This window comes from Chryseobacterium lathyri (genome assembly GCF_019970085.1).
GTDB classification, from domain to species: Bacteria; Bacteroidota; Bacteroidia; order Flavobacteriales; family Weeksellaceae; genus Chryseobacterium; species Chryseobacterium lathyri.
The window spans coordinates 1-115343 of sequence record NZ_JAHXYG010000002.1; the positions used below are offsets into that span (position 1 = coordinate 1).

General features: G+C 36.9%; 98 protein-coding genes, 18 tRNA genes and 1 pseudogene (1 of these 117 running past the window's edge). 84 read left to right on the plus strand and 33 right to left on the minus strand.

Annotated features, from left to right (window positions below):
• Nucleotides 1–607: pseudogene (locus LC418_RS05315) on the minus strand (T9SS type A sorting domain-containing protein); the annotation flags it as partial.
• A 358-nt stretch (nt 608–965) separates the two neighbouring features.
• Between LC418_RS05315 and LC418_RS05320 the strand changes: the two are divergent.
• The gene (locus tag LC418_RS05320; protein ID WP_111959044.1) at nt 966–1220 is read left to right on the plus strand and encodes a helix-turn-helix domain-containing protein; all 255 of its coding nucleotides are present in this window, start codon (nt 966–968) and stop codon (nt 1218–1220) included.
• Nucleotides 1221–1645: 425 nt separating this feature from the next.
• Here the strand turns inward: LC418_RS05320 and LC418_RS05325 are convergent, their stop codons facing one another.
• The 3 genes from LC418_RS05325 to LC418_RS05335 all read right to left on the minus strand — a co-directional run bounded on the left by LC418_RS05325 (nt 1646) and on the right by LC418_RS05335 (nt 4003).
• Nucleotides 1646–2371: a hypothetical protein gene (locus LC418_RS05325; RefSeq protein WP_223558347.1), complete on the minus strand. Its 726-nt coding sequence runs from the start codon at nt 2369–2371 to the stop codon at nt 1646–1648.
• A gap of 343 nt (nt 2372–2714) precedes the next feature.
• Nucleotides 2715–3686, minus strand: a complete 972-nt coding sequence (locus tag LC418_RS05330) for a hypothetical protein (protein ID WP_223558348.1) — start codon at nt 3684–3686, stop codon at nt 2715–2717.
• A 35-nt stretch (nt 3687–3721) separates the two neighbouring features.
• Complete coding sequence (locus LC418_RS05335) at nt 3722–4003, minus strand: helix-turn-helix domain-containing protein (RefSeq protein WP_223558349.1); 282 nt, start codon at nt 4001–4003, stop codon at nt 3722–3724.
• A gap of 248 nt (nt 4004–4251) precedes the next feature.
• Here LC418_RS05335 and LC418_RS05340 point away from each other — a divergent pair, with 248 nt between their 5' ends.
• The 9 genes from LC418_RS05340 (at nt 4252) to LC418_RS05380 (ending at nt 11272) form a co-directional block, all read left to right on the plus strand.
• Entirely contained in the window at nt 4252–4563 is a 312-nt protein-coding gene (locus tag LC418_RS05340) for a hypothetical protein (RefSeq protein ID WP_223558350.1), read from the plus strand.
• 21 nt (nt 4564–4584) lie between these two features.
• Nucleotides 4585–4815, plus strand: a complete 231-nt coding sequence (locus LC418_RS05345; RefSeq protein ID WP_223558351.1) for a hypothetical protein — start codon at nt 4585–4587, stop codon at nt 4813–4815.
• A 448-nt stretch (nt 4816–5263) separates the two neighbouring features.
• Complete coding sequence (locus tag LC418_RS05350; RefSeq protein WP_223558352.1) at nt 5264–5719, plus strand: hypothetical protein; 456 nt, start codon at nt 5264–5266, stop codon at nt 5717–5719.
• 538 nt (nt 5720–6257) lie between these two features.
• A complete protein-coding gene (locus LC418_RS05355; protein ID WP_223558353.1) occupies nt 6258–6728 on the plus strand; it encodes a helix-turn-helix transcriptional regulator in 471 nt (156 codons plus the stop codon).
• A gap of 145 nt (nt 6729–6873) precedes the next feature.
• Nucleotides 6874–7476, plus strand: a complete 603-nt coding sequence (locus tag LC418_RS05360; RefSeq protein WP_223558354.1) for a hypothetical protein — start codon at nt 6874–6876, stop codon at nt 7474–7476.
• An 80-nt stretch (nt 7477–7556) separates the two neighbouring features.
• Complete coding sequence (locus LC418_RS05365; RefSeq protein WP_223558355.1) at nt 7557–9422, plus strand: autotransporter outer membrane beta-barrel domain-containing protein; 1866 nt, start codon at nt 7557–7559, stop codon at nt 9420–9422.
• 13 nt (nt 9423–9435) lie between these two features.
• Entirely contained in the window at nt 9436–10119 is a 684-nt protein-coding gene (locus LC418_RS05370; protein WP_223558356.1) for a hypothetical protein, read from the plus strand.
• Between the two features lie 303 nt (nt 10120–10422).
• Complete coding sequence (locus LC418_RS05375; RefSeq protein WP_223558357.1) at nt 10423–10848, plus strand: transposase; 426 nt, start codon at nt 10423–10425, stop codon at nt 10846–10848.
• A 94-nt stretch (nt 10849–10942) separates the two neighbouring features.
• Entirely contained in the window at nt 10943–11272 is a 330-nt protein-coding gene (locus LC418_RS05380; RefSeq protein WP_223558358.1) for a helix-turn-helix domain-containing protein, read from the plus strand.
• A gap of 297 nt (nt 11273–11569) precedes the next feature.
• Here the strand turns inward: LC418_RS05380 and LC418_RS05385 are convergent, their stop codons facing one another.
• From LC418_RS05385 to LC418_RS05395, 3 genes are all read right to left on the minus strand, one after another.
• A complete protein-coding gene (locus LC418_RS05385; protein WP_223558359.1) occupies nt 11570–12877 on the minus strand; it encodes a hypothetical protein in 1308 nt (435 codons plus the stop codon).
• Nucleotides 12878–13087: 210 nt separating this feature from the next.
• Complete coding sequence (locus tag LC418_RS05390) at nt 13088–14014, minus strand: tyrosine-type recombinase/integrase (protein WP_420837279.1); 927 nt, start codon at nt 14012–14014, stop codon at nt 13088–13090.
• Between the two features lie 643 nt (nt 14015–14657).
• Nucleotides 14658–16235: a Na+/H+ antiporter gene (locus LC418_RS05395; protein WP_223558361.1), complete on the minus strand. Its 1578-nt coding sequence runs from the start codon at nt 16233–16235 to the stop codon at nt 14658–14660.
• A 244-nt stretch (nt 16236–16479) separates the two neighbouring features.
• Here LC418_RS05395 and LC418_RS05400 point away from each other — a divergent pair, with 244 nt between their 5' ends.
• Nucleotides 16480–17874, plus strand: a complete 1395-nt coding sequence (locus tag LC418_RS05400; protein ID WP_223558362.1) for an MAC/perforin domain-containing protein — start codon at nt 16480–16482, stop codon at nt 17872–17874.
• A 231-nt stretch (nt 17875–18105) separates the two neighbouring features.
• On the plus strand, nt 18106–18870 hold the full coding sequence (gene map / locus LC418_RS05405) for a type I methionyl aminopeptidase (RefSeq protein ID WP_223558363.1): 765 nt from the start codon (nt 18106–18108) through the stop codon (nt 18868–18870).
• Between the two features lie 121 nt (nt 18871–18991).
• Here the strand turns inward: map and LC418_RS05410 are convergent, their stop codons facing one another.
• Nucleotides 18992–21133 carry an outer membrane beta-barrel protein gene (locus tag LC418_RS05410; RefSeq protein WP_223558364.1) on the minus strand — a complete coding sequence of 714 codons (2142 nt, stop codon included), beginning with the start codon at nt 21131–21133 and terminating at the stop codon, nt 18992–18994.
• 305 nt (nt 21134–21438) lie between these two features.
• Between LC418_RS05410 and LC418_RS05415 the strand changes: the two genes are divergently transcribed.
• The 3 genes from LC418_RS05415 to LC418_RS05425 all read left to right on the plus strand — a co-directional run bounded on the left by LC418_RS05415 (nt 21439) and on the right by LC418_RS05425 (nt 24105).
• Entirely contained in the window at nt 21439–22485 is a 1047-nt protein-coding gene (locus LC418_RS05415; protein WP_223558365.1) for an MBL fold metallo-hydrolase, read from the plus strand.
• Nucleotides 22486–22541: 56 nt separating this feature from the next.
• Nucleotides 22542–23192 (plus strand): hypothetical protein, encoded by a 651-nt coding sequence (locus LC418_RS05420; RefSeq protein WP_223558366.1) that lies wholly within the window; start codon nt 22542–22544, stop codon nt 23190–23192.
• Nucleotides 23193–23319: 127 nt separating this feature from the next.
• On the plus strand, nt 23320–24105 hold the full coding sequence (locus tag LC418_RS05425) for a TatD family hydrolase (protein WP_223558367.1): 786 nt from the start codon (nt 23320–23322) through the stop codon (nt 24103–24105).
• Between the two features lie 75 nt (nt 24106–24180).
• Here the strand turns inward: LC418_RS05425 and deoD are convergent, their stop codons facing one another.
• Entirely contained in the window at nt 24181–24891 is a 711-nt protein-coding gene (gene deoD / locus LC418_RS05430; RefSeq protein ID WP_223558368.1) for a purine-nucleoside phosphorylase, read from the minus strand.
• Between the two features lie 302 nt (nt 24892–25193).
• Here deoD and LC418_RS05435 point away from each other — a divergent pair, with 302 nt between their 5' ends.
• From LC418_RS05435 to LC418_RS05555, 25 genes are all read left to right on the plus strand, one after another.
• Complete coding sequence (locus tag LC418_RS05435) at nt 25194–25583, plus strand: VOC family protein (protein ID WP_223558369.1); 390 nt, start codon at nt 25194–25196, stop codon at nt 25581–25583.
• Between the two features lie 199 nt (nt 25584–25782).
• Nucleotides 25783–26430, plus strand: coding sequence for a hypothetical protein (locus LC418_RS05440; protein ID WP_223558370.1), 648 nt, complete (start codon nt 25783–25785; stop codon nt 26428–26430).
• Nucleotides 26430–27563: an AAA family ATPase gene (locus LC418_RS05445; protein ID WP_223558371.1), complete on the plus strand. Its 1134-nt coding sequence runs from the start codon at nt 26430–26432 to the stop codon at nt 27561–27563. The genes LC418_RS05440 and LC418_RS05445 overlap by 1 nt, the downstream gene beginning before the upstream one ends.
• A complete protein-coding gene (locus LC418_RS05450; protein ID WP_223558372.1) occupies nt 27536–28279 on the plus strand; it encodes a hypothetical protein in 744 nt (247 codons plus the stop codon). Before LC418_RS05445 ends, LC418_RS05450 begins: the two co-directional genes overlap by 28 nt.
• Nucleotides 28270–30651: a hypothetical protein gene (locus LC418_RS05455; protein ID WP_223558373.1), complete on the plus strand. Its 2382-nt coding sequence runs from the start codon at nt 28270–28272 to the stop codon at nt 30649–30651. Before LC418_RS05450 ends, LC418_RS05455 begins: the two co-directional genes overlap by 10 nt.
• Nucleotides 30641–32347, plus strand: a complete 1707-nt coding sequence (locus LC418_RS05460) for an APC family permease (protein ID WP_223558374.1) — start codon at nt 30641–30643, stop codon at nt 32345–32347. Before LC418_RS05455 ends, LC418_RS05460 begins: the two co-directional genes overlap by 11 nt.
• Nucleotides 32337–33359, plus strand: a complete 1023-nt coding sequence (locus LC418_RS05465; protein WP_223558375.1) for a soluble NSF attachment family protein — start codon at nt 32337–32339, stop codon at nt 33357–33359. Before LC418_RS05460 ends, LC418_RS05465 begins: the two co-directional genes overlap by 11 nt.
• Before the next feature lie 862 nt (nt 33360–34221).
• Nucleotides 34222–34294: transfer RNA gene (locus tag LC418_RS05470), tRNA-His, on the plus strand.
• Nucleotides 34295–34410: 116 nt separating this feature from the next.
• Nucleotides 34411–34484: transfer RNA gene (locus tag LC418_RS05475), tRNA-Lys, on the plus strand.
• Nucleotides 34485–34488: 4 nt separating this feature from the next.
• Nucleotides 34489–34562: transfer RNA gene (locus LC418_RS05480), tRNA-Arg, on the plus strand.
• A gap of 5 nt (nt 34563–34567) precedes the next feature.
• Nucleotides 34568–34639, plus strand: a tRNA-Asp gene (locus LC418_RS05485).
• Between the two features lie 63 nt (nt 34640–34702).
• Nucleotides 34703–34774: transfer RNA gene (locus LC418_RS05490), tRNA-Pro, on the plus strand.
• Between the two features lie 94 nt (nt 34775–34868).
• Nucleotides 34869–34940, plus strand: a tRNA-Ile gene (locus LC418_RS05495).
• A 95-nt stretch (nt 34941–35035) separates the two neighbouring features.
• Nucleotides 35036–35107 (plus strand) — tRNA-Asn (locus LC418_RS05500).
• Nucleotides 35108–35600: 493 nt separating this feature from the next.
• Nucleotides 35601–35684: transfer RNA gene (locus LC418_RS05505), tRNA-Tyr, on the plus strand.
• Nucleotides 35685–35768: 84 nt separating this feature from the next.
• Nucleotides 35769–35840 (plus strand) — tRNA-Glu (locus LC418_RS05510).
• A 338-nt stretch (nt 35841–36178) separates the two neighbouring features.
• A tRNA-Leu gene (locus LC418_RS05515) sits at nt 36179–36252 on the plus strand.
• 6 nt (nt 36253–36258) lie between these two features.
• Nucleotides 36259–36332 (plus strand) — tRNA-Leu (locus LC418_RS05520).
• 7 nt (nt 36333–36339) lie between these two features.
• Nucleotides 36340–36412, plus strand: a tRNA-Phe gene (locus tag LC418_RS05525).
• Between the two features lie 7 nt (nt 36413–36419).
• Nucleotides 36420–36492: transfer RNA gene (locus LC418_RS05530), tRNA-Gln, on the plus strand.
• 8 nt (nt 36493–36500) lie between these two features.
• Nucleotides 36501–36571, plus strand: a tRNA-Trp gene (locus LC418_RS05535).
• Between the two features lie 133 nt (nt 36572–36704).
• Nucleotides 36705–37190: a ribonuclease H-like YkuK family protein gene (locus tag LC418_RS05540; protein ID WP_223558376.1), complete on the plus strand. Its 486-nt coding sequence runs from the start codon at nt 36705–36707 to the stop codon at nt 37188–37190.
• Between the two features lie 19 nt (nt 37191–37209).
• Nucleotides 37210–37581, plus strand: a complete 372-nt coding sequence (locus LC418_RS05545; protein WP_223558377.1) for a cyclic-phosphate processing receiver domain-containing protein — start codon at nt 37210–37212, stop codon at nt 37579–37581.
• 577 nt (nt 37582–38158) lie between these two features.
• Entirely contained in the window at nt 38159–40855 is a 2697-nt protein-coding gene (locus LC418_RS05550) for a DUF6493 family protein (protein ID WP_223558378.1), read from the plus strand.
• A 4-nt stretch (nt 40856–40859) separates the two neighbouring features.
• Nucleotides 40860–42203 carry an SWIM zinc finger family protein gene (locus tag LC418_RS05555; protein WP_223558379.1) on the plus strand — a complete coding sequence of 448 codons (1344 nt, stop codon included), beginning with the start codon at nt 40860–40862 and terminating at the stop codon, nt 42201–42203.
• Between the two features lie 36 nt (nt 42204–42239).
• On the opposite strand, the gene LC418_RS05560 is transcribed toward LC418_RS05555, so the two are convergent.
• On the minus strand, nt 42240–42689 hold the full coding sequence (locus tag LC418_RS05560) for a VOC family protein (RefSeq protein WP_223558380.1): 450 nt from the start codon (nt 42687–42689) through the stop codon (nt 42240–42242).
• 371 nt (nt 42690–43060) lie between these two features.
• Here LC418_RS05560 and LC418_RS05565 point away from each other — a divergent pair, with 371 nt between their 5' ends.
• Nucleotides 43061–44578 carry a TROVE domain-containing protein gene (locus LC418_RS05565; protein WP_223558381.1) on the plus strand — a complete coding sequence of 506 codons (1518 nt, stop codon included), beginning with the start codon at nt 43061–43063 and terminating at the stop codon, nt 44576–44578.
• Nucleotides 44579–44943: 365 nt separating this feature from the next.
• The gene (locus LC418_RS05570; protein WP_223558382.1) at nt 44944–45180 is read left to right on the plus strand and encodes a phosphate ABC transporter substrate-binding protein; all 237 of its coding nucleotides are present in this window, start codon (nt 44944–44946) and stop codon (nt 45178–45180) included.
• Nucleotides 45181–46094: 914 nt separating this feature from the next.
• Here LC418_RS05570 and LC418_RS05575 read toward each other — a convergent pair.
• Nucleotides 46095–46475, minus strand: a complete 381-nt coding sequence (locus tag LC418_RS05575; protein WP_223558383.1) for a helix-turn-helix domain-containing protein — start codon at nt 46473–46475, stop codon at nt 46095–46097.
• The gene (locus LC418_RS05580; RefSeq protein WP_111959102.1) at nt 46456–46887 is read right to left on the minus strand and encodes a transposase; all 432 of its coding nucleotides are present in this window, start codon (nt 46885–46887) and stop codon (nt 46456–46458) included. The genes LC418_RS05575 and LC418_RS05580 overlap by 20 nt, the downstream gene beginning before the upstream one ends.
• A gap of 585 nt (nt 46888–47472) precedes the next feature.
• Between LC418_RS05580 and LC418_RS05585 the strand changes: the two genes are divergently transcribed.
• Complete coding sequence (locus LC418_RS05585) at nt 47473–49008, plus strand: SulP family inorganic anion transporter (RefSeq protein ID WP_223558384.1); 1536 nt, start codon at nt 47473–47475, stop codon at nt 49006–49008.
• Nucleotides 49009–49381: 373 nt separating this feature from the next.
• Here LC418_RS05585 and fusA read toward each other — a convergent pair whose 3' ends face one another.
• Nucleotides 49382–51448, minus strand: a complete 2067-nt coding sequence (gene fusA, locus LC418_RS05590) for an elongation factor G (protein WP_223558385.1) — start codon at nt 51446–51448, stop codon at nt 49382–49384.
• 512 nt (nt 51449–51960) lie between these two features.
• On the opposite strand from fusA, the gene LC418_RS05595 reads away from it, so the two are divergent.
• The 9 genes from LC418_RS05595 (at nt 51961) to LC418_RS05635 (ending at nt 59129) form a co-directional block, all read left to right on the plus strand.
• A complete protein-coding gene (locus tag LC418_RS05595) occupies nt 51961–52629 on the plus strand; it encodes an HAD family hydrolase (RefSeq protein WP_223558386.1) in 669 nt (222 codons plus the stop codon).
• Nucleotides 52630–52635: 6 nt separating this feature from the next.
• Nucleotides 52636–53460 carry a phosphoribosyltransferase family protein gene (locus tag LC418_RS05600; RefSeq protein ID WP_223558387.1) on the plus strand — a complete coding sequence of 275 codons (825 nt, stop codon included), beginning with the start codon at nt 52636–52638 and terminating at the stop codon, nt 53458–53460.
• Nucleotides 53450–54007: a TerD family protein gene (locus LC418_RS05605; protein WP_111959107.1), complete on the plus strand. Its 558-nt coding sequence runs from the start codon at nt 53450–53452 to the stop codon at nt 54005–54007. The genes LC418_RS05600 and LC418_RS05605 overlap by 11 nt, the downstream gene beginning before the upstream one ends.
• Nucleotides 54008–54009: 2 nt before the next feature.
• Complete coding sequence (locus tag LC418_RS05610; RefSeq protein WP_174772335.1) at nt 54010–55179, plus strand: toxic anion resistance protein; 1170 nt, start codon at nt 54010–54012, stop codon at nt 55177–55179.
• Between the two features lie 165 nt (nt 55180–55344).
• The gene (locus tag LC418_RS05615; protein ID WP_223558388.1) at nt 55345–56142 is read left to right on the plus strand and encodes a hypothetical protein; all 798 of its coding nucleotides are present in this window, start codon (nt 55345–55347) and stop codon (nt 56140–56142) included.
• A 59-nt stretch (nt 56143–56201) separates the two neighbouring features.
• A complete protein-coding gene (locus LC418_RS05620; RefSeq protein ID WP_111959109.1) occupies nt 56202–56810 on the plus strand; it encodes a TerD family protein in 609 nt (202 codons plus the stop codon).
• A gap of 163 nt (nt 56811–56973) precedes the next feature.
• Nucleotides 56974–58017, plus strand: coding sequence for a TerC/Alx family metal homeostasis membrane protein (locus LC418_RS05625; protein ID WP_111959110.1), 1044 nt, complete (start codon nt 56974–56976; stop codon nt 58015–58017).
• 166 nt (nt 58018–58183) lie between these two features.
• Nucleotides 58184–58711 carry a TetR/AcrR family transcriptional regulator gene (locus tag LC418_RS05630; RefSeq protein WP_223558389.1) on the plus strand — a complete coding sequence of 176 codons (528 nt, stop codon included), beginning with the start codon at nt 58184–58186 and terminating at the stop codon, nt 58709–58711.
• A 4-nt stretch (nt 58712–58715) separates the two neighbouring features.
• Nucleotides 58716–59129: a nuclear transport factor 2 family protein gene (locus LC418_RS05635; RefSeq protein ID WP_223558390.1), complete on the plus strand. Its 414-nt coding sequence runs from the start codon at nt 58716–58718 to the stop codon at nt 59127–59129.
• A 72-nt stretch (nt 59130–59201) separates the two neighbouring features.
• Here LC418_RS05635 and LC418_RS05640 read toward each other — a convergent pair whose 3' ends face one another.
• Nucleotides 59202–60206 (minus strand): catalase family protein, encoded by a 1005-nt coding sequence (locus LC418_RS05640; protein WP_223558391.1) that lies wholly within the window; start codon nt 60204–60206, stop codon nt 59202–59204.
• 358 nt (nt 60207–60564) lie between these two features.
• On the opposite strand from LC418_RS05640, the gene LC418_RS05645 reads away from it, so the two are divergent.
• The 5 genes from LC418_RS05645 to LC418_RS05665 all read left to right on the plus strand — a co-directional run bounded on the left by LC418_RS05645 (nt 60565) and on the right by LC418_RS05665 (nt 64601).
• Entirely contained in the window at nt 60565–60999 is a 435-nt protein-coding gene (locus LC418_RS05645; protein WP_111959114.1) for an FKBP-type peptidyl-prolyl cis-trans isomerase, read from the plus strand.
• 265 nt (nt 61000–61264) lie between these two features.
• Entirely contained in the window at nt 61265–62215 is a 951-nt protein-coding gene (locus tag LC418_RS05650) for a hypothetical protein (protein WP_223558392.1), read from the plus strand.
• Nucleotides 62216–62281: 66 nt separating this feature from the next.
• Nucleotides 62282–62692 (plus strand): Rrf2 family transcriptional regulator, encoded by a 411-nt coding sequence (locus tag LC418_RS05655; protein WP_111959116.1) that lies wholly within the window; start codon nt 62282–62284, stop codon nt 62690–62692.
• 61 nt (nt 62693–62753) lie between these two features.
• Nucleotides 62754–63407, plus strand: coding sequence for an NAD(P)-dependent oxidoreductase (locus tag LC418_RS05660; protein WP_223558393.1), 654 nt, complete (start codon nt 62754–62756; stop codon nt 63405–63407).
• 18 nt (nt 63408–63425) lie between these two features.
• The gene (locus LC418_RS05665) at nt 63426–64601 is read left to right on the plus strand and encodes an MBL fold metallo-hydrolase (RefSeq protein WP_223558394.1); all 1176 of its coding nucleotides are present in this window, start codon (nt 63426–63428) and stop codon (nt 64599–64601) included.
• A 119-nt stretch (nt 64602–64720) separates the two neighbouring features.
• Here LC418_RS05665 and LC418_RS05670 read toward each other — a convergent pair whose 3' ends face one another.
• A complete protein-coding gene (locus LC418_RS05670; protein WP_223558395.1) occupies nt 64721–65749 on the minus strand; it encodes a M23 family metallopeptidase in 1029 nt (342 codons plus the stop codon).
• Between the two features lie 226 nt (nt 65750–65975).
• On the opposite strand from LC418_RS05670, the gene LC418_RS05675 reads away from it, so the two are divergent.
• Nucleotides 65976–67016, plus strand: a complete 1041-nt coding sequence (locus LC418_RS05675; RefSeq protein ID WP_223558396.1) for an NAD(P)H-dependent glycerol-3-phosphate dehydrogenase — start codon at nt 65976–65978, stop codon at nt 67014–67016.
• A gap of 280 nt (nt 67017–67296) precedes the next feature.
• Here the strand turns inward: LC418_RS05675 and LC418_RS05680 are convergent, their stop codons facing one another.
• Entirely contained in the window at nt 67297–68694 is a 1398-nt protein-coding gene (locus LC418_RS05680; RefSeq protein ID WP_223558397.1) for an aminopeptidase P family protein, read from the minus strand.
• Nucleotides 68695–68953: 259 nt separating this feature from the next.
• On the opposite strand from LC418_RS05680, the gene mqo reads away from it, so the two are divergent.
• From mqo to LC418_RS05695, 3 genes are read left to right on the plus strand one after another with little or no spacing between them, the layout of a single operon-like run.
• Nucleotides 68954–70459, plus strand: coding sequence for a malate dehydrogenase (quinone) (mqo, locus tag LC418_RS05685; RefSeq protein WP_111959126.1), 1506 nt, complete (start codon nt 68954–68956; stop codon nt 70457–70459).
• A 53-nt stretch (nt 70460–70512) separates the two neighbouring features.
• Nucleotides 70513–70938, plus strand: coding sequence for a hypothetical protein (locus LC418_RS05690; RefSeq protein WP_223558398.1), 426 nt, complete (start codon nt 70513–70515; stop codon nt 70936–70938).
• 9 nt (nt 70939–70947) lie between these two features.
• Nucleotides 70948–71814 (plus strand): AadS family aminoglycoside 6-adenylyltransferase, encoded by an 867-nt coding sequence (locus LC418_RS05695; protein WP_223558399.1) that lies wholly within the window; start codon nt 70948–70950, stop codon nt 71812–71814.
• A gap of 2 nt (nt 71815–71816) precedes the next feature.
• On the opposite strand, the gene LC418_RS05700 is transcribed toward LC418_RS05695, so the two are convergent.
• Nucleotides 71817–73400 (minus strand): GMC family oxidoreductase N-terminal domain-containing protein, encoded by a 1584-nt coding sequence (locus tag LC418_RS05700; protein WP_223558400.1) that lies wholly within the window; start codon nt 73398–73400, stop codon nt 71817–71819.
• 138 nt (nt 73401–73538) lie between these two features.
• On the opposite strand from LC418_RS05700, the gene LC418_RS05705 reads away from it, so the two are divergent.
• The 4 genes from LC418_RS05705 to LC418_RS05720 all read left to right on the plus strand — a co-directional run bounded on the left by LC418_RS05705 (nt 73539) and on the right by LC418_RS05720 (nt 78366).
• Nucleotides 73539–74156, plus strand: coding sequence for a DUF1684 domain-containing protein (locus LC418_RS05705; protein ID WP_111959135.1), 618 nt, complete (start codon nt 73539–73541; stop codon nt 74154–74156).
• Nucleotides 74157–74160: 4 nt separating this feature from the next.
• Nucleotides 74161–74634, plus strand: a complete 474-nt coding sequence (locus LC418_RS05710) for a GNAT family N-acetyltransferase (protein WP_223558401.1) — start codon at nt 74161–74163, stop codon at nt 74632–74634.
• A gap of 73 nt (nt 74635–74707) precedes the next feature.
• A complete protein-coding gene (locus LC418_RS05715) occupies nt 74708–75517 on the plus strand; it encodes a glucose 1-dehydrogenase (RefSeq protein WP_223558402.1) in 810 nt (269 codons plus the stop codon).
• 191 nt (nt 75518–75708) lie between these two features.
• On the plus strand, nt 75709–78366 hold the full coding sequence (locus LC418_RS05720; protein WP_223558403.1) for an MGH1-like glycoside hydrolase domain-containing protein: 2658 nt from the start codon (nt 75709–75711) through the stop codon (nt 78364–78366).
• Nucleotides 78367–78398: 32 nt separating this feature from the next.
• On the opposite strand, the gene recO is transcribed toward LC418_RS05720, so the two are convergent.
• From recO to LC418_RS05740, 4 genes are read right to left on the minus strand one after another with little or no spacing between them, the layout of a single operon-like run.
• Nucleotides 78399–79085, minus strand: coding sequence for a DNA repair protein RecO (gene recO / locus LC418_RS05725; RefSeq protein WP_223558404.1), 687 nt, complete (start codon nt 79083–79085; stop codon nt 78399–78401).
• On the minus strand, nt 79085–81343 hold the full coding sequence (gene porZ / locus LC418_RS05730; protein ID WP_223558405.1) for a type IX secretion system anionic LPS delivery protein PorZ: 2259 nt from the start codon (nt 81341–81343) through the stop codon (nt 79085–79087). The genes recO and porZ overlap by 1 nt, the downstream gene beginning before the upstream one ends.
• A 1-nt stretch (nt 81344) precedes the next feature.
• The gene (locus LC418_RS05735; RefSeq protein ID WP_223558406.1) at nt 81345–82295 is read right to left on the minus strand and encodes a bifunctional metallophosphatase/5'-nucleotidase; all 951 of its coding nucleotides are present in this window, start codon (nt 82293–82295) and stop codon (nt 81345–81347) included.
• Nucleotides 82295–83053, minus strand: coding sequence for a 5'-nucleotidase C-terminal domain-containing protein (locus tag LC418_RS05740; RefSeq protein WP_223558407.1), 759 nt, complete (start codon nt 83051–83053; stop codon nt 82295–82297). The genes LC418_RS05735 and LC418_RS05740 overlap by 1 nt, the downstream gene beginning before the upstream one ends.
• A gap of 194 nt (nt 83054–83247) precedes the next feature.
• On the opposite strand from LC418_RS05740, the gene dapA reads away from it, so the two are divergent.
• The 4 genes from dapA (at nt 83248) to LC418_RS05760 (ending at nt 86089) form a co-directional block, all read left to right on the plus strand.
• Nucleotides 83248–84120, plus strand: coding sequence for a 4-hydroxy-tetrahydrodipicolinate synthase (gene dapA, locus LC418_RS05745; protein ID WP_223558408.1), 873 nt, complete (start codon nt 83248–83250; stop codon nt 84118–84120).
• Between the two features lie 150 nt (nt 84121–84270).
• Nucleotides 84271–84774 carry a GNAT family N-acetyltransferase gene (locus LC418_RS05750; RefSeq protein WP_111959150.1) on the plus strand — a complete coding sequence of 168 codons (504 nt, stop codon included), beginning with the start codon at nt 84271–84273 and terminating at the stop codon, nt 84772–84774.
• Nucleotides 84775–85068: 294 nt separating this feature from the next.
• Entirely contained in the window at nt 85069–85650 is a 582-nt protein-coding gene (locus LC418_RS05755) for a helix-turn-helix domain-containing protein (RefSeq protein WP_111959152.1), read from the plus strand.
• Nucleotides 85643–86089, plus strand: a complete 447-nt coding sequence (locus tag LC418_RS05760) for a response regulator (protein ID WP_111959154.1) — start codon at nt 85643–85645, stop codon at nt 86087–86089. The genes LC418_RS05755 and LC418_RS05760 overlap by 8 nt, the downstream gene beginning before the upstream one ends.
• 594 nt (nt 86090–86683) lie before the next feature.
• Here the strand turns inward: LC418_RS05760 and recG are convergent.
• The 8 genes from recG to LC418_RS05800 form a co-directional block, all read right to left on the minus strand.
• Nucleotides 86684–88768, minus strand: a complete 2085-nt coding sequence (recG, locus tag LC418_RS05765; protein ID WP_223558882.1) for an ATP-dependent DNA helicase RecG — start codon at nt 88766–88768, stop codon at nt 86684–86686.
• Nucleotides 88769–88884: 116 nt separating this feature from the next.
• Nucleotides 88885–89418, minus strand: coding sequence for a thioredoxin family protein (locus LC418_RS05770; protein WP_223558409.1), 534 nt, complete (start codon nt 89416–89418; stop codon nt 88885–88887).
• Nucleotides 89419–89459: 41 nt separating this feature from the next.
• Nucleotides 89460–90971 (minus strand): peptide MFS transporter, encoded by a 1512-nt coding sequence (locus tag LC418_RS05775; RefSeq protein WP_223558410.1) that lies wholly within the window; start codon nt 90969–90971, stop codon nt 89460–89462.
• A 21-nt stretch (nt 90972–90992) separates the two neighbouring features.
• Nucleotides 90993–91988, minus strand: a complete 996-nt coding sequence (locus LC418_RS05780; RefSeq protein WP_223558411.1) for a PDDEXK nuclease domain-containing protein — start codon at nt 91986–91988, stop codon at nt 90993–90995.
• Nucleotides 91989–92046: 58 nt separating this feature from the next.
• Entirely contained in the window at nt 92047–93801 is a 1755-nt protein-coding gene (locus tag LC418_RS05785) for a peptide MFS transporter (RefSeq protein WP_223558412.1), read from the minus strand.
• 132 nt (nt 93802–93933) lie between these two features.
• Nucleotides 93934–95589 (minus strand): peptide MFS transporter, encoded by a 1656-nt coding sequence (locus LC418_RS05790; RefSeq protein WP_223558413.1) that lies wholly within the window; start codon nt 95587–95589, stop codon nt 93934–93936.
• Nucleotides 95590–95711: 122 nt separating this feature from the next.
• Nucleotides 95712–96425 carry a hypothetical protein gene (locus tag LC418_RS05795; RefSeq protein WP_223558414.1) on the minus strand — a complete coding sequence of 238 codons (714 nt, stop codon included), beginning with the start codon at nt 96423–96425 and terminating at the stop codon, nt 95712–95714.
• A 4-nt stretch (nt 96426–96429) separates the two neighbouring features.
• Complete coding sequence (locus LC418_RS05800; RefSeq protein ID WP_223558415.1) at nt 96430–98559, minus strand: S9 family peptidase; 2130 nt, start codon at nt 98557–98559, stop codon at nt 96430–96432.
• A gap of 121 nt (nt 98560–98680) precedes the next feature.
• On the opposite strand from LC418_RS05800, the gene LC418_RS05805 reads away from it, so the two are divergent.
• From LC418_RS05805 to LC418_RS05815, 3 genes are all read left to right on the plus strand, one after another.
• Nucleotides 98681–99154 carry a hypothetical protein gene (locus LC418_RS05805; protein WP_111959174.1) on the plus strand — a complete coding sequence of 158 codons (474 nt, stop codon included), beginning with the start codon at nt 98681–98683 and terminating at the stop codon, nt 99152–99154.
• A gap of 12 nt (nt 99155–99166) precedes the next feature.
• Nucleotides 99167–99358, plus strand: coding sequence for a DUF6496 domain-containing protein (locus LC418_RS05810; RefSeq protein ID WP_223558416.1), 192 nt, complete (start codon nt 99167–99169; stop codon nt 99356–99358).
• A 511-nt stretch (nt 99359–99869) separates the two neighbouring features.
• A complete protein-coding gene (locus LC418_RS05815) occupies nt 99870–100841 on the plus strand; it encodes a hypothetical protein (RefSeq protein WP_223558417.1) in 972 nt (323 codons plus the stop codon).
• Between the two features lie 180 nt (nt 100842–101021).
• Here LC418_RS05815 and glgP read toward each other — a convergent pair whose 3' ends face one another.
• Nucleotides 101022–102677 (minus strand): alpha-glucan family phosphorylase, encoded by a 1656-nt coding sequence (gene glgP / locus LC418_RS05820; RefSeq protein ID WP_223558418.1) that lies wholly within the window; start codon nt 102675–102677, stop codon nt 101022–101024.
• Between the two features lie 203 nt (nt 102678–102880).
• Here glgP and LC418_RS05825 point away from each other — a divergent pair, with 203 nt between their 5' ends.
• The 5 genes from LC418_RS05825 (at nt 102881) to LC418_RS05845 (ending at nt 109625) form a co-directional block, all read left to right on the plus strand.
• On the plus strand, nt 102881–103678 hold the full coding sequence (locus LC418_RS05825; protein ID WP_111959311.1) for a hypothetical protein: 798 nt from the start codon (nt 102881–102883) through the stop codon (nt 103676–103678).
• A 168-nt stretch (nt 103679–103846) separates the two neighbouring features.
• Nucleotides 103847–105955, plus strand: a complete 2109-nt coding sequence (locus LC418_RS05830; protein WP_223558419.1) for a T9SS type B sorting domain-containing protein — start codon at nt 103847–103849, stop codon at nt 105953–105955.
• Between the two features lie 96 nt (nt 105956–106051).
• Entirely contained in the window at nt 106052–106639 is a 588-nt protein-coding gene (locus tag LC418_RS05835) for a DUF1572 family protein (RefSeq protein WP_223558420.1), read from the plus strand.
• Nucleotides 106640–106709: 70 nt separating this feature from the next.
• Nucleotides 106710–108056, plus strand: coding sequence for a tRNA (N(6)-L-threonylcarbamoyladenosine(37)-C(2))-methylthiotransferase MtaB (mtaB, locus tag LC418_RS05840; RefSeq protein WP_223558421.1), 1347 nt, complete (start codon nt 106710–106712; stop codon nt 108054–108056).
• Between the two features lie 51 nt (nt 108057–108107).
• Entirely contained in the window at nt 108108–109625 is a 1518-nt protein-coding gene (locus tag LC418_RS05845) for an FMN-binding glutamate synthase family protein (protein WP_111959186.1), read from the plus strand.
• Between the two features lie 73 nt (nt 109626–109698).
• On the opposite strand, the gene LC418_RS05850 is transcribed toward LC418_RS05845, so the two are convergent.
• Complete coding sequence (locus LC418_RS05850) at nt 109699–110442, minus strand: hypothetical protein (protein ID WP_223558422.1); 744 nt, start codon at nt 110440–110442, stop codon at nt 109699–109701.
• 55 nt (nt 110443–110497) lie between these two features.
• Here LC418_RS05850 and LC418_RS05855 point away from each other — a divergent pair, with 55 nt between their 5' ends.
• Entirely contained in the window at nt 110498–110938 is a 441-nt protein-coding gene (locus tag LC418_RS05855) for an RNA-binding S4 domain-containing protein (RefSeq protein WP_223558423.1), read from the plus strand.
• Between the two features lie 12 nt (nt 110939–110950).
• Here LC418_RS05855 and LC418_RS05860 read toward each other — a convergent pair whose 3' ends face one another.
• Nucleotides 110951–111466 carry a shikimate kinase gene (locus tag LC418_RS05860; RefSeq protein ID WP_223558424.1) on the minus strand — a complete coding sequence of 172 codons (516 nt, stop codon included), beginning with the start codon at nt 111464–111466 and terminating at the stop codon, nt 110951–110953.
• 114 nt (nt 111467–111580) lie between these two features.
• On the opposite strand from LC418_RS05860, the gene LC418_RS05865 reads away from it, so the two are divergent.
• The 4 genes from LC418_RS05865 to LC418_RS05880 all read left to right on the plus strand — a co-directional run bounded on the left by LC418_RS05865 (nt 111581) and on the right by LC418_RS05880 (nt 112170).
• Nucleotides 111581–111653, plus strand: a tRNA-Lys gene (locus tag LC418_RS05865).
• A gap of 37 nt (nt 111654–111690) precedes the next feature.
• Nucleotides 111691–111773 (plus strand) — tRNA-Leu (locus LC418_RS05870).
• Between the two features lie 74 nt (nt 111774–111847).
• Nucleotides 111848–111920 (plus strand) — tRNA-Lys (locus tag LC418_RS05875).
• Between the two features lie 177 nt (nt 111921–112097).
• Nucleotides 112098–112170, plus strand: a tRNA-Lys gene (locus LC418_RS05880).
• A 184-nt stretch (nt 112171–112354) separates the two neighbouring features.
• On the opposite strand, the gene panC is transcribed toward LC418_RS05880, so the two are convergent.
• On the minus strand, nt 112355–113203 hold the full coding sequence (gene panC, locus LC418_RS05885) for a pantoate--beta-alanine ligase (RefSeq protein ID WP_223558425.1): 849 nt from the start codon (nt 113201–113203) through the stop codon (nt 112355–112357).
• Nucleotides 113204–113374: 171 nt separating this feature from the next.
• On the opposite strand from panC, the gene LC418_RS05890 reads away from it, so the two are divergent.
• Both LC418_RS05890 and LC418_RS05895 read left to right on the plus strand, forming a co-directional pair.
• On the plus strand, nt 113375–114145 hold the full coding sequence (locus tag LC418_RS05890) for a glycogen/starch synthase (RefSeq protein WP_111959196.1): 771 nt from the start codon (nt 113375–113377) through the stop codon (nt 114143–114145).
• Nucleotides 114146–114157: 12 nt separating this feature from the next.
• A protein-coding gene (locus LC418_RS05895) for a DUF4270 family protein (RefSeq protein ID WP_223558426.1) crosses the window boundary here: on the plus strand, nt 114158–115343 show its 5' portion. 401 nt of this gene lie beyond the right edge of the window; only the first 1186 of its 1587 coding nucleotides appear in the window; its start codon is at nt 114158–114160; its stop codon lies off the right edge, out of view.

Below are 115343 nucleotides of genomic sequence, written 5' to 3' on the forward strand. Positions count from 1 at the left end.
TTCCATCTTTATCGAGTTTTACAATCAAAACATCTTTGGAGCCATAGCCTTTAGCTGAGTTTTGAACATTCCCTGCAACAAAGAATCCTAAATCCGTGGTCTGAATGACTGATCTGGCTTCTTCATCAGAAGAAGTTCCTAAAGTTTTCTGCCAGAGTTCATCTCCAAATTCATTAAGTCGGATCAGCCAAATGTCTGATCCACCTTTGGAATCTTCTTTTTTATCAAGGCCTTTCCCTGAATATGAGGTACCAGAAATCAAAAATCCACCATCTTGTGTAGCAACGGTTGCTGAAAGATAGTCGTGATTGTTTCCGGAGAAGTATTTTTCCCAAACTTCTTCTCCTTGCTGGTTTAACTTTACCAGATGGAAATCGTAGCCGTTATTCTGCTTCGAGGTTGCAGATTGCAGATTAGAGGTTGCAGGGGACTCAGCCTTTGATTGAATTGAGCTTCCCGTGATCAGATACTGCTGATCTATTGTTGTAGTCACCTGGCTTAGAAAATCCTGCGTAGAGGATTTGATGTCTTTTTGCCAGACAACCTCCTGAGCCGCCAGACCCAGGATTGTGCACATCGTAAATGCACTCATGTAGAGTTTTTTCATATTTGTTATTTTATGCGCAAATTTAAAATTATATTTTAATCTCAGTATGGGGAAAACCGTATATTTTAATTAGTGATTTACGGTAGGTTATTTAACCGGATAAATAATATCTCATCATAAGTGTGGTTTAAATGTTATTATTCTATTTTTCTTACTGTAACAAAGATATAATCATGAGACGACAAAGTGTGTCGTATTACATAAATGCATAATTAATTTAATTTTCAATGACAAAAATAAAAAGGAGTCCCAAATAATTATTGTGGATTACCATAAGTAATATTATTTTCTACAAATATATAAATTGCAGTAATATAAGGTTACAAAAATGCAGTATTTTATATTTCACTTTGTATAAGTGAAAATAATAGACGAAAATAAAATTACTGAATTAAAAGCCAGAATTCCTGTTGATGTCGGCAATCAGATTAGAAAGTTCCGTGAAAAAAAGAAACTTTCTCAGACTGAACTAGCTGAATTGATAGGGAAAGACAGACAATATCTCTATAAAATAGAAAAAGGGAAAGTAACCTCAAATGTTTTCACAATTGCTCTTATAGCTTCTGCCCTAGACATTTCATTGGCTGATTTGGTGGAAGAAATAAAACTTTAGGCGGGAAATGATAAGTGAGGCCTAAATTACTAAGGAAGTTTAATTTTAGTAAAAATCTTATTACTATCTGGTATAATCTATAAAAATATTTTTTGTCAAAGGAGCAATACCAGTTCAGGACTATTCTTTTTTGTAATCTAAAAGCATTCAATAAAACTATCTTAAATTTCAAATAAATACAATTGCATTTTATTTATACAAGAAGGCTTGTTTGGGAAGGTATGTAAGGTTTGTATCTAAATAGCATTATATATTATAATGGGTGACTGAGTAAGAGTTTAAGTATATTATATAAAAGGTGAAAAATAATGTACTGTTTAGGAACTGTAAAAAAGATCCCGCCCTATACTCTTTTACAACATATTTTGAAATTTAAAAGTCGATTTAAATTTGTCCGTCGGAAAATCTTTGTTTTGTTCTACAAATCAATTTTTCTTTTCAATATCTTTCCCTTCAATTGTTTTTAAGATCCCTTCAATTGTGTTAAGTTGATCGGGGTTGAGGTTCTTAACAGTTTCCTGGCTTAGTACTTTTCCGTTAATCTGTATATAGTTATTCTGGTTTTGGATCAGAGTGTTATTATTTATATGATTTGGGTTATTTCCAAATGAAGTATTTTTCAAAGTTCCAATACATTCCAAATATAATTTAGCAGCCTTCATATCGCCGTTAATAGCATACTGGAAAACTGTTGTCATTACTTTGGACTGCATGATATGGAACTGCTGTTGAAATTCTGCATAGTAGGGGCTGTTTTTATAATTCGCTAAATGCTTATGAATCGTTTGTCTGCTGAGTTCCGTTTTACTGGCTATTTCAGTTTTTGTAGGCATCCTGCCATTCTCTTTGATATGGGACGTAATAGCCCACATGATATTGATATGATTATGTTCCCAAATTTCATTCCTTGTACCCTGATCCATGATTTCCTCAACCTGAGTACAGAATTTATCTTTATCTTCCCCGGTTAATGTATTGAACTGCCGGGTAAGAATAAGGGTGAGATCTTCTCTTTCTTTGGCATTTAGTATTTTTAGATCTTCCCTAGTTATCTTTTCTAAAGACAGCAGAGAATTTATTTTATTTTCAGATTCTGTCAACTTGGGTAAACCTTTATTGATTCCTGCAATTGCTTTTTTATTTGTTTTCATTGTATGGTAATTTTAAATTTTAATCAGTGATCCAAGTTAACCCAAAGAATATTAGAGTTGCTTTACGTTTGCTTTTTGCTTTTTTCAATGTCAGGTTTTGTTAGGCTCTGAATAGCATATTCTTTGATAATTTTTCACGTTTAAAACCTTACCTTTTTCCTAACAATCAAAAGATGCGTGATTAATATTTTTTAAACAAAACTGAGCTATTATTAAAAATATCATAATCTCAATTCTGTAATTTTTTGAATCTCTTTTTTCTTTCTTTTTATGAATTATATTATTATTTATACCTTCTTTTTTATTAGAGTTATTTTAAGAAAAGGTGCATATTCCAAATTTATCAGCCTGAGAGAGTTTTTTTATTTTTGGAAAAAGCAGATTTCACCGATATTCCCTGTGTGGAATTTGCACCACTTAGCAAATCAAAAATTTTGTCTAAAATCAGCACCTTTAATTGATGATGCAGATTGTTTTTATTTTGTGATTTATGATAGTATTTTTTGACTTCTCTTGCATAGCAGTTTCGATAAGGATTTTGCAATTTTGTTATCCAATATTCAATTGTACCTGCTTCGGTTATATATTTTACCTCAGAAGATTTTAACCCTGTTGAATCTGGCTCTACATTGATGATAAGGACATTTTCCCACTCACTTAATAAACTTTCTCCCAGCTTCTTGTAAACTTCATCACAGAATAAGTCACAGAGTGAGTAGATTCCCAGCTTACGGATATTCTTTCTCTGCTTGCTTCTGACCTCAAAACGAAATGTATTTCTTTGTATACCATACTGTGGATAGTTTACAAACTGGATACCCTTATCATAGGCTTTAATCTGTTTATAAGGAGTGGCATTGGTTATCTTATAGGTCCTGATACTGCTGCCAAAAATAAAAGGTGTTTTCTTGTAGTATATGATTCCTTCGATGAGGTTTTTCATATTCATTTCCGGGATAATATTAACACCGTATTCCAAATTAATTAGTTGCATCTCTATAAATTCTGAAGGCTCAATTTTCAGAATAGAAAATATTTCTTGTAAAACCTGTTGACAGTTTCCGGGAGTGAAATCATTCCCGTTATGCTTATTCCCATTAAAATAATAATGCGGGGTAATAAACAGGTCTACAAAAATAAATTCATTTTCAGCCATGTTTTTACCCTTACGGCATTCAAGTTTGATGTGGTACTTTTTATGCTGGTAGGTGATGGTATAATTTCCCCGGCTGCTTATCCTTTCAAAATCTGCATTACATAGAAGACGGTTTATGATCTTCTGGCAAAGTGTTCTGAATTTAAGGAAATCCAACATGATACTTTGAAATGATAAGGGCTAACAGGATTTAATTACAGCCTGTTACGGTTAATGAACTCATCAATTTCGTTTCTCTTGAAGTAGATTCGGTTTCCCAGCCCATAGGCAATCAGGGTTCCTTCCTTTCTCCATCGGTGAAGGGTCGATAAATCAATATGAAGCATTTCACATACTTCATTGCGGGTAAGGTAGCTGGTAGGCTCTTTGGGTTGAAACTGCTCTTTGAGCTGCTCTTTTAGTTCCGGGATAATTTCTTTTTTAATCTCCCTGATCAAGTCATCTGGTGTAGTTCCAATAAATTGAATCGTTGTCATAATAACTGCTTTAAATATTATGCAACAAAGGTGGATTCGGAAAAAATTCGGAACAAAATTATTTTTCCGAACTATGTTTTATTTGAATAGTGTTAGTACAGTAATGAGATAATTAGTATGCTTACTGGAGTTAAAATACTTTTTTTAACGGTCGGTTTGCTGTACCTTCTTTGAAAATTACATAATGAGTCTTTTTTTATTCTCTTTTCGGTACATTTCGTTGTACATAAAATCAAATTACAGTATATTTGATACACTCTATTAAGAATTCTAATTGGGAAGTTACAGCAGCTGCATTAGCGGTAATTGCAGCAATTATTGCAAATTTTAATTCTCAACGTATTTCCTGGAAACAGGAAGACGAGTACGAAGCTGATATTGAAATTAATTTTGATTTAAAAACAATTAGCAGAAAGGTATTGCTCGTAATTGAGAATACTGGCGGTAGTAGAGCTTATAAAGTGAATTTCACTATTACTCCGGAATTGAAAGTGATTAAAAATGAAATAATAAAAAATGGAAATCTAAATTTTATTGACAAAAAAGAAAGAATACAATAAAATGTATCTGATACTGCTGATATGTTTGCTCAAAATTTAAATGGTGAAAGGCCAAAAGACTATACAGTTGAATATTCATTTTCGCAAACTGAAAACGGAAGATTGGTGAAAAAGCAGAAAACAATTTCTATGGAACAATATAGAATGACAACATCACCAGATTCAGATTTAGAAGACTTTTATATAAAAAATAGCAATATTTCAGACAAATTAGACAAATTGGAAAAAGCAATTTTACAAATTAGGAAATAATTAATTTATGAGTAGACATAATTTTATTATTAGCATTTTACAAAAACCTAAACGTCTATTTAAAATCTCAAAAAACAATTAAATAAATACAGTTACCAAAAATATGAACACTATTAATTGTTTTCGATGTGATTGATGGAAAATATAAGTTAACTTCACGACCTCTATAAAACCTACAACACAGAATTTAATTCACACAAAATTTAAATTATGTCAGATATCAGTATATTTAATGAAAGAGATATCTATTATATTTTAGTGATGTGTGCCATCGTTGCTGGTTTTTTTCTTACCCTCGTCCTCTTTGTTATCAATGTTTTGGTCAAGAAGAAAAAGAAATTCTCATATTATATTTTGATGTATTTTATTTGTAGCATCTTATCTCTCATCGTACTTTGGTTTTTAGAAAATGTTTAGATACATTTAGGTTTTTAAAACGATAGATTTTATGAAAATAACACACAAATTGAAATTTATTTTAATTTTTTTCACTTCTGTCAACTTCTTTTTTTCACAGAAGTTTAGTTTTATTTATGAAGCTAAATATAGAACAAGTAAAGAAAAACCTGAAGATATAAATACTGAAAATATGATTTTGGATTTGAGAATAATACTTCTATTTTTTAGAGACTCCATGTCCAGAGATGCTGACTCCCTGAAGCTCATTAATAAAAATGGAGGCTATATAATGGGGGTTGAAAATCAATTTTATATTAAAAAAGATATCACTAATAAAAAAATAGGAAAAATTATTACTTATTTAAGAGCAAATTATCTTCTCCCGATTGATGAACAATTGAATTGGAAAATCTTACCGGAACAAAAAACAATTGGAAAATATAAATCGCAAAAAGCAGAAGTTAGATATGATAACGGCTATTTATCCACAAAGCTTTGCTATTAAACTTTAAAAGTACTTTGGGATGAAAAATTTGATTTACTTCATATCTAATACTGTTTCTTATTTAGGGACTGATAAAAATACCTCGAGCACAGCCGATAATGATTCTATTATTATTTTGAATCAATACCTTTTTCTATTATGCCTTATATTTCTATTGCACGACATCTACAGTCTGATCTTTATAAGAGATCTGCCAACCAATATTCTGCTTTTTGCTATTTCGTGCGTATTTTTTCTTTGCCTCTTTATTCCCGTAAATATTAGGCTGAATAAATATTTTATTTCCTTTTTCTTTATGCTCCTAACCTCTATGATCACTTATTATTCTTCTTTATGTGGAGCTGAAAGCGGAGTATTTCTTTTTTATTTCTCCTTAATCCCTGCATTACAAATTTTTTTTTCGTGGAAAAAGCATAGATTCTTTATTTTATTCATACTGTTCTTTATTCTTTTACAGCTATACGTATCGGCAAGTACTGGTTTTAAATTGGTGAATAATGGCAGTAAGTACATCAATTTTAGACATGCATTGTTGTTGATGAATATCAGCTTTCTTTTGCTAAGCCTGGCCCTTAATTCATTCTTTTTTTACAGGAAAATAAAAACCTATTATTTTATTTTAAACAGGGATGTGCATAAGAATATGCAGATCGATAATTTGAATCATGAAGTTGTCCGGTTGAAGAGATTATTAAATAAGGATGTATTTTCTGAAGAAACGTTAAAAGATCTTGTGGACTCGATCCAATTGAACGATACTGTCTTTCTTGAAAAATTTGAAGTATTTTTTCCCGGCCTTTTTGATAAAGTTCAAAAGATCAGCGAAAATCCTCTCACAGGTTCCGACCTTAAAATGTGCGCTATGCTCAAGTTGGGTTTTACAGCTAAACAAATTGCAATCTATACCAATTCTTCAATCAAGTCTGTAGAAGGAAAAATATACAGGCTAAGAAAGAAATTGAATATCAATACTGATGAGGATTCAAAAGCTTGGTTTATAGTACTATAGCTTATTATTGGCATTGTTTTGAAACCCCCAATTTTCCCCGCGAGTGTTTTCGAGGTCAAAGTTTTCTGCTTTTTTTTTTGATTTTATGTTTTTTTGCATACTTAAAACTGATACCACAAGTTCAGTCTGAGGATCTAAAAAGCAAATGATGAGAAAAGGGTGCGGCAGAGTCAAGAAAATTATTTTTCTTTTTACGGACAGTGTAGTAACACTGTTCGGGCTTATCTGCTATTTCTGCCCGGTTTCCTTTACTTCACAGGTTTATATTTCAGATAATGTACAATTAAATATTGGCGAGCATACTCGATTCTACACTGGAGAAGAAGTAATTAAGTCTGGTAAAGTATTTGTTGTGGGCGAGACTAACATCATAGGTGGGTTTAGCGGAGAGAAAAAACATATTCGCTCAGCCCGGATCACGAAAAAGGAAAGATCGATAGCCCGGAATCCAAAGAAAAAGGAAAAGAAGAAAGAAAAAATAGTTTCTAAACAAAATAGTCCTCGCTTTACACTCCATATCATTCCGGAAGAGCCCGGCTTATTTATGGTCAGTATCTCTAAGCGATGTTCATTTAGCATCCCAGGTGTTTATGTTTATAAAAATATCTATACAGGCGGTCCGCTTCGAAATATAATAGCATACTTTTTTTCAAAAGAAAAGAAAATAACTTATGTATTTTATCACTCGACAGAAAATTACTGGCAGGTGCATCCTGAGCGCGGGCCGCCATTAAATAAACATACTTAAAATGTTATTTACCCTATGTAGCTGCTGATAGCTGCTGAATCGGGTGATGCAAAAACACAATCAAATTTAAACACAAACTTATGCATAAAACTTTATACGGTAAGCTTACTATGCTTTGCCTGCTTACTTTTTTACCCGTTTCTGTATTTTCACAGACCAACTATTATGTAAAATCAGGAGGAACCGGCAGTGGTACTTCCTGGGATAACCCTTTGGGAGCCATACCTGTTCTTGGTCAAATACTGAATAATGTTCATATTTATGTTGCGGAAGGTGATTATAATTTAGGAACAACCACTTATTCCTATACAGGGAATGATGTTCTTTTTCAAGGTGGGTTTCCAGCTGATGCCACAGGAACAGACCTCACAGGATACAACCCGGAAATGTATATTTCCAGAGTTATCAAACCTGCTAATGACGGACTATTTGCCATTGGAACCACATCTGCCACTTTTAATGTAAATAAATTGACTATAAAAGGAATTTATTATACTAACACAGGAGCCGGAAGTGCCGGTAATTTTTTCTCCGCTGGTGTAAATGGAAATTATCAGCTGAAAATTGAAGACTGTACGATTTACGATGCAACAGCGACTGCCGGTTTTATAAGAACCGATACATTCACTTCTACAACTACGCCGGTTACCCAATGGATACACAACAACAAATTTTACCGTAATACAATGGGAAGCACAGGTGTTATTGCTTATTCTGTAGTTAATGGAAATATTAAAGTTCTCTTCAGCAATAATTTAATTGGAGAAGGTAACTCAACCGATGGAACAGGATTTTATGCGACAACTGCCGGGAATACAGCTACAAGCCAGGCACGCTTTTATATTATCGGGAATATATTTTCATGCGGAACGGCCAACTCTACAACCGGAGGAGTTTATTTTACAACAGCCGGAAATCTTGTTGCTAAAAACAATGTTTTCCTCGGTGTAAGAGGAACGAATTATGGTGGAGCAATATTCCTGACAGCATCAAGAGGATTCCAAATCGATAGCAATTATTTTATACAAAACTACACCAGTAATACAACTGTAGGTGCCGGGGGAGCTATAGCCATTGAAGGTGCCATTGATGTTGGAAGTATGATCACCACCAATTATATCAAGAATAATTTCTTTTTTGAGAATAAGGTCAATACATCAACTAATGGGGGTAGCGCAATTTCCCTTGCAGCAGCAACAGCGAGTACGACAGCAACGGGAGCGGTTGACATTACCGGGAATATATTTGCTTATAATTCAGCCCTTGCAGGTACAGGCACAAACCGTCAGGCAACTATCCAAACCCGCGGAAATAATATAGGAAATATTTCCAATAATGTATTTTATGGTAACCGTAACAGTGGCGGAGATCAGGATATTTACGCGGAGATAAGGGCTACTAATGCTTCTAATATAACAGGAGTTATTGACAATAATAAATTTCAACTGCCCAATGCAGTAGCCTATACCGGAAACAATCTGCAACTGAAAATAGTCGCAGGTACAGGAAATACTTTCGGTACAACCAAAGCAGACATCGCAGATGTTAATGCAGGCGATTTTACAATCGATTGTTATACAGGAAGTGTGGGCTGTTTCAAAATAGACGACAGTGATGCCGCTACGGCAAAAATCTCAAAAATAGGCATATCCACTTTCAAATCCCAATCAAAAAGCTGGCCTCAAAAAGATATGGATGGCAATGATATTAATAATGGCATCATGGTCTTAGATTCAAATACAAAACCATTGGTAGTCACCAGAGTAAAGAACCCTGCTAAAACACTGGGAACAGATGCATCATTAAAAGGTGCTGTGGCTTATGACACTGAAAGAAAATGTCTGATGCTCTTTGATGGTGATAAATGGGACTGTCTTGCTAAAGGCTGTGACAAGTCTATCTATGACGTCCTGGAAAGTATAAAAGCACAATTGGGAACCCCTTAAAAACTTAATAGTTATGAAAAAAATAATAGCATCAATATTGGTTACTGCGAGTCTTTCAGTAAAATCCCAGGTCATCATCGGTGATAATGCGGGCTCAGTACCGGCAAACAGCAATGCCATCTTGTCCTTTTCCTCAGAAAATATGGGAATTGTACTTCCTATCATCAATTCTGCAACGGAAACCGCATCATCCAACAATGTAGTGAGAGTTCCGGGAACACTTTACGTCAGCCGTGCGGATAAACAGATAAAAGTTTATATGTTACCAACCACACAAAACAGCACAGGGCTTTTACCGCTTACTCCAACATTACCGGCAGCAGTTACTTTGCCTACCGCCAATACCGCAGCAGAATCCACACAAAATGCAGGAGTCATCATCGGGGCACAAACAACCAGCCAAAAAGGAATTCTTGTTTTGGAGAATGACAAGAAAACACTGGTTATGCCTTCGATTGGTACAAGAACTAATCCCCCTCATAAAGCTATAAAATCTCCATATATAGGAACAATAGGTTTTGCAGAAACCGATAATGTAGTTTTTCCGACCACAAAACCCAGTAAAAAGCTTTTATGGGTTTTTAACGGAGGGAATAAGAGCATCAACGGTGCCGGGCAGTGGCACTTATGGAGAGCCGGAGCAGAATTACCACCAACCGGAGTTATAGACCAGAATTACCTGGATAGTTTACCATAAAGGATGATTTTATTGATAAAGCCGGAAGCCTGACCAGCCCTTTGTTACAGAGCGCGGAGACTTTAATTAATCTATTTCTGCATTTCTGTAACTTTTATTCTATTCCTGATAACCGAATAATTGCAATTCATCGCCTGACATTTATTTTGAAAGGATATAGCCAATAACAAATCTGATCCAAGACCAGTTTTGTATAGAATGACATAAAAATAAATAATGGGGTTTGGTAAAAATGCTCTGTTAACTTAAAAATAATGGAGTTCCTTTTATTTAAAACTCTATGATGAAAAAGAAGAAATATTAATGGACAATTATAAGAATATTCATCTAGGAAGCTTGATCAAACAAGCTATTGAACATCAGGAAATAGAAATGTCCCTTATTTGTAATTTTTTCAAATGTTCTGAAAACGAAGTGATAGAAATGTGTCGACAGGAAAGCCTCCCTACAGATGTTCTGCTGAGATGGAGTAAATTATTGGAATATGATTTTTTCCGGCTGTACAGTCAGCATTTGATTCTTTATTCACCTCCGGCTCGTAACAATCAGTCTGAGAGCCAGAAGAGCAAATCAAACAATCTACATCGTTTCCGCAAAAATATCTATACCAAAGAGATCATAGATTTCATTTTAGAGCAAATTAGTACAGGAAAAATGACCCGGGCACAAATAATAGAAAAATATAAGATACCAAAAACAACGCTTTATAAGTGGATCAGTAAATATTAACATCTGGTTATAATTTTATCAACAACCTGATTCTTTTTTAAAGATGAATCTTTTATAAAACATGCTCAGACGATTTTTTTTAACAAGTTATAGTATGGAAAATAAACTCAATACACCAGATTATAAACAGATATTTATAGATATTATAGAACAAAAGTTTCCGGATAAAAACGATGAGTATGTTTCTATTTTAAACAAAGAAAAATTCTCTGTTATGGAGATAATTGAGATCAACAAAATGATATTCGGAACTAACGAACAGAATTTGACATTCAACCAGAAACAACGTTCCTACAGCAAATCTGATATTCTTAAAATTTTGGATTTTCAGAAAAAGAACCGATTAAACAATACCAAACTGGCGATGCATTTTAAATTAAGCAGGAATACGGTTGCTAAATGGAAGAAAACGTTTTTAGTATAATGTATGAAGGTAATGTTTCTGTTCCAGACACATTTTAATGATCATTCATAATGGATTTACTTGGTTTTGAAATGATTTTAAATTTAGAATATGCTTCTTATTGGTTTCCAATATATAATAAACGGGTTTACGCTTATTTCAATCATCAGAATATTCCGCATTTTTAGTAGTGCCTTCAACCTTTAAATATGGTTCATCTTTAATCTTATGATAGATATGGTGTACAGCATTTTCACCTTGTAACATTATGTTGAAAGCACAAAACTGTATTTCTTTCTGGTTAGAAAGCCCAGCCATTCATTTTTCCGAACATAGTTGTAAGATAACGGCTTTCATTCCGAAACGGGTGAGGATGAGGTCCAGTTCTTCTTTATCCTGAATATTTCTGATAGGGTATTTTAGTGAGTTTTTATCTTTTGTAAACTGGCTGCTTTGATTCCGTGCTGTAATAGGTTCTTTGGTTAAGAGTTCAAAGAATTTTGCCAGCTGGTTATCTGTAATCTTAGGATATTGAGACCGCAGGAAATCCAATATTCCAGTATGATGCAGCAAAGCTATATTTTTTGTTTTGCTTGTTTTAATTTCTGAAATATCAATATCGTTTTCTAAAACTTCCATATTTTCAGCCGGGGAAATTTCTTTGATCTTTCTTATAATCATTCGTTGAAACTCATAGAGGGAAAAGAATTCATAAGGAAACAATAAACTTTCAATATCTACCTGCAAATATTCTTTATCTCCGCAGATCTTTTCAGGGGCTTTGTATATTTCTTTTTGCCTTTCTGTTAAAAGATGCTGAGGTATCTTTTTTGTGTATGGTATAGTAAGGTTTTTGGCTTCACGCTCTTTTATGGCCTGTTCTATATCCTCGCGTGTAAATTCGGCCTGCTTTTCATCCGTTTCAATAAAGAGATAGAATTCCAGGTCTTTCAATAATGATTTTAATAAATCAAGGTGGTAGTTTTCTGTAATATCTTTTAATGCTTTGCTTCTTTCAAAATACCCAACATCATTATACCTGATGTGATGAAAGAAATCCCAAATATCTACATTGATATTACTTTTTTCGGTGTCTTCTGTTTTAGGCATATCCCGGAACCTCAGTAAAATATTTTTTTCAATCTCGATCTGCTCGGTAATAAAGGTAGCAATATCATAAAGCCCAACTGTTTTTTCGTAAAACTCGGTATCCCTTATATTTTCGGCTCTTTTTAATGAGAAGAAAAGACTTATTTTTTCGTGTAATATTTGTTTTTGTTGTTTAGTGCAGTTGTTTAATTCAATGCAGCTTGCTAAAAGTTCAGGGGACTGTATAAAATCCTCTTCTCTATATCCTGAAAGATTGAAATCATCCAGCAGGTTATTTTTTAGGATATAATGGCTGTGGTAGGGCATATAACCTTCAAGATCATCAAGGGTATCAATAATTTTAAATGTGGTAGTGTCGTTTTTATCATATTTGGCCCTGCAATTATCAATATAGCTGTTATACTTTCTTTTAAGCATAGAAAGATACTGTAGCATATTATATTCGTTCTGAATTGAAAAGTCTATAAAATAGTTTTCTTTGAAATCTCTTAAACTTTCATAAATTATCGTTTCCATAACCTGTGATTTGGAAAGCTAAATTAAAAGGCAAATGCGACAAAGGTTGTCGCATAATATTTTGCTTACTAATCAGCTTTAGGAGCCCGCAAAAAATAAAGTGAAAACTTTGCTCTGTTAATGATTGCCACTGTTAACGATATTTAAGACGAAAGGTTTAATTTTTTTTTTCCTTTATATTTTCAGTAATTAATTCTGTTGGTTATGGAATTAAGATATTTTTTGTTGTGCGATTTCTCTAAATGTTTTTGCCGTTTGCAAAGCATGATCTGATGAGGTTTTTCCGATATAAGATAAAAACATTCTTTCCGTTTTATGTCCTGTTATGGACATAATTTGTGGGGTTGTAAATCTTTTGTCCCCGTAAAAATTAGTTGCAAAAGAACGACGACATATATGAGAAGATACCAATTTATATTTTTCTGTTTCTTTAATCTCATTTCTTTTCAATTCGTCATTAAAAACTTTCCCTTTGACTATATTATTTATTTCAGCAACTTCACAAACCTTTTTAATATGCCTGTTAAACAAAACAAAATTACTGTCTGTTGCATTCCCATAGGTGGGAGGGAAGTCTCCATTGTAAATTTCTAATATTTTCAAAACCTCATCATGTAGGGGAATTGAAACCTCATTGCCTGTTTTTATTTGTGTAAGTTCCAGAATAGGAAACTTATTTCCTTCATTATCAATTTTAGTGAAGACCATTCCTGAATTCATTCTTAAAAGATCAGAAACTCTTTGCCCTGTATAGCATCCAATAATAAGCCAGTGTTTAGCCGTAATTAAATCTTTTCCTATTACTTTGGCATTTTTTATTTTTTCAATTTCATCAAAATTTAAAAATACTTTTATTGACGGAACATTCTCAATAGTAAAGTTGTTGATAAGCCGGTTTATATTTTTAGCGTTGTTCTGTGCATCCAATAAAACGGTTTTTAAACACCTTAAAGTCCTGTTTGCAGTAGATTCCATCACTTTACAGTCGGTAAGCATAAAAACTCTAAACTCTAGCATTAATTTTTTATCAAATTCAGTAATTAAAAATTCGCTCTTCCTTTTAACTTCAAAAGCTTTAATTTTTGTTTGTAGTTGAATGAATTTTTGGATGGTAGCATTTTTAATATTGCTATCCATCTTCCGTAATTCAATATAGTTATTAAGATAAATCGAAAATAAATCGTCGTTTTCGGGATTGGAATTCCGTCCAAAGAATAAGTCAATTTTCTTTTTAAGCCAGTTTGTAGAGAAAATCACCCCTTTGCTAAAATCGGAATTATGTTCTTTCTGAATAAAGTTTGAAAGGTCATTTAATTGGATAGCAATAATTTTGTTTTCAGCTTTTGTTTGTTTGACCTGGGATTTTTCAACACTCCAATCTTTGAAGTTAGCAGTTAGGCCTGTTCTGGTTTCAAAAACCTGATTCCGGGAGATACTGAAGCGTAAAAAAATTTGAGAATTATCAGTCTTAGCCTTTAGTCTGAATTTTACGGTTGCCATAATTTTGCATTTTGAACATAACAAAGATAAATAAAAAAATAGGTGGTTGGGAAAAATTCCCAACCATTTCCCAACCGTTTTAAAATTAGAATCAATTTGATGAAATTACATGCAATACTGATCAAGGCTTTTATAATGTATATATAGTAGTGTTTATAGTATGTTTGATGATGTTTACTATAAAAAATAATTACTCTGTATTGTGTTGTTTTGGTTCAGGTGGGACCACAACAAAAAACCGCAATACTCTAATAAAAGTATTGCGGTTTTTATTTATATTCTAACTTTTCATATTCAATCTTTCCTCCTGAAGATCAAGTAAACGAAGATGTTTTCTGATGATTTCTTCATCCAACAAAAGTTCTTCGCGGTTCTTATTAATGAGCCAGATTCTTTGAGTTTCGAGAATGTCAATATAAATATTCCGGTATTCATTGTAATTAATGATGATTTCTGAACTGCTCAGTTGTTTTTCATATTTCTGTAGTTGATCCTTTAATGCCGGGAAGCTTTCTATTTTATGAGCATAGTCCTTACGGATTTTATCAACGGCCACTTGAGCAAGGCTGTTCTGAATTTCGTAATCGATTTCCTTTTCACTTCTTACAAAATCACGGTCTATAGGTGGGAATTTTTTTAATAAAAAAGGAAGCGTAAGCCCCTGAACAAGCAATGTTAAAAGAATCACGACAAATGTGATGAAAAGAATCAGATTTCTTTGTGGGAAAGGCGTCCCGTCATCTAAAGTCAGGGGAATTGAAAGTGCTGCGGCCAGAGATACTACGCCTCTCATTCCCGTCCAGCCAATGATCATGGGCGTTTTCCAGCCGGGAGATTGTGCATCTGCAACGGTGATGAAATTTCTCATAATTAAGGTCGTAACCACTGCTGCATAGCCGGCAAAAATTCTTACAATAACCAGAACTGCAGTAACAGCAACTCCATAACCGATTGCCGTATAAATATCGGTGTCACCTAAACCGGAAACAATCTCAGGCAGATCTAAGCCGATGAGCATGAAAACAATTCCATTCAGCAAAAAACAAAAACTTTCCCAAACTGTTACGGTGCGTATTCTGGAGGCACTGCTCAAAAAATCGTGACTGCGGTAAGAGAGGAATAAGCCGCCACTTACCACCGCCAGAACTCCGGAGGCGTGAAGCTGCTCTGCTGCCAGATACATCGAAAAGGGCGCAATAAAAGTCAGTAAAATATCAGTGTTTGAATCAGTGGGTAAAATCTTGTGCATTTTCAGAAAAATATATGCGATGATAAGCCCTATTCCTACACCGCCAATACACATCCATACAAAACTTCCTGCTGCCTCATGCCATACAAATTGTCCGGTTGCAGCAGCAATCATGGCAAACCGGAAAATGATTAAAGAAGAAGCATCATTCAGCAAACTTTCGCCCTCTAGAATGGAAGCTAGTCTTTTGGGTACTTTTACAAACTTTAAAATCGCACCGGCACTTACTGCATCGGGTGGAGAAACAATTCCGCCCAATAAAAAGCCTAGAGCTAAAGAAAATCCCGGGATAAAATAATTAGCGAAGACGGCAACCGATAACGCGGTGAAAAATACAACGACAAAAGCAAAACTGAAAATAATTCTCCGCCACCGCCAAAGTTCTTTCCATGAAGTTGACCAGGCTGCTTCATACAATAAAGGCGGTAAAAAAATGATAAATATTAATTCCGGTTCTATTTTTATGGGTGGTACGCCCGGAATAAAGCTTATTAAAAGCCCCGCCAACACAAGCAAGACAGGATAGGCGACCTTAATTTTTTTCGCCAGCATAATAAGCATGGTGATGAGCAGAACCAAAAAAAGATAGAATTCGAAATTTTCTAACATGTATAAATTTTAGATAAATATATATCAAATTTTTAAAAACATTTAGAACCTGCTTAAAATTTAAACACACTCTAAATGTTGGAGATATAGAAATGGTACCGATTAAATTTAGACTGTTTCTATCTATCATTTACATGGGCTCTTCTCATGAGTTATTAAAATCCCTGATTAGTGATATATATCATATTGTTTTACTTTTTTCACCATGTGTTGAATATTACTTTTGTTGAAAATTTTAATAACTATGAAAAAACAAATTTTACTTTGCTTCAGCACATTGCTGTTGCTTTTCATGGCTTCATGTTCTTCGGAAGAGTTGAACACTGAAGTGACATCTGAGAACCTTGGAAAAGAGAGTCGTATAGCCGCCGGAAAATTTGCAGGTGACGGGCAGTATGATGTTCTGGGACATGGTTATAATGCCGCGGGTGAATATGCAAATGCGAGTGCAGCAGGTTTTAAAGTAATTGATATTGACAGATTCAAAGCTGAACAGGGTCCCAGATTGGTTGCTGAAAATACACTTTCACAAGATTATGTAGAAGAGTATGGTGAAAATGCTGAAACCTATTCTAAAATGGTGTCGACCAAAGTGGATGTAACGGCTGGTATCCCATTATTTAAGAAAACACTTTCAGTGGGCTTTAATTCTGCAGTGACTAACACCAATAAGTTTGATGCAAAATATATTTATGGAAGTTACAATCTTTTAATCAAACAAAGAAGATTGAGATTCAATGCAACAACAGATATGTTGGGAGACTACCTGACTCCTGAATTTACGCAGGATTTACAGACAAAAACACCTCAGCAAATTGTCCAGGATTATGGTACACACGTAACGGTAGACATTTATACGGGTGCTAAAATGGATGTTATATTCCAATCTGAAACAACTAATGAATCCCGTGAACGTGCAGCCAGAATCGGTGTGAAAGTTGGAATGAAAGGTATTTTTGATGTCAATGTAGAGAACGATGTAAATACAGCGGAATCACACAAAAACTTCTCCAGAAAATTATCATATAGAACAAGAGGGGGAGATCCTTCAAAAGGCCTGATTGGTGAATTGAACCTGGACCAATCCAATCCTAAAATCAATATCGCCAACTGGCAAAACAGTTCTACTGTAAATAATGCTGTTTTGGTAGATTTTGGAAATAATGGACTGGTATTTATTTATGATTTAGTAAAAGATCCGGTTAAAAAAGCCCAGCTTCAGGCATATGTCAATCAATATTTGATTGATAATAAAGTTTTCTTAGATTATATTCCTGTTCCGGTCTACGGTTTTTATAGTCCTGGCGACAGAGATCATTACCTAGCAACTTCTCCTGGGACACCTTATAATTATCAGGCTGAAGGCGAGCAGTTTAAAGCATATACTTATAAAGCTCCGAATACCGTTCCGGTTTATCAGTTCTACAGTGGAAGCGAAAGAGACCACTATTATTCTACTCATTCTGGAACGCCTAACCAATATGCCTATGAAGGAATTGCATTTTATGCAACAATGGACAGTTCAAAAAAACCTATTTATCAGTTCTATAGCGGAAGTGAAAGAGATCACTATTATTCTACTTATCCCGGAACTCCAATTAATTATGTAGCAGAGGGCATTCCTTTTTATGCCTATTAATTAAATATATTTGTTGATATCTTTACAGGAAGCCGTCTCACATGAAAGTTGAGACGGTTTTTTATTGGGTTTCAATTTCAATAAGTTTTTATTATGAATATTTGTTTTGGTTCTGTGGTGGAAATTATGAACTTATAGGCGAGGTAAATAATATTTCAAATCCTTAACTTTGTCGTTTTCAAAGGGTATTAAACTCGTGAAAAAAAATCCATATAACCAAAAGAAACAACAATGTCAATAACGAATGAACATGAATTGGCAGGAATGCAGAAAGTGAGTGAAGCTGTAGCCTATACCTTAAAAGAAATGATGAATTATGCCCAACCCGGCATGACAACAAAAGAAATTGATGAATACGGGGCGAAGATCCTTTCAGATTTTGGTGCAAAATCAGCTCCTTATTTAACGTATGGTTTTCCGGGCTGGACCTGTATCAGTGTGGATAATGAATTTTGTCATGGTATTCCGACTGATCAACGGATTTTAAAAGAAGGAGATCTGATTAATATTGATGTTTCAGCAGAACTTAACGGATATTGGGCAGATAACGGAGGTTCTTTTGTTATTGGAAAAGATATTAATTCCCACCAAAAACTGGTAGATGCTTCCAAAGATATTTTACAAAAAGCCATCAATTCTATAAAAGGAGGTGTAAAAATAGCTGATATTGGATTTCTCATGGAAACTGAAGCTAAGAAAAGAGGTTTTAAAGTGATTAAGAATCTTGCCGGGCATGGTGTTGGGAAAAGCTTACACGAGCAGCCTGATGAGCTGTTTAATTATAAAAACCGTTTCGATTCCAGACGGTTCAAAAAGAACTCTGTGGTGGCCATAGAGACATTTATTTCAACATCTTCAAACCTTGCTGTAGAGCTCAATGACGGTTGGACCATGGTAGGGAACAAAGGAGGGTATATGGCACAGCACGAACATACCATTATGGTGACGGATGGGAAACCCATTATTTTAACACAAATGAATGAAATCCTGAACTAAGAATTTACTCTTCATATAGAATAAAAAGACACTTACATCAATGCAAGTGTCTTTTTTAGCTGTTATTTTTGCTTGTTTATTTCGTTTGCAAACAGTCTCTGCCGGCACTGATTTTTTATTTTTATTTTCCGCCGCCGCTGTTTTTCTCTACATCCGTCTTCGTATTTCCTTTTACTTTCTGATTTCCGAAACGTTTCACAAAAGTAAGTGAAAATCCATACCAGTCGGATCTGGTAGAACTTCTGGTGGTTCCGACCTGGCTGAAGGTGGTGGAATCAAAATTCGGTCTGCTGAAAATATTCATCAGCTGAAGGCTTACTTCCATCTGTGTTTTAGGGAATATTTTGGTGGCAGAGATATTGTGGAAAATATTCGTTTTATTCGCATAGGAATTTCCGTTGTTCTGGTTGGAAAGCTCTACCCATGCACTCAGGTTAATGTTTTTATCAAACAGGTTGGTGTACGACAGATTAGCTGAAGCACCCAGATAGCTTATATAATTTTTACCCTTCAGATCATTGACTTCGTTGAAATCATGATTGTCGATATAATACCATCCAACTCCTACATTCACGTTCATTTTATTTTTCAGGAAAGTCTGGTTGGTATTCGCAAACAGATAATACTTCTGCACCTTTCCGTTGAAATTGGCAGGTAGGCTAACCGTTCTTCCATTTTCCTCTGCAATAGATGTCCAGTAATCCCTGTCAGTGTACATATATCTGGCCGAAAGAAAATATTTTTTCAGGATCCCGAATTTCATATAAAGCCTGTGGCTCGGGTTGGGTTCCAGGTCCATATTTCCGCGTGAGTACGTTCCGTCATTGGTAGGGACAAGAAAAGGATTAAATTCCGAATACCACGGACGCCAGAGATTACGGTTATAAGTAAGACTCAGATCATATTTATCCGAAAAAGAATATTTCACCAATAGATTGGGAAGAAGAGTACTGTAAGAATCTTTTCTTTCCGTACCGGCTACATCCTGTCTCATTTTATAATCGATATGTTCATAACGGACTCCCACTCTTGTTTCCAGCTTCTCGAAAAAAGTTTTGCTGTAGTTCACATACAGGGAATTGATATTATCCTCATAGTGGAAAACATCGTTCGAAGGGAGATTATCTGCATTGTTTCCGGATACATTATTGGGGATCACATTGTTATTGAAATCCATTTTTCCACCCACTTCAAAGCTTCCGCCCTTTCCAAGCGGTTGCGTATAATCTACTTTTAGATAATAGTTTCGGGTCTGTTCATGAGAATCCAGGCCTAACAAGCTCACAGCCGGTGTCATATTGGATGTTTTTAAAAACCAATTTGTATTTTCCTGAGAATTGTAATTGGACCCTAAATTGACATCCAATATCCTGTTTTTCTCTTTATCATAATACTTATAAAAAAGATTTGTTCCCAGCGTTCGGTAGCGCCCTGTTGCATCCTGCTCCTGATGATAAGAATCAAACAGCACATCATTTTTCGACCTGATGAAGTCAGAATTCGAGGTTGTGGAACTTTTGCTTTGATAATATTCAAGGATAAGTCCTATATTATTTTTATCATTCAGTTCATATTCAGAGGTTGAGGAAAGGGAAGGACTTTTATTTCTGCTTATGTTTTCATTGTTGGTTTGGGTAATATCATTATCCTTGTATAAAGAGTTGATGTATAGGCTCTTTTGTGCCCAGGTATTGTCGCTGTAGCTTCCGACAAGAGTCTGCGTGAAATTTTTCTTATGGTAATTAAGATTAAGATTCGTATACTGAGAATTTTTAGTATTCTGCCTGTTATTGAAGGTTACGCTGCCCTTCATTCCTTCATCATCTCTCTTTTTCAGTACAATATTGATGACCGATCCGGCTGTTTCATAACGGGATGACGGGCTTGTGATCACCTCAATTTTCATCAGGTTATCTGCAGGAATGGTTTTCAGATATTCCTTTAATTCCTTCCCAGTAAAAACAGATTTTCTGTCGTTGATGTAAACCGTCACCGATTCACCTTCCGCTTTTATAGCATCATTATTATCAATACTCACCAAAGGGGTCATTCTAAGAACATCCCATGTTGTATTTCCTGCAAGGATAGAGCTGTTGGACACATTAAACACCGTTCTGTCCACCTTGGATTCTACAGTAGGTTTTCTGGCCGTTAATGTAACCCCTTCAATCTGGTTTTCCTTCTCCTTGATGGTGTCATTTTTTACTTGTGCAAATGTTAAAGAACCGATTAATAATGCAGCTGAAGATATAATTATTTTCATTCAAAGTGATATTTCACCAATAAGACAGTTATTGCAGGACATTTGTTACATCACATTGGGAAAATAAATAAAAAATTCACCGATACTGTTATCTTTATTGAAAATTATACTCCATAAGAAGTGTTGGGGCTGATCCATTTACTGTTTCATATCAAAAGTTACAGAACTATGTGCAGAAGATATTAGATCATATAAAGTAAAACGCTCCCTTTATTCGTTGATTCATATAAATAAGAAATCTATTCTTATATTTATTCATCTGATACATCTTAATGATCAGGATTCAGAGCATAAAAACAGTGATAATGAATTTAAAGAAACAAATGGGGCAGTTTCCCAACGAAAAAAGAAAAACCTATTTCAGTACGCTGACCAACTATACCAACGGAAAATTTCAGAATATACTTCCCACACCTGCATTACTGGAAGGAGAAAGTATGACCAAATTACTCCTGCAGGCCCTATGCAAAGTTGAGAATACAAGCCCGAAATCATCTCTTCCCTTTGTGATCACAGATCTGAAAAACCTTAAACCGGAAGAAAATGTTCTCGTATGGTTCGGGCACAGCTCTTACTTTATCCAGATCGATGGCAAAAAATTCCTTGTAGATCCTGTCTTCAGTGGCAACGCTTCACCAATGTCGGGTTCCATAAAGGCCTTCCCCGGATCAGATCATTACAAACCGGAAGATATGCCGGATATAGACTTTCTCCTGATTTCCCATGATCATTGGGATCACCTGGATTATTCCACTGTTCAGACGCTTAAAGACAAAGTAGGTCAGGTGATATGCGGACTGGGGACAGGGCAGCATTTCGAGTACTGGGGCTGGGATTCAGAAAAAATTATTGAGAAAAACTGGTGGGACAGCATTTATCTGGAAGGTGGCTTCACCATTACCCTGACTCCTGCAAGACATTTTTCGGGAAGACTCCTGAACCGGAATATCTCACTGTGGACTTCCTTTGTTTTACAGACTCCATCTAAAAAATTGTTCTTAGGCGGTGACAGCGGTTACGGAGATCACTTTCAAGAGATCGGGGAGAAGTACGGACCGTTTGATCTTGCGGTAATGGAATGCGGCCAATACAATGAAAAATGGCCTTACATTCACAGCCTTCCGGAGCAGATCATCAAAGAAGTACAGGAGTTGAAAGCTAAAAACTTTATTCCTGTCCATAATTCTAAATTTAAATTAGCTCAGCATCCCTGGTTTGAGCCATTGGAACTTGTTTCAAAATATGCAGAAGAAAACAGTATCCCTGTGACACTTCCTATGATTGGAGAAAAAACAGATCTCGATCAGCTGGGAGAAATAACCTGGAAAAAATGGTGGAAGGAATTGATGTAATTCAGAGCTTTGTAGAAAATCTTTATTCTGTTATCAATCTTATAAAATATCTGTAAATGGATATGTTTAAATCCTGTATTTCATTAATTTCAGATCCCTGGAAAGAAAAATATCGGGCTGTTCTTGCCAGAGAGCATCTACAAACTATGGAAAATAATATCATGAAATTTCAGAACAAGAGTCTGGAATGGGAGCAGCCATATTTTAATGAAGAAATTAAAACAGACAGAAAAGAAAGTTTTGAGCTTTTTATCAATATATTTCAAAACAAGGATACAGATGAGGTAAAAGCAGCTCATCTTGAAAAAATACCTTTTGAACATTGGTTGAATATTTTGGGACAGCGCCTGACTTCTGCCAGCGTTCGTGATGAAAATGCTGTTCCCCCTTTGAAAGATACTTTGCTTGAAGCCTGCCGGAAACCTTTTAACAGCGAAATTACCATTGCGCAGAGAGCCTGGGAAAAACATATCGGAAGAATGGATGATGAGTTTTGGGGCGAGATCAAAGGGAATAATCTGCAGAAACAGGAAAAAGTCATGGAAAAGATCAGCTATATTCTGGACAACAGAACATGGTGGAATGTTTTCTATCATTACAAACATGAACTTGTTTTTGAAGCCAGGGAAAAAGAAGGTCACGGGATCCGTTGGAGTCACGGAGGAAAACAGTTAATCGGTTTCCTAGAAAAATTTATCAATGAATAGCGTATAAAACCTTACTTGCGCAAAAAGATTGCGTACTGTGCAGATAATTTTGTATTGATAAAGTTTCAGATCAAAAATTTATCAATACAAATCAATCTTATCTGTCCTTTATACAAAACAAAAACAAATGAATACATACATTGATATTGGCATTAACCTGACCAATAAACAGTTCTATAATGAACACGAAGAAATTGTTAACCGCGCCCTGAATAATGGAGTGGAACAAATGATCCTCACCGGGACTAGCGTACGCGGGAGCAAAGAATCTGCTGAAATCGCAGAAGAATATCCCGGGATTTTATTTTCTACAGCAGGAATTCATCCCCACGATGCCAAATCCTTTAACCAGGAGAGTATCCGGGAACTTCGGAACCTTTTGAAATTGAATCATGTGGTATCGGTAGGAGAGTGCGGACTGGATTTTGACCGGGATTTTTCTCCAAGACCTATTCAGGAAAAATGCTACAGAGCCCAGCTGGAATTGGCCGTTGAGGTTCGTAAGCCTCTTTTCCTTCATGAAAGATCAGCTTTTAAAAGATTTAATGAAATTACAGATGAATACCTTACCAACTTGCCGGAAGCTGTTGTCCATTGTTTCACAGGAACACCGGAGGAAGCTAAAATCTATCTGGACAAAGGGTTTTATCTGGGATTTACCGGAGCTATAAGTGATGGCAAAAGATTTAAACAGCTGGAAGAAGTAATAAAATATACACCGATAGATCGCATGATGATAGAAACTGATGCCCCGTTCATGCTGCCGAAAAATATGCCGAGAATGCAGAACCGCCGGAATGAACCTTCCTTCCTGCCGTATGTAGCACAGACAATCGCACACCTAAAGAAGATAAGTATTTCAGAAGTCGCACATGAAACTACGGAAACCGCCAGAAATTTTTTCAAACTATAAAAAAGAGCTCTACTCATCAGGTAAAGCTCTTTTTTTATGGCGAAACTGCGAAACAGCAGCTTAACTTCTTTTCTATTAAAGACTTTTTATCGCTGATTCCAGAGCCAGCTCCATCATTGGTTTAAGGGCTTTTTCTCTCTCATCAGCAGAAATCTTTTCGTGGGTAGGAATAATATCGGTTACCGTAAGAATCGTAGCTGCATTTTTTCCTAAATGTTGTGTATTCGCGAATAATCCGAAAGCTTCCATTTCTACGGCCGGACAGTTGTACTTAGTAGCAATAGCAGGAACATTCGGGTCTTTTCTGTAGAAAATATCGCTGCTGTGTACATTGATCGCTTTGGTTGCTAAAGAAAGCTCCTGAGCGGTTTCATTGATCGTTCCGAAGATATTTCCCTGATGAGGAAGTATCTCATCTTCAATTTCCCAGGCATATTTTGCATACGTACTTTCACTCGCTGCATTTTCAATATTTAAAATATCAAAAAGCTTAAGGTCTGTTGTATAGGCTCCACACGTTCCGATCCTGATGATGGTATCTACTTCATATTCCGTAAATAATTCAAAAGAATAGATCCCGATGCTCGGAAAGCCCATTCCGCTGGCGCCTACAGTGATTTCCTTACCTTTATAAAGACCGGTATAATAAAAGATTCCTCTTGTTTTGCTGACCAGCTTAGCATTTTCCAAATAATTTTCAGCAATATATTGTGCACGAAGCGGATCCCCCGGCTGCAATACTACTTTGGCAATTTCTCCTTTTTTTGCACTGATGTGAATACTCATAATGTTATTTTGAAGCGACAAAGATAACAACTTTTAGATTGTAACATCTCAACGTTTGTATTTCAATACCCTAAGTTTTCTAAGTACAAATTCCCCTTCTCCGGAGAGGTGGCAGATCGAAGATCTGACGGGGTGGTTAAAAAAGAAAGAAATTCCTAACAACCTCATAGATTTCCAAAACCTATGAGGCTTAATCAGAAGCTTAATATTTAGTATTGCCAATACAGTTTCAAAAAAGAATAACATAGAAGAAGTATTTGAGGAATCTCCTCCTTACTTTAGCAAAGTAAAAGATAATCATAATGAAAATTGAGCATGTTGCTTTTTGGGTAAAAGATCTGGAAAAGATCAGAGAATTCTATCAGAAATATTTTGGGGCCGTTTCCAATGAAAAATATCACAATTCTCTAAAACAGTTTCAGTCTTATTTTTTAAGCTTTGACAATGACTGCCGTCTCGAGATCATGACCAGACCGGATATTCAGGAAAGCAACAATTCTTATGATGTCCAGCAATATGGGATCATTCATTTGGCGTTCTCGACAGGCAGCAAAGAAAAAGTGGATGAACTGACAGAAATTTTAAGAAAAGACGGTTACACTATAGCCGGAGAGCCACGTACAACAGGCGACGGCTATTATGAAAGTGTTATTCTGGATCCTGAAAATAATATTATAGAAATAACAGATTGATTTGTAATCTGAAAATAGGTTTTCACAGGAGCAAAATATCAGAGCCACCTGCTAAATCTGCGAGAGTAAAAATACAACATCAAATATCTAAGTCATAATTAATAGGCATTTTGTGAATTATTTATCATAAAGATTATTTAGCTGCCAATCACTCACATAAAAAATTTTATTCTCTGCAAAATAGTTTTATTTTTGTTAGATGACGGAAACCAAATCACCATTTTTAGATACTATTTTTCTGCTTCGGAAAAGCGGCTGCATTACCGTTTTTTCAAATTTGCATGAAATTTCGAAAAAAGAAGAACAGGAAGCCGGTGATTATTTTGAAACAGAATTTGAAAAAGAAAGACTGGAATTTTTATCTACAGAAATCCATTGCCATAAAGAAGCTGCAGTTTGGGCCGCGAAAGTCCTGTATTACAGTGCACAGCTCTACCTCATCCGTGAAAACACGGCAAAAGATCTGGATAAGCTGATCCCAAAACTGAAAATAACACCCGATACTTCCTCTATTTTGTCTGCAGATCTGTCACTAAGATTTCTTCCCCAGATCATAACTTTAATGCAAACTGCTGATCCTCATGATCCTTTGGTTAAAATTCTGGAAGATATTCTTACACAGTTTCATTATTCCGGAATTGGATATCATCTTAATCTGGAAAAAGTCAATTGGGAAAAAGAGCTGAAAGACAAAATCTACAGGAAATTATATCTCGAAAGGATTGTTGAGAAGAAAGCCTATGCTCTTGCAGAAATCCCATATATTAATCAACTCCTGTTGTCTGATTTTGGACTGTATAAAGATACGTACTGGAGAGAATTAAAAATAATAACCGAAGAAAATTAATGATACAAAATATTACAAAACTTAATACCGTTCTCAACTACGTAAAAGATACTTTCGTAGGAAAAAATGATGTTGTAGACCTTTTGGGAATATGCCTTCTGGCCAAAGAAAATGCATTTCTGTACGGACCTCCGGGTACCGCAAAATCCGCTATCGTAAGAACACTGTCGAAAACAGTAAAAGATGGAAAAAACTTTGAATATTTATTAACCAGATTTACAGAACCGAACGAAATTTTCGGACCTTTTGATATCCGTAAATTAAAAGAAGGAGAACTTCTCACCAATACCGAAGGCATGATGCCCGAAGCTTCATTGGTTTTCCTCGATGAAATCTTCAATGCCAATTCTGCAATCCTGAATTCACTGCTGACCGCTTTGAATGAAAAAATATTTAAAAGAGGAAAAGAAACAAAGCATCTGCCGGCCCTGATGTTCGTTGGGGCCAGTAATGTTCTTCCGGAAGATGAATCTCTGAATGCATTATTTGACCGTTTTCTGGTTAGAATTAATGTTGATTACGTAAATCCTGAACTGCTTCAGCAGGTACTTCTGGCCGGAAGAAAGCTGGAAAACCAAACAGAAACCAATATTCCAGAAATTCAGGCAGATGAAATCAGAGAACTTCAGAATCTGTGCAAAACCATAGATCTGAGGCCCATCTACGAAGTTTATTTAAATACAATTATCAGCCTGAGAAATACAGGAATTACCATTTCCGACCGTAGAGCCGTAAAACTTCAGAACCTGATCGCGGCAAGCGCCCTGATCTGTGGAAGAAATGAAGCTGTGCTCTCCGATCTTTGGGTACTGAAGCATATCTGGGATACAGAAGAACAGATTGAGATTCTGGAAGGCATCATCAACAGAACCATTGAAAAAGACAATAACCCGAAATCCCATCCACAGGCGATGCAGAACAAAACTCCTAATCCGGAGGAGGTGATGAAGGACGTAAAAATCCTCATGGAAAAATGGAACAGCGGAACGTTGAGTTTTGAAGAACAGAACGTGATCAAAGATAAATTGAGATACCTGCAGACCCGTTGCGACTGGATCAGAAATCCGGAGCAGAAGCAATATATCCAGCAAGAAATTGAAAGCTTATGGCAGAAGATCCTTCAAACGGTGTAAAAGAATTCTGGGCAGAAATTCCCCGGGCCGATGAAGATTTTCTGGGTACTATCCGGGACTGGAAAAATGTACAGATTGCAACAGATGACGAGACGGTTTGGCTGAAAGGCTTCACTGAGGAACAGGCTATCTCCTCAGATATCCAGCAGCTGCCTAATTTCATACTGTACGAATTGCGCGATGGACTTTTGTTCAAAAAAGAGGCACTGGTACCAAGTAAAAAAATGAGAACGGCCTTACTTTGGTCACCGATAGATAAAGCTTTACGCCTTACTTTTCCGGCTTCGAACAATAATTATTTCGGAATCGGTGAAAAAGTTGAGGTGAGATTAAAACCGGGTAATGAAGAACATGCTGTCATGGCTTTATTAAGTATAATTGAGGAAATAAAAGAAAGTATTCCTTTACTGCCGAAATTTAAGCTGGAAAAACTTGAATGGACAGTTATTGATGATAAAGCATTGTTCCTGGGAACACCATTGCTGAGTTTGCCCGGAAAAACATATTGGATCAGGGATTGCCACCTTCTGCCTGCAGGTTTTGACTTTGAATTTAAAAATTTGAGTTCTCTTTTACAGCAGCAATATAATAAAGAGTCAGACAAATGGTTATTATGGAATGAAAACGGTACTTATCTTTCCCTTAAAAAAGAAAATTTCCGCCCATTGTCCGTAAGTTCATTCCGTCTTACTGAAAAAACGAAAGAATGGATTTAACCGAATATTTCCAGTCATACGAAAACTACTTTTGGGAGTGGGTAACCGACGAGGATATCGCCGGAGATTCCGGATACCATGATTATAACCTCATCTCCATTCCCGGTGTTGGGGCTATAGCTTACAGGCCTTACGTCATGGAGATCCTGAAAGAACTTCAGCCACAGGGATGGCCTCCGTTTGGAGCCTTGCTGATGGTTTTGTATGCGATGCAGGACGGTTATACCGATTTTGCAGGCCCTTTGAATCATACAGCCAATTTTCACAGCATTGGAAATTTTGATTTTACTGCTGAAAAGAGTATTGAGTTCCTTGAAAAGCTGAAATCATTAAATAAAATCTATAAACAGGGACAAAATAGAATTGTACTACTCCAGACAATTTTCCAGGATTCCCACAACAGGACAGCTCCCGGAAAGGCAGAAATGATTCTGACCACCTACTACAAAAGACCCCATATGCTGGCAGCCAGTGCAGGGAAAAAGTATGCCGGACCGTCAGCCATTAACAGGGACTTGAGTACACTCAATCTCCTGAATGAAAAATTTCCGACAACCCAGTCTATTGTTGATGCCATGCGGGATCACATAGATGAACCTGAACTGGATGACGAAGTCGTAGAGGAAGAGACAACTGTAGAAACCGATAAAGATTTTATTCAGCAATTAATCGAGGAGCCCAAAACATTTCAGGTAGGAAGCCTGATCAAAAGGATTTGGAGCGGACTGAGAATTCCTATGCGCCACCTTTCTCCCGGGGAGCAGCCCATTGGAGGGATCTCAGATATGGCCAATAAAGGTGACCTCCACAGAATGCTTCTTTCTGAATTTGCCAATGATGATGAGGTTTTCATGAACCGTGTGGCCAATAACGAAGCTCTGTATATCCAGAGAGAAATTCCACCGGAAGAAAATATTTTTGAACGTATTATTTTAATTGATACTTCCCTGAAAAACTGGGGAACACCTAAAGTGTTGGCTTTTGCATCGGCTATTGCGGTGATCAGGCATCCGAAAGCCCATTCGGAGTGTAAGGTTTTTGCCTTGGGGCAGGCAGGTATACCGGCTTCTCTTGATAAACCGGAAGATGTTATTGAAGCCCTGAATCTGGTCAGCCCCATTCTGGATGTTTCAGAAGCACTTGGGAAATTTTTTAATGAAGAGCATACAGAAAAAGAGCTTGAAGTTTTCTTCATTACTCACCAGGAAAACCTTGCTGATGAAAAGACAAGGAAAGTGATCCACGAAAACAGGGACAGGCTGAAATTCCTGATCACAACATCTTCAGATGGCGAACTGAATTTTTATAAACATCATAAAGGAGCGCGCAAGCATATTCAGAAGATAAAGCTTCCGCTTCAGGAATTATGGGCCAATCCGCCACAGCGCAAGCAAAAGGTTCATAATGTTAACGGTAAAAAAACAGATCTGCCGCAGAACTATCCGATCCTGTTTCCGACTCCATCCAATAAAATTGCCCAGTTTCTTTATGAAGGCGAATTTTATATTTTAAGTTCAAAAAAACAGCTGTTGAAAACTTATCTTTCTGATAATTACTACGACCGGAATTCCTATGATTACTACAAAATCTATCATGGATGCGAAGTTTTAATAGAAGATATTTCTGTGAAACCAAGAGGAGAGTTTGCTCTCGCTAAAAACAAACAGCAGCATTTTATTTTATGTCAGTATCAGCCGGATAAAAAACTTATTTCAAAACTGAATCTCAACACAAAAGAATATTCCGAACAGAATGTTACCGGACTCAATATCCCCAGTTCATACCATCTGATCTATTTCGGAAGAAACTTTTACCTTCATCAGCCTATGAATTCTTCCCGTTATAAGATTGGTTTAGAAGGAAATATCTCTGTGGAATCCATATTTAACGATGATAGTGAAATAGATAAAAATATAGCAAAAGCAGAAACAGAAGTTGCCAAACTGAATCGAAGCGGTATGAAAATAATCAGTAACTTCAATAAAATAGGAATCAATGAGAATAATAATCTCGTCATTTCCGGAAATGAACTGTGCAGGCTGTATGACAACTCATTAAACCTTTATAAAAACAGATTTACGGTTAAAATCCCTGCAGAGCAGAACAAAAATAAGTTTACATTTCAGGATGGCAGCGAGATCATTACGGATTCCCGCGGAATGCTTACTTTTAAAAGCAGCAATACCGGTATTCCTACATTTTATATTCCTTCCACGGAGTATGGATTTTTAGCCTTGGCAACCAATACAGAGTATGGAGGTTCGGAATATTACCTTCCGAAACAGACCCTGCTGAAAGTGAAGACTATGGAAGAAATGTATGCTCAATATTTAACAGCGTTTATTGATCAGATCCTGGATTATGGAGCTTAGAATAAAACCTTTTCCGAAAAATAACTATCCTAAAAAAGGGCTTTTGATCAAAGACCCGTCGCCTCGCGTATGGCTTTATGAAATGGAAGTATTGGGAATAGATCTCAATAAAGTAAAATCCTATGCTATTCCGGCAGACCAGCCTAATGTTTTATACGGATGCCTGCTTATATTTTATGATGAAGCTCCGCAGGAAATTGGGAGAAATGCTTATTTCCAGTGTGTAGATGACAGACTTTTTATTCCTGAAAATACCATATTTTATCCAAGGATCAATCCGGAAGACTGGCAGTCTGTCGGTTCACGGTATGTCGTTATGCATCCCGATTTTGGTCTAGTGAAGCTCTCAGAAGAAATAGACTGGCTCTCTGTGCTGAAGGAACCTGAAATAACAGAAGGCAGGGTGAGAAAACCATCCAATGGGGTGAAAACTCCTCAATATATCGAAAGCTTTGCTGTTGAGATGGATGATGAAAAAGTTCTGGCAACCCTTCAGCAGCCAAGAAATGAAGAAGAGTGGATGAAAAACCTGCCTTTTGATCTCAAAAAAGTGATGGCAGGAAATAAAAAAGAAATTGAAAAATATTTAAAATATATAGAAAAGTATCCTGACCGAGCTGTAGAACTGGGCGTGCCTTTAGATATTATGGGGACTTCTCGTGGTGATGGCTTTGGAAAATTCACTTTCGGAGACAGCTGGCTGAGTGCTCTGTTCGGAGGTTCGGGCAGTAAAAAAGAGACAGCAGGAAGCCGGAATTTCCGCTGGATATTCTGGGGCGTTGTCGTGATGGCTATAATCTTCAGAATTTTTATGCCTTCAGATAAAGACAGAACCGTGAAAGAGGATTTTCTGGTTTCATCCGGTAAGATCATGAACGGAGCTGAAAAAGCACAGGCAGATATGATCGCTTATCAGTCAGGTGTGACGGATATTGACATGAAAATTGACTCTATTTACGGAAAAACAAGAAAAAAGCTTTCCAGTGAATATGTTGCGGCTGGTGCTGCCATGTCAAAAGACAAAAACGAAAGGGAGCAGTATAAAAAATCAGGTGGCAGAAACCTTGGAGAGGTTGGAAATGATATTGAAAAGCTCAATGCCAGAGAACAGAGCAGTAGGGACTCCCTGAAAATTATTTATTCAAAAAAAATAACGAAACATCTGGTTCAGCAGGAAGCCACTATGAAACGCAGCATTTCAGATTCCCTCAAACAATACAGTAAGGGAAAGCCGGTTAATGGCGAAGTGGTAAAATTTGTTTTAAAGAAAAAACAGGCACTCGTAGCGGATTCTCTTGGAAAACTGTACGGAACACTTGATATAATGGATCTTCCACCTACTCCTGTTAAAGATTCAAAAATAGGACAGCTTGAGTCTGGGGACAGCAGTTTACCTGAAAAAACAAAAGTTTCAGATATCCTGTATCTTGTGATTTTCATGTTTGGAGCTGTAGGAATCTATTCTTTCATCTTCAGAAGGAAGTCGCTGAACCTTGGCGGAGATAATGTGCCTTTATGGGTAAAGCTGATTCTGTCTGCTGTTCTTGTTTCCATGCTGGTTTATCTATTCTATCCCTTGATAAAGATGTTTGGGTACAACTGGTTTGTATGGATTCTGGTGATCTGTGTCATCCTTCTTCTTTACCGCCTGTTTAACGAAGATAAAACCATTTTAAACCCTGAAGATGATGAATAAGCAGAAATTTATAGACAAATTCCTGATTGCATTTATGATCCTGGCAGTGTTTAAGATCATTGGTATTGCAGCACAGTTATTTCACGAAAGCTTTTGGAGTGTGGTGGGAACGCTGGTGATTTTCCTGGTCATAGCTTTTATAATCATGATTGTGATCACTGCTTTAAAAGATAAAGAACAAAATCAACAAAACTCTGGACGAAGAGGTTCCGGAGGCGGGAATTTTTACCTGGAAACCTCCTTATTTGATAGGATCAGAAATAAATACGAAGAACTTGCCGAAAAATATATCGCTGAAAAGGACTATAAAAAGGCAGCAAAAGTATATATGAATCTTCTTCAGGATAATTTTAGGGGTGCAAAAACACTGGAAAATGGGGGCTTTTACAATGAGGCGGCCGCAGTCTATCTAAAAAAACTAAACAATAAGTCAGAAGCGGCATCCTGTTACGAAAAAGCAAAGCAGTACAAAAAAGCTATCGATCTGTATAAAGAAATGCAGCAGAAAGAGAAAGTAGGAGATCTTTACAAAGAACTGAATGATCTTAATAATGCCCACAGCTACTATCAGATGGTGGCAGACGACTATACGGCCAACAGCCAGATGGTAAAAGCTTCTTTGATATACAGCAAGAAAATGGAGCTGCCTGAAGAAGCTCAAAAAGTGCTATTGAAGGGTTGGAATGAAGATAAAGATGCATTCAATTGCCTTAATAATTATTTTGCCAATGTTTATGACATCAAAAAACTCGAAACTGAAATTCAGAATCTTTATCAGAAAACACCTTCCTATAAAAAGATGATTTACCTTGAAGCCATGAAGCATGAATTTAAAAAAGATACCAAATTGCAGGATGTAACCCGAACTATCGCCTATGAAATTATTGCGGAAAAAGTAGGTACCCGTTCAGAGATCATTAACGAGCTCAAATATTTCAATCCTGATGACAGTGTGATATTAAAAGATATTTCGAGGTTTAAAACAGGAAGGAACAAAATGTTGAGGAATTAAGATTGTAGCATTTAAAGATTAAAAATTTAAACAAAATTATGTTCTGCCGGCAAAATTGAGGTGGCTGAGGTCCTCGAAGCCAACTCGGTTTTATCCCTCCTTCCAGCGGACAGAAGGAGTAATTTCATTGCTGAAAAACAATTTTTCATATCTTTGCGCCAGAAAAATTATGACAATACAAAGAGCACATATCAATGTAAATCTATGCGATAGCCCTTCAATAAAAGGATTATTCGGATACGAATGGATGATATGGAATGAGGCGAAATGTGCTTGCTTTGAAAATTATTTACAATAAACCCGTAAAAATTTAAACAAAATACCGCAGAAACGCCTCGATAACTCGAGGCGTTTCTTGTGTTTTAGGCCATAAATTATTTAGAATGAAAAAAAATAACCATAAAAACAAAAAATTTTTAATTAACAATGAACATTTAATACAGTAAATAAGAGTGATAAGTAACCCGATGAGAGACAGTCATTTAGGTATTTAAGAGATCCGCAGGATATTGCGGACGGTTATTCTTTATGCTAAAAATAACACGCAACTAATTGATTGTCAAATATTTAATTGAAAAATAAATTTGTGAGTTAAAAAATTTCATACTTACTTTGCAACCGAAAATTGAAAGCAGCAGGTTTTCAGGATTCAAAACTTTTTAAATAACAGGAATATAATGAAACAATTACATAACATATCTAATCAATATTCGAGATTACACGGACAGGAGCCGAAAGGATATGCATGTATCATTCTCGATAGTGAATTTATAGTTAAAAGGTGCTTATATACGTGGGTCAGCTAATGATCTCTTACGTTAGAATATATACAGCACCTCCCGAAAAGAGGTGCTTTTTTTATGGTTTCTTTAGCTTATTTGGTAAAGCGCCGGTCTGTGGAACCGGAGAACAGGGTTCGATCCCCGAAGATACCCAACACATGTGAATGGTTAATGATGAATCTTGTTAAATGTGAAATGGTCAATAGCTAATTGTGAATTTAAATTGACACGCAAAGCAAATTGACAATTCACCATTCACATTAAAAAATAATCTCATAGCTCAATGGGTTAGAGCACCGGTCTTTTAAACCGGGGGTTGAAAGTTCAAGTCTTTCTGGGATTACAATGGTCTCGTAACTCAATTGGATAGAGTATCGGTTTTCTAAACCGTAGGGTACAGGTTCAAATCCTGTCGAGGTCACAAAAGGTCTATTGAGGTAAAGGCTAACCTGCCCGACTGTCTCTTGGGCACTGCGGGTTCGATTCCCGCATAGACCGCAAGGTTCATGAAACGTTTTATTCCGGCTGTCTCCCGGAAAAAATGGAAACGGAACCTGAAAACTGGAAAGATAACGGTGGTTGTTTACCCGTCTTGGACGCGGGAGGTCGCAAGTTCGAATCTTGCTTTCCAGACTAAAAAAGTGAATGGTAAATTGTGAGTTTGCTTCGCAAGTGAATTTAAAAATTGACAGTAGCGGATTGACAATTCACCATTCACATCAAAAATGATTTCGTAGCTCAATGGTAGAGCACCGGTCTGATACACCGGAGGCTGAAGGTTCGAGTCCTTCCGAAATTACAAAAGATGATAAGTGAATGGCGAATTTGCTTCGCAAGTGAATTTAAAAAATTGACCGTGAAACGGATTGACAATTCACCATTCACATCAAAAAAGATTTCGTAGCTCAATGGTAGAGCACCGGTCTGTTAAACCGGAAGTTGAAAGTTCGAATCTTTCCGGGATCGCAGATAACTCAATGTTAATTGTTTCAAAAGAAGAGAAAAAAGGTATGTCAAGAGCAGAAGATCTTTATGCCAAATATGGAAAATACCGACAGCCTTTTTCTTTTTTATTAGAAGCTAGATGAGAGAAATTAGAAATTAGAAATTAGAAGTTAGAAGTTAGAAGTTAGAAGTTAGAAGGGTGTAAATTCACTATTCACTATTCACTATTCACTATTCACTATTCACTATCAACTATCAATCATCATTGATCATTTGTTGTCACATCTGATGGTTCGCCGAAGTGGAAGAGTCGGGACGGTCTGCAAAACTGTTGCATAAGCTGAGTGGGTTTGAATCCCATAACCATCTCAAATAACTAAAATGAGATTAGTTCCGGAGAAAAGTAAAAGTTTGTCGAGCGAAGAAGTTCTTATATCAAACTAAAAATACAGACAGGCTTTTGTTTTCTTCACAAGAGGATTAGAGGTTAGAAATTAGAATTACTCTTTATCATGGAAGTACGCCGGAGTTGGAGAGCCGGGGCAGACTGTAAATCTGTTGCTTCATTGCTGAGCAGGTTCAAATCCTGCTACTTCCACAAAAACCGCTGATAATGTAACGGCAGCATGCAGGAAAAGTACTCTTGTTGTTCAGGTTCGATTCCTGGTCGGTTGGTTAAAATGCTCCATTAGCATAGCGGTAAGTGCATCCGGCTTTCTACCGGACGACAAGGGTTCGATTCCCTTATGGAGTACAGACGTGAATGGTCAAAAGTCAGTTATGAATTATTAATACCATGAAAGTTCAGATCGAGAAAATAAATTGGCTGATCATTCACAGAAAAACAGGAAAGAGAAAAGTTTGTCCAGCGCAGAAGATCTTACAAACACTAACAGGCATAGTTTTAAAGACAGGCTTTCTCTGACCTTAATTATATAAGTAACGAATAATAGCAATAAGTAATTTGACTGGTAATGAATAGTCAATTGTGAATTGTAATACATCAAATGTGAATTAAAAACCATGAAAAAATTGACAGCTGACCATTGACAATTCACAAATATTACAGATTACTCATTATTCATAAAACCCGCGGGAATGGTGGAAATGGTAGACACACTTGATTTAGGCTCAGGGTTTTGGGGGTTCGAGTCCCTCTTCCCGTACAAAATGCCTCTCTATTCCAATAGGCAGAGAAAACGGCTTTAAACCCCGTAAAGTCCCGGTTCGAATCTGGGGAGAGGCACAAAAAAGGATCAGTGGTGTAGAAGGTCTGCACGTTTGTCTGAAAAGCAAAAGGGAACCGTTCAATTCGGTTTTGATCCACAAAAAATGATTCATAGTGTAATGGGTCAGCACACAAGACTTTGACTCTTGTTGTTCAGGTTCAAGTCCTGATGAATCAACAAAAACTACTCTGATGGTGTAATGGCAGCATCTCAGTCTCCAAAACTGATGGTATAGGTTCGAGTCCTGTTCGGAGTGCAAAAAGTGAAGGGACAATGTGAATTTGCTGCTCAAGTGAATATTAAAATTGACAGCAAAGCGAATTAACAGTTCACAATTCACAATTCACAAATTAATTTATAAACAAAACAAATTTAAAACATGTAAAAAAATGGAAACGCAACAAGAAGTATGGCAGAATATGAAAGGAAATTTTTTCCAGAAACCTATCACCCAGCTGGTAGAAGAAGCCATTATCCGCGAACAGGCTAACGGTCACCGCCTGAAAGTATGTGTGGGCTCAGATTCCCATGTTTACGGCGAAGCGATCAGCTATGCTACGGCAGTAGTATTTGTACGTGAGGGAAAAGGAGCGTTTACCTTTATCAGAAAAGAGAGACAAATACAGAAGATCAGTATCAAAGAACGAATGCTGAACGAGGTCAACAGATCCGTAGAAATTGCTTACGCTATCTGTGCCGTTCTGGATGCTTATGGTGTGGAAATGGAGGTACACGCAGACATTAATACCGATCCGGATTTCAAGTCAAATACTGCATTGAAAGATGCTATGGGCTATATTCTGGGAATGGGATATGTGTTTAAAGCAAAACCCCACGCATTTGCAAGCTCCAATTGTGCTGATATGATGGTTTAAAAAAATAAAATACACAATCATGGAAATGACCAAAAGATTATTATTTCTGGATGATATCAGATATCCCATTGAGGCGTATCATTATACCAAACAGGATATTTTCCTTAGAAAAGACTGGCATATCGTTCGCAATTACGAACAGTTTGTCAACAGAATTTTGAAAAAAGGACTTCCGGAAATGATTTCTTTTGACCATGACCTTGCAGATATACACTATCTGAAACCTAATTCTGATGAATATGCTGAAAAAACAGGTTACGATTGTGCCAAATGGTTGATAGAATATTGTATAGATAACCATTTAGACTTACCCAAATTCTACTGCCACTCAATGAATCCGGTAGGAAAGAAGAATATATTAAGCCTTTTGGAAAACTTTAAAAACTATTAAAAAAGAAACCAAATATATTTTTTACAGCTGATCACCATTTCACAATATTAAAAATTGAAATCTGATGACTCCCTTTTTTAAGGGAGTTTTTTTGTATAAATAATATTCCGAATATTATTTATTTTACATCATCAAATATAAAAAGCCTGGAAAATTAAAAAGAAATTTTTTAACTTTTATTCAGAAATGCCCCTTAAACTGTCATTGAAAACATAATTTTTTGTTAAAAAAAATCACTTTAAAAGGTTAATTTCATGTCTGTCAGACATTTTTTATTATTTTAGTCCCTGAGTTTGGAATTATACTTATTGAAGATGAACGAAAGGCGATTTATTTACACTATAAAATCAGGAAAATTATTCCTTTTCTTATAAAGTGAACCTCAAAAGAAAAAAAAGAACTTCAGTAATTCTAAAGAAATTCTTAAATAAAAATTGGGGCATAACAACATTTCTATACTTGCCACAGTACCAAAGATCTTATGATAAATTATATGACCAGGCTGTAGCCGGACGGCTAAACGAATGCAAAAAACAAAAAATAACCTGAAAAAAATTATTATCAAATTAAAAAACAAATGAAAGAAAGATTTTATGAGATCCTTAATGAGGAAAGAGTACATGAGATTATTCCACTTCTAAAACAGCTTACAGAAGAAGAAAAGAAAGCGCTGGTCCCGACCATAAAAAAACTGGACCGGGAGATCAGCAAGATTGTAATGACGAAAAACTCCTATCACACTGCCGGTTCTGCAGATCAGCATTCTATTATTGATATCGCATCTTTTGTCTGTATGGATCAGAAGCATTACGGGAAAAATTACTGGAGTCTTTTCAGGGATAAAGAGCAAACCGAAAAAATACTGGAGTGGGGATGTCCGCATTGGTTTTCGGATTTTATTAATGACTCCATAGATGCAGAGTTTACAGCATTTAATTACCATGATATTTTAGGCTGGGCAGAAAAAGGCTATGTACAGCCCAGACCCGAACTTCTTGGGTACCATTTAAGCCTTCATCCATATGATCTGGAAAAATTTCCGGAAACACTGGGAATCCATTTCTGGTACCTGTGCGAATTTCCTTCAAAATCATTGCCTTTTAAAAGAGAATGGCTTCCATTGGTTCAAAAACTGATTGCTGAAAATAAAATTGAAAGAAAAAGATTCCTCAGAGAATGCCTTCTGGCCGCAAACAGGAATTTTAATAAAAATGTGACAGGATGGTTCATGGATGCATTCAATATTCTGAAACCTTCTGATGAGGAGCTGATCATTCTGCAGGACGAACTGATGGCAGGGCTGGCTTCCGTACAGTCCAAAGCGGTTAATACTATACTTGCTCAATTAAAAAAAATAGTTCAGTATCCGGCATTCAGAACCGGTGAATTTTCATATTTTCTTCCTAATCTGTTAAGTTCAGAAGTTAAAACAGTTGTGGCAGCCAGCCTGGCAGTCACTGAAAAAATCTTTCAGAAAAAGAAAACTGATACACAAAATCTGACAACAGCCTTAAGTGCAGCATTTGTAAACAAAGACGAAAGTATACAGACCAAAGCAGCAAAAATTATTATTAAATATATCCCTGTATCAAAAGGAATAAAAGAAGCTCTGTCTCATTACGAAGATAATATTTTGGCTAATGTAAGGCCGGGGCTGGTTCAATACATAGAAAACAGGAAGCTGGAGCTGGATGCTGTTGAAACAGAAACGCTGGAACTCATCAATAAAGAATGCAAAGTTAAGGAACCCGAAAGCTTTGAAGACCTCATGTTTCTTCTTCCACAAGCCATAGAAAATCCCGGAACGCATTATTACGATATTTCCCTGGCAGGACTTGTACGTTTTGCTGATGAAGCTGATGCAAATTCTGTAAAACTGTTTGAACCCGTATTTCAAAAAGCATGTAAAACTATTGCCAGATGGGAAGTACACCATTTTAATGTATTACTGTGCAATCTGATTATTAATTACGGACTTTCATTATTAGAAAAATTTCCATTTCAGCTTAAAAGTCTGGAAAAAATATATAAAAAAACCCGTGAAGACGAAGCCACAAGAGAGGCTTATTCTTCCTATCATAAAAAGCTGAGACCCATCAAAGATATCTATGCCGGAGGATTGGCCATGGAGCCATTCAAACATATTGCAATACATATTTTTGATAAGATTACATCAGGAGATCAAACTCCTCTGCTGTCTACAGTAACCCATGAACCATGCTGGATAAGCCCCGAAGCATTGGTAGAAAGATTTGAAATTTATCAGAATAAAAATATAAAGCCCCATGATTTGGATGTACAGCTTGCATTGCAGCGCTGTTCACTGGAAAAAACCTCAGACGCCTTACAGCAGGCTGAAGAGAAATTAAAAGGGGAATATAAAGAGCTTCTGCTTTTCTTCTTTAACAAAGACTCTGCTCCGAAAGGAAAAATTGAACATCCTTCATGGTGGATGACTGCAGGAATTACACGCTCTCCGGAAAAAGTTTTTGAACAATTCAAAGACTTCGGGTATGATGATATTCCTAAAGAATTCCTTACCGGTAATTATAAATGGAAAACCATAGACAGCAAAAAGAATTCCTATTATCCTGTCGAGCTTAATATCAACGTTCCCAAATATCACTTAAAAAAAAGAGAACATCAGCTTTTCTTAGAATACTTTATTTCAGAACAGAAAGATATTTCTGAGACCCCGTCCTTTATATGGAGCTTTCCCAATACGCCTGGAAATGTTTTTGCCAGAATCATTAAAAACTGTCTGTTTTATTCAGGGATCGCAGAAGTTTACGAAAGAGGACTTGTTCTGAGTACGGCACAGGCACTGCATCAGATGAAAAAGCCTCTGGATTCAATGGGGTACCTGTTTCTGGGAACTGTTTTCCTGGACGGAGACAAAGTGATCCGCGGAACTGCTGCTGAAATCTGGCTGGAACATGTTTCCCATAAAGTAATGGATAATGCCCGTTTGGGACAGGTTGTCGGGCTTCATGAAAAACTGGAATGGGCTCCTGTAAAGAGATTTGCAGATCTTGTACAACACCAGATGCTTAACGTCAGTAAAGATCACAATCTCGCGCTGGAACAGCTTCTAACTCATATTTTGCTGCAGATGGAGAACCCGGTTACCAATCTTAAAAAAATATTGGATATTTACAACGAGGTTTTAGCTTTGAATCAATCAGAGCCCGATAAAAACTTAAAAGAAAAACTGAATAGCTGGAAAGATAATTCCAGTCTGAAAAAAACCTGCAATCTTCTTCTAAAAAAATAAATTAATGGAAGATATGCTCATTTACAACTATCATAGACCCTCGTCTCTGATAAAAAAAGATGTATCCGAAGAATTATTCCTGTCCAAGTATAGCGAAATTCAGAAAAATACAGATGCTCCCTGCTTTTTTTGGGGAGATGTTAGCCAGCCGTTTATATTGGCAAGATGCCTTATCACACTTTCTAATATTGTGAAATCAAGCTTTAACCTGTCGCCGTTTCATATGGCTTTGCTTAAAGACCCTATCGTTACTGCCGGAAACAGCAGGCTGCGTTTTGAAGGATTTTCACACTGTGCCGGTGTTTACGCCAGAGTAGATGTACTGCCGGATGGTCTGCATGGTGAATTTCTGGAAAATGGAACTACCAATGTAGATTTTAACCAGTCGATGATTACTGCTTTAGGAAGTATACGTCCCAATGAAAAAATAATGCTTTCTGTGGGAGAAAAAGAAGTCGGACTTTACAAAGAAGAAGAAAAAGTGATCGAACGGAAGGTTCCGTTGCCTGTAAAATGGATCAAAGGATTGAGTACTGTTCAGATTTATCTGTCCGAATCGGAAAAGCTTCATTGCTTTAATAAAATCCAGACCCAGCAGCTCTTCAGAGGAATACCGAAAGGATCTGTAAAATCAGATTACTACCTAATCATCAGAGGAAATAAACCCATGTTTTCGCCGGTAAAATCGGCCGATTCAATTTGTATTGGCGGACTTCACAGGTTGCGCCTGCTGGAACCTCTTCTTCCTTATATTGACCAGATGCAGGTATTTCCACATGCTGACATGCAATCTACTACATGGCAGCTTTATATGGGAAATATAAAGTTCAGCTTTTCATTGTCAAGAGAAACCTGGCGGGGATTTTCCGGGGAAGGAGCAATACTGGACAGCCTGATCGATAATATTTCTGATGAGTGGATCAATGCACTGGATAAATACGCTTATGCCAATCAGTCTTTTAACCCTTCGGCATTTGCCTTAGAAGAAAATATAAGTCTGAAAAAAACAGAAAACCTTACAGGAAGATTGGCTGCTATGGGACTTTTGGGTTATGATCTGGATGATAAGGAATTTTTCTATCGAAGGCTGCCATTTAAGCTCAATAGAATTGCAGGTTTAAATCCACGGATGAAAAATGCAGAAAAGCTTATTGCAGAAGGAAAGGTAGAGATTTTAAATAAAATTGCAGCCAGAACCGAAGCCAGAGTAGAAGGCACCGACGTACATCACACGGTGATCATAGATCATGATAAAGAACGGTGTACTTGCGAATGGTTCAGCAAATACCAAGGCGAAAGAGGACCATGTAAACACGTTCTGGCCGTAAAGAAATTAATATATGACTAACTAAAAGGACAGCTTCTGAAAATAAGTCTGTCCTTTTTATTCATGGATCTTCATCCATTCTTCATAGGAAAGTACGCCCAATTCCGGTCTCCCTTCGCCTTCAAGGACTGAAATAAATTCAAGCTGATTACCGTCCGGATCATTAAAATAGATGGCAAGTGCTGGCATCCATGCAAAGACCATAGGCTCATCTTTGCCGTCTTTTAGAAAATTATAAGGCTTCAGTTCTTTTTTCTTCAGAAAATTTGCAGAATGATTTAAGATGTCCTCCTTGCTGCTTGAAAAAGCAAAATGTCTTGTCTGAAGGTTTTCCTTCTGTTCCCACAATCCCAACATGAATTCTTTACCTTCACCGATCCACAAAAATGCAATGGGACGTGTTTCATCCCTATGTGCCAGTTTCAATCCCAATACCTCAGTATAAAATTTGATAGATTTCTCTAAATTGCTTACCTGAATGTGGGTTTCATATAATCCTTTGATCATAATTTTATTTTTATACCCACAAAGCTAGGCAATGCGTCTCCAACAATATAAGTTCTGTGATTCCTTTATTTGAATTGAGTAATAGAAAAATTTTATTTAAAGAAAAAAGAACTTATTATTAAAATTCAATAGGAGTGGGCTTTAACCCGCTTACAAAACGCAATCATAACTATTAGCTTCAGCCAAAACTTAAATTTCCAAGTACAAATTTCCACAATCTGTGCAAGAAATCTATGAGAAATATTTTCTCAATTAAAAAAATCACATAAATATTTACTGCGCAAAAAGACTGCGTAATACTGTTTTTACTTTGCATCAGAAATCAGAGAGGAAGAGGATCCTCTACATGTTTAACAAAAAAACAGTAACTCATGAAATTTAATTTTTTAAAGAAAGAGAAAAATATCGTAGTGAACTACGAAGGTGCAAAAGCATTTAGTATGACCCCTGCCGAAGAACTATATAGTGCTGTTGTTACAACAGGATTATCCAATACATCTTATGAAAAAGGAAATGACAGATTGGAAAGAATTAAATCTCTGATCAAAAAAAATGACCCTGAATTTGTTGCTAAGCTGGCGGTTTATGCGAGAAAAGATATGTATTTACGTTCTATTCCTCTGGTGCTGACTGCAGAACTGGCAAAACAAGCCTCAGGTACAGACTTAGTGAGCAAAACAGTAGATAGTGTTGTTCAGAGGGCAGATGAAATCACTGAACTCTTAGCTTACTATCAGATTGCTAATGAAAGAACAGAAACCAAAAAGCTAAACAGGCTTTCCAAGCAGATCCAGAAAGGCCTTGCAAAGTCTTTCAATAAATTTGATGAATACCAGTTCGCAAAATACAACAGAAAAGCAGAAGTAACGCTTAAAGATGCCTTATTTTTGGTTCACCCGAAAGCAAAAGATGAAGATCAGCAGGCAGTTTTTAACAAAATTGTGGGTGATACTCTGGAAGTTCCCTACACATGGGAAGTTGAGCTTTCCGTTTTAGGTCAGACAAAATTTGCTGATGAAACCGAAAAAAAGCAGGCATTTAAAAATAAATGGGAAGAATTGATCTTCAGTAATAAGTTGGGTTATATGGCAACCTTAAGAAACCTGAGAAATATTATACAAGCAGGTGTTTCTTCTGATGCGATGTATAAAGTCTGTACCTATTTATCTAACGAAAAAGCTGTCATAAATTCAAAACAGCTTCCGTTCAGATTTTTAGCTGCTTACAGAGAACTGAAGACTCTTGATTCACCTTACATGTCATCCATTTTGGAAGCATTGGAAGATGCTGTGATGGTGAGTGCAAAAAACATTAAAGGTTTTGGTTTTAACACTTCGGTGGTTATTGCAGCGGATGTTTCAGGTTCTATGCAACAGCCTGTTTCTCCTAAAAGTAAAGTATTGCTTTACGATATCGGATTACTGTTGGCTATGATCTTGCAGTCACAGTGTAAGAATGTAATTACCGGTATGTTTGGTGACAGCTGGAAGAGAGTGCCGATGCCTAAAAACGGTATTCTGAGAAACGTGAATGAGTTTTACAAGCGTGAAGGCGAAGTAGGTTATTCCACCAACGGTTATCTGGTGATTGAAGATCTGATCAAAAGAAGAGAGAGAGCAGATAAAGTGATGGTGTTTACCGACACTCAGTTGTGGAACAGCAATGGGACCAGACATTCTTTTGAAGATTCCTGGAACAGATACAAAAGTATTGCTCCGGATGCAAAATTGTATATTTTTGATCTGGCAGGTTACGGAAAACAGCCGTTGGATATCAGAAAAAATGACGTATATCTTATTGCCGGCTGGTCAGACAAGGTTTTCGATGTACTGAATGCCCTGGAAGACAGAAAGTCTGCCGTTCAAATCATTAAAAAAGTAGTGCTGTAAAAAGCGCTGCTTTCATCAATGATCAATGATTTTAATCTTACAATAACAGAAATAAAATTAACTGCGTAAAAAGAATGCGCACTTCTGAAATACCTTTGCAATGTTATTGATCCGGTGCCGTAAGGAAAGAGCTTCTTCGACTCCGACTTGAAACAAAATCTTTCCGCTTAATAGCCCGCTTAAACAAACCAATGCCGTACAATAAGAGTTTCATCGTCAAACTTCCAATTTGAATACATTCAAAGACTCTTATGGCTAGTTGCTTGGTTTTTATAAAATGGAAAGTAAAATTTAAAAACAAATAACCATGAAAATTTATAAACCATGTCTTAAAGAAGCAGTGTATTGAGGTTAATTCTCAATATATGAAAATAGAAAAAGTATTAAGGCAAGCTTTTGGAGTCAATGAATATGGTATTATTGATTTTCCAAAGAAAATTTCCGGCATACAGATCTCAAGATTGCTGCATGGAGATAAAATGGGATGTTCATATTGCTTTCCACATGGCTTCGAAACGGTGAATTCCCGTCAGGAAAAATACCAGAGAAACTGGAAAAAATATAGAAAGGTTCACTATAAAAATATAAAGCAGGTGCCGTAAAACAGAATTGCTTCGTTGGGGGCAGCAATACAGGTTCGAATCCTGTTCTGGAAACAGATGGTGTAAGGGTATCACTCTGCCGTAAGTTTCTGTTTGAACTGAATGCCCTGCTTAAAAATAATCAAGTGTCGTTTTAGGATCATACTTCGGGATTTTGAAACATTGGGTCGCAGGTTCGATTCCTGCCTTTTCCCTCGAAAAGGAGAGGTAGCTCAGAAGGTAGAGCAAATGCACGGAAGATCCTTTCATTGTTACCTTGATTTAAAAAAAAGGAATATCATTTAGATAAATATGACATCAATTAAAATCAACCATTAAGTAAAAATAAATAATCATGAAAATTTAAATAATCAAGTGTCGTTTTAGGATCATACTTCGATTGTTAAACGTTTAGGCCGCAGGTTCGATCCCTGCCTTCCTTGTTGTAAACGGGATTGTAGCTCAGCAGGTAGAGCAAAACGCAGAAAGATCCTTTCAGTATTACCTTGATTTATAAAAATCACTCATTTAAATGAGAGTATAAATTAAAAGTAAAAAAGGTTAATATCAAGTGCCGTAGAACAGTGTTACTTCGCTCATCACGACGGGGTCACGGGTTCGAGTCCGTCTCTTCCACAAAAAAAACACAGTCTATCAATAGGAAGAGTAGCTCAGTTGGTTAGAGCACGCTTATACACTTTCAGCTGTTGCCTTGTTTTAAAAAATTAAACGACAGGAAGATGGAAGAATGAAGATGAGAGTTAACTATAGGTTATAATAATTTCAGGCAGTTACCAGAGAATTTTATGGAGTTGTCTTAAAAAATAATATAGTTTGGTTACAGTTGTAGTTTTCAACTTTGATAACTTCCCTCTTCTTGCATCAAGCTTCCTTACTTATTGCAATTCATTACCTTTTACAAAAATGCCGGCGAATTATTCGCCGGCATTAATTACTTGTTCTATTTCTTCTTCGAAAGCTTTCTTCCAGTTCATGATCGTTGTTCTGCTGATCTTATATTTTCGTGACATGTAGCTGGTAGAAAAACCATGCTTATTCTGATACTGTAAAAGCTTGAACATGGTTTCCTTATCATAAGTTCTAAGCTTCTGATTGTTGATCTGGCTTTCTTTCGACTGCTCAAAAATCTTTTCGTTGAAATTTAACACATCTTCTGTGGTATTCAGCTTTCCTAAGAGCTCTTTGATCTTTGGATCTTTCAGCTTTTCCGGATGCTCCAGCCTCAGCATATCATAATATATCTTTTTGTAATTGGGACGCATAAAGAATTTCTGTTTATCCGTTATTATTATCATTATTTTTCTGAAGCCATCTGTGAAGCGTGCTTTTGGGGATAGAATATTCTTTGATGACTTCACCGTAGGTCATCTCGCCGGATAGAATCCTTTTCAGAATAAAATCTTTGATCTCCTGAGTATAAATATTCTTCCTGAAATAAGGAATCTTATCAGATTTCTTTTGATTCTTATTCACTGCAGATGGAGGTGCATAAAGGATAAGATGCGAGCTGTAGAGTCTGAAAAAGTCATATTCCAGTAGCTTGCTCCATCTCAAAAGTAAATCCGTATCTATGGATTTGCTTTGGTATACATTTTCAATAAATTTATCATCCTTATTGAGAAAATTGCAGATCCTTTCCATAGATACCTCATTTTCATCAACCATCTCCTTGATAAACTTTCCTATATGAATTTCTTTATATAACATTTATTGAGTACTATTTTTTTAATTCATGAATTAAAGAAAATAGAAAATATATTACATTCCGGCGAATGACAGCACATTTAAAATACGGGTACGTCGAGAAAATCTCAGCGGCAGCAAAAAAGAAATTTAAGCTTAGTACCATACTTTGATATATGTACAGTCGACAGTTAGAGGGATGACCGGCCGATATTGTTTCAGGCTCTATGTCTTAAAAAATATTTTATACCTCAATTTTTCAATTGCTGTATTCTTAGTCATTGATTCATGTGCCTTTATCATATTCTGTAGGAATATGTCTTTAAAACTTTTTCATACAGTTTTCGTAATATTTTCAACTATTAACCTTAGTATGGGCAGATCATACTATCCGTAAAATGTTAATTGATAGTGAATAATCTGCCTGTTAGTTTTCAAATTTAAAGAAAAAATAGAACCTAATTCCTAAAAATGCATAAAAAATCTCTTTCAGAATGAATTTTAAATAAAATTAACATATTAATTATACGGGTATGTGAATTATTTCAATCAAAAAGTTTAAACATTGTAATTGCATTCCATCTTTCAAGTATATACCTTTGCAGCTCAATGAAAAATACCATAAGCTTATTCGATTTTTCGAAAAAAATAAATTATAAAAACGAACTTCTGGCAGGTTTTACAGTGGCCATGACCATGATCCCTGAATCACTTTCTTTTGCGATTCTGGCCGGATTGTCCCCGCTTACAGGGCTTTATGCTGCCTTTATGATGGGACTTATCACGGCAATTTTAGGAGGCCGCCCCGGAATGGTTTCGGGAGGAGCCGGAGCCACTATTGTTGTATTGATCGCTCTGATAAAATCTCATGGAATAGAATACCTTTTTGCCGCCGTTGCCCTTGCCGGAATTTTTCAGATACTTGTCGGAGTTTTTAAGCTTGGGAAATTTGTGAGGCTCATTCCGCAGCCTGTAATGTACGGCTTTTTGAATGGTCTCGCGGTCATTATTTTTATGGCCCAGATAGAACAGTTTAAAATAACAGACAGCACAGGAGCCATCAGCTGGCGTCAGGGAATGCCTTTATATATTATGGCAGGACTCACAGCTCTTACCATTGCTATTGTATACTTCTTTCCTAAGATCACAAAAGCTGTTCCTGCATCTTTGGTGGCAATTATCGTAGTTTTTGCGGTGGTTTTTGGTTTTAATATTCCTACAAAAACTGTAGCAGATATAGCACACATCAGTGGAAATCTTCCAAGTTTTCATATCCCGCAAATTCCTTTTACCTTAGAAACGCTGCAGATCATTTTTCCCTATGCTTTGGTGATGGCTGGGGTTGGTCTTATCGAATCTCTTCTTACGTTATCCATGGTAGATGAGATCACCAATTCAAAAGGAAATGCCAACAAAGAGTCTGTAGCACAGGGAATAGCCAATATTACCAATGGTTTTTTCGGAGGAATGGGAGGCTGTGCCATGGTAGCACAGACATTGGTCAATCTCAATGCAGGTTCAAGGGCCAGACTGTCCGGGATTATAGGTTCGGTAATGATCCTTGCTATCATCTTATTCGGAGCTCCGTTTATTGAAAGAATACCAATGGCAGCATTGGTGGGAGTTATGATGATGGTTGCCATAGGTACATTTCAGTGGGTTTCTATCCGGATCGTCAATAAAATGCCGAAGTCCGATATTTTTGTAGGGATTACTGTAGCCCTGATAACGATTATCCTTCACAATCTTGCACTGGCAGTGCTTGTAGGCGTTATAATTGCTGCATTGGTTTTTGCGTGGGATAATGCCAAGAGAATCAGGGCAAGGAAATCTATCGACGAAAATGGAGTAAAGCATTATGAAATATACGGCCCCTTATTTTTTGGTTCAGTAACTGCATTCATGGATAAGTTTGATCTGATGGATGATCCGGATGAAGTTGTAGTAGATTTCAGAGAAAGCCGCATTGTGGATATGAGTGCTATTGATGCTTTGGATAAACTATCTAAAAAATATAGTCAGCAAAACAAAAAGCTCTATCTGCGCCACCTCAGTGAAGATTGCCGTGCCATGCTGAAAAATGCAGAGGCCGTGATTGAAGTCAATATTCAGGAAGATCCTACTTATAAGGTGATGCCGGAATAAGGGGGGAGACTGAAAGATTTAAAAATTTAAGAATTAAAAGATTTAGAGATTCAGAAATTTAAAAATCTGTTTCAACTGAGAAATCTGTGGGAAGCAAAGCATCAACCACAAAAGTTACAAAAGCTTTTTAAGTTGAATATATCATTCGCATAAAGTGCACTACAGTTTTATGAAAATCTTTGATTTTTCACTTATGTGATCTTCTTGTTTTCAGGATGGTAAAACTTTTGAAACTAAAGCTAAAGTGTTTAGAATTAAAATCTTTTGTGACTTTTGTGGTTAAATAGTACGCAAAAATTCACAATTGACCATTCACATTTCACCCTGCAATAACCAAACAAGGACTGTAAAATCATTTTACAGCCCCCGTTTTTTAGGTTACTAATGTATTGGCAATGAAATCCAGCGCTAAAGCATAGTGCGACAGTTTCATGCTGATCGAAGCTCTTCCACTCGTCAGAGTTCTCAGATCGGAAATATATCCGAACGTAGAAGCCAACGGAACTTCCGCCGTGAAAATCTTTCTTCCTGATCTTTCATCAATGGACGAAATAATTCCCCTTCTTCGGTTGATATCAGCCGTTACAGCGCCCGTGTACTCTTCAATACTCTGGATTTCAACCTGCATGATCGGTTCCAGAAGTTTAGGACTGCATGATAAAGCAGCCGCTCTGAATCCGTCTCTCGCTGCATTTTCAAAATCAAATGCAGCAGAATCTTGGTCATGGAAAGAACCGTCCAGAAGTCTGATCTTCATACTTTCCAAAGGATAACCTTTCAATGGTCCGTTTTCCATGGCTTCTCTGAAACCTTTTTCTACGGAAGGAATAAATTCACCCGGAATAACACCTCCTTTGATCAGATTAATGAATTCCAATCCGGGTTCATTATTTTCTCTTGGTCCGATCTCAAAAGTGATATCGGCAAACTGTCCGCTTCCACCATTTTGCTTCGAAAGCTTTTCCCTGTGGGTTCTGGTTTCCGTTAAAATCTCACGGTAAGACACTTTAGGTTTCCCTTGATTGACTTCTATACCATGATTCAGACGGATCTTTTCAAGAGTGACTTCAAGGTGAAGTTCACCCAGACCGCTCAACAAAGTTTCTCCGGTCTGCAGGTCTCTTTCTACCACTAAAGAAGGGTCTTCTTCCTGAATTTTAGCCAGAACCAAACCGAAAGATTTCTCATCACTGTTTGTTTTAGGCTCTATTGAAACCCTGATTACAGGAGCAGGAATGGTAATCGCTTCCAGAAGGGCAGGTTTCTCTACCGCTGATAAAGAATCTCCGGTTTTGGCGTCCTTAATTCCTGTTAAAGCCACAATGTCACCTGCTTTTCCTTCTTCTATCGATAAAGTTTTATCAGACTGCAGCTTCAGAATTCTCGATATCCTGAAACTTTCCCCTGTCCTTACATTCAGAACCGTATCACCGGATTTTATCGAACCGGAATACAAACGGAGCATGGCAAGTCTTCCCATATGTTTATCGATCACGACTTTAAAAACAAGTCCCGAAAAGAATTCAGCTTCATTTCTTACCAATTCTACAGCTTCTTCCGTATCGGGGTCTTTTCCCTGAACGGCAGGAAGCTGATCCGGTGCCGGAAAATAAGTAACTACAGCATCCAAAAGCGGCTGTACCCCTTTATTTTTAAAGGCAGAACCACAAAGAACCGGAACCGCAGCTCCTGACCTGCAAACCTTTTGTAAAGCTTCAGTAATCATTTCCTCAGCAATGTTGTGTTCAGGATCCATGAAAATCTCAAAAAACGTTTCATCGTATTCCGCGAGGGTTTCCATTAATTTCATCCTGTATTCATCAGCATCCGCTTTGTAGTTCTCAGGAATTTTTTTCTCGATAATGGTTTCCCCGTTTTCATCTGTCCAGTATAAAGCTTTCTGTCTGATTAAATCAATCACTCCTTCAAATTGGTCTTCAGCCCCCATTGGGATTTGAAGCGCCATAGGAACTGTATTCAGTTTTGTTTCAATTTCCTTAAGAACGGCGAAGAAGTCCGCTCCGATTCTGTCCATTTTATTGATGAAGCATATCTTTGAAATTCCGTGTTTCTCAGCCTGGAACCAAACATTCTCAGTTTGTGGCTGAACACCTGAAGAGGCACAGAACACAGCAACAACACTATCCAGAATTCTTAAGGAACGTTCGACTTCTACTGCGAAATCGATATGTCCGGGTGTATCGATGATATTAATGTTATAAACCGTTTCTCCTTTCTTCCATTGTGTGGAAACAGCTGCGGATGAAATGGTGATTCCTCTGTTTTTCTCCTGGATGTCTTTATCCATGGTGGTATTTCCATCGTCTACATTTCCAATCTTATGAATGAGACCTGTGTAATAAAGAAGCCTTTCTGTTAAAGTGGTTTTTCCTGCGTCTACGTGTGCTATGATTCCTATATTTCTTGTGCTATATTTCATTTTGCTGAATTTAAATTGTTGATTTTGAGAATACAAACAGGTATTCTCCTCGTTTGAGGTCTGGAAAATAAGGCAGCAAAAAAGACCCATCTGAACAGATAGGTCTTCAATATATTTTTAGTAATAAAAAGATCTAAGGAACTATTCAGATAAATATTGAGTGCTGCCAGAGTACACAGCTCTCACAGGGTTACTTAAAGTTATTATATTTATCATTGTTGTTGACATTGTTGATTTTTAATCGGTTGCGAAATTAGATAATTTTTTTAATTGTCCAAAATTTTTTAGAAAAATTTTTTGATCAGCGAATTTAAACAAATTGTTAAGCCCAACTGAAATCAATAGAAAAACAGGTGAAAATTCATAAAAATTTCTTAAAACAGAGAAGTACATCATGCTTTTCTAAGAAAAATTTTATCTTTGGGAAGAATACCCAATGAAACACTTGTTGATGATTAAACAATTTTAAATCTTTTTCAAGAAAGCTAAATAAAACTTTTAACTTAAAACTATTGAAAACGGATATCGACATTCACAACCACTGTCATTTTTCTTTTGACCTGTGGCTCACCTTAATCAAATCTCACCCTGAATTTAAAACAAAAAGAGTTGAGTTGTTCACCTCGTTTTTTGATATTAACAAACCTGTAGAAGAAGTTGCGAAGACTGTAAAATATTATGATGATCTCTGCAATACAGTCAATGAAGTTACAGGTGGAAATATTGATACTTTTGAAATGTATTTACTGATTCTGGGTTCGCTGGATGTAGATGTAAAACAATTGGATAAAGAAATACTGAACGGCTTTTATCTGAAAAGTGAAGACCTGTTTTTAGAATATAAGCCTGTTATCATTTTCGAAAATATAAAAGAATTTTTTGATCAGATCAAGAATGAGGGAAAGACGGTTAATATTCTGAGCAATACGGGATTTATCAAAGGGAGAACAATGAGGAAATTTCTGATTCAGGAGGAGCTGGATCAGTATATAGACTTCCATATTTATTCAGATGAGATCAATATTTCCAAACCGAATCCTCTTATTTTCCAGGAAGTGAAAAATAATCTTAAAGACCGGGATCTTCCTATGCACCGTATCCTGCACATTGGAGACAATCCCGTGGCAGATTATAAGGGCGCAAAAGATTTTGGCTTCAGTGCCCATTTACTTAAACACTAAATTACTATGAATAAAAGATACAGCTTACACCACATTCATTCGGCGGATGAGTTCAGTTTCTCACCCGAGGAATACAGCTATTTCAAGTATGGCGATAAGTCGTATGCTGAAAAGTTTGCTAAAGAATTATTCAACGGATTTATTGCAGAACATGCAGACCTTTTAAACACAGAAAAAGAGATTGTGGTTCTGCCAAGTCCGTATATGGCCATTCCTACGGCTTCTAATTTTTTATGTTTTTTCTTTAAAAAGCATCTGGATCTGTACCTGTTTCAGAAAGGAATGAGATCCAGTATTATCTCCAAAATCAACCGTAACCACACCTATATTACGGATTATGGGAACCTTAATTTTGAAGACCGTAAAAATCTGATTGCGAATGATACTTATTATATTGATAAGGACTTTTTACGTGGAAAACTTTGTATTTTTATAGACGATATAAAAATCACAGGAAGCCACGAATATACAGTGAGCAGGATTTTGAATGAGTATAATGTGGAAGCAGATTTTATGTTTCTCTATTATGCGGAACTGATGAACTTTGATATTGATCCGAAAATCGAAAACCATTTCAATTATTATGCCGTGAAAAATGTAAAACACGTCGCAGAAGTAATGGGAAAGGCAAGTTTTGAATTTAACACAAGGATCGTAAAATATATTTTAGGCCTGGATTCAAGTAATTTTGACTATCTTACGTCTAAAGTAAAAAAGGAGCAGATGGACCTGCTTCTTGAGCTGGCCATCAGCAATAATTATCATTTAATAAAAGAATACGAAAATAACATTAATACTTTAACACAAACGGAACTATATTATGGCTATTAACTTACAAAAAGGACAGAGAGAAAACATTAACGCACCTAAATTCACTGTAGGTTTAGGATGGGATATCAATAATACTTCTACAGGAACAGCATTTGACCTTGATGCTTCTTTATTTTTGCTTGGCGAGGACAAAAAGCTGGTTTCAGACAATCACTTTATTTTCTATAATAATTTAGAATCTCCGGACAAATCTGTGATCCATACAGGGGATAACCTTACAGGAGAGGGTTCAGGAGATGATGAACAGATCAAGATAGATCTTACAAAAATAGATTCAGCAATTCAGGAAATTACGGTAGTGGTGACGATCCACGATGCTGATGCAAGAAAACAAAACTTCGGACAGGTAAGAAATTCTTTCATCAGAATTTTCAATACTGATACCAACGAAGAAATCCTGAAATATGAATTAGACGAGGATTTCTCTATTGAAACTGCAGTGGAATTCGGAAGAATTTACAACAGAAACGGAGAATGGAAATTTGAAGCTGTTGGAGCTGGTCAGAGAGACGGCCTTGACAAATTCGTATCAATTTATCAAAAGTAATTATGGACAACCAGGACAATCAACCCATAGATCCAATGGGATCAATTGAACCTCTTAAAACATTCGAACCCACCCCAATGGCTCCACCGAGCCAGCCTGTACAAAATACGGCACCAGCGGTTCTTGTGGATAAAGAAGGAAATGTAAATCTGAATCAGCTGCAGGTAGAAGAACGCCAAAAGTATGAGGTTCTTGCCAATTCCATCGATGAGACCAATCCAAGCTCCATCGTAAATTACGGAGCAGAGCTTCAGAAAACCTTATCCAACCAGAGTGACAGCTTTTTAGGAAATGTAAGAAGATCCAACTCAGGAGAAGTGGGAGTGCTTATCAATGATCTGTTGGTAGAATTGAACTACGTAGATGTTGATGAACTTCAACAGAATAAAGTGAAAAGCTTCCTCAGCAAGATCCCATTCATGAAAAAAATTGTTTCGCAGGTAGAAAATCTATTCGCGAAATATGATAAGATCATCAACAATATCGAACAGATTGCTCATAAAGTAAACGCAGGAATTATAACGTCTACCAAAGACAACGCTGTTTTACAGACAATTTTTGAGAGCAATGTGAATTCCATCAAGCAAATTGAAGACCTTGTGATCGCGGGAAATGTAAGAATGGAAAGAGCCGCAGGGGAATTGGCCCAAATGGAAGCTGACCCGCAAAGCTACCAGGATTATCAGATTGCTGATAAGAGAGATTTCATCGCAAGATTAGACAGAAGAATGGCTGACCTTAAAGTAGTGCGTATCATCATGATGCAGTCACTTCCGCAGATCAGACTGGTACAGAATAACAATGTTTCTATTGCTGAAAAAGCACAGACAATTCTTACTACAACACTTCCGGTTTGGAAAAACCAGCTTTCACTGGCCGTGGCCATGTACAGACAGCAGCAGAATATCGAGATCCAGCAAAAGGTATCTTCCACTACGGAAGCGATTCTGAAGAAAAATGCAGAACGTCTGGGTCAGAATTCAGTGAATGTAGCGAGAGCGAACGAGCAGACCATCGTATCGGTAGAAACATTGAGAGAAACGACTTCCATGTTGATCAATACATTGAATGAAGTGAAACAGATCCAAAAGCAAGGTGCTGAAGGAAGAAGAAAACTGGATCAGGATCTTCAGACACTGGAACATGAATTAAAAGCAAACGTCAGAGGTTAATAACAGAATACCAAGGTGGGGGATGATGCAGCAACCATAATGTCTCAGAGTAAAAGAAGATTAACAAAGCTTAAACTTCTTGCTAATTTTTTTGAACATATTGATATCATATCTATTTACATCAAAACAGATATTATACACAATTTATTTCAGGAAAATAAGGCTTTGGACTACAAGAAACTGGAACTGTTTCACCTGCAGTATACCGACAGCCTCATAGAACTTCTCACTAAGATCAAAAGGCAGAAGGAAAATGATATGCTGGCTGTGATTAACGAAATTGATGTCAATAATAAATATATTGAAGGTTTTGAAGAAAGGCGTGGAGACAGCTTTCAGACCGAACGGAAAATGTACAGCGGCGTATTTTCCCAACATCTGAAAACGCTCTATAAAGATCTTACCGAAAATATCTTTACGGCAGATTGGAACAAGGTTCTGTATTTCCATAAAAAATACGGACAAGAGTTCTACAGGACTAATGCAGATGAAGAACAGCTGAAGTCCCAGCCTTTTCCGGCCTATCAGTATAAAGATTATGCAATAGAAAGGAAACTTTTGGGAAGACTGAATATCCAGAATTTCAAGGTACGCTTTGTTTGCGGTTATCTGATTGGGACTTATGAATATGAGCTCTTCAGAATATTTCAGTCGGATGATTATTTTATTTTTGGTATTGATGAGAAAAAACTTTACCTGTTTGACGGTGATCTGGAAAAACTAGATATTTCCGAAAACCAGTCGAACCAGACAACGATCATCAACCAGCTGAAAAATAAAAACGAGCTGTTGGAAAATTCCATCAATGAAAGAAAGCGAATGCTTCCTGCAGAAGTGGAAAATGTACTGAAAGACTATCTCAAAAACCTGGAAAATATAGATATTATGAGCAAAATATTTGATTTCGACGAAGAAACGAATATCCTGCGTGCCATGCTTAATCTGAATTTAAATAATAATTAAAGCGAAAGAAAGCTATCATTTCGCCCAACAATAAAATAACAATACTAAACCATAAAAAAATGGCTATTAACTTACAAAAAGGTCAAAGAATAAACCTGAAAAAGGAAAACGGTGCCGAGCTTACCCAAGCCTGTGTGGGAATCAACTGGGGAGCAATTGAGAAAAAAGGACTTTTCGGAACTAAAAAAGAAGCAGTAGACTTAGACGGAAGCTGTATCTTATTTGATTCAAACAAAACGCTTACAGAAGTAATCTATTTCGGAAACCTGAAATCTAGAAACGGTTCTGTACGACATAGCGGGGACGACCTTACCGGAGACGTAAACGGGGACGATGGACTGGATAATGAAGTGATCACAGTGGACTTCAGCCAGCTGGAGCCGAACGTGGAACATGTTGCACTGGTACTGAACAGCTATCAGGGGCAGGATTTTGGAACAATTCCTTTCGCTTCTATCCGTATCTATGAAGGAACTCCTACCAACGTAAGAGAGGTTTTCGCTAAATATGATATTGCCAACGATGCTTCATTCAAAGGACATGTTGCCATGGTCATGGGTGTTTTCTATAAAAGAAACGGTGAATGGAAGTTCAACGCGATCGGTGACCCTACCTCAGACAGAAAGCTGGAGCAGACGATTCAGACAGTTCAGGCCAATTATTTATAATCGATAGATAATCAGTAAGAATAGGCTTTGTCTCATTCAAAAAAAATGAATAGTTTTACGGCTTGAGCCAAAACTTACATATTGAATTAAAATAATTAAAAATTAGCAATATTTGTGCATGCCGTACATCTATTGCTTTTATCATATAATAACATAAACTGAAGTGGAACATCAAAGTATTTTAGAATTGCACCCGGGCTTGGTGTGGGGATTTGCAATAACAGTCGTTATCATGCTGCTCCTGGATTTAGGAGTATTCAACAAAAAAAGCCATGAAGTATCGTCCAAAGAAGCTACCATCTGGTCTATCGTATGGATTTCATTATCCATGATATTTTCCGGAGTAGTGTATTGGGTTTTCAATACAGACGGATCTCCTGAAAGCCATGCCGTGGCCGTAGAAAAATTTACGCAGTATCAGGCCGCCTACTGGATTGAAAAGGCTCTCTCTGTGGATAACCTATTCGTATTCATCCTTGTTTTCGGGTTCTTTAAAGTTCCGAAATACCTTCACCACAAAGTTCTCTTCTGGGGAATTATTGGAGCACTGATATTCAGAGCAATATTTATCTTCGCAGGAGTAGGACTTATTAACCTGACGTATCTTCCTGAAATGAATATTTTCGGAGAAGCGGTGAAAATTAATGTGGTGATGACCCTTTTCGGTCTCTTCCTTGTGTATGCCGGAATCAAATCCTGGGGTGAAGGAGATGGTGAAGATGATGAAGATTACAGCAATACGGCCGGTGCAAGACTGATCAAAAGTTTCTGGAAAGTTTCCGATAACTATGATGGTGATAAATTCTTCACGATCCAAAACGGAATCAAGATGGCAACACCGCTTTTAGTAGTGGTGGGAGTTATTGAATTTACCGATGTTCTTTTCGCGGTAGATTCTATTCCAGCAATCTTTGCCATTTCCAATGACCCGTTCATCCTGTATACATCCAATATTTTTGCGATCTTAGGATTAAGATCATTATATTTCTTGTTGGCGAATTTTATCCACATGTTCAGCAAGCTTTCTTACGGACTGGCTATTATCCTTTCATTTATCGGGGTAAAAATGCTGATTGCACCATGGATTCATATTTCATCTCCGGTTTCATTGGGAATCGTGGGAGGAGTATTATTGCTTTCTGTTCTTTTATCCATTATGTTCCCTGAAAAAGAAGATGAGGAAAAAGAGAAGCTGGAAGATCAATAAATTTTAAGAATTTTCTTTAAAAATAGAAGCCCTTGATATTAAATTTTCAAGGGCTTTTTTATGAAAAGTCACAAGTTTTTTGAATTAAAATAATAGTGTTAAAAATAGACAGACTTGTCTGTATGTATTGAATTTTATTGTACATTTGTCCTATAAATTAAAACAGATGGCATCACCAAGAGATAGAATTGTTCAGACAGCTTCTGGTTTATTTGGTAAGCAGGGGTATAATTCCACAGGCATCAACCAGATTATTTCCGAAGCAAAAGTAGCAAAAGCAAGTTTCTACCAGTACTTTAAATCTAAGGATGACCTGTGTGTAGAATACCTCAATGTACGACATCAATATTGGTTCAATGAATTGAATCATTTTTGCGCACAGGAAGAGACCACGAAATCAAAAGTCCTGAGATCTTTCGATTTTCTGATCCATATGAATCAGAAAGAAAACTTTCAGGGATGTAGTTTCCTGAATATTCTGTCAGAAATACCTATGAATAATGCTGAAATTTTAAACGTCATCCAGCATCATAAAACAGACCTTAGACATTATTTCACAAAACTTTTTATGGATGATATTCTCTCAGATCATATTTATTTATTGTTTGAAAGCAGTCTCATAGAAAGCCAGCTTTTTAAGTCCAATGAATTCATAGAAAGTTCAAAAAAAATAATCAACACTTTAATTCCTTAAAAATATGGAACAGAAACACCCGCTTCCGCCCTTCACCCTTGAAACGGCAATAGAAAAAATACAGATGGCAGAAGATGCCTGGAACAGTCAGGACCCTGAGAAAGTATCCAAAGCTTATACAGTTGACAGTGAATGGAGAAACAGGGATACTTTCATTAACGGAAGAGAGGAAATCGTTATTTTTCTACAGAAAAAATGGCAAAAAGAACTTAACTATAAGCTTAAAAAAGAATATTGGGCCCATACAGACAACCGTATTGCTGTCCGTTTCGAATATGAATACCAAACCCAAGATGGAAAATGGTTCAGAGCATACGGAAATGAAAACTGGGAGTTTGATGGGAATGGCCTTATGCAGAAAAGATATGCAAGTATTAATGATGTAAGCATCCGGGAAGAAGACCGGAAATTTAAATAATGGTATAAAGACTGCTCACCTGAGCAGTCTTTTATTGAAAATATCAAATCCAGCTAAAAATAAAGCCCTGATTTATTGATGCTTATTCAGCAGCTTATTAATTTTCCTTCTCGTCTGCAAAGAAACCTTATACGCCTCATCACGCAGTTTCTGTATCTTTCCCACAGGCTGAAAAAAAGGTTTACTTTCAAATGGGTTGAATGAAAGCAGCTCATTGGTACAGTCTCGGGGATCAAGCAGTGCTCCCTGGTTGATGATCACTTCCCCAATCTTAATGTAAGGAGAATTTTTCCATTCGACATTCAGCCGGTTGATTGGTTGGCTTTTCAGGTCATAGCAAAACTGTATAAAGACCTCTGCTGTATAATTGTTATCCTGAAAATAGCTTTTCAAGGCATCTTTCATCTTGAGTTTCCTGCCAAATTTTTTATTGACGGACTTTGGAACCAGCTTTATCTTAATCATATTTTCACCGAGACGGTAGGCGCCCACAGAATGATAATCAAAAGATAGAATAAAATCATTCCTTTTGCCCAGAAGTTTTATAATGTTTTTGAAAAAAGACAGCGTAAAAAAATAAGGAATCATCTTAACAGCCTGAGCGGCCAGCGAGAACATACCTCTCCATTTTTTCATATACAACCGGTTGACCGCAGTAAACAGTTTCAGAAAATGAGAAACCGAATTGGTAGGAAATAAAGGAAAATTAACAAGTGGAAAATTGGCGATCAGATCACCGTTTTCATCCTTTACTTTTACTGCGAATCCATAGGCGGGAATATCTTTTTCAGTCGTATTTATCTTCAGATTAGCATTCGAAATCCTTATGGTCAGGTCAAATCTTTCACCGTCAAAAAACTGAAAAAGTTCTTCAGGAATATTTTTATCAATAATGAATGTGCCATCAGCTGCTGCATACGTTTTTGCATGAGCGTTTCTGGTAGCATAGTTGACATCGCTTATAGAAGAGGACTGCTCAACAAAGTCGGCAATCGACTTTTTATTGATTTCGAGAAGTTGTTTTTCCTCTTCATTTAGCTCATCAAACTTCTTATTATATTTTAGTGGTTGTGGCATTTAGTTTTTAAATCCAATTATAACGCCAAGTTTCCGAATCTGTGTTAACCCAGTGTTAAAAGTGTTTGAATTTTCCGGCAGAGAATGAGATTGGAAAGAGAAGATGGAAGAATCGGGATGGAAATTGTTGTTAGTCTGTGGTTTAGCTGAAAGGAGGGGAGATGGAAGCCTGAAGATGGAAGAACTCTTTATTTACCCATTAGCTGGCGGTGATGTAAATTTTTTCTTCATTATATTCTAAACCGATAACCAGCAACATTTTAACTATTATCCCTACCATCTACCTCCATAACTTCTATCTTCCAGCTTCCCTCTTCCGTTCTCCCCAAAACCCTTATCTTTGTAAAAAATATCAATAATGGGAGTAGCAGATATGTTATTTAAAAAGAAAAAAGAACTTGCCGAAAAGAATCTTAATGATGGTAAAGAATATATGGAAGAATATGGTAAGAGAGAAAGTGTTGTACAGTTGCCGAGCGGCTTGCAATATGAGATCATTACCGAAGGAAATGGTCCGAAACCAGGGCCTAAATCCACAGTAAAGTGCCATTACCACGGAACGACTATTTCCGGTAAGGTTTTCGACAGCTCCGTAAAAAGAGGAACTCCTGCATCCTTCCCTTTAAATAAGGTAATTAAAGGATGGACAGAAGCTCTTCAGTTAATGCCTGTTGGAAGTAAATGGAGACTGATCCTTCCTCCACATTTAGCGTATGGGGATCAGCAGATCAGCAAAGAAATAGGACCGAATTCTACTCTGGTTTTTGAAGTGGAACTGTTGGATATAAAATAATCCTGCTTAAAAATAGCTTAAAAAATTACCTGATTTCAGGTAATTTTTTTTATTTGTATTATATTCGTGTTGATCAATTATTAAAAAATAAAGATGGTTGTAATTTTTTAAGGTTTCAGGGAACCCCGGAAAATGGTATACAGAATATGCAGTTTTAAATTCTATCGGAGATAAAATCTTTGCGCCCTAAAAAAAGTAAACCATTAATCTCTTGTGCCTTTGCGGTTACCCAACAATATTACCCAAAGCAAAAAATATAAACTGAATGAAAAAACTCTTTTACTTTTTGGCAGTATTCAGTCTGTTAGCTTCCTGTGTCTCCAAAAAGAATCAGGTGATTAAGCAAAATATCCTTACGCTGAAGGACAGTTACTGTAAGGCACCTTTCAAATATAATTACAGCAACAGAATCCCATCCTATAATTCGGATTCTATTCTGGCTGCCAATAAAGAGCTACAGGGCCTGTTTTCCGATCAGAGTATCCTTATTCTGAATGCCTTGGATAATCTGGATGAGGTTCATCAAATTATTGATCTTAAAAAAGACTCATCCATTGCTTCCCAGGTTAAAGTACTGCAGCTTAAAACCAAGATCAACAGCAAAATCACTATTGCCCTTACAGAACTGGATGCCGTTGCTGCGGAATTTGACTGTGAAGGAGAAAGGGTGGCACAAATAGGAAATTATGTGGATAATCTTAACGATTCCAAAAATAATAAGCTGATTCTGCTTTCTATTGTAACAGGAGCGGCTGCCTCTGTGGCCGGAGGAATCATCAGTGATGGAGGCTGGAGCAATGCTGTTGACATCAGTGGAGGGGTTCTGGGAGCAGGTTTCGGGCTTGCGACCCTTAATCCGAAAGGCAAAAAAGTAGAATTTATCCATCAGAGAAACCTGTTGAGAGATATTTGGAGAGGAAAACTGGAATCCCCGAATTTTCCGCCATTCATCTGGTATATGTATACAGAGAAGAAATTTTCCAATAAAGAAGCACATTCTATAATTGGTAATATGAAGGAAAGATGGCTTCATTATCAGTTTGATGACAATAAAGCGGAAGCGGATCAGTCTGTGATTTTCAGTGATGGAGGCTTTTACAGGGCAGATGATCTTCATAACCGTGCTGCCATGCTCAATCAGATGCAGTCTGCAACAAGAACCATTAACCAGAACATCAATTATCTGCTGCTGGATCTGGATAAATTAATCCTTTAAGAAAAATTTAACTGTAATAAAATTTGTTACATTTAAAAATTTGTTTACCTTTGTCCTGTAATTACAATGAACAATACAAGATTTGCTACGGCAATACATATTATGACCTTATTGGCAAAAAGCCCTCAGGAGTGGCTCACTTCTGAATGGATTGCCGGCAGCATCAATATCAATCCGGCGATTGTAAGAAAAGAGATCAGCGTATTGAGAGAAGCAGGCCTGATTGTCAGCAGACAGGGAAAAGACGGGGGAAGCCAACTTGCCAAAAATGCAGAACAGACCAGTATTTCAGAGATTTACAGAGCTGTAAAAAATACAGAGGTTTTAGGCAAAAAAAATCAGAATCCCAATCCTGCATGCAGTGTTGGTAAAGAGATCAATATCCATTTAAATAGCTTATTTGAAGAAACGGATCAGTTGGTTACTCAATTTTTAGGCGATAAGTCCCTGAAAGAATTTTCGGAGCAGTTCGAATAAAATTTTTTTAACCCAAAATGTAACAAGTTTTATTACAATTTAATTTTTAAAATAAAATATTATGAAAAAAGTATCAGTAATCGGTGCGACCGGTTTTGTAGGAAAAAAAGTAGTTAATGAATTAGCAGAAAGAGGATATGCTGTAGAAGCTTTGGTAAGAGATGCCTCTAAAGTAGAATCAAAGGAAAATGTAACCGCAAAAAGTGTTGACGTAAACAATACAGAAGAACTTGCAGAAGCTTTAAAAGGAAGTGATGCCGTGATCAGTGCATTCAATGCAGGTTGGACCAATCCAAATCTTTATAACGATTTCCTGAACGGTTCCATTAATATTGAAAAAGCAGTAGAGCAGTCAGGTGTAAAAAGACTTATTGTAGTTGGGGGAGCGGGGAGCCTTTACACTCCGGACAACGTACAGATCGTAGATACTCCGGATTTCCCTGAAGCTTACAAACCGGGAGCAACAGCAGCAAGAGATTATTTAAACAAAATCAAAGAAAACAGTACACTGGATTGGACTTTTTTCAGCCCTGCCATTGAAATGAATCAGGCGAATGTAGGAGAGAGAACAGGAAAGTACAGAACCTCTTTAGAAACTCCTGTTTTTGATGAAAACGGAAGAAGCCGTCTTTCTGTAGAAGATGTAGCTGCAGTTTTGGTAGACGAACTGGAACAAAATAACCATATCCGTGAGCGTTTCACAGCAGCTTATTAATTCATTAAAAAATATACAATGTTAAAAAAGAAATTATTATCACTGCTGGCACTGCTGGGATTTGTAGCCATCATGTTTGCGGGGAATTTAAAGATTAAAATTTATAATCCCGGCCCCAAGGCTATTTTTCCTATTACATCCACCATTATTTATGGTGACAAAGACGCTGTGCTTATTGATGCCCAGTTTCAGAAGCAGTATGCAGAACAATTGGTGAAAGAAATCAAGGCAACAGGAAAAAATCTGAAAACAGTTTTTATTTCCCACAGTGATCCCGATTTTTATTTTGGTTTAGATGTCATTAAAAAAGCATTTCCCAATGCAAAGATCATTTCAACAGCACAGACTGCCTACCTTATATCCGCATCCAAAGATGAAAAAATGGCCGTATGGAAACCACAGCTAAAAGAAGATGCTCCCTCAGAAATTATTATTCCGGAAGCTGCCAATGCAATTCCGGACCTGGAAGGAAATAAGATCGAGATAAAACAGATTGCCGAAGATCCGGCTCACAGTTTTGTGTGGATTCCATCTTTAAAAACAGTGGCTGGCGGTATTTCTGTTTCCGTAGATTCCCATATCTGGATGGCAGACACCCAGAATATCAAAGCCATTGATCAGTGGATCGGACAAATTGATGCGATGAAAGCATTAAAACCTGAACAGGTAGTTCCTTCTCATTTTGCAAAACAGTCTTTGTCTCCACAATCTCTGGATTTCGTTAAAAACTATCTGGAAACCTATAAAAAAGCAGTCACTGAAAACAAAACGTCTTCTGCTGTTGTAGATTTTATGGTTAAAAAATATCCTGATCTTCATGGAAAAGATGAGCTGGGAATGGGAGCAAAAGTTTTCTTTGGCGAAATGAATTGGGATCTGAAGTCTCCTTATCCGGCGATAGGAAACAAAGTGGAAGTTGATTTCGGAACACTTAAATTCATTCTGGATTTTAAAGATAACAAAGAAATGTCCTTTACTGGAGTTTCAGGAATTGGGAAAGGCAATACAGATACCGTACAGTACACTGCTGTAGAAGTAGCAAAGAATGTATTTATGGTATACTGGCACGAACCTAAATTAGGCTCTAATGTTACCCATGTTCAGGATTATAATAAGAATATAATCTACACCAATATTGCAGAACCTAACGGATCGTTCACTCACCTGAAAGGAACCCTTAAAATTCTGAAATAATAGACTTAATAAAAAGCTGCCGTCACATGATGGCAGTTTTTTGTGTGAATCAATCTCCCACAGATTTTAGTCCTTGAATAATATCAAAAAAATGGCCGTCAGAACAGACAGCCATTTTTTTATAAGTTCATAAACAGTTTCGGATTCACCGGAGTATTGTTTTTATGTACTTCATAATGAAGGTGGGGTCCCGTAGAACGCCCGGAATTCCCGGATTTGGCAATAACCTGTCCTACCTTTACCTTATCGTTTACTTTTGAAACCAGCTGGGATAAGTGACCGTAAAGTGTAGCCAGCCCATTTCCGTGAGAAACAATAACACAGTTGCCATAACCGCCTTTCTGGCCGGAGAAAATGACTGTTCCTGCAGCAGCAGCTCTCACATCCGAGCCGTAAGCAACCGCAATGTCCAGTCCTTTGTGAAACTGCATCTGATCGGCTTCAGCAGGTGGATTATTCTTTTCCATTGGGGCTTTCGTTGAGGTATTGCCGGCAACAGCTTTTGTTGATGCAGCAGCTGAAGGTGGTGTGGTCGCAACCGGAGCGGCTTTTGGGGTAACCATCACTTTTACTTCCCTTTTATTTCCGTAGCTGTCTGTTAATTCAATGATTTTCTCAACAGGTTCAGCTTTTACTTCCGGTTTTGGTGCGGCAGCAGCCATAGGTTTGGATTCTGCGGCACTAGGTTTTACAGAAGCAAATACGGTTTTAAAAGGAATTGGATTTTTTCTGATGCCGAAATTAGAGGAGATATATCCATCGGTAGGCATTCCTAGGGGAACTTCCATCAGCTTTTTTTGAAGATTCATCAGATATTGGCTGTAGCGGTTGGCCTGCTTTGCCAGATATACAGAATTCGAGATACTGTCTTTACTCAGGATCATCACTTTTTCGTTGGCGATGTCTTTGGACCTCAGGAATGAATTAAGTTCAGCTACAGTCTGATCTACCAAAGTGAGATCTGTTTTCATTTTTAAATAATCTACACTGTCTTTTTCAGTGTTTATTTTGACAAGGTTCACTTCATACATCTTGTCATCCTTTTCAGAAAATAACCTGGCGATAAAGATGGCCTGGGCAAAAACTACTAGCAAAAGTCCTCTGAGGAGAATGTTTACGTTCTTCTTGCTGTTTAGAAATTTCTTCATTTTTCTTCTCTTAGTATATTACAAAACGGTTTTAAGCGTGCAAATTTAATTAAAAATACTATTTGAGGCATATTTTTAAATAAAACTTAGTTTTTTCTGTATTTAACGTCTGATTAGATATTTAATTGTGTTCAAGTGTTAATTTTTTCAGAAAGTGGTTTTTATCATAGCCTCAAAGTCTGCGTTCCGTCTATGTTTTAATATATTTGCAGTTCACATTCCAATTATGGCTAAAAAGAAAATAATTTCAGAATCTTCTCATCCAAAAAAGAATAAGAAAGACATTTCGGTAGGAGTAGTAGGAAGCGGAAGTTTTGCAACCGCTATCGTAAAAATGCTTGTTGAAAACTGTAAAACAGTACACTGGTGCGTAAGAAATGAATTTGTAAAAGGGGCTATTGAGCTCCGCGGACACAACCCTTCCTATCTTACAGCAGTTAATTTTAATCTTAAAAGTCTGAAACTTACAACAGATATCAACGAGCTGGTGAGTGCCTGCGACGTGATCGTATTGGCAACACCTTCCATTTACCTGTCGGACACAATGGATAAAATGACCTGTGAATATGGTGATAAGATCTTTGTTTCCGCCATTAAAGGAATTATTCCTAAAGTAAATGATGTGGTAGCCCACTATTTAAGAGATGAATTTAAAATAGGTTTCAGAAACCAGGCTGTTATTGCAGGACCATGCCACGCAGAAGAAGTTGCTATGGAAAGACTTTCTTACCTTACTGTTGCTGCCGTGGAGGATGAAACGGCTGACAAACTGGAAGGAATTTTCAGTTCAGATTTTATCAAAGTACATTCAAGTAAAGATATCTTAGGAAATGAATATAGTGCCATCCTTAAAAATATTTTTGCGATTGGTGCGGGTATAGCAAGCGGATTGGGTTATGGAGATAACTTCACTGCTGTTTTCGTTTCCAATGCGATCCGTGAAATGGAAATCTTCCTGGAAGCTGTATATGAAGCCCCAAGAGATGTTAACGAAAGCGCTTATCTGGGTGACCTGCTGGTAACAGCATACTCTTTGTTCTCAAGAAACCGGAGTTTAGGAAACCTTATCGGAAAAGGATATACTGTGAAATCAGCAATCCAGTCTATGAACATGGTGGCAGAAGGGTATTATGCAGCAGATTCCATCTATAAAACAGCTAAGCAGAAACATCTGAAACTGCCGATCATTGATACGGTTTACGCCATCCTTTATGAAGGTAAAAATGCAGAAAAACAGTTTAAAAAATTAACGGCAAAACTGAATTAAATCCGGTTTAACCACCAATTTAAAAATAAAAACCTTCATTCACGCTTTAAGTGAATGAAGGTTTTTATTTTTGTGATCAGACTTCGAAATAAAGATTAGAAATCAAGCTGCCGGAAATGAGACTGAACTTAATAACTATAAATGGGTAACCAAACACCATACATTTGAACCATTAAGAATACTAAAGGGATTAAGGTTCATTAAGAAAAATCAAATAGATTTTTAATTCAGCGTTACTTAAAGCGAAGCTTATCTTAATGGTTCAAAAATATTCTGTTTTTTAATAAGCCTCGTGTCTGATCGATTCGATTTCTTCAGTAGTTAAAGCCAAATGTTTACCCAACATTCTGCTTCCGCTTTCCGTAATCAGAAAATCGTCTTCCACCCTGATGCCGCTAAAGTTTCTGAATGTTTCCAGTTTATCATAATTGATGTATTCAGCAAATTGCTTAGACGCTTTCCAACGGTCGATAAGTTCCGGGATAATGTAAATACCCGGTTCAACGGTTAACACATAACCTGCTTCCAGTGCTTTACCCAACCTTAAAGATTTAAGGCCAAACTGAGTAGTGTTTTTAACAAGGTCATCAGTATATCCTACGTATTGCTCACCTAGATCTTCCATATCATGAACATCCAGACCCATCATATGACCTGTACCGCACTGAAAAAACATAGCGTGGGCACCAGCCTGTACAGCATCTTCTATATTACCCTTCATCAGGCCGATGTCTTTTAAGCCCTGTGCCAGTATTTTGCACGAAGCCAAATGAACATCCAGATACCTGACACCAGGTGCCAAAAGACCTTTTGCATGATGATAGGCACTGAGTACGATATCATAAACATCCTTTTGCTCTGCACTGAATGTTTTGCCTACAGGGAAAGTACGGGTAAGATCTCCGGCATATCCTAAAGCGGTTTCCACTCCGGAATCGTTTAAGACTAATTGACCCTCCCTAAGTTGATTGCCATAATAGTGATTATGCAGGATTTCACCCTGAACCGTTAGAATGACAGGATAAGCCAGATTACCTCCTGAAGCCAATGCTTCGCTTTGTATTTTTGCGGCAAGTTCACGCTCATACATTCCTGGTTTTGCCTGTTGCATTACCATTAGATGAATGTCAGCTGATATCGATGCTGCACGATCCAGCTCTGTAATTTCTTCAGCCGATTTTATTGAACGCTGTGCAACAATAGCTTTTATGAAACTTAGTGACGAACGTTCTTTTAACTGATCAATAGGAATATCAAACCAATTTGCGAGTTTAATTTTATTTTCCGGACGGTAAGGGGGTAAAAAATGAATGGTACGGTTTTTTCCCTGGTATTTTTTGAGGTAAATGTCGAGCTGATCCAGCGGAAGAATATTTGATAAGCCGGAATCTGCACTTTTTTCTGCTAACGTTTTTTGCCTGCCCATCCACACAATATCATCAATACTCATTTCATTTCCGAAAAGAATGGTTTCATCTTCATCCAGATCGATAATGGCTGCCAGTGAAGGTTCGTTAATTCCAAAATAATACAGAAAGGTACTGTCCTGTCTGAAGTGATATATATTATCTTTAAAGTTCATCGGGCTGTCTTCATTACCTAAAAAGAGCAATATCCCGGAATTTAATTTCGATTTTAACACAGAACGTCGTTGAACGTACACTTTCTTTTCAAACATGTTATTAAATATTAAAACAAATATCTCAAAAAGTGTTCATGAATTGATATTTGCAAATTATAAGCTAAAATATAAAAGTTATAATAAATAATAAAGAGATAATCCGATTACTTATTTCGATAGTGCAATATTGACAGTTTCCATAGAATTTTTTTGCCTGTTAGAAAACTGTTTAAGTGCAAAAAATTAACGTGTTAAAATCGTTAAACCCATCCTTATTTATAAAACTTTTCCCGAAATTTGAGTAAAATTTAGAATTATGCCACACTCGCTTACAAGCAGAACACCGAAACCAAAATATGACGTTGTACTGATAGGCGGCGGAATTATGAGCGCCACTTTAGCAACGCTGCTTCATGAATTTGATCCAAATCTTGAGATCGCCATATTTGAAAGGCTCGGAAGATTTGCAAAGGAAAGTACAGCAGCGTGGAACAACGCAGGAACAGGGCATTCCGCATTTTGTGAACTAAATTATACTCCTGAAAAGCCGGATGGAAGTATTGATATCTCTAAGGCAGAAAGTATCGCAGAGCAGTTTGAAATGTCAAAACAGTTTTGGTCTTACCTTGTTACCCAGGGATACGTTAAAGATCCTAAAGAATTTATCAATTCCTGCCCTCACATGAGCCTGGTATTTGGTGAAAAAGATGCTGAATATCTTAGAAAACGTCATGAAAAAATGGCGGGATCTGTATTGTTTTCCGGGATGGAATATTCTACAGATCATGAACAGCTTAAAAAGTGGATTCCTTTGGTAATGAGCAAAAGAAATCAGTCTGAAGTAATGGCAGCGACCAAAATGGATATGGGTACAGACGTTAACTTCGGAACATTAACCAGAAAAATGGGAAGGCATTTGCTGGAAGATTCTAATGTTGAGGTATTCCTGTATCACGAAGTAAAAGACGTTGATCCAAGAGAAGACGGGAAGTGGGAAATGAAGGTGAAAGACAGAATCCACAATCATAAACAGGAAGTAGTTGCTGATTTTGTATTCATTGGTGCCGGAGGGTATGCGCTTCCGCTGCTGGGCAGCTCGGATATCAAAGAAAGCGAAGGATATGGAGGTTTCCCTGTTTCCGGCCAATGGCTTGTGAGTCATAATCAGGAATTGGTAGAAAAGCATCATGCAAAAGTATACACCCAGGCGACAGTAGATGCTCCGCCAATGTCTGTTCCTCACTTAGACCTTAGAATTATTGATGGTAAAAAAGCACTTCTTTTCGGGCCTTTTGCCGGATTTTCTACAAAATTCCTGAAAGAAGGAAGTTATCTGGATTTGCCTGAAAGTGTTAATACAAAAAATTTAAGATCACTATTTGGTGCCTGGTGGCATAATCTTCCTCTGACTAAATATCTTATTCAGCAGGTGGCGATGACGAAGTCCCAGAGAATGCAGCACCTGAGAGAATTCATCAAAGATGCCAAAGAAGAAGATTGGGAACTGAAAGTAGCCGGGCAGAGAGTACAGATCATTAAAAAAGACGAAAAAGAAGGCGGAAAGCTGGAATTCGGAACCGAAGTCGTTGTAAATAAAAGCGGAACCATCGCTTCATTGCTTGGTGCTTCTCCGGGAGCCTCCACAGCAGTATATGCCATGCTGAATGTTCTCGAGAAATGTTTCCCTGAAAAATTAAACGGAGAATGGAAAGAGAAGTTATTGGAAATGGTTCCTTCGTATGGACAAAAATTAGCCCAAAATCCTGAGCTTACAGAGAAAGTAAGGAATTATACCAAAGAAAAACTGGAATTAGAATATTAAAAAAGTCAATGGTGAATAGTCAATTGTGAATTCTAAAAATTGACTATTCACCATTGACAATTGACATTGTTATAAAGGTGGAAGAAGTAATTGTAAAGCCCGTTATTGCCAAAGAACTCCTGGAATCTCTTCAAACCAAAATAGAAGAGGAGAAGCAGGTTATTGTACACTGCTGTTTCCCTGCATCACCGTTTTTGGGCAATCTGATCAGGATCTGGAACTCCACTTATCTTCTTGATAACCAGTCTGACCATAAAAGTAAGCTGATCCATGCTGAGAATATTACGATCTATCCCAACTGGACAGCTGTTCCGTTTATGCGGGATTTCTGGTTTACTTTAGTGTTTTCCGGTTTGCCGAGAGACTGTAAAAGTTTCGACCTCAAAGAAGTTATTCCGGAAGAAGGAGGCTTTTTTGTGGAGTCTATTAAAAGAAATTCTCTGGACGTTTACCGCGTGAAAATATCAGAATCGTATTAACGGAAAACCATGACAGCACGCCAAGAAAAACTGGAACAGATCATTATTTGGGCAGAAAACAATCCTGATATCCATGTTGTACTGCTGACCAGTTCACTGGTCAACCCTTATGCACCTATAGATGATTTAAGTGATCTTGATGTAGAGCTGGTTTTTGAAAACATGAAGGAATACGAGGCTGATAAAAAATGGATTTATCTTTTTGGTGAGCCTATTTCCATGGTTGAGGAAAATGAGACTTATTTTGACGGAAAACATGCCATGAAAATGGTATTGTACGCCGATCATGTGAAGGTTGATTTTAAACTTTATCAGAGATCAGAGTTTTTAAAAGAGGTACAGAAAGAGCAGCTTCCGGAAGATTGGGATGTAGGCTATAAAGTTCTGGTTGATAAAGACAACCTTACTAAAAGCCTGAAGTCTCCAACCTATCAATCTGTTATGATCCAGAAGCCTACAGAACAAAGATTTCAGCAATTAATGAATGATTTCTGGTGGGATACAACCTATGTGGCAAAATGTCTTAAACGCGGAGATCTGTTTTATGCCAAATTCATGTCCGAAGATGTGATCAGGACAGATTATCTGGTCCCTCTCATCGAGTGGTATATTGCCAGCTTTCACGACTGGAAAAATATAACGACCAATAAACACGGCCGCCTTTTCAGAAAATATCTTTCTGCGGAACTCTGGGAACGGGTAGAAGCTACATTTTCAGGCAGCAATATTAATGATAACTGGCATGCCCTATACGCTGCTGCTGATCTTGTACATGAGCTGGGAACGGCTTTGGCACAGAAGCTTGATTTTGAATACCCTCAAAAACATGAACATGATATCAGGAAGTACCTTGCTGAGGTGAAATCCATGCCCTGATGTCAGGCAAATTCATTCTGCGTAATCAGGTTTTCCATACAGTATTCTGCAATGGCGGTGATTGTCACAAACGGATTGACACCAATAGTTCCCGGAATCAAAGATCCATCCAGAACATAAAGATTGTCATGATCTTTTAATTTTCCATATTCATTAGTAGCTTTACCCAAAACACAGCCGCCCAATGGATGGTAGCACACATCTGCACCGAAACCGTTATTAAATAAGAAATGGCTTCTCGTTCCGCCATTGGCTCTGTTCATCTTTTTTATGAAATAATCAGCATTCTCCCTCATTTTAGCCGTATGATTCTGGTTCCAGTCCAAACTGAGGTTTTTCTTTGTGCTGTCATAAGAAACCTCTCCCTTTTTATCCACCCGGTTGATCAGCAGATACAATGCCGTTGCCACATCCATTCCCATCGGAAGCGGAGCGATTTCTGTAAAAAAAGGATGTTCCTTATCATCCCAGTTATCTATACCACCCACAGGAATGGTCGATTGTTTGGAACCTGTTCCACCCGAAAGTGGTTTTACCCAGTTTCTTCCGGTCATGAAATTACCGTTATTCCCCCAGTTTTTTCCAACCTGTTCGTGAATAGGAAAACCATGAACTGCATGAGAATGTAGCAGCAGTTTTAAAGTTCCCATTGTTCCGGCAGCCAGAATCAACTTTCTGCAATTGAATACTTTATCAGAAATTACAGTTCCTGAAGTATCGGTTTGCAGAACTTCTAAAGTATAGGTTTTATCATCATTAAGCTTAATATTTTCAACACAGTGAAGGTCCAGGATCTCAAGATTTCCGGTTTCCAGGGCTTTTTTAAGATACGTTTTATCCAGACTGTTCTTTCCGTGATTATTTCCATAGATTACTTCCGTGTTAAAAGCAGAGCGGGGGACTTCATTTCTGTATTCCTTTTCCATATACTGAAAGTCATAGACATTCGGAACCCGCACGGTTTTAAAGCCTGCTTTATGGGCTTCTGCTTCACCCACTCTCGTAAATTTATAATAAGGACAATCCTTTAAAAACTGCTCACCGATAACATTTACCTTCAGTTCTTTGTGTACCAAAGGAAAATAGTGATTATAGAACTTTTCAGCATCCAGATCAGGAAATACTTCTTTAAAATAACTTTCCTTCGGAGTTACTGCCATTCCGCCATTGACAAGAGAGCCGCCACCAACGCCTCTGCCAACCCAGATATTAATATTTTCAAAATCCATTCTGTCCAGGGTTCCCGTAAAAGGAGTCAGAGAAAAAATATTCATGAATGGCGCGATGGTCTTTTTTTTCAGCCATGCAGCACTTTTTCCCGGTTTCAGCATATTTGAAAATGGAATCCCTGATTTTTCCCAGTTGAGGCCCATTTCCAGCATAATGACCTTTTTTCCGGCTTCACAGAGCCGAAGGGCGGAAACAGCACCTCCGTATCCGCTGCCAATAATAAGTATGGGGGCGTTTATAGTCTCCTTTTTCAGTTTTCCTGTTCTGGGCTCTACGGCCTGAAACAGATTAGAATTAAGGAAATAAAAACCTGATACCGCGAGAATGCCTGTCTTAATGAATTTCTTTCTGTCCATGTGCTCTGTAGGGGGCAAAAAATATGCTAAAGAAATTGAAGGACGGATTATTTAAAACAGATTGTATATTTTTATTACAATTTTAACTTTTCATGCCATGGAAAATTCATAGTTTTACTCATAGTTTTTGAAAAAATCATGAAAAAATATATTTTACTGTTCCTGCTGTTTCCGCTTTTTATCTTTTCTCAAAAAATGGTCTCAAAAGAGATCATGGAAATCAGGAAGTTTCAGGAAGATCTCAATGCAGAATATCTTAACCCAAAGGAAACGCCTTTACGCGGAGATAACTTTACCAATTTTAAAGGGCATCCGTTCTTTCCGGTAGATTTAAAATATATGGTCACGGCTAAATTTAGTAAAACAAAAAATGCCAGACCTTTTGAGCTTCCAACTTCTTCCGGTAAAACGAAATCTTATAAGGAATATGGAAAAGCAACATTTCAGCTGGACGGAAAGTCCTATACACTGACCTTGTATCAAAGCCTTGATCTGATTAAGCAGAAAAAATATAAAGACTATTTATTTCTACCCTTCCGGGACGCTACCAACGAAAAAGAAACCTACGGTGGCGGAAAATATATGGATCTGAAGATTCCAAAGGGAAATACCATTATCCTGGATTTCAATCAATCCTATCAGCCTTACTGTGCGTACAATGCCTACGATTACAACTGTCCGATCGTTCCTGAGGAAAATAAGCTTCCGGTTGAGATCAGAGCCGGTGTAATGTATCAGGATATTTATCATCATTAAGAATATGGTCAGATTAGAGTTTTTTAAAGAATCCGATTTCACGGAACTTGATTACGCTCTGGATGAAAATCAGGAGCAGTATACTTCAACGGTAAAAAAAGCTTTGGATAGGATAAAAGAGAGGAATGATGGTAAAACATTCGCCGTTACCATTTTTGAAAATGAAAAACCTGCAGGTTTTTTTGTCCTGGATTTCGGGGAAGATAAGCTGGATCTTACAGACAACGAAAAATCTGTTTTACTAAGATCTTTGTCTATAAATCCTGGCTTACAGGGAAAAGGAATCGGGAAAGAAGCCATGCAGAAAGTGGATGGATTTGTCAAAGAAAATTTTCCGGATTGTGATGAAATTGTTCTTGCGGTTAATCAGAAAAATGTTTCAGCATATCATATCTACCTGAAAGCAGGTTATCTGTACGACGGTAAAACCAGAATAGGAAGAAGCGGTCCCCAGTACCTGATGTATAAAAAATTTTAAGAAAATTTTAAATTCAAAAATTCCATCCTGCTGAATTGTTTCCATAACTTTGAGTAACATCAAATCATAAAATATGGAAATATCACTTCATAATCAGGTAGCTGTCGTTACAGGAGCTTCCAGCGGAATAGGTTCAGGAATTGCAAAATCTCTGGCTTCCGCGGGGGCGACGGTTATTGTCAATCATTCTTCAGAAAGATCAACAGATGAGGCACAGGCTGTCTTAAAAGAAATTACAGATGCAGGCGGAAACGGAATCACTTACCAATGTGATGTCTCCAAAGAAGATCAGGTCATCAAAATGTTTCAGGATACCGTATCACAATTCGGAACGGTAGACATTCTGATCAATAATGCCGGAATTCAAAAAGACTCGAAATTTACTGAAATGACCCTCGACCAGTGGAATGCAGTGATAGGAGTGAATCTTACCGGACAGTTTCTCTGCGCACGCGAAGCCATAAAAGAATTTCTGCGTCGTGGTATAGATCCGTCCCGTTCCATTGCCTGCGGAAAAATCATTCATATAAGTTCGGTACATGAAATTATTCCTTGGGCAGGCCATGCCAATTATGCAGCCAGTAAAGGAGCCATAAGAATGCTGATGCAAACCCTTGCACAGGAATATGGAGCAGATAAGATCCGTGTCAATTCTATCTGTCCCGGTGCTATCCAAACACCGATCAATAAAGATGCTTGGAGTACTCCTCAGGCTTTGAACTCACTCTTGAATCTTATCCCTTACAACAGAATCGGGCAGCCACAGGATATCGGAAACTTAACTGCCTTTTTAGCAAGTGACCTGGCAGATTACATCACGGGAACCAGCATTTTTGTAGACGGAGCAATGACCACTTTCGAGAGCTTTTCTACAGGAGGGTAGACGCGGTGCGGGCTTCGGGGTTCGAGAGCATGAGAGTTTTAGGGTTTGAGAGTGAAATGGTTGCTAGTTTGCTTGTTGTTAGTAATTAAAGTTTCTATTTTAATAGTTTGAAAATCTGACGTCTCACGTCTTAAGTCTTTCCTCTTTATTCTTATCTCTATTCATCAATAAATTTTACAAAAAAACTACACATGTCCGAAAAACAACGACTTTCAGAAATATTATGGAAGAAATGGGGTCCTTATGTCAGCAACCGTGAGTGGGGACTGGTCCGTGAAGATTACAGCGAAACTGGGGATGCATGGAATTATACCACTCATGATACTGCAGAAGCCAAAAACTATCGTTGGGGTGAAGAGGGTATTTGCGGGATCTGTGACGACCTTCAGCAGTTGGTTTTTTCTATAGGATTCTGGAATAAAAAAGATAAAATGGTGAAAGAGCGTTTCTTTGGTCTTACCAACGGACAGGGAAACCATGGGGAAGATGTAAAAGAATATTTTTACTATCTGGATTCCACACCTACTCATTCTTATATGAAGATGCTGTACAAATATCCTCAGAATGCTTTTCCTTATGAAGATCTTTTAAAAGTCAATGCAGAAAGAAATAAGAATGAACCGGAATATGAACTGATTGATACAGGAATCTTTGATCAGAATGAATATTTTGATCTCTTTATTGAATATGCTAAAGAAAGTGAGCATGATATTTTGATCAGGCTTACAATAATCAACAAATCTCAGAATGAAGCTCCTATTGTCATACTGCCAACAATATGGTTCAGGAATACCTGGAAATGGGGTTATGATAGCTATAAGCCACAACTGAGCAGCGAAGATGCGCGGCATATTTCGGTTAACCACAAAAATATTGAAATCAAAAATGTATATGCCAGGCAGTCTCTGAAGACCCTGTTTTGTGATAATGAAACCAATACCGAAAAACTTTATCAGTCGGCCAACGAATCAAAATACTGTAAGGATGGAATCAATGATTTTGTTATTAATGGAAATTCCCAGTCCGTAAATCCCCAGAGTACCGGAACTAAGGCTTCTTTTCTTCTTGATGAAATCCTGCAAGCCAGAGAAACAAGAACTTTTGAATTCAGAATGACGGATAAGGACTTAAAAGATCCATTTGCTGATTTTGAAGATATTTTTGATGTGAGGAAAAAAGAAGCGGATGAGTTTTACACTGAAATTCAGAAAGGTATAGAATCAGAAGATGAAAAATTGGTCCAACGGCAGGCTTTTGCCGGAATGCTCTGGAACAAAATGTTTTATCACTATAATGTAGAAAAGTGGCTGAAAGGAGATCCTGCAGAAATGCCGCCTCCAAAATCCCGAGAGAAGATCAGAAATTTTGAATGGAAGCACCTTAATAATGAGCATATCATTTCTATGCCCGATAAGTGGGAATATCCGTGGTATGCGACATGGGATCTGGCATTTCATATGATCAGTTTTTCGTTAATTGACCCGGATTTTGCAAAGTACCAGTTGAAACTTTTCCTGTTTGAATGGTATATGCATCCTAACGGACAGCTTCCTGCCTATGAATGGAATTTCAGCGATGTGAATCCTCCGGTTCATGCCTGGGCGGTTTTTAGGGTTTTTAAAATTGATGAATATATCAAAGGGAAACCTGATATTGAATTCCTGGAAAGTGCATTTCAGAAGCTGCTCATGAATTTTACATGGTGGGTCAACAAAAAAGATAATAATGGTAATAATATTTTTGAAGGAGGCTTTTTAGGTCTTGATAATATCGGAGTTTTTGACCGAAACACGACGCTTCCGAATGGTGAACAGCTGGAACAATCGGACGGAACAAGCTGGATGGCCATGTTTGCCCTGAATATGATGAGAATTGCTCTTGAGCTGGCACTGTATAACAATGTGTATGAAGAAATGGCGATGAAGTTTTTTGAGCACTTCCTTTCCATTGCCAATTCACTGGATAATATGGGGGATGAGGATTTCAGTCTTTGGGATCAGGAAGATGAATTTTTCTATGATGCTATTTCTTCCAGCGATGGCAATCATATGTATTTAAGATTGAGAACTATCGTGGGATTGATACCTATGTTTGCCGTAGAGGTAATTGATGATGAAATGATCGAAAATCTGCCCAATTTTAAAAAGAGAATGAAATGGGTTCTTGAAAACAAACCGGAACTGGCTTCCCTGGTATCAAGATGGGAAGTGAAGGGACAGGATTCCAAACATCTTCTGTCGCTGTTGCGTGGCCATCGGTTAAAAAGGCTGCTCAAAAGAATGCTGAATCCTGAAGAGTTTTTAAGCGAGTATGGAGTGCGGGCATTGTCGAAAGAATATGAACAGAATCCCTATACCTTGAATTTGAACGGAGCAGATTATTGTGTAAAATATACTCCTGCGGAAAGTGACAGCAGCCTTTTTGGGGGAAACAGCAATTGGCGCGGACCAATCTGGTTTCCAATCAATTTTCTGATTATTGAGAGTCTTCAGCGGTTTTTCTTCTATTACAGCCCCGATTTTCTGGTGGAATATCCTACCGGAAGCGGAAACTATTCCAACCTGGACCAGATTGCAGATGAGTTAAGTAAAAGGCTATCTAAAATTTTTTTAATGGATGAAAACGGAAAACGTCCGGTCAACGGCCAGTATGAAAGATTTCAGACTGATCCGGATTTTAAAGACTATATTTTATTCTACGAATATTTTCATGGGGATAATGGAAGAGGAGTAGGAGCTTCCCATCAAACAGGATGGACGGGCCTTATTGCAAAGATTCTGCAGCCAAGATTCTCCAAAAAAGAAATAGCAGAATCTGAAACGGAAATGCCTGAAGAGGCAAAGGGATAATGGCTGGGAGTTCAACATTCCTTACCTTCAGACTATTCAAAAATCTGCTGGATAACCTCCAGCGATGTCGGTATTTTAAAGTCTGTAATATGATAATGGTAATAGACCAGAAGACTATCCAAAAAATCTTTTCTTAATGAGGGGTGTATCTTTGTTGCATAAAGATTTTCTGAGCAGATGGCTGTTTTCCAGATGGCTGATATTTCTTCGGTAAACAACTGATGAGAAGGAGCTACAGAGAATATTCCTGTCTCGGGGTCTAAATATTGGCCGTCATTGATCAAAGGAGCTACTCCCTGAATTTTCAATATCGCAATTAAGAAAAGAAGATGGCACTGATAATTTTTGCCGGCCAGTTCATTGACAAATTCATCGATACTGAAAAATAGATTTGGATTTTTATTTTCGTGTCTTAAAACCTGATTCAGAAAGTCTGAGATGAAGAATATGACTGTATTGGCTTTGATATCCATATACATATCATAGTTCTTTACCAACTCAAATCTTGAGACTGAAGGAATTCCGTTGCCTCTTGCAGGATTAATGGTAAAGCTGAGCATACTCAAAGGCTGAAGCAGAGCTTTCTTTTTATTTCTTTTGGAATAAATCCCCTTTACGAAATAGGTCTGAAAGCCTTCGTCTTCTGTAAAACAATGCAGAACTGCATCATTTTCACCGTATTTTATGAATGATAATAAAAATCCGTTTTGTGAATTCATTAATTAACCACAGCTATTTTTGCAGTAGCTTTATCTGAACCGTCTTCATTGGTCATCAATACAAAATAAATACCTGAAGCTACCCTGTTCCCTTTCATGTTGTTAAGATCCCATTCATAATAACCTCCTCTGGCTACTGCAGAATGTATTACATTTCCTGCCGCATCAGCAATTCTGATATTTGTTTTTTCTGCAAGCCCTTTAATAGTAACTTTTCCTTTAAAGTTTGAATAGACTACAGGATTAGGATAGACTACCACATTCCCGAAGTTGGCAGTCACATCTGCTACATCCCCCTGATAAGCTACAATACCGTTAAACGTTACAAAATATACTTTTCCTGTTTTTCTGTCTACCTTTATATCAGTAACGGAATTGGTTGGAAGAGGGGAGTTTTCTTTTGTAAAATGTTTTATAGTCTGCTGTCCGTCGGAAGAAAGGTAATATACACCACCACCGTCTATAGAAATCCATTTATAATCTCCGGCGTCTACTTCTATCTGCTGTATTTGGGCATCTCTGAAAAGTTCTTCTCCAAGTCCGCCCTGTTCTATGATGATTGGTTCCACTTTCGGATCCGGATTTTTTATTCCTGTAGCAGCATTGGGTAATATTCTTAAACCGCTGTCACTGCCTATCCAGGCATCTCCTGATTTACTAAAAGCTACTGATAAGGTTCCTCTTGCATTTCCTGCGAATCCGTTGGTATCTTGTAATATATAATCAGTGTCATCAGAAAGATTGGTCGCATTTTTATAATCGTAAACTATAAAATTATTGCTTCTCGGGGTTGGGATCCACAGCATATTTTCATAATAGACAGGAGTTTGTACACCATCACTTGTTATTCCGAATTTTTTTATCACAAAATCATCAGTTCCTCTATCATAGATTCCAATGGAAGGACTTCCATAGTTGAACCCAAAAGAAACAAAAAGATTATTTTGCGGGTCTGTAGCGAAACCTACGGGGCGGTGTGAATAATCACCCGGAGATCCCAGATCATAGCGCTTCACAAAATCAAAATCTTTACTGCTGGCATTATATTTCATTTTATAAACTCCCTGGGCAGTAGTTGTATAATTCGTAAAAAATACTTCATTGTTATTAGCCGGGTTGAATACAGCATCCAGGACATTGATTGGAGCGGAAGTTGTTGAAAAAAAAGATGATCGAAGCCACTCTGATCCGTTAAAATAATAAAATCCGGGTTTTTTAGGATTATCTCCTGGCTGATTGTATCTGTTCAGTCTTGATCCGGAAGACACCAGCATTTGATTATTGTCATACAGATTGATCTTGTATGAAGAATTTGAATATGGCCCTGATGGTTTATAAGTAGTACCACTTTCTTCCTTTATTCCCGACAGTATTGTTCCGCCGTATACCTTTCCGTTAGCTGTTATGGCTGTGTTGCAATCTTCCCCCATACTTACAGCGCCTAAAGATACTCCGTTTAGTCCGAATGTATATATTCTGCTGTCTGTTACTATAATGTTGCTTGAATTGATAACAATATCCTGGATGTTTCCGAAACTTGCCGGAAGCGGGGTGCCCGTACCGTTATTGTAGATAAATGCGGAGGTGGCGGATGAAAATATAAGAGAGGATTCAGCGTCAATATGTTTATAAGATCCGGGAATTTCTGTCGACCAGGTAGAGAATACCGGAAATGTAGTGTTCATTTCGTGGCTTTTAAGGCCGGTATTGGTTACAGAATATACTTTGTTTCCAAATAGGGTTGCTTCGTTGCTGGCTTCATATACACCACCGGTTACAAAGAATGCAGAATCTCCGAATTCTTTTTTGTTAATGTTAAATATAGAAACTCCATAGCCTACTGATACTACAGCCTGATCCCCTGTAATTGAAATATGATTGATCCTTTTGCTTCCGTTATAGCCGGTTGCGATAGGAATATCAACAATATATTTGATCTCCTGCGGGGTAATCACATCCATAGAACCGTTTGCATATCCTATTACACCTATTTTAGTTTGTGGGTTATAGTCGAAGGCGGATATATTAACGTCATGGAGTCCGTTAGCTTTTGACAGCTTGGTCATCTCTCCGGTTGAAATGGTATAGTAAAATATCCCGTTTTCAGTAGCGGCAATTATTTTCCCATTGTCTTCTTTCATAGCCAAGACATTGTTATAAGAAAAAAGATCCGTCCATTTTTTTGACGAAATCACCTGCGCATTCACGAACTGCAGGGATGCTAAAATACCAAGAGAGATTAAAGAGAGTTTTTTCATATTATACGGTTATGCTGCTGTCTATGATCTGGTTGTTCCAGGAAATATGCTTTACATTTTTATTTGCATCAAAGTAAAAGTCTATTCTGCCAAGAAGAAGACCTGCCCATCCTACCTGATTTACCAGAACATTTTTACCCTGTCTGTTGGTAAACGTCTGCGGTTCAGGTAAAAAAGTATGGGTATGCCCACCCAGGATAATATCAATATTTTCTGTTTTGGCAGCCAGAATTTTGTCGCTTACTTTATTGGGTTCATCTTTATAATCATAGCCGATATGAGAAAGGCAGATCACAAGATCACATTTTTGTTCGTTTTTCAGGAAATTGGAATAATGTTGTGCTACATCTACAGGATCTGAATATACGGTTTCACCATACTGCTTCTTACCCACAAGGCCGTCCAGCTGAATACCTACTCCGAAAATTCCGACTTTTATTCCATTTTTATTAAAAATCTTATACTGTGAAGTTTTTCCATCCAGAACTGTATTTTTAAAATCATAGTTTGAACAGATGAATGGAAATTTTGCATTAGGAAGAACTTTCAGGAAACCGTCCAGGCTATTGTCAAAATCATGATTTCCCATTGTTGAAGCATCATACTTCATCATAGACATCAGCTTAAATTCCAGTTCGCCCCCAAAGAAATTAAAATAAGGAGTGCCCTGAAAAATATCACCGGAATCCAGAAGAAGAACATTGCTTTCCTGGCTTCTGATCTGCTGTATCAAGCTTGCCCTTCTTGCAAATCCTCCCTGATTGGGATTTTTGGTATAGCTTGCGTCAAAAGGCTCTATTCTGCTATGTTGATCGTTGGTATGAAGAATGGTGAGTTTATTTTCAGATTGAAAAGGATTGAATTTCAATTCTTCTGCCATCATCATATTGGGAGCTAAAGCTGCTGCTAAAGATCCGCTACCTATTACTTTTAAAAAACTTTTTCTATCCATTATTTCTTACCGATAAAATTTAAACGAACATCTGTATTTGGAACTATTTCAGACGTTTTTCTGAAATATTCAATGAAAAGATCCCTTAATCTGATTCCTGTAGAAATAGATTCCCCTTTAGAAAAGAATTTCATATTGTCTCCGCCAAGCGCCAGATAATCTGAAGTAGCGATATAATAATCCTGATCAGGATTTACTGGTTTCCCATTAATCTGGGATTTGGTAAGCTGCCCGTTATTGGTTTCAATATATAAATGAGAAACAGGATTATTGACCTGAGTTTTTGCATAATAATCAAAAAGTCCCTGCAGATCCGATCCTTTCATTTTTACAATGATCACTTCATTTTCGAAAGGCATTACTTCAAAAACACTTTTCAGAAGAATATCTCCTTTTCCAATTGTAGTACGTATTCCGCCGATATTGATCAGGGCAGCATCTACACTTTTATTAAGATTCTTTTTCGTCCATGCATCGGCACCTTCAAAGGTATAGTCGGCCAAAAGATTGCCCAGATTACTGTTATCACCCTGTTTTGTAAGATCTATACTGGTGTGGGAGATCTTTTGATTCATCTCTTTGTCCAGTTTTTGCTTATAGGGTTCAATAACTTTTACAAACTCCTCATCATTCTTTAGCTCATTATTAATAGAAATGTTTTTCTGAGGCTGAACTTGTGCCAACTGCAGTGTAGATGCTGTTTTGCAGGCAGTAAGTGTGGCCAGAGCAATTCCTAATAACAAGAATTTATTTTTCATATGTTGCAAATTATTTTTTTAAAGGTCATATGTAATCACCATTAATTATAGTGTTTTTGTAAACAACTTCGATCATAGCGATGTCATAATATCTTTTAGTATATGCAAATATAATTATATGTATAATAAAACATTATTATTTATTATAAATTCTTATCGTAAATTATTAAATTTGAAAAAAATAATTCTAACAGATGAGCATTTTAAAAGGAGTAGGTGTTGCGTTGGTAACACCCTTTAATGAAGATTTATCCGTTGATTTCGATAGTTTAACAAAACTTGTTGAGTATAATATCGAAAACGGAACCAATTATTTGGTTGTTTTGGGAACTACAGCAGAAGCTGCAACACTTTCTGAAGAGGAGAAGAAACAGGTAATTGAGCATATCATTAAGGTTAATAATAAACGCCTCCCCCTGGTTTTGGGAATTGGCGGAAATAATACTCTTGAAGTAAAGAAACAGATTGAAGAAGCAGATCTTTCTGCATTTGATGCCGTACTTTCGGTATCTCCATATTACAATAAACCTAATCAGGAAGGCCTTTACCAGCACTATAAAATGCTGGCATCTACCGGAAAAAATATTATTATTTACAATGTTCCGTCAAGAACAGGTCAGAATGTTGAGGCTGATACCACTATTCGTTTGGCCAACGAATTCCCGAATCTATTCATGATCAAAGAAGCGGCACCCAATATTCTTCAGTATTTTGATATTTTGAGAAAGAAACCTGAAGGATTTTCATTGGTTTCCGGAGATGATGAATATACGCTTCCTGTGACTTTAGCGGGAGGAGACGGAGTAATCTCTGTAATAGGGCAGGGTTATCCGAAAGAATTTTCTACCATGGTCCAGCTGGCATTTGATGGAAAAGTGAAGGAAGCTTATGATATTCATAATAAGCTGGTAGAAATTACAAGACTGATTTTTGCAGAAGGAAATCCTTGCGGAATCAAGGTAATCCTTACAGAAAAAGGAATTATTAAAAACTATCTGAGACTTCCTTTAGTTCCTGCTTCAGAAGGTCTTTACGCGAAAATTAAAGCTGAAATGGCGAAAATTTAAAAGATGTGAATAGTGAATAGTCAATGGTGAATTTTTAAATGTACGGTTTAAAATTGCCCATTCACTTGCGAAGCAAAATTTACCATTGGCCATTAACAATAAAATAACAGGTGAAAAGTTCCGGCTTTTCACTTTTTTTAATCAAAAAATATGAAATTAACAGCAGCAACAGAAAAGGATATTCCGTTGATACGGAATTTGGCCAAAAGATCATGGGAAAGCGCTTATACGGGAATTATTTCTCAGGAACAAATAGATTATATGTTGGAGAAAATGTATTCAGAAGAAGAAATTCTCAGTCAGCTTCAGAATCCGGATTATCATTATTACCTGATTTTTGATGAAGGTAATAGTTCTTTTGAAGGCTTTATCGGTTATGAGAATAATTATGAAGTGGGAACTACAAAACTTCACCGTATTTATCTGGTGCCGGAAAGCAAAGGAAAAGGATTTGGAAAAGAGACATTGAATTTTTTGAAAGATAGAGTTTCTGAAAGCGGAGATGAAAGGATTATTTTAAATGTTAATAAAGAAAATTCTGCTAAAAAATTCTATGAATCTCAAGGGTATAGAGTATATGATGAGGTGGTTTTGGATATAGGCGATAATTATTTTATGGATGATTATTTAATGGAATATGTATTTCACAAATAATTGACTTAAAATTCTGTAACATTTAATTTTAATTCTATAACAAGTGATGTTTTTTTTTATTCCATCTTTGTAACAGAACCAAATCACTTTCAATAATACATTCATATGCTTGGTTTTGAGCTTTTGCAGCTTTTTATCAGTATATTTTTTTCATCCTTAGTGTTTAATTCCTGTATTCAATATGCAGGAGTTTTTCTTTTTTTTATATATTATGTTAAAAATTAATAACCTATTTCACTTTTAAATGAAATAAATTATTATATTTACTTCGAAATTTGACACACTTATATCAGGATGAAAATGTATGTAAAATTTGATTTCAATGCTCTCTGCAAGAAAGTGTTGGATGAGAAGCTAAAAGAGCACGGGCTAAAATACCGCCTGCTGAACTTTGGTGAAGTGGAGTTCTATGAACCCATTACCCAGGAGCAGCATAATCTTTTTAAGAAAAATCTTAAAGATTACGGCATAGAGATTATTGAAAGCCAGAAAACGGCTTTAGTACAGAAAATAAAAGATGCGATTGTAGAGCTTGTTTTCTCTGAAAACGCTGTTCCTGTTAAAGCATCTATTTATATTGCTGAAAAGCTGAACCACAGTTATGGATATCTTTCCAATCTTTTTTCTGAGGTTGCCTATACCTCAATAGAAAACTTCATCATCCTTCAGAAAATAGAGTATGCCAAGGAGCTGATTCTGGATAATAAGCAGAGCCTGACAGAGATTGCCCATAAACTGAATTATTCAAGTGTGGCTCATTTGAGCACCCAATTCAAAAATACAACCGGCATCACACCTTCTCAGTTTCATAAAACCATTATAAAAAGAAGGGAAAACCAAAGTATTAATATAAATTCAAAAACGCTGTATGAATAAAGAATATCTGAATGTAATCACAGTAGATGATGATGAGGGTAATATTATATTCTTTAAAAATATTTTCAGAGATTTAAAGATAGGGGTGAAATCACAGTTTTTCTCGGACGGAGATGATCTTATGAAATATTTGAGCAGCAATGGTGCAATTATTCCTGAAGTAATATTCATTAAGTATGATATTTCAGGGAAAAGCTGTATGGAATGCCTGAGAGAAATTAAAATAAATCATGGATTCAGCAACATCATAATTGCAGTATACGCCGGCCAGATTTCCGAAAACGAAACAGAAGAAATCTTCGTTAACGGAGGCAATATTTTTATGAGAAAGCCTGAGACTTATGATGGTCTTAAAAAATCACTTACAGAAATTATTACCGTAAACTGGCAGTATCATTCTTCAGGCCTGAACAAAGATAATTTTATTATGAAAGTATGATGGATAAAGGTTTTATGATGTTAATTTTTTAAATAAGTGATAATATTCAGCGCATACTATTCACATAAAAGTGAAAATTGTATAATTAATAATTAAAATAATATAATAAGAATTCCACGCAATATCATCAATTTTGTAAATGTAAACTTTGGAACACAAATTAGCTATATAAAAAAGCAATGGATGGTAGAAAATAGATTATTTCATTTAGAAAGTAAGATATAAGTCACAATGTTAGTTTAACAAAATGAATTATGTTTATTTCCAGCTATAAAGCATAGAAGATCTTTAAACAAAACGGTACAATCATGAAAACTTAAGAGAGTTGAAGGGTATTTATTCGTTTCATTCCCACTCCTTCAACTTGAAACAGTTAGTTTTTATAATAAGCAAGTTGGAAAAATAATTCATTTTGTTTTTTTAATTTATTTTAATAGTCAGGGCTGAGAATTTAAATACCTATAAATATTTTCAAACCCAATCAGATATTAGTTCCTACTATTAAAATAAATTTTTTAAGCAGACTAAAAGTAATTTCTTCTAAATAACAGTTTTATAAGGGGGCCGCGGAGAGATTTTCTTTTCGCGGTTTTTTTATGAAATTTTGCTCCACTTATTCTTTCCCCTGTAGTGTTTCAGGTAATAATTTTTGATGATCAGATTGTCTGGATTTATCAGATGTGGATCTGCCTCCAGGATTTTATCAACTGTATTTTTTGTGGTTTTTATAATGGCGGAATCATTCACAAGATCAAGTCTTTTAAAATCTACAACGCCGCTCTGTTGTGTTCCCAGAATATCTCCGGGACCTCTGAGCTGCATATCCACTTCAGAAATCTTGAATCCATCATTAGTTTCCGTCATCGTTTTGATGCGGGTTCTGCTTTCCTTCGATAATTTATCAGAAGTCATAAGTATGCAGTAGCTCTGCTCTGCTCCTCTCCCAACACGCCCCCGAAGCTGGTGAAGCTGCGAAAGCCCGAATCTTTCTGAGCTTTCTATCACCATTACAGAAGCATTAGGAACGTTAACCCCTACCTCAATCACGGTGGTAGCTACCATAATCTCAGCTTTACCCGAGGCAAAATAATTCATGGCGATATCTTTTTCAGCAGGTTTCATTTTACCGTGCAGCATTGTGGTATTGTAATCGGAGAATGCATTCATCACATGATCGAGCCCTTCCATCAGATTTTTATAATCCAAAGTTTCTGATTCCTCAATTAACGGATATACAAAATAAACTTGTCTTCCTTTTTTTATTTCGTCCCTGCAGAAATTATATACATACGTTCTGTCTTTCTCACGTCGGTGGGCAGTAATGATCGGCTTTCTTCCCATAGGCATTTCATCGATCACGGAGACATCCAGGTCAGAGTAAAAGCTCATTGCCAGGGTCCTTGGGATAGGAGTTGCCGTCATCACCAGAATATGCGGAGGAATTCTATTTTTTGCCCATAATTTTGCCCTTTGCGCCACACCAAACCTGTGCTGCTCATCAATGATAGCCAGCCCAAGGTTTTTAAATCTCACTTTATCTTCCAGAACGGCGTGCGTTCCTACCAATATCGATAATGTTCCGTTTTCCAGCTCTTCGTGGATGATCTTTCTCTCTGAAGTTTTGGTGGAACCCGTCAGAAGACGGATATTGATCCCTGTTTCTGTTAAAAGGTCTTTAATTCCATTATAATGCTGCTGTGCAAGGATTTCAGTAGGAGCCATTATGCAACTTTGAAAACCATTATCCATAGCAATCAGCATGGTAAGCAATGCAACCATGGTTTTTCCGGATCCCACATCACCTTGGAGAAGCCTGTTCATCTGAATAGGCCTTTTCATGTCCAGCCGGATTTCCTTTAAAACTCTTTTCTGTGCATTGGTAAGATCAAAAGGGATATGATGATTATAAAAACCATTAAAATGGTCACCCACAACAGGAAATGGATTTCCCGGTGAATGGGTTTTATGATGAAGCTTTTTGAGGGCATAACCTAATTGAAAAAAGAAAGACTCTTCAAACTTCAGTCTGTTATCAGCTTTTTCAAAATGTTTCATATCCTTTGGAAAATGAATATTTAAAAAAGTATGCTGCCTTGATAAAAACTTAAATGCTTTTATCATATAATCAGGGAAATTTTCTTCAATAAGGTTGGGGATCTCTTTGCAGATATTCCTTAAGACAACCTGGAAAAACCTTTGATTCAAACCTCTTTTAGTGAGCTTTTCAGAGCTTGGATAAATAGGTTTCAGGCGGGTGTCGCTTTCTTTATTTTCCACGGCTTCAATTTCCGGATGAGGCATGGAGAACTGACGATTAAAAACATTGATCTTCCCGAAAATATAAACTTCACGGTTGATCGGAATCTGTTCTTTCAGCCATTTTGAATACTGAAACCATACCAGATCCATCGTTCCGGTATCATCATTGAATTTTGCAGAAAGTCTTTTTACCTTCCCGGTCTGAATCTCCTGTACCTGTGTGATTCTTCCTTTAAGCTGTAACTCAATACTACTTTCCTCGAGTTGAGAAATTTTAAATACTTTACTTTTATCCAGATAACGGATAGGGTAGAAGTTCAGAAGGTCGTCAACGGTTGACAGGCCCAACACATTCTTGATGAGTTTGGCTCTTTCGGGACCTATGCCTTTTACATATTCTATAGAAGTATCTAAAGTCATTTTAAAAATGAGCCCTAATTTCGGGAAAATAGGCTTAAGATTAAAATTTTTCACCGAAAATATTGAGCTTAAAATCAAAAAAAGCGGCTCTCAATTTTTGAAAGCCGCTGTATAGTTTAATCTTTGATTTTGGATTTAAATTTTTTCTGGTAATCTTCCCACTGTTCCCTGGTACGGATCTTTTTGAAGAGATCTTTCGAAATAAATTCCAAATAAGGTTCAAGTTCTTTGGCTGACAATTCTCCCTGAAGGATTGTGATAGGTCCGCCTTTCTCGTCCAGAAATACAGTACTTGGAACAGCGCCGACGTTCATATATTGGGTGAATTCGTGCAAAGAATTCCTTCCTTTTTTATGTTCAGTATTATCATTGGAAAATGTTCTTCCGAAAACATCAATAGATTGTTTTTCTTCAGCATTAAATTTTACCGGATAGTAATTTTCATTTAAGATTTTGGCGATAATTTCGTGACCGTATGTTTTTTTATCCATGATTTTGCATGGTCCGCACCAGTCTGCATAAAAATCGATCAGGATTTTTTTGGGATTTTCCTTTTGAGCCTTTAAAGCTTCTTCAATAGTCATCCATTTTATCTGAGCAAAGCTGAAACTTACTAAAAATAAGAGTATTATGCTTATAATTTTTTTCATAATTTGATATTTACGTAAAAATAAGCATAATATAGCTTATTCTATTTTACATCCTGCATTAATTTTTTTACGAACGGAGATATCAAAATTAATACCACACCGGCAATTACCGCGTATAATCCCAATTGTTTATATCCATCAGTATAAGTGATCAAAGCATCATAGTTAGTAGATCCCTCTTTTGCTGTAGCAAGCCCGGCACCGATAATCCCGGCAACATATTGTCCGTAAGCTGAGGCCAGGAACCACATTCCCATCATCATTCCCTGAAGATTTTTGGTGGAAAGTTTAGTCATAATAGACAATCCTATTGGTGACAGGCATAATTCTCCAAGAGTGATGATCAATAATGCCAACGTGAAAAAATTCAGCGATGTTATTCCCTGAAGGTCCGCAAAAAGTCTTGTTGCAAATAAAACATAATACCCGATTCCCAGAAAAATAAATCCTAATCCAAATTTAACGATAGTATTGGGTTCAATTTTTCTTTTATTCAGCCATATCCATAGAAGCCCGATAAGCGGCGCAAGGAAAATAATAAAAAAGGCTCCTCCTGAGTTATTTACACCGTTCGGATCTAATCCAAGAAGGTCTTTATTCAGATTTTTAGCTGCAAAAATACTTAATGACCCACCACTTTGCTCATAGATTCCCCAGAATAGGATCGAGAAAATAATGAAAACTAAAGCTGCCCAAAGTTTTTTACGCTCTGATGCGGTTACTTTTGACATTTCATAGAATAGGTAGATCAGTGTCAAAGGCCCGATGGTCCACATAAAATAATCTGTATATTCCGTTTTGGCAACCATCTTCATGATAATTGGTACGAAAATAAGAGATAAAATATAAACTCCATATTCTTTCCATTTTGGGATTGGAGCAGTTTTTACTTCTGCCAAAGGATGCCCTGGCTGAAGACCTATTGTTCCCATTCTTTTCTGAGTGAAAATGAAATTGATAAGGCTTATTACCATTACCACGGAGGCCAGACCGAAAGCGACGTTCCATCTCATGGCTTCTGAAATAATACCGCTTAGAATTTCTCCTTTACCGATAGCGATGCATAAATAACCACCCAATAAAGCTCCCAGATTGATTCCCGCGTAAAAAAGAGAAAAACCTGCATCTGCTCTTGAATCATTAGGTTTGTAAAGCTGTCCAACCATAGATGAAATATTCGGTTTGAAGAAACCTGTTCCTACCACAGTGAATGCAATTCCTAAGAAAAAGAATTTATGTGGATCAGTTGCCAGAATCAAGCTTCCAACGATCATCAGTAGCCCGCCCCAAAAGAGAGATTTCCTGAATCCGAGGATTTTATCTGCAAAAAGGCCGCCCACGAAAGTAAAGGCATATACGAATGCCTGGGTAGCGCCGTATTGAAGGTTAGCTTCTTTTTCATGGAAATTAAGCTGGGAGATCATAAAGAAAACCAGCATTCCGCGCATTCCGTAAAAACAGAAACGCTCCCACATTTCAGAGAAAAACAGGCTCCAGATCTGTCTGGGGTATTTTCCTTTGAAATTTTGTATTTCATCTAGAGTTAAGCTCATAATTGTATATGATTGTTTTAATTAGGGTTGTTTATTGTTGTTTTGGTCCAGTTCAAAACGGATTCTGTCCTGGTCTATGATTTCTTTTAATTCTTCTTCTTTTGGAAGGTAGAGGAGGTATTTGCTCGCAAAGAGATTGTTTTTGTCATTCAGAACGGAATATTTTACAATGGTTTCGTCTTTTTCTGAACACAGTAAAATTCCTATCGTCGGATTATCACCTTCTCCGCGTTTCATATCATCATACATTCGTACATACATATCAATCTGTCCGATGTCCTGATGGGAGAGTTCTCCGGTTTTAAGATCAATAATGACAAAGCATTTCAGAATATAATTGTAAAAAACAAGGTCGATATAAAAATCGGATGTATCTGTAGAAATATGCTGTTGTCTTGTTACAAAAGCAAATCCTTTCCCGAATTCCAGAAGAAACTTCTGAATATGATCAATGATGGCGGTTTCAATTTCTTTTTCAGAAAATTTTTGCTCCGGTGTTAAACCTAAGAATTCAAAAATGTAAGGGTCTTTTAAAACACTGTGGATATTTTCTGCCGGGGATTTTTTATGTTCCAGAACTCTTTCGTAGGCAAGTGAATTGATTTGTCTTTTCAAATCCCGGTAATTCCAGTTATTCTGAACAGCTTCATTGATATAATAATTCATTTTATGAGGGTGATCAAGTCTTATCACCAATCTGTAATGGGTCCAGCTCAATTCGTGACGCAATGCGTCACAAATTGGAAATGCCTGATAAAAAGACCGCATATTTCTTAGATTACTCTCATCAAAGCCCTTTCCAAACTCCAGAGAAAGTTTTTTAGAAAGATTTTTTAAGGTTTTCTTTCCGTATTCGGCGCGTTCTTTTCCCTGCTGTTCATTTTCTACGATCAGTTTTCCGATCTGCCAGTAAGTGAGCAGTAAAGTAGAATTCGCGATCCGAAACACTTTTTCGCGCGACTGCCTAATAATTTCCTTTACGGATTGAAATAAAGAATCTTCGGAAATTTCCATCATACGAAAATAAAAAAAACCTCTGACTTTGCAGAGGTTTTGTTGTATTTTATTGATGCGGTTATTTTACACCGTGCATCATTTTCTTTAAGATTGGAGAGATCAAACCCAAAATAACAGCTGCGATACCACAAAGTACTACGAATACCATAAAGAATTCGAATAGGTTGTGGATCTCAAATCCTGCAAATGTAGGATTGTGCAATGGTAACTGAGCTTTCTCAAATGCTTCTGTCTGTTCAGCAGTCAACGTTACTTTTTTATCTAAAACGTCCTGAAGGTTTACGCCTATTTCCTGTGCTTTTGTGAATTTATCACCTGTAGCAGGGATAAGAGCTCCCAATGAACCTGCCAATGCATACCCTGCAGCATTGGAAATAAAGAATACTCCATATAATAATGATGCAAATCTTTTTGGAGCTAGTTTTCCTACCAATGAAAGACCGATTGGGGATAAGCAAAGCTCACCACAAGTCTGGATGAAATAAAGAAGCATTAACCATTTGATTGCTAATAATCCTGAATTTCCAAGATCTTTTACGTTGTGTGCAATAATGAAGTAAGAAAGAGCAATTAATGCAAGACCCATTGCCTGCTTGAACGGAGATACGGGTTCTCTTCCTTTTGTTCTTAATTTATCCCATGTCAAACTGAATGGAACGGCTAACAGAACTACGAAGATACCGTTGAAGATCTGAACCATTGAAGGAGGCATATTCCATCCGAAAATGTTTCTGTCTGTCTGGTTGTCAGCAATAAATGTTAATGAAGATCCTGCCTGCTCGAAAGCTGCCCAGAAGAAAATGATAAAGAAGGATACAATATAAATTACCCAGATTCTCTGTCTTTCAATCTTGTTTTCTGCAGAACTCATGATCAGGAAAGCCAGGGAAATACCGGCCGCATAGATGAAAGGATAAATAATTCCTTTGATCAATTGTCCCATCTCTACGGCTTTAAATCCGAATTCTCCTACCAGTAAATATCGGAAAGCGAAGAATAAAACCACAAATATAACTCCGGTGATCCCTAAAGATAAACCTGAGAATTTAGCGGTCTGAGTTTCACCTTCTTCAAAGTCTGCACTTGTATTGTTCTTTGGCAATCCACCGATAGGTCTCCCTTCCGGATTTACCACATATTTATTTTTAAGGATAAAGAATGTTACGGTTCCAATAATCATTGCAATTGAAGCGGCTAAGAATCCCCATTTGAAAGCAAAAATATCTCTTACTCCTGTAGCTGCATCTTTCACATCTCCTACGTATGGGCAGATAAATTGTCCCAGGAATGCTCCGATGTTAATCCCCATATAGAAAATGGTAAATGCAGAGTCCAGTTTGGATTTCTCCTGCTTAGGGTAAAGACTTCCCACCATTGAGGAAATATTCGGCTTGAAGAATCCATTACCGAAAATGATAACGAATAACGCCAGCCACATAATCATTTTGGAACTGCCCAGATCGGCAGAGAAAGTAGAGGCACTGATAAATAATAGAAACTGACCGATAGCCATCAGAGATCCACCGATTAAGATGGCATTTCTGTTTCCTATATATTTATCTGCAATAAATCCTCCCAAAAGAGGTGTTAAATAACATAAAGCTAAAAATCCACCGTAGATAATTGCTGCATCTGCTTCTTTTATTAATAAGGAATTTACCATGAAGAGCGTCAAAAGGGCTCTCATCCCATAAAAGTTGAAACGCTCCCACATTTCTGTTCCGAAAAGAACCCACAATCCTTTTGGATGCCTTGAATTCTTATTCTCTACAAACTCATCCGGTTTCGGACTTAATGCTTCAATATTATCCATTCTATTGTTAATTTTTGTTAAGACTGACAAATATAGTTTTTTTTGAGTTTTTGGCAAGGTTTTAATTTTATATTTAAATAAAAAAGCTGCAGAACGATGCTGCAGCTTGATATTCTTTATGATAAATGAGGATTAATGTCCTTTTTCCCTCATGATCTTATTCAATCTTTTTAACATTGACAGACCTAAAAGTGTCGCAAATATTAGCAAAGCAAAGTTAACCAGGAAGTAATTCATCTTATTGTCGTAGCTGTACCACGTACTTGCCAGGATTCCTGAAAGCTTATTACCAACTGAGTTGGCTAAGAAGAAACCTCCCATCATTAATGCAGTAATTCTTGCCGGTGAAAGTTTTGAAACGAATGAGAGTCCCATTGGAGAAAGGCAGAGCTCCCCAACAGTAATTACTCCATAACCGGCAACCAGCCATAACGGTGAAACTTTTTCAGCCCCATTATCTCCTGCCATAACGGCGAGAACCATTACCAGGCATGATAATCCTGAGATAAATAATCCTAAAACAATTTTTGTAGGAGTAAGCGGTTCTTTTCCTTTTCTTCTTAATAAAGCCCAGAACCCTACAATGACAGGCGTTAAAGCAATTACCCAGAATGGATTGATAGACTGGAATAATTCCGTATTGTATAGATAGACTTTCGATTCCGGATTTCTTTCCAAGGCGGCACGCTGTTCAGCAGAGATATTTTTAAAATAGATATCTTTCCCGGTTTCTTTAATGGCTTTTCCGTCCTTGTCCTTTTGAGACTGGAATTGATTGTCATAAACCGGAACCTCTTTGTCTTCATAGCTTTTCCCCTCCACCATATAAATATCCTCGAGAGGTTTTTCCAGTGACGCAGGAACACTTCTGTCCGTATAATAATTGGCCCATCTTGTTAAAGCCGTACCATTCTGCTTAAAAACTGCCCAGAAGAACATACTGATTAGAAACACTGAAAGTAGAGCTCCGATTGATGGTTTCTCCTCTGGCTTAGCTTTAAAGTATAGTGAAGCATAAAAGTAGATCACAGGAATACAGGCAAAAATAAAGGCGTCTGTACTGTCGCTACCGAAGATATTTCCGGGAATGAACCATCCAATAGCTCCCACTGCAATGGCAGGGACAAAAACCTTAATTAAAATTTCAGAAAGCTTGGTATCTCCTTCTTCTACAGGCTTCATCTGTGCGGCATGGATATAGTGTTTTCTACCGATGGTAAAAATCACAAGACCAACAAGCATTCCTACTCCTGCAGTGATGAAAGCTTCACCCCATCCAAATTTATTACGCATAAAAGCTGCAATAATATTACAGATAAATGCCCCGATATTGATCCCCATATAGAAAATATTATATCCGGAGTCTTTATTGGCTTTATAAGGTTCCTCAGAATAAAGGTTTCCTAACAGTGTGGAAATAGTGGGCTTAAAGAAGCCATTCCCAATGATGATTAATGCCAGAGAGCCATAAAAAAGAGGCAGCTCTTTGAAGACCCCCATTCCTATATATCCTGCAGCCATCAAAATTCCGCCCAGATAAATAGATTTAATATATCCTAAAACCCTGTCAGCCAAAAAACCTCCAAGGAACGGTGTTAAATAGGTCAAGGCGATGTATGTTCCGAAAATATCATCAGCCGTTTTGTCCGGAAGTCCAAGTCCTCCTGTTAGCCCGGTTGGCTCAATGACATAAAGAACAAAGATTCCAAGAATCAAATAATACCCGAAACGTTCCCACATTTCTGTGAAAAAGAGGAAGGGTAAGCCTTTAGGATGTTTAGTCTTCATATAATCAATTTTCAAATTTCCCAAAAATAAGTTTTTAATTTCAATTGATAAAATAAATAATCCAGGCAGAAATGATTAATGAAATAAATATAAAAATCCCCTCCAAAATGGAAGGGATTATCTTATTTTGAATTTTTTTGAAGCATTGGGGGAGGTGGGTCAGATTTTATGATTTCTACAATATCTTTCCCTTTTTCAGTTTTTATTATACCGTTAACAAAGTTTTCCATTTCTTTTTTATTAGCTTCGAACTTATTAGCGTAAGTATAAGTAGAAATACTGGCATACCCTTCGTTGGTAAGGTATAGATTTGCAATGTATTCGAAATCTATGCCTTTAACATTGGCGCTGTACTCTATATGTAGTACTTTAATCCCATTGATTGTCCTGTATTCAGAATTTTTTAATCTGAAATAATCTGCATTTCTTTGAATAGCAGGAAGCAAAATGTCTTTTAAATTCTTCAAACTCTGAATTGGAACTATTTCACTTCCAAATAAGGCATATATTGCAGAATTAGAATTGTTATTGAAGGCATATTCTACAAAAGCTGTAGCACCAGGAGCTTTTACAATTTTCCAACTTTTGGGATTGTAATAAAACCCAGCATTAATATTTTTACTTTTTACCAAAAAAGTGGATTCTTTTGACTTCTCAAATAATTCTTCGTTGGTTGTAATAGTTTCGAGAGTTTTATCATCACTTTCGTTAACAAATTTCCATGTTTTGTTATCGAAGAGAACAACTTCTTTTCCGTCTTCTGTTATTGCTTTTACCTGTGCTTTTACTGAAAATGAGAATATAATAAATACCGATAAAATAATCTTATTCATCATAATGTTATAAATTATTCAAAATAAAATCCGTCATTTTCTGATACAGCTGCGGTCTTGTCTGGCCCCCGTAAATTCCGTGGTTTTTATCAGGGTAAGCCATAAATTCAAACTGTTTTTTATTTTGAATTAAAGCTTCAGAGAATTCCATAGAGTTCTGGAAATGTACGTTATCATCAGCAGTTCCGTGGATCAGTAAGAATTTACCCTTTAATAGATTGGCATACTCTGTTGGAGAATTTTTATCGTATCCGTCAGCGTTTTCCTGAGGGGTTCTCATGAATCTTTCCGTGTATACGGAATCATAATACCTCCAGTTGGTTACCGGTGCTACAGCGATTCCGGCTTTGAAAACATCCGCTCCTTTCGTCATTGCCAGACTGGTCATGTAACCTCCGTAGCTCCATCCGAACATTCCGATTCTTGTCTTGTCAATATAAGACTGGTTTCCGAACCATTTTGCCGCAGTAATCTGATCTTCAATTTCATATTTACCCATATTCATGTAGGTAACCTTCTTGAACTTAGCTCCTTTATAACCCGTTCCACGCCCGTCTACACAGGCAACGATATAACCTTTCTGTACCAAATGATTAAACCATAAAGCATTGCCATTGTCCCATGAATTAGCAACCTGCTGAGATCCAGGTCCGGAATACTGATACATAAACAGTGGATATTTTTTATTAGGATCAAAGTTTTTAGGTTTCATGATCCATGCATTCATCTGGTCGCCGGCGCCATTTGGAATGGTGATGAATTCTTTATCTGCAAAATTATCGGCCTTTAATTTCTGTAGCTGGTCGTTATTGTTCTGAAGTTCTTTTACCGTTTTACCGTTTCCGTCTTTTAAAACAAAAGTGTAAGGTCTTGCAGCAGTAGAAGATGTTTCAATGAAATAACTGTAGTTCTTACTGAAATTGGCAGAATTGTTTCCTTCCGCATTAGAAATAAGCTGGGATTTTCCGTTTTCAATATTTACTTTGGAAACGACTTTGTTGATGCTTCCTTTTTCAGTCGTCTGAACATAAATTTCCTTAGACTTCGGATTGAATCCATAATAATCGGTTACTTCCCAATTTCCCTTTGTTATTTGCTTTTTAAGCTTTCCATCCTTGTCATACCAGTATAAATGACGGTTACCGTCTCTTTCGGATGCCCAAAGGAAAGAATCATCGTCCAGGAATTCCAGAGTAGGGCTATCTGTATCGATCCATTTCTCATCCGTTTCTGTGAATAGTTTCTGAACGACTCCGGTTTTGGTATTCACCTTTAAAATATCGGACGCATTCTGAATTCTTTCAGAAGTCACCAGAACCATTTCGTCAGGCTTTGCCGTCTGAATGACATTGGGGATATAATAGTTTTTAAAAAAACTTAGGTTGATTGGCGTTGTTTTTCCTGTATCAAGACGGTACAGCTGGGCAGAAACTATAGAGTTTTTTTCTCCTGCTTTAGGATATTTGTAACGCATTTCCTCAGGATAAAGTTTTTTTCCATAGATCGGAATATAGATCTCCGGAACCTGGCTTTCATCAGATTTTACAAATACAATGGCATCCGAGTTCTTTGTCCATTCATATTGTCTTGCATGCCCGAATTCCTCTTCATATACCCAGTCTGCTAACCCGTTGATAATGGAATTTTTCTTACCGTCATTTGTAATCTGGGTAATTTTTCCTGAACTCAGGTCCTGATAGAATAAATTATTTTCAGCAATGAATGCTACTTTAGAGGCATCAGGAGAAAATCTGGGCTCCTGAACTGTTTTACCGTCATTCAGGCTGATTGTCTTACCTGATTTCAGATCTTTCACCTCAAACTTTCCAAGAAATGAATGTCTGTAGATGGGCTGGCTTTCTGTTAAAAGAAGAATTTTTGATTCATCATCAGAAAATTCATAGCTTTCAAATTTACCATCAACAATATTTCCTTCTTTTTGTGAAGTTTTGTAAGAGTATTTGGCAATTCCTGTCGGCTCAATGACCAGATAATTTTCTCCGTTCTTCATAGATGCTATACCGGCAATGCCTTTTCCGCGGTAATATCCTGAATATATTTTATCTAAAGTGATTTCCTGGGCAGACACATTATGGAATGCTACAGCCACGGTAAGAGTTAAGAGTAATTTTTTCATTTCTAATTTTAATGGATCTCAAAGATAATAATTTTATTAAATGCATAAAAAAGCTTTTTTAATACGGCTTTTGGCAAAAAAATTGAATGTATTATTATAACAATCAAATTAAATAATAATTATGGAAACGAATGCATACAACCAAAAACTGAACCGTTATGTTTTAGCCGATCAGATTGTTTATACAGGCTTTTCAAGCTTCAAAGATGCGGAAGACTGTGCCAACAAAAAAGGCGGAACTTTGGTAGAAGTTGGGTTTAAAGATGGGAATGATAATCCGCAGATTACCAATGAAGCCGGCCTTATTGAGAAAAAACTTCACTATTATGTTTATGCTGGTGATGAATATAAATTTATTCATTCATCTGATCCCGGGTTCAGGAAATACGCAGATGAATTACAGAAAATAAAAGCAAAGATTCGCCAGGATGCACCGGACGAAAGATATCTGGCTAATTTTGAAATTGAAAATGCAGAAGATCCGATTATTGTGATTAAAAATGATCACTTTGAATCGGTAACCTCCAGAGAACGCTCAAAATATTTGAAGCACGCCGAAGTTTATGAACTAGGGGTATCCCTGCCAAAACCTTAAAAATTTTTTATCATGAGCAAAACCAAATATTCAGAAAAAGCTCAGGACAAAGTGGGAAAAGTCATGCACGAATTTAAAGAAGGAAAACTGAAGTCCTCTTCAGGCGAAAAAGTGACCAACAGAAAGCAAGCGATAGCCATCGGGATTTCCGAAGCCAAAGAAAAAGGCTTAAAAGTGCCGAAAAAGAAAAAACAATACGACTAATAAAAATTCCGTGAAAATATTTTCACGGAATTTTTATTGTAAATCAGTTGTTTAAACTTCTTTATCTTTCATCTGCTCGTAAATATTCATATTTAAATAATCAGCTTTTGGAACGACAAACGAATTTTCTTCTAGTTCGGGGTCTGTAACTTTAAGAAGATTAAATTAAAATATTCATTTATTGATTAATTATTTATTTTTGTAAGAATTGTTTAAATCTTGTTTATTAATATAATGAAAAAATAAAGATTTGAAGATTCGGGAAGTTTGTATAGGGCTATAGTAAATGGATAAGCACTCCATGACGACAAAAAGAGCGGAATTAAAAAATAAGCCCTACCTTAACTGATGCAATTAATACCAGCAATTGAAGATTGCGCAATTAATAAAATAAATCAAATTATTGAGAAGAACGAATAATTCATTCTAAATTACACAAATGATAAATATATGGCTGTAAAATAGACTATACTATTTCAAATTTTAGATCAAACTTTAAAATAATATAACCATGAAAAATTTAGTAATTTCAGCATTAGTAGCATTTTCAGGATTTTGGTGTGCCCAAACCGGTAATGTAGGTGTTAATACTTCCTTGCCTGGAAGCACCCTTACGGTAAGCGGATCAATATCAGGACAGTATAAAAACATTTCAACTTCCACAACGCTAGGAGTAAACGATTTTTATACTGCGTTTAATGGATCTTCTGTGGGAACATTTACACTGCCCGCTGCAACAGCTGCTGCTCCCGCAGCTGGAAATATACAGGGAAGGGTTTATTACATTAAAAACACAGGAACTGCTGCCCTTAATGTTGCAGCCAGTGGAACTGAGCTTATCGATAATCAATCCGGTGCAGGAGTTGCAAGCGTATCTATAACTCCCGGAGGATATATCATGCTGATAAGCAAAGGAACTACAACCGGTACTACCTGGGAAACAGGACTTTTAATTAACAAAACAACTCCCACCATTGCCGCATTGGGAGCTTCTGATACGGTGACTTACTCCGGGACAGCTTTGACCAATTTTAACAACAGTATTCCACAGCTCATCCCTTTTTCAGTAGGAGATGTCATTGTGAACCAAGGAGGTTCTGCTGTTTGGAATGATGCAGGAGATTACTGGCAGATATTGGAATCAGGTGTTTATAAAATAGAGGGATATGCTTATTTTGGAAGTGGAGGAGCAGTTTCAGGAACTGGAGCTTTCACGGGGATTAACTTAAATATTACCAAAAATGGTACTGCTCTCGTAAACATCATTGGAGGGAATAGAGCAAATATTGATAATGCTGCTGCATCAGCTGGAAATTCTCCAATTAATGTAAACACTATTGTCCATCTTAATGCAGGAGATAGAGTTTATCTAACTATGAACTGGGGAGCATTGAATAAGCCCACTACTGATGCACATATTACGGCACCGGCATCTTTATCAGAAAGCAGAAACTTCTCTCTTATGCAGTTGTCTACACCTTAAACATGATGATATTAAAATTACAAATGATGAAAAATATTTATTATCGGAAATGTTTTGAGCGAAACATTCATATATATTGGCTGAAAAAGAAAAAAGAATAGTTACCATAAAAAATTCCGTGAAAATACTTTCACGGAATTTTATTATAAATCAGTTGATTGAACCTTTTTTACTTTTTATCTATTTGTAAAGCACTTTGTAATATTCGTCTGCCATTCTATCACTGTTAAATTGGTGCTGAACATCATTCATAGCCCTATACTGAATTTTTCTCCATTGGTCCGGATTATCGTAATAAGCAGGCAGGATTTCGTTTTCAAGAATTTCGTACAGCTTATTCAGATCATAAGTATCCTGTTCGTAAATGCTCATATTTAAATAATCAGCTTTCGGAACAACAAACGAATTTTCTCCCGGTTCGGCAAATTCAGGGATCCATCCGTCATCGGTAGAAAGATTTACAGATCCATTCATAGCAGCGGTCATTCCTGAAGTTCCAGAAGCTTCTCTCGGTACCCTCGGATTGTTGAGCCACAGATCTGAGCCCTGTTTCAGGGATTTACTTAAAGAAAGCTCATAGCCTGTAAGTACAGCCATATTTTTATGATTTTTACTTTCCTCTACCAAAGTATTAAAAGTAGAAATAGCGGAATAATCCATAGGATAAGGTTTCCCTGACCAGATAATCTGTACCGGATATTTTTGATTATTCAATAATCTGTAGAATCTTTCCTTATCATGAAGCAGTAAATCTGCACGTTTATACCCTGCAAATCTTCTTGCCCAGACAATAGTGAAAATGTTAGGATCAAATAGATTTCCGGTCTGATCTGCGACAATGGTGAACAGTCTTTTCTTTAAATGTTTTTTGCGGTAATCAAAAACAGTTGCATCGTTTTCATCTTTGGCATTATAAAGAGGCTTATCCGCCCAGTACTTAAATTCCTGTGCGTTGGTAATGGAAGTAATTTCGCAGATTCCAGGATATTTACTCCACATAGCTCTGGAAACCTCACCATGCAGCTTAGATACGCCGTTCGCCATTCTTGCCATTTTCAGAGCACATAGCGAGTGGTTGAAACGATCATCGTTTGCTCCTTCGATACTTTTTACCTCTTCCATGCTGAAACCGGAAAAGTAAGACATATCATAACATAGTTTCAGATTATGTTTTTCATTTCCTGCTTCTTCAGGAGTGTGGGTGGTAAAAACCAGTTTTTCTTTCACCCGGTTCAGATCTCCATTGTACTTTTTCAGCAGGTAAAATGCGGCTGGAAGTCCATGAGCCTCATTCAAATGATAGACTTCTCTTTCGGCATTTATTTCGTCGAGTAACTGAGCACCTCCTTTTCCAAGCAAAATATACTGAGCCAGTTTTGTAGATTCGTTGGCATCGTATAATTTGTGGCAGATGGTTTTAGAAACGTGATCGTTTTCCGGCACATCTGTAGAAAGAAAAAACATGGGTGCCGTATTGAAAATTTCAGGATCAAGGTACCATACTTTTACCCAAACCGGGGCACTATGGATCTCGATCTGAAATTTGATTCCGGTATCCTCAAGAAAGCTGTACATTTTCCTTGTCCAGACCGGCTGAAGGGTCTGGTCATGATTTCTGGCCTGATCATAATAGCCAAATTTCCAGAGAATTCCGATCCCTATAAGATCCTGTTTCAGGTTGTATGCACTTCTCATATGAGATCCTGCAAGGAATCCCAAACCACCCGAATATATTTTTAAAACCTGTTCAATGGCGAATTCCATCGAAAAATAGACGGCTTTTTTAGAATATTGTGGATTGATGCTGTAAGGTATTTTAAAATTTTTAAAATCCATATAAATCACAGTTTTATAATTTGAACGCTAAAGGTATTGATTATGAAAATAAACTTTACATTAATTATTTGATAAATTAATTTAAAAGTATCCTGTGAATAGTTTTTTTACTTACCTTTATTATGTAAATTTTTGAAAATCAAAAACTTCTAACGGTGAAACCAATATGGCATGTATTCTTTGGTCACATAAAAAAATCACCTATGAAAAAGACATTTTCTGATGAAGATTTAATAAAGAATCTAAGCCTATACTATATGAACCGGCATTTGAAAAAAAAGCCGATGGAAAAGTATCACCGTAAAATAGACGAATCTCTTCTTCATGACCGAGAAAAATACAGAAAGAAATCTGAGATTCTATTGCTTAATTCGTTTATGCATCACTTTCCCGATGTCAAATTTGAAGACCTTACCTGCGAAAGTCCGGACTTTATCGCTAAACTCAACGACAAGAAGATTGGAATAGAACTGACCGAAGTGATCAATCATCTGGAAATGAAAAAAGTGGAAAGTACTTTAAATAAGATGTTCCGCCAGGCAGAAATATTATTAGAACAGGAAGACACCGCGAAATATCGTGGTGTTTATTTTTTAGAATTTTACCCGAATATTAAATTTGACAATATAGAACAGCAGGAGGAAAATATTCTCAGTATTTACAGAAGCATTAAAAAGAACAAACCTTTAGGCTGTGTGAAAGGGATGAGGAAATCTTTTCACCGCAGAAATGTTTTTATTACCCATGAATACAGCATGAACCTTTTTGATGAGCTTTGCTCAGAAAAGATCCTTGAGCTTATCGATAAGAAAAATGAAAAATTTCCCTATTACGATACGTCCGTAGATGAATGCTGGCTGGTAATTGTTTCCGATATGAACTCTATTGCCTCAAGATATACGTTTATTCAGGACAAAGAGCATTTGAAGGAAGTGAAGAGTCCGTTTCATAAAATTTTCCATCTTGAAAATCTATGCGGAAATATTACAAGCATAAAATAGTTGGTATTTATTGTATGATATCATAATTATTATGTGTTTTTATTTAAAATAATTCAATATTTTTAAAAATCCATTGTTTGTGATTAAAATATAGGTATATTTGATCTATGTGTTGTCAATCAACATATGCGTGTGGTTTTCAAATCATTCACTAAAAACTATATATCTATGAAAAAACTTTTACTCCTTATTTTTTTAGGTATTTCTCAGGTATTTTTTGCGCAGGCAGACTGTTCAACCGCGCTTGCCGTCTGCGGAAATTCCAACATTACTTATAGTCCCACCGGATATGGCAATATTAAAGAATTGGTTAATTCAGGAAGTTGTATAGACGGAACTGGTGAACACAATTCAATCTGGTATAAAATAACGATTGCTACAGGAGGAACACTTACCTTCGATCTGGTTCCGAATAACCCGGATGCTGATTATGACTGGGCCATTTTTGGTCCTAATGTAAACTGTGGAGCTTTAGGGGCACCCATACGATGCAATGCTGCAACGGTTATAGGACCCGGACCGGCTACCGGCTTAAATATGACAAGCACCCTTATCAGTGCTGTCGGAGGTTCACTCACACCTTATTGTAAATATCTGGATGTTTTGCCGGGCCAGACTTATTATTTGTTTATTGACAACTGGGTGAGCAGTACCAGTACTACAACAGCACCGTTTTCTTTAACATGGGGTGGAACTGCAACATTGGCTTCCCCATTTACAGATCCGGCTTTACAGCCTTATCCTTTCATTCCTCCGGGAATTCCGGCTGCTAATCCGGCCGATCCAAAAGAAGTAATCATATGTGTAAATCCTGCTGTATTTGATTTTTCTACACTTTCTGCAGGAATTCTAAACGCAAATCCGAACTTTAGCGTAAGCTATCACACAAGTCAGAATGATGCGTTAACCGGAAATAATGCCATTACAGTTCCTACTACTGTAAATACAACATCTATTTATTATTACAGTATAGGCTATACAGATCCAACTAATCCAAACAGTCCGCTCAATAAATGTAAACAGATTGGAACATTTAAATTTAAGGACGGTAAAATCACGGCAAAAGATGCAACACTCACACAATGTAACAATAATAATGCGGGAACAGCAGTATTTGATCTTACAACAGCAGATGTTATTACAGATCCAACCGTGACCAAGAAATATTACAATACGCTTTCAGATCTGAATGCAGGTATCAATGAAATTACAAATCCGTCAGCATTTACTTCTGCGGAAGGAACCATTTTTGTCAAAGTGATTTCATCCTTCGGATGTACTGCTGTTGCACAGATAACATTGAAATTCTACCCGGTTGTTGTGGTAAATGATACTACATTAAGATCCTGTGCTATTGAAGGTAATCCGTCTACGGCATCTTTTAACCTTACAGTTGCATCGGTAACCTCTCAGACTGGGGCAGGTAAAAAATACTATCCCTCTGCAACAGATGCCGTGAATCAGACCAATGAAATTTTAACGCCCACAGCATACATTGCTCCCAGCGGCGTGGCTTATGTGCGGGTTTTCAATGCGCAGGGTTGCTATAACATAGCTAAAATCACACTAGTGGTTATTCCGCCGGTTTATTCCACCATACTTAAAGATAAAGTTATTTGTGTGGAAGACAGAACAACTTTGGATGCAGGCCCGGGATTTAATGGTTATGAATGGAGCACAGGAGCAACTACGCAGACGATCACAAACGTTGGAGTAGGTACCTATTGGGTAAAACTTAAAACAGGAGATTGTACCGTGGTGCAGAACGTAAAAGTATATCCTTCTGAACAACCGGTTGTTTCAAGTATAGAAATTTCAAATACTACCGTTACGGTATTTGTGATAGGAGGAACGGCACCTTACAAATATTCCATGGATAATATAAACTGGCAGGATTCTAATGAATTCAGCAATGTTAAAAGAGGAGATGCTACCATATTTGTAAAAGATTCTTACGACTGTGATCCGATAAATATCAGTATTGTTGTCCCTAATCTTGTTAACGTGATTACACCAAATGGTGACGGTTACAATGATGTTATTGATTATTCTGCCTTAGCCAATAAGAAAAATTTAGTAATGAATATTTTCGACCGCTATGGAAATATGATCTATCAGATCGATAAATCTACCGGCTATAAATGGGACGGAAGCAGTAGGGGCGGAGTGAAGGTACCTACCGGAAACTATTGGTATTCTGTAGGCTGGAATGAAAATGATAAAATGAACACTCCAATTAAGTATTCAGGATGGATCGTAGTTAAAAACAGAGATTAAGCTTTTTAATAATAAACTATATAGATAAAACCATTTCGAAAGAGATGGTTTTGTCGTTAAAATAATTTTAAATTAGTCTGATCAATAACAGAAAAAATGAAGGATCTTTTTGTAAAACGTTTTCAATATTATAAATCTCTCGGAGATAAATCATTCGGTCAGCTTTCTGATGAGCAGATGTTCTGGCAGTACAATGATGAAAGTAATTCCATTGCAGTCATTGTTAAACATATTGCCGGCAATATGCTTTCAAGGTGGACCAACTTTCTAACGGAAGACGGAGAAAAAGCCTGGCGCAACCGCGATGGAGAATTTATTAATACCTTTAAAACCAAACAGGAGGTTATTGATTTCTGGGAAAAGGGCTGGGAATGTTTTTTTGATGCTTTGAGCCAGATCAATGATGAAAATTTATATTCTACTATTTATATCAGGGGAGAAGGACATTTGGTCTTAGATGCAGTTTTGCGTCAGCTCGCCCATTATCCTTATCATATCGGGCAGATTGTTTCTATTGCGAAAATGATAAAAAATAATGACTGGAAAACGCTTTCTATTGAAAGAAATAAGTCTCAGGAGTTTAATGCCGGAATGAAAGATAAGTTTTCTCAACAAAAAGATGTTTCCAATTCATCTCCGGTATGCTTTCAAAACAGCCCTGAAGTAAGGGACGAATATAAATAATAGACTGAATCGATTTAGAATTATTATTAAAATTACTATCTTTGCACCCAGAAAATTCAGGAGTAAATAAATGTCTACTTTTCACGGAACTGCCGCATTTCATACACTCGGCTGCAAATTAAATTTTGCGGAAACATCTACTATTGCCCGTCAATTGACAGATGCTGGTTATGATAAAGTAAGTTTTGATGATAAAGCAGATGTCTATGTCATCAATACCTGTTCGGTAACTGAAAACGCAGACCGTGAATGCAAATTGCATGTAAAACGGGCAATGAAAGCCAATCCGGAAGGGCTGGTCGTTATTGTAGGATGCTATGCGCAGTTAAAGCCTGAAGAAATTTCACAGATCGATGGAGTAGATCTTGTTTTGGGAGCCAAAGAGAAATTCAATATCTTAAGCTACCTGGATGATTTGGAAAAATCGGAAAATGAAGGCATTGTACATTCTTGCGAAATTGAGGAAACTGATTTCTTTATCGGAAGCTATTCAATAGGGGACAGGACAAGAGCCTTTCTGAAAGTGCAGGACGGATGCGACTACAAATGTACGTACTGTACCATTCCACTGGCAAGAGGGATCTCACGATCAGATACTATTGAAAATGTTCTCAAAAACGCCAAAGAAATTGCCGAAAGAGACATCAAAGAAATCGTTCTTACAGGAGTTAATATCGGTGATTACGGTAAAGGTGAGTTCGGAAATAAAAGACACGAACATACTTTCCTGGACCTGATATCAGAGCTCGATAAAGTAGAAGGAATTGAAAGAATCCGTATTTCTTCCATAGAACCGAACCTTTTGAAAGACGAAAGTATTGATCTGGTTTCAAAAAGCAAAAGCTTTGTTCCCCACTTTCACATCCCGTTACAGTCCGGATGTGATGATCTACTGAAAAAAATGAAGCGCCGCTATCTTACCAAGCTGTATAATGACAGAGTCAATAAGATCCGCGAGGTAATGCCTGATGCAGCTATCGGTGTAGACGTTATTGTGGGATTTCCTGGTGAAACAGAGGAGAAATTCATGGAAACTTATAACTTCCTGAACGAACTTCCTATTACCTACCTTCACGTATTCACTTATTCCGAAAGAGAAAATACGGAAGCAGTCGGTATGGATGGAGTAGTGCCTATTCCTGAAAGAAAAAAACGTAATAAAATGCTGAGAATACTTTCTGAAAAGAAAAAAATGGCATTTTATCAGACTCAACTTGGAAAAACGCTTCCCGTTCTTTGGGAACACGAAAATAAAGACGGTAAAATGTATGGCTTCACTGAAAACTATGTGAGAGTCCAAAAAGATTTTGATCCCGCATTCGTTAATCAGATTGAATTTCTAAATTTAGAAAAAATCCTGTCAGATGGCACGGTTTCTGTGCAGTCATCCTTCGAAAGTTTTTTAGCAAAAGCGTAGTCTCTTTGCAAAATTTCTACTAAATTTATTTTAACTTTAAATACTACATTCATGAGAGATAAGTTTTTATCTTGGGGAATTGTATTAGTAATTGCTACATGGGTCGTTGCATTACTGATCAGAGCGCATTACTGGATACCCATCCTGTTATCTGCCATTTATGCATTGGGTGTTTACAATGCTTACCAGTCGAAACACGCTATTTTGAGGAACTTCCCGGTACTGGGATACTTCAGATACTTTTTTGAAAGTATTTCACCCGAAATGCAGCAGTATTTCATAGAAAGGGAGACAGACGGAAAACCATTTCCCCGAAACCAGCGTTCTGCAGTATACAGACGAGCTAAAAACCTGAGTGATACCGTAGCTTTCGGAACACAGCTGGAAGTTAATCACCGAAAATATGAAGGAATCAAGCATTCTATTTATGCAAAATCGCCTGTGGAAGAGCTCCCAAGAGTATGGGTAGGAGGAGAGCAGTGTACGCAGCCTTACCATGCTTCCCTGTTCAATATTTCAGCAATGAGTTTTGGGGCATTAAGCGACAGGGCACAGATTTCTTTAAACAGAGGTGCAAAAAAAGGGAATTTTTATCATAACACCGGAGAAGGAGGTATTTCTCCCTATCATTTGGAAGGAGGAGATCTTTGCTGGCAAATTGGAACCGGATATTTTGGTTGCCGTGACGAGGAAGGGAAATTTAATCCTGAACTGTTTGAAAAGTACGCCACTCTCCCAAATGTAAAGATGGTTGAAATTAAGCTGTCCCAAGGGGCAAAGCCAGGACACGGAGGTGTACTTCCGGGTGTGAAAAACACACCGGAGATCGCAAAGATCCGTCACGTCACCCCAGGAATGACCGTTATTTCACCACCATCCCACAGCTCATTTTCTGATGCTGCAGGCCTGTTGAGGTTTGTACAGCAGCTGAGAGAACTTTCAGGAGGGAAACCAACTGGCTTTAAACTTTGTATTGGTGATACTAAAGAATTTGAGGACATCTGTGTACAGATGAATGTTTTAAAAATCTATCCTGATTTTATTACCATAGATGGGGCAGAAGGAGGAACAGGAGCTGCACCTCCGGAATTTTCAGATGGCGTGGGAATGCCTCTGGAACCAGCCCTGATTTTCGTTAACAGAACCCTTAATAATTATAATTTAAGAAGTAAGTTAAGAGTGATAGCCAGTGGAAAAGTACTGACAAGCTTGGATATCCTCAGAGCAATAGCTATGGGTGCGGATATGTGTAATAATGCAAGAGGATTTATGTTCTCGTTAGGATGCATACAGGCCTTAAGATGTAACAATAATAATTGCCCTACGGGAGTTGCCACTCAGGATAAAATGTTAGTTAAGGGACTTGATGTTACTGATAAAAGTGAAAGAGTATACCATTTCCATAAAAATACCCTGCATACCTGTAATGAGCTGATTGCGGCGGCGGGAAGAAGCTCTTATGAAGAAGTAGATGCCACTATGTTCATGAGAGGAGACGAGTTTGATCATCTGGCTGATTTATATTTCCCGGATATTTTAGGAAATGTGAAACAAAAAGCGAGATCTTAGTAAAATATATAAAAAATAAAAACCGCCTTCATCTGAGGGCGGTTTTTTTATGTAAAATATATTGATCTTAATATTATTGTCCTGCAGGTCTGTCAGCTCTTCCATAAACCTGGAAATTAAATACCATAGAATAATTTCTTAAAGAGTATTGCGTGCTGTAAGGATAATGTGGATCTCTTGCAAAGGCAGCTCTTGACGGTACTAATATAACACCTTGAAGATTATATGGATTTCCGCTTGGGAGGTTTTTAAAAGCTTTGAATTTCTGAATAGCTTCACGGAAGCCTTCAATTTCATAATAACTTCTTTGCTGTGCTACCCCCGTTGTTGCATTTTCTAGGATACTCTTTTTAGCATAGTAGAACAACGGATCAATCATTGGAAGTCCATTACCATTAATTGTATTTACCAATGTTAAACTGGAGATGAAAGAAACATTTCCATCAGTATTTCCTGCTAAATAAGCATTGGCTCTTACCATAAGCGTAAGAATATCAGATTCTCCGATAGTTTGTGGCTCAACTGTTGGTTGCGCCCCTTCTCTCACAATGTATATAGTCCCGGAAGGAAGTGTTTGATACGGCAGATCTATTAGTTTTTTTTCATTGTCATCACTGGTATCTGTTGTGCTGAAAGCTTTTATATTTCCCTGGGCGTCCAGATAATTTTCGCTCATAAACTTCTTAATAGCCTGATCGTCATAACTGTTCTGAACGGAGATGTCTTCCGGTTCTTTATAAGTTTCAACTTCATCATCTTTCTTACATGCAGAAAAACATAAAGATCCCGCAAGGATATATAAAAATATTTTTTTCATTTCAAAAAACTTTAATTACTTTACAAATAATATAACGGCAAAAGTATAAAAAATTATGAGAATAGATAAATTTTTATGGTGCATTCGTTTTTATAAGACGAGAAGTATTGCAACAGAGGAAATTAAAAAGAACAGAGTTTCTATTGGAACATCTGCCGTAAAGTCGTCTAAAGAGGTAAAAGAGGGAGATATTATCAAGATTCGCAAAAATCAAATTGATTATAAAATAAAAGTTACCCAGATCCCCAAAAGCAGGATGGGAGCAAAGCTTGTCCCTCTTCATATCCAGGATGTGACGGACAAAGAGCAGTATGAACTATTAAAGCTCCGCAAAATGTCGCAGGATTATTATAGAAATAAGGGCGAAGGAAGACCTACTAAAAAAGACAGACGCGAGATGGATGAATATGTAGGAAATGATATAGCCTCAGACTTTACAGACTGGGATGATTTCTTTGGAGAAACGGCAGATGGCCCCGAAGGAAATGAAAATTAAAATAAAAAAGCTCTAGAGATAGAGCTTTTCTACTATTTCCTGGACAATATCTTCAGGATCCCTGGAATCCGTATTAATGCTAAACTGTGCCTTGCTGTAAAAAGCATTTCTTTCAAATAAATGCTTGGCAATGAACTCAGGCAGATCTTCATCAGAAATGTTAGCTATTAAAGGCCTTTTTTCTTTCTGTTTGGAAAGTCTTTCGTATAAAGTACCTACAGAAGCTCTTAAAAAAATGCTTTTAGAGTTGAGGTTGATAATTTCCATATTATTATAATAAACCGGCGTTCCCCCTCCCAGACTTAAAACCAGGTTTTCTTCCGAAGCAAGAATTTCTTCCAATGCCTCTCTTTCCAGCTTTCTAAACTGAATTTCTCCCTTTTTTTCAAAAATCTCAGGAATGGTTAATTTATTTCTTCTGGAAATCTCTTTATCAAGGTCAATGAGTTTAAAATTTATTTTATCGCTTAAAATTTTGGAAATGTGAGATTTGCCACATCCCATGTATCCGATCAGTGAAATAACCATGAATTTTTTTTTAACAAATTTGCAAAAAAGTTTTGAGATAATGAAAAAACTCCTATCTTTGCACCACTGAAAACGAGGGACATTATTCAAATGTAAAATCGTTGCAAAGTGACCGACTCGGTAGCTCAGCTGGTAGAGCAATACACTTTTAATGTATGGGTCCTGGGTTCGAATCCCAGCCGGGTCACAAGCGAAAAAAATTACTAGATTTTTGTAATTTTATAGCCTGCGTGGTGAAATTGGTAGACACGCCATCTTGAGGGGGTGGTTTCCTAAGGATGTGCTGGTTCGAGTCCAGTCGCAGGCACTGCAAAGAAAACTTTATAATTAATGGTGAATAATTAAAAATTAATTTTATATTTATCATTATTAATTATGGCCGACTCGGTAGCTCAGCTGGTAGAGCAATACACTTTTAATGTATGGGTCCTGGGTTCGAATCCCAGCCGGGTCACAAGTTTACTGAAAAGTAAATTTTTTTCATATTAATATTTTGTGATTTGGTGTTTCAAAGGTCTCCGCAAGAGACCTTTGATTTTTTTTATATAATCGTTTGCAGAAATTAAAAAAAATCATATCTTTGCACCTCTTAAAAACGATGGCATTTAATGCAGGTTGTTAGCAAGTGACCGACTCGGTAGCTCAGCTGGTAGAGCAATACACTTTTAATGTATGGGTCCTGGGTTCGAATCCCAGCCGGGTCACAAGTTTACTGAAAAGTAAATTTTTTTCATATTAATATTTTGTGATTTGGTGTTCAAAGGTCTCCGCAAGAGGCCTTTGATTTTTTTATATTCCATGATAAAAAGAAAAACTCTGATAAAGTAATCAGAGTTTGTGTTTTATAAATGAAATATGCTGAGTATTTTGTTGAACAAATGTTTAATATTAATGCATATGCATATTGTCAATTAATCTCACGCCATCTACTACAACTACGATGAATGCTCTGTAATTTCTGTCTTTATAGAAAAAATCAGTTTCTTTCAAGGTGTTTTCATCAGCGATCAAAAAATACTCTAACTTCATGCCCTGCTGATGGTCAAAGATATCTGTTACTCTTTCTTTTATTTCGGGAATAGTAATCACTCTGAACCAGTCATTTACTTTAACTAATGTCTGGTAAATAATTTTTGCTGCTTCTTTCCGGTCTTCGTGAAGTCTTTGATTTCTCGAACTTAATGCTAATCCATTTTCTGCTCTGAAAATAGAAACGCCTGTAATTTTCACGGGAAGATGTTTCTTTTCAACCATTTTTTTGATAATGGCGAGCTGCTGGAAATCTTTTTCCCCGAAATAAGCATTGTCCGGCTGAATCTGTCTGAAAAGCTCTTCCACTACAGTTCCCACTCCATCAAAATGTCCGGGTCTGGACTTTCCCTCCATTTCATTTTCCAGTCCATCAAAATCATAATGCTGGCTTTCTGTTTTCTCGGGGTAAATATCAGCTACTTCAGGAATATAAACTGCATCTACTAATCCCGAATTTTCCAGGATAAGAATATCTCTGTTAATATCTCTTGGATATTTTTCGAGATCTTCCGGATTATTAAATTGGGTAGGATTTACAAAAACTGAAGAAATTACCAAATCATTATCTTTTCTGGCTTCCTCATAGAGTGAAAGATGACCTTTGTGAAGTGCTCCCATCGTAGGAGCAAACCCAATCTTCTTCCCCATTTCTTTCTGTCTTTCAATGAAATCCTGAAGGGTTTTCTTATTCTTTATAACTTCCATAGTTTATTTTAATGCTAATTCAAAAATACTAAAAATATCATATAATTATATGAGTTTTTAATAATTTGAAAATGGGAATTATCGTAAAAAAATGTTAATTAAAATAATGTTGAATGTTTTTTTGTAATTTTGCACATTAAAGCATTTTTACAAAAATATAGATAGAAATTTATGCCGAATCAAAAAATACTGTACATTACTACAGAGATGTATCCATATCAGGAAGACACGAATATGGCTGCATTGGTAAACAAAATGGCACTTAAGATGCACAATGAAGGCAATGATGTAAGAGTTTTTATGCCAAGATTTGGACAAATAAGTGAAAGAAAATTCCAACTTCATGAGGTAATCCGTCTTTCGGGAATGAATATTATCATCAATGACCTGGACCAGCCTTTAATTATTAAAGTAGCGTCTCTTCCGGGGGAAAGACTTCAGGTTTACTTTATTGATAACGAAGAATACTTCAAAAGAAAGCAATACTACGTAGATGACGAAGGAAATCCTTTTGATGATAACGATGAAAGAGCGATTTTCTTTGCAAGAGGTGTTATAGAAACCATCAAAAAACTAAATTGGGTACCGGACGTCATCCATTTGAACGGATGGATGTCTTCTTTTGTTCCAATTTATCTGAAAACTTATTACGAATCTGATACTTACTTCAAAGACGCCAAAATCGTTCTTTCTTTATACAATGAGAAAGACGCTGACCTGGATAAGAATATTGCTGAAAAATTGACATTCGATAATATTTCCGGATTAAAAGCGTTAGATAATCCGACAATCAAAAACTTTGTTATTGAAAGTATGAACTATGTTGACATGGTGGTAAAAGGAGATGAGTTTCTGGATGCAGACCTTGATAAAGGTTTCAACGAAACAGCAACTCCGAAATCCGAATATGTGGACGTAGATTCTATAAACCAACTTTATTAAAACACATTTTTAATGATTCATACTGTTAAAAGGACCTTTGCCATACTTCTTATGGCGGTTTTCGGGAGTGCCCTTCTTTATAATTGCGAGCCGGAGGCGGATTCACTGGGTGAGCAGCTTTTTATAGACGGTGCTGCAGAAGGTAATGTAACTTCTTACGACCTTATTGCTTATAATATTAATAATCATGATTCCATCAGAAGTGACGCCAGCAGGCTTGTAAGCTTGATCAATACAACTGGAGTTTCCACTTATACTTCTGTATTAGGAGCATTTTCTGAAGGACAGTTCGGAATGCAGAAAGCATCCTTTCTTACCCAGCTGAGAATGTCTACAGATAATTTTGATTTTGGAACCAGCCCAAAAATAGATTCTGTAGTGTTGGTAATGAGACCTGCTGCTGTGGCTGATTCAGTTAGTGCACCTGGAGCGAAAGATGAAAATTTACTAATTGGAAATGAAACAGTACCTGTTTCAACAGATATAAAAACGTATCCGGTAAGTTACACTAAAAAATATGGTAAGACGAAATTGGGAGCTGGCGGGACAAACACTCTTTTGCATATAAAAGTGGATGAAGTGACTACATTCCTGGATGGAAATTCTGATGCTTTCAAAAGTTCAAACGTAACTGTAGCTACCGGAGAATCATTGGGAACTTCTGTCTTTGACGGAAAAGTAAGAGCTGTAACAATCAATAAAAAATCGGATAATTCTTCTGTGTTTACATCAGATGCAGGATTTAGGATGGCTTTAAATAAAAACTTTTTCCAGACTAAAATTCTTGATAAAAGCAAAAAGCCGGAACTTATGGATGCGGCTAACTTTACCAGATATTTTAAAGGAATCAGACTTTCTGTGGATGAAACAGATGGCTATCTTTTTGAGTTTTCTCCGGATAATATGGAAATAGTGATGTATTATACCAATGAGAAAAATGACAACGGGACGATTACAAGACCACAGTCTACCTTTAAGTTACTTGTAAGCGGAGGACGTTATGGTCAGTATGAGTATAACAGAACCGGTTCTGCATGGGAAACTGCATCTTCTGCTATTAACGAAAATGATGGGGATCCTAAACTTTATTTACAGGGAATGGGAGGTCCTTCAATAGGCGTTAAAATTCCTGAAACAACAATTACAAAACTTAAAGAGCTGTATACGAAAGATAAAGCTGCTATTGTAAGTGCAAAAA

Bases quoted from the DNA above. Each gene is read 5' to 3' on its own strand.
- LC418_RS05325 (WP_223558347.1), bottom strand. From the start codon at position 2,371: ATGAAAACAAATAAAAAAGCAATTGCAGGAATCAATAAAGGTTTACCC.
- LC418_RS05330 (WP_223558348.1), bottom strand. From the start codon at position 3,686: ATGTTGGATTTCCTTAAATTCAGAACACTTTGCCAGAAGATCATAAAC.
- LC418_RS05335 (WP_223558349.1), bottom strand. From the start codon at position 4,003: ATGACAACGATTCAATTTATTGGAACTACACCAGATGACTTGATCAGG.
- LC418_RS05345 (WP_223558351.1), top strand. From the start codon at position 4,585: ATGTTTGCTCAAAATTTAAATGGTGAAAGGCCAAAAGACTATACAGTT.
- LC418_RS05350 (WP_223558352.1), top strand. From the start codon at position 5,264: ATGAAAATAACACACAAATTGAAATTTATTTTAATTTTTTTCACTTCT.
- LC418_RS05355 (WP_223558353.1), top strand. From the start codon at position 6,258: ATGAATATCAGCTTTCTTTTGCTAAGCCTGGCCCTTAATTCATTCTTT.
- LC418_RS05360 (WP_223558354.1), top strand. From the start codon at position 6,874: ATGATGAGAAAAGGGTGCGGCAGAGTCAAGAAAATTATTTTTCTTTTT.
- LC418_RS05365 (WP_223558355.1), top strand. From the start codon at position 7,557: ATGCATAAAACTTTATACGGTAAGCTTACTATGCTTTGCCTGCTTACT.
- LC418_RS05370 (WP_223558356.1), top strand. From the start codon at position 9,436: ATGAAAAAAATAATAGCATCAATATTGGTTACTGCGAGTCTTTCAGTA.
- LC418_RS05375 (WP_223558357.1), top strand. From the start codon at position 10,423: ATGGACAATTATAAGAATATTCATCTAGGAAGCTTGATCAAACAAGCT.
- LC418_RS05380 (WP_223558358.1), top strand. From the start codon at position 10,943: ATGGAAAATAAACTCAATACACCAGATTATAAACAGATATTTATAGAT.
- LC418_RS05385 (WP_223558359.1), bottom strand. From the start codon at position 12,877: ATGGAAACGATAATTTATGAAAGTTTAAGAGATTTCAAAGAAAACTAT.
- LC418_RS05390 (WP_420837279.1), bottom strand. From the start codon at position 14,014: ATGGATAGCAATATTAAAAATGCTACCATCCAAAAATTCATTCAACTA.
- LC418_RS05395 (WP_223558361.1), bottom strand. From the start codon at position 16,235: ATGTTAGAAAATTTCGAATTCTATCTTTTTTTGGTTCTGCTCATCACC.
- LC418_RS05400 (WP_223558362.1), top strand. From the start codon at position 16,480: ATGAAAAAACAAATTTTACTTTGCTTCAGCACATTGCTGTTGCTTTTC.
- map (WP_223558363.1), top strand. From the start codon at position 18,106: ATGTCAATAACGAATGAACATGAATTGGCAGGAATGCAGAAAGTGAGT.
- LC418_RS05410 (WP_223558364.1), bottom strand. From the start codon at position 21,133: ATGAAAATAATTATATCTTCAGCTGCATTATTAATCGGTTCTTTAACA.
- LC418_RS05415 (WP_223558365.1), top strand. From the start codon at position 21,439: ATGAATTTAAAGAAACAAATGGGGCAGTTTCCCAACGAAAAAAGAAAA.
- LC418_RS05420 (WP_223558366.1), top strand. From the start codon at position 22,542: ATGGATATGTTTAAATCCTGTATTTCATTAATTTCAGATCCCTGGAAA.
- LC418_RS05425 (WP_223558367.1), top strand. From the start codon at position 23,320: ATGAATACATACATTGATATTGGCATTAACCTGACCAATAAACAGTTC.
- deoD (WP_223558368.1), bottom strand. From the start codon at position 24,891: ATGAGTATTCACATCAGTGCAAAAAAAGGAGAAATTGCCAAAGTAGTA.
- LC418_RS05435 (WP_223558369.1), top strand. From the start codon at position 25,194: ATGAAAATTGAGCATGTTGCTTTTTGGGTAAAAGATCTGGAAAAGATC.
- LC418_RS05440 (WP_223558370.1), top strand. From the start codon at position 25,783: ATGACGGAAACCAAATCACCATTTTTAGATACTATTTTTCTGCTTCGG.
- LC418_RS05445 (WP_223558371.1), top strand. From the start codon at position 26,430: ATGATACAAAATATTACAAAACTTAATACCGTTCTCAACTACGTAAAA.
- LC418_RS05450 (WP_223558372.1), top strand. From the start codon at position 27,536: ATGGCAGAAGATCCTTCAAACGGTGTAAAAGAATTCTGGGCAGAAATT.
- LC418_RS05455 (WP_223558373.1), top strand. From the start codon at position 28,270: ATGGATTTAACCGAATATTTCCAGTCATACGAAAACTACTTTTGGGAG.
- LC418_RS05460 (WP_223558374.1), top strand. From the start codon at position 30,641: ATGGAGCTTAGAATAAAACCTTTTCCGAAAAATAACTATCCTAAAAAA.
- LC418_RS05465 (WP_223558375.1), top strand. From the start codon at position 32,337: ATGATGAATAAGCAGAAATTTATAGACAAATTCCTGATTGCATTTATG.
- LC418_RS05540 (WP_223558376.1), top strand. From the start codon at position 36,705: ATGGAAACGCAACAAGAAGTATGGCAGAATATGAAAGGAAATTTTTTC.
- LC418_RS05545 (WP_223558377.1), top strand. From the start codon at position 37,210: ATGGAAATGACCAAAAGATTATTATTTCTGGATGATATCAGATATCCC.
- LC418_RS05550 (WP_223558378.1), top strand. From the start codon at position 38,159: ATGAAAGAAAGATTTTATGAGATCCTTAATGAGGAAAGAGTACATGAG.
- LC418_RS05555 (WP_223558379.1), top strand. From the start codon at position 40,860: ATGGAAGATATGCTCATTTACAACTATCATAGACCCTCGTCTCTGATA.
- LC418_RS05560 (WP_223558380.1), bottom strand. From the start codon at position 42,689: ATGATCAAAGGATTATATGAAACCCACATTCAGGTAAGCAATTTAGAG.
- LC418_RS05565 (WP_223558381.1), top strand. From the start codon at position 43,061: ATGAAATTTAATTTTTTAAAGAAAGAGAAAAATATCGTAGTGAACTAC.
- LC418_RS05570 (WP_223558382.1), top strand. From the start codon at position 44,944: ATGAAAATAGAAAAAGTATTAAGGCAAGCTTTTGGAGTCAATGAATAT.
- LC418_RS05575 (WP_223558383.1), bottom strand. From the start codon at position 46,475: ATGATAATAATAACGGATAAACAGAAATTCTTTATGCGTCCCAATTAC.
- LC418_RS05580 (WP_111959102.1), bottom strand. From the start codon at position 46,887: ATGTTATATAAAGAAATTCATATAGGAAAGTTTATCAAGGAGATGGTT.
- LC418_RS05585 (WP_223558384.1), top strand. From the start codon at position 47,473: ATGAAAAATACCATAAGCTTATTCGATTTTTCGAAAAAAATAAATTAT.
- fusA (WP_223558385.1), bottom strand. From the start codon at position 51,448: ATGAAATATAGCACAAGAAATATAGGAATCATAGCACACGTAGACGCA.
- LC418_RS05600 (WP_223558387.1), top strand. From the start codon at position 52,636: ATGAATAAAAGATACAGCTTACACCACATTCATTCGGCGGATGAGTTC.
- LC418_RS05605 (WP_111959107.1), top strand. From the start codon at position 53,450: ATGGCTATTAACTTACAAAAAGGACAGAGAGAAAACATTAACGCACCT.
- LC418_RS05610 (WP_174772335.1), top strand. From the start codon at position 54,010: ATGGACAACCAGGACAATCAACCCATAGATCCAATGGGATCAATTGAA.
- LC418_RS05620 (WP_111959109.1), top strand. From the start codon at position 56,202: ATGGCTATTAACTTACAAAAAGGTCAAAGAATAAACCTGAAAAAGGAA.
- LC418_RS05630 (WP_223558389.1), top strand. From the start codon at position 58,184: ATGGCATCACCAAGAGATAGAATTGTTCAGACAGCTTCTGGTTTATTT.
- LC418_RS05635 (WP_223558390.1), top strand. From the start codon at position 58,716: ATGGAACAGAAACACCCGCTTCCGCCCTTCACCCTTGAAACGGCAATA.
- LC418_RS05640 (WP_223558391.1), bottom strand. From the start codon at position 60,206: ATGCCACAACCACTAAAATATAATAAGAAGTTTGATGAGCTAAATGAA.
- LC418_RS05645 (WP_111959114.1), top strand. From the start codon at position 60,565: ATGGGAGTAGCAGATATGTTATTTAAAAAGAAAAAAGAACTTGCCGAA.
- LC418_RS05650 (WP_223558392.1), top strand. From the start codon at position 61,265: ATGAAAAAACTCTTTTACTTTTTGGCAGTATTCAGTCTGTTAGCTTCC.
- LC418_RS05655 (WP_111959116.1), top strand. From the start codon at position 62,282: ATGAACAATACAAGATTTGCTACGGCAATACATATTATGACCTTATTG.
- LC418_RS05660 (WP_223558393.1), top strand. From the start codon at position 62,754: ATGAAAAAAGTATCAGTAATCGGTGCGACCGGTTTTGTAGGAAAAAAA.
- LC418_RS05665 (WP_223558394.1), top strand. From the start codon at position 63,426: ATGTTAAAAAAGAAATTATTATCACTGCTGGCACTGCTGGGATTTGTA.
- LC418_RS05670 (WP_223558395.1), bottom strand. From the start codon at position 65,749: ATGAAGAAATTTCTAAACAGCAAGAAGAACGTAAACATTCTCCTCAGA.
- LC418_RS05675 (WP_223558396.1), top strand. From the start codon at position 65,976: ATGGCTAAAAAGAAAATAATTTCAGAATCTTCTCATCCAAAAAAGAAT.
- LC418_RS05680 (WP_223558397.1), bottom strand. From the start codon at position 68,694: ATGTTTGAAAAGAAAGTGTACGTTCAACGACGTTCTGTGTTAAAATCG.
- mqo (WP_111959126.1), top strand. From the start codon at position 68,954: ATGCCACACTCGCTTACAAGCAGAACACCGAAACCAAAATATGACGTT.
- LC418_RS05695 (WP_223558399.1), top strand. From the start codon at position 70,948: ATGACAGCACGCCAAGAAAAACTGGAACAGATCATTATTTGGGCAGAA.
- LC418_RS05700 (WP_223558400.1), bottom strand. From the start codon at position 73,400: ATGGACAGAAAGAAATTCATTAAGACAGGCATTCTCGCGGTATCAGGT.
- LC418_RS05705 (WP_111959135.1), top strand. From the start codon at position 73,539: ATGAAAAAATATATTTTACTGTTCCTGCTGTTTCCGCTTTTTATCTTT.
- LC418_RS05710 (WP_223558401.1), top strand. From the start codon at position 74,161: ATGGTCAGATTAGAGTTTTTTAAAGAATCCGATTTCACGGAACTTGAT.
- LC418_RS05715 (WP_223558402.1), top strand. From the start codon at position 74,708: ATGGAAATATCACTTCATAATCAGGTAGCTGTCGTTACAGGAGCTTCC.
- LC418_RS05720 (WP_223558403.1), top strand. From the start codon at position 75,709: ATGTCCGAAAAACAACGACTTTCAGAAATATTATGGAAGAAATGGGGT.
- recO (WP_223558404.1), bottom strand. From the start codon at position 79,085: ATGAATTCACAAAACGGATTTTTATTATCATTCATAAAATACGGTGAA.
- porZ (WP_223558405.1), bottom strand. From the start codon at position 81,343: ATGAAAAAACTCTCTTTAATCTCTCTTGGTATTTTAGCATCCCTGCAG.
- LC418_RS05735 (WP_223558406.1), bottom strand. From the start codon at position 82,295: ATGGATAGAAAAAGTTTTTTAAAAGTAATAGGTAGCGGATCTTTAGCA.
- LC418_RS05740 (WP_223558407.1), bottom strand. From the start codon at position 83,053: ATGAAAAATAAATTCTTGTTATTAGGAATTGCTCTGGCCACACTTACT.
- dapA (WP_223558408.1), top strand. From the start codon at position 83,248: ATGAGCATTTTAAAAGGAGTAGGTGTTGCGTTGGTAACACCCTTTAAT.
- LC418_RS05750 (WP_111959150.1), top strand. From the start codon at position 84,271: ATGAAATTAACAGCAGCAACAGAAAAGGATATTCCGTTGATACGGAAT.
- LC418_RS05755 (WP_111959152.1), top strand. From the start codon at position 85,069: ATGAAAATGTATGTAAAATTTGATTTCAATGCTCTCTGCAAGAAAGTG.
- LC418_RS05760 (WP_111959154.1), top strand. From the start codon at position 85,643: ATGAATAAAGAATATCTGAATGTAATCACAGTAGATGATGATGAGGGT.
- recG (WP_223558882.1), bottom strand. From the start codon at position 88,768: ATGACTTTAGATACTTCTATAGAATATGTAAAAGGCATAGGTCCCGAA.
- LC418_RS05770 (WP_223558409.1), bottom strand. From the start codon at position 89,418: ATGAAAAAAATTATAAGCATAATACTCTTATTTTTAGTAAGTTTCAGC.
- LC418_RS05775 (WP_223558410.1), bottom strand. From the start codon at position 90,971: ATGAGCTTAACTCTAGATGAAATACAAAATTTCAAAGGAAAATACCCC.
- LC418_RS05780 (WP_223558411.1), bottom strand. From the start codon at position 91,988: ATGATGGAAATTTCCGAAGATTCTTTATTTCAATCCGTAAAGGAAATT.
- LC418_RS05785 (WP_223558412.1), bottom strand. From the start codon at position 93,801: ATGGATAATATTGAAGCATTAAGTCCGAAACCGGATGAGTTTGTAGAG.
- LC418_RS05790 (WP_223558413.1), bottom strand. From the start codon at position 95,589: ATGAAGACTAAACATCCTAAAGGCTTACCCTTCCTCTTTTTCACAGAA.
- LC418_RS05795 (WP_223558414.1), bottom strand. From the start codon at position 96,425: ATGATGAATAAGATTATTTTATCGGTATTTATTATATTCTCATTTTCA.
- LC418_RS05800 (WP_223558415.1), bottom strand. From the start codon at position 98,559: ATGAAAAAATTACTCTTAACTCTTACCGTGGCTGTAGCATTCCATAAT.
- LC418_RS05805 (WP_111959174.1), top strand. From the start codon at position 98,681: ATGGAAACGAATGCATACAACCAAAAACTGAACCGTTATGTTTTAGCC.
- LC418_RS05810 (WP_223558416.1), top strand. From the start codon at position 99,167: ATGAGCAAAACCAAATATTCAGAAAAAGCTCAGGACAAAGTGGGAAAA.
- LC418_RS05815 (WP_223558417.1), top strand. From the start codon at position 99,870: ATGAAAAATTTAGTAATTTCAGCATTAGTAGCATTTTCAGGATTTTGG.
- glgP (WP_223558418.1), bottom strand. From the start codon at position 102,677: ATGGATTTTAAAAATTTTAAAATACCTTACAGCATCAATCCACAATAT.
- LC418_RS05825 (WP_111959311.1), top strand. From the start codon at position 102,881: ATGAAAAAGACATTTTCTGATGAAGATTTAATAAAGAATCTAAGCCTA.
- LC418_RS05830 (WP_223558419.1), top strand. From the start codon at position 103,847: ATGAAAAAACTTTTACTCCTTATTTTTTTAGGTATTTCTCAGGTATTT.
- LC418_RS05835 (WP_223558420.1), top strand. From the start codon at position 106,052: ATGAAGGATCTTTTTGTAAAACGTTTTCAATATTATAAATCTCTCGGA.
- mtaB (WP_223558421.1), top strand. From the start codon at position 106,710: ATGTCTACTTTTCACGGAACTGCCGCATTTCATACACTCGGCTGCAAA.
- LC418_RS05845 (WP_111959186.1), top strand. From the start codon at position 108,108: ATGAGAGATAAGTTTTTATCTTGGGGAATTGTATTAGTAATTGCTACA.
- LC418_RS05850 (WP_223558422.1), bottom strand. From the start codon at position 110,442: ATGAAAAAAATATTTTTATATATCCTTGCGGGATCTTTATGTTTTTCT.
- LC418_RS05855 (WP_223558423.1), top strand. From the start codon at position 110,498: ATGAGAATAGATAAATTTTTATGGTGCATTCGTTTTTATAAGACGAGA.
- LC418_RS05860 (WP_223558424.1), bottom strand. From the start codon at position 111,466: ATGGTTATTTCACTGATCGGATACATGGGATGTGGCAAATCTCACATT.
- panC (WP_223558425.1), bottom strand. From the start codon at position 113,203: ATGGAAGTTATAAAGAATAAGAAAACCCTTCAGGATTTCATTGAAAGA.
- LC418_RS05890 (WP_111959196.1), top strand. From the start codon at position 113,375: ATGCCGAATCAAAAAATACTGTACATTACTACAGAGATGTATCCATAT.